The sequence below is a fragment of the Acetobacterium sp. genome, from assembly GCF_036508315.1.
Taxonomy (GTDB): Bacteria; Bacillota; Clostridia; order Eubacteriales; family Eubacteriaceae; genus Acetobacterium.
Genome location: NZ_DATCHP010000025.1, coordinates 56,509 through 162,151 on the forward strand (window position 1 = coordinate 56,509; position 105,643 = coordinate 162,151).

The following is a 105,643-nucleotide window of genomic DNA, read 5'->3' on the forward strand; positions in this document are numbered from 1 at the left end:
CACCCTTCTTATTGCTTCGGGCCCGGCAAAATCCAATCTCGTTTTCATCAATATGACATTGATGCGGGCAAATTTTACATTTTACTTTACTCATTTGTGTCTCACCACCTCAAAACGCTTCATGGAATAATGTTCATTGGAGGAAATTCCTGCTTTTTGCAGTGCGATATTCACCTGTTGTTCCGATGTATCGATGCCATCCAGATTTGGCAGGAGCAACCCACGCCTGGCTCCTGATGTGACGATAACACCATAACGTTTGACGTCAAGCTCTTCCATGGATTTGATTGGAGTCGCCTCCCCCAGTACATCAACGCTATAGACAAGCCGCGGCAGTTCATCTTCTCTTACCGGTGGAAAACGATTGTCCGCTGCACCTGCACTGACGGCATTATTAATAATTTCATCTGCAATACTTGGTGTCACCGGAGAAATTGTACCAACGCATCCCCGGAGCTGATCGTTTATTTTCAGGCAAACAAACACCCCTGCTTTTTGATTAATGAGTTCCTCTGGAATCTCTTTGGTAGGACGAAGCAGCTGATGGGTTTTTACATAATGCTCTAAGGACTTTCGAGCAAGCCGAACATAGTCATCTTCATCATTTTCAGTCTTCGGGTCTGCCACTTTGGACTGCTCAAGGATCGCATCAAAATGCCTGTTTTCATCCTCTCCGTTAATGGAAAAGGCAGCAACTGCATAACCTACCCCGAAAGGACCCTCATAGGAAAGCAGCTCGGGGGTTACCGATTTACCGTCCAGTGCCCCTGCCATAATGATAAATGACCGCAGACCGCATTCTGCAGCCGCTTCACAGAAATCTTCATCAAAAGTCAGAAAGCGCAAAAAATCGCCATCTGCAATTGCCTGGGTAAGTTCATGGTCGAAAATCGGGCCTTCCTTTGCCAAACCATAGGGCCCACTGGCTTTTAGTTTATGAGAAAGATCGCCACTGGCAACAATCACAATCCGCTTTTCGGTTTCCTTTGCTGCTTCTGCAATACATTTCCCGAAACGGTAATGCCTAAGGGGTGATAGCCCTGAAAGAGAAATACGCACGATCTTATAATCTTGATAGTATTTATTTACAAAGTAAAGCGGCACCAGTGTTGCATGGTCAAGTGCCTTTTTTCTTTCTCCCTGTGTTCCTGCGGGTATTCCGGCCTCTTCGGCAAGTGATGTAAGTCTCTGAGCAAAGACACTGTCATAATCCGCCTCAATTTGTACCTCAGGCACACCAAAATCTTTAAAATCTCCCACAGCATGTTCACCTGGTGAAATGTGCAGGTAATCTGAATACAGCACTGAATGAGGTGTTGTGATAATGATGACGTCCGGCTTTAATTCTCCAATTCTACGGGCAACTTCTTCATAAGCATCAATGGTTTTTTGAATCTGCTTCTCCTGGCCTTTGCCAACCTCAGGGATAATCAATGGCGGATGGGGAACAATAAAAGTGCCTATCAATGACATAATCTTTTCCTCTTTTCATCGTTTATTTTCATAACAATTCCAAATATCTTTGGCCTCTCAAATAAATAATTTCTATTCTAAATTGCAAGGCACTACTTTGTTTATACCATTCTTTTAGCTGTTCAATCTTAATATGGAAAAATTTTAGTTCTTACTGCAAAAAAAAGCCGGTGCATCAAAGCTATTTTTAAGTTGCTCTGATACACCGGCTTTTTTGTCGTTTAAATCACCTTCATGCAACGATTGTTTAGTGAATCTTTGCATTAGACCAAATAATTTTTTTCACGCAGGTTTTCTTCGATTATAGTCAGAATGTTATCTGATGGTGCTTCTATTGTATGAAAATGATATTCATCGGTAAGCTTCATCAAAGGGCTTATTTTACCTTTCGCCAAATTAACAACAAACTCGTCCACATCTCTTATTGACGAGAGAGAAAGCCCTACTTTTATTTCTCCATAAATTTTATGAATAATAAATACGTCGATCACCTGTCCGCCTGCTTCAACGATTGTGTACAATTCATCGGCAATTTGTTCGGCATTGTGAAAAACTTTAAATATTTTCTGTTTCCCGGGAGGGTTCATCAGAATATATCCTTTATTTGTGGATATTATATTGCAATGCGTGGCTTTGAGAAAAGCAATGTCCTGAACAATGATCTGACGACTGACTTGATAGGCATTCGCCAAAGTCGTGCCAGATATGGGTTCTCGGCCTTCTCTGAGCCTGCCCATAATATCCTCTAATCTTTTTTCTCTTTTCATTTCTTGCACCTGCTTAATAATTCATACTTTTTATAATATTCTGAGATTTTTCATGGATAAATCCAGAATTGGCGATGAGTGTGTCAAAGCGCCGCAGGACACGAAATCCACACCGGTTTTTGCAATTTCAATCAGGCGTTTTTCAGTAATATTTCCTGAGCATTCGCTTTGAGCCCTGCCATCAATAATCTGTACGGCTCGCGTCATTGACGCATCATCCATATTGTCAAGCATAATGATGTCAGCGCCAGCTTCTAAAGCCTCTGCCAGCATTTCCAGATTTTCAACCTCTACCTCGATTTTTCTCACAAAAGGGGCATATTCTCTGGCTAAAGCAACTGCCTGCTTAACACCTCCGGCCGCGCTGATATGGTTGTCTTTAATTAATATTCCGTCAGATAGATTGAATCTGTGATTGGTCCCTCCTCCGACCTTAACTGCGTATTTTTCGAATATTCGCATGTTTGGTGTTGTTTTTCGGGTATCCAGCAGTTTTGTTTTTGTTCCTGTCAGTAACTTTGCCAGCCCTTGGGTATAAGTGGCAATACCGCTCATTCGCTGAAGGTAATTCAGTGCCGTTCTTTCACCTGAAAGGAGCACTCGCACATCACCTGAAACCACAGCCAGAAGATCGTTTTTCTTAACCGCATCACCGTCTTTGAAGGTGGTTTTCATTTCGCTGGTTTGATCTAATAATTCAAACACGCGTTTGAATACCTCTAAACCGGCAATGATGCCGTTTTCTTTACATAACAACTGCACTTCTCCGGTTGATGCTTTACTGATAATGGCGTTGGTTGTAATATCTTCACCGGTGATATCCTCCCTTAAAGCCAGTAATATTAATGGATCCATATTAAGCTTCATTGTTGTAAGATCATTCAATGGCACTGCTCCTTTCTATTTCATCCAATATTATTTTTTTGTAATCCAATTGCAACTGTTCTATATCCCTGAAGTCATTGAGATCCACCGTTGATTGCTTTGTGCCCAGGAATTCATAATTTCTGGCAATATGGGTTGCCGAGCGCTTGGCAAACACAAGACTCTCCAAAAGGGAATTGCTTGCCAGCCGATTAGCTCCATGAACGCCGTTGCAGCTGATCTCACCAATGGCATATAAATGCTCCATTGAAGTTTTACTGTCCAGATTCACCTTAATACCACCCATAAAATAATGCTGGGCAGGCGTTACCGGGATGCATTCTTTTGTCACATCAAAACCTTCTTCCAGGCAACGCAGATAGATATTCGGAAATCGTTTTTTGATGACCTCACTGCCCATATCCTTCATGCTTAACCAGACAAACTTGCTTTTATCCTTTTCCATCTGCTCATTAATGGCCTTGGTCAGAACATCTCTGGGCAAAAGTTCATCCACGAATCGTTTCATACTTCGGTTGTAAAGAACCGCTCCCTCACCACGTACCGATTCAGAAATAAGAAAACGTCTGCCTTTTCTCTTAGAATACAAGGTTGTTGGATGTATTTGAATATAATTAATATTCTCTAATATGATTTTGTGTTTCATTGCAACGGCAATGGGGTCTCCAGTTAAATGCCGAAAGTTCGTTGAGTTATCAAATAAGCCTCCCAGACCGCCTGTTGCTAAAACCACATAATCCGCTTTCAGCAGTCTGATTTCATGATCTTCATCTGAAACCACGACGCCTGAAGAAGTACTGCTATCGCAAATCAGGTCCACCATTGTTGTATATTCAAGAATTTCGATGTTTTTTCTCTTTTTCACTTCGGCCAGTAACTTGCCGGTAATTTCCTTACCCGTCACATCCTGATGGTACAGTATTCTTGGTTTAGAGTGAGCACCTTCTCTGGTATAGGCAAACTGACCGTCTTTCTTTTCAAACTCAACTCCGAAAGAAACCAGATCTTCGATAATTTCCGGTGATGTGCGTATCATCATATCAACAGAGGCCTTATTATTTTCATAATGGCCGGCCTTCATGGTATCCTCAAAAAAACTATCATAATCATCTTTGTCTCTGAGCACACAGATGCCACCCTGAGCCAGGAAGGAATCACTGGCATCAACCCCCGTTTTTGTAATCATCAGTATTTTTTTATCGGTTGGTAAATTCAACGCATTGAACAGACCTGCCACTCCAGTCCCAACGACGATAATGTCTGCTTTTCCATTCATTTCATCATCCCCATTTATCTTGAAAGCTCAAGCATTTTTTCAAGTGATTTTACAGCTTTTAGTCGCGTTGGTTCATCTATTTCGATTTGATTGATACCCTTCTCAAGGGCAAACCAAACTTTTTCAAGATTTATCCTTTTCATATTCGGGCAGATCTGGTTCGAATTAACCGTGTAAAATTTCTTATTCGGATTCTTCTGCTGCAACTGATAGAAGATACCGATTTCCGTACAGATAATAAATTCCTCTGCCTCACTGGTGGTCGCGTACTCAATGATTCCGGAAGTACTTCCCACATAATCCGCTAAGTCGATGACGGCTAATGTACACTCCGGATGCACCAGGACTTTTGCGTTCGGATGAGCCGCCAACGCGTCCTCAACCTCATCTGTCATAATCTCATCATGAACATGACAAAACCCGTCGTTGAAGATGAAATTCTTCTCCGGTACCTGCCTGGCAATATATTTTCCCAGATTTTCATCGGGAACAAAATAGATGTTTTTTTCGGGCAATGCTTTGATGATTTTAATGGCATTTGACGAGGTTACACAGACGTCAACATGTGTTTTGATCTCAGCAGTTGAATTAATGTAGCAGACCACTGCCAAATCGTCGTATTTTTCTCTTACCGCTTCGATTTTTTCAGCGGAAGCCATATGAGCCATGGGACAATCTGCCCTTAAATCCGGCATAATAACGGTTTTTTCAGGGCTGAGAATTTTTGCACTTTCTCCCATAAAGGTAACGCCGCAAAATATAATAACCTTTTCGGGAACAGAAACCGCCATTTTACTGAGGTAATAGGAATCCCCAACATAATCGGCAATTGCCTGGACTTCGTCGTTCACATAATAGTGTGCTAATATTACCGCATCTTTTTGTTTTTTAAGCTTTTCAATTTTATTCGATAAATTTTCCATTTCGTTCTACCTCCATTATCTAGTAAAGAGAATTATAGGTAGAATTATAACACGTAGCTTTACACATGACAAGTCCACTGTAAAGTTATTGCTTAATCAACTTAATTTTTGCCCTGTCTTATTTATCCTTTTAGTCACTAAAAGCGAAACCAAGGGTCTCAGTGATATCTTCCCAGGTGGTATACCCCAGAAAGGTCTGCTTAATTTTTTCAATACTCTGATGTGACAAATGTTTGAGTGAGTTGTCCCACATGGCTGTGTCTCCATTCATGGTATTGGCTAAATCATCTCTGTTGCCGTCTTTACCAAGAAACTCCTCACTTAATATATAAAAACTAATCACTTCTCTTTCATTTTTATCAAGAACGTTGTTTCTGGCGTACTTGATTGCTCCTTCAATTTCTCGAACCAGCTGTACTCGATCCCCATCCAGGTTCGTGGTTTTCATCAAAGAATCCTCGGCGTTTTTTGCTTCACCTATAAAAATGTATTTGTCGGTCAGAATGAAAATATCAGGTTTGGAATCGCCTTCTAAGACCCACCACTTATGAGGAAAACTTTTGCTTGTATCATAATTAATGATGTTGTTTTTCGCTTCCAGCATCGTCCTTTTTTCCCCGGAAATAATTTCATTTCTTCTTTTTGTTGTCTTATTGCCCGAATCAAGTTCCCTGTTTCCAATGGCTTGCTTCAAATTATCAACGAGCCAAATGAGTCGTTCTGTGGTTGGTGGGAGACTTTTTTCTTTTAGATCAGATCCTTCATAATAAAAAGCCTCGATGGTTCCACAATCTTTATTTTGCCATCTTTTATTTTGATAACCATCTTTCATCATATTTAAAAGGTATGTCAATCGATTGTCATCTTCTCTGATGCCACTAACTAAAGGGTTTACCCTCAGTTTTGAACTGCTGTGATTACTCATATTCCCATTCTCCTTTTACACGATTTTATGGATCTGTCAAAATTTGAAACGTTTACAGTTGGGGGTGTCAACTTATTGATTGTGGTTTGCATTTTGCTATCCATGAATTATCATGTCCGGTTTCCGGGGGCAATAGCATGATGCCTTGTAACAAAACTGATTTAGTAACTGAATTAAATTAAACAACCCTTAAATTCAATTATATCAGAAACAGGAACAAACAAGAAGATTTTTTTGAATTTAGAGTTTGATGCCACTTCAATCTTTTACAGGTATTGATTCATCTTAATATTTCCCTGATTGATCTGCCATCCAATGAATAAGCCAGCTTCAAAGTGAAGTTTCCCGGAATCACTATCCCCGATTAGTTTTTCAAGCAAACATTTGTTAATATATACATCATGAAAGTAGCCAAGGTCTTCCTGGAGCTTTTCGAATTTCTTAATGGATTTTTTTGAATCACTGTCAAGAATTGACGTTAATTGCTCCATGGCATATCTTAGTTTTTTACTTTTAATACGTACTTTATGAATCTCTTCTTTATGGGCCAAATCCATTTTTTTGATGGCTTTATTAATGCGTTTTGACCATATCGCCAGTTGTTGTTCTGAATATTTCTTAATGTTTAAATCCAATAATGCTGTATCACTCCAGGGATCTTCCAATAACCAAACCCAAAGATCCAGTAATAGGGCAGAAAGTTGATTACTCGTTAAGAACACCGTGATTTTTTTTAACATCTCTGCTCTTTTTTTCGCTAATTCATTTTTAAGGTCTGGAAAATCACCTAACTGAATTAAACTGTTATTCACCATCATGTCTATTTCTTCCAGAATCACATCAACTTCTCTTATTGCTGAAAATTCCAGACCACTTTTACCTAATTGTTCCTGTTTTTCCCGGTAGGCATTCTGATTAAAGAGAGGACTGGCAAAGGCCAGCAGGGCACGAAGTTTTCTGATTTTCACTCTCAGCTGATGAACATTCTCAGGTTCTTCCATTTGTGCCAATAGGTTGTCCTGGGCGTTGATAATGCTATCGATATTATTGATAACGATTTTTACGATTGCCAGGGAAACCTTTTCGTTAGGATTAAGTTTAAGATCATTTTTTCTTACTTTTTCTTCTGCCCGGCCGACAAGGACCAATCCGCGATGGTACTGACTTTCTTTTTCCATAAAAACAGCATGCTTTTTAATTAGAGCTGATCCTAATTTGAGCATTTCTGAAGGGTATCCACTTATTAACTTTAACTTTATTTGAGAAATTGGTTCTTCTAAACCATTGGCTTTTATTTTTCCGATGTCTCCGGTTATTTCTATCCAGCACCCATTTTCAAATAGAAGATTCATCTTCTTTCTTTCAAAAAGAGTATTAAAGAGTGGCGTTAATTCTCTGGTACCAACTATTTTTTTTAAAGATTCACTCATGTCTGACTCTTTAAAATAGTTAATATCCGCTATGGGTTCTTCAATCTTAATGATCCATTCCTGTTGTTTCTGTAAATAATTCAAACTTTCTGAAGTATTGCAAAATGTTACCTTTGCACTCCAATGATCATTTTCTTTTCCTATTTGATAGCTATAACCAGCGGTTTGCAAATCTCTGTTTTCGGTATCAAAATAGGTCACATCCAAATTTTGGGTGCTGAGTGATGTCGCTTCAGATATTTCCAATAGCATTAATTCCTGCATCATTTGATTCAATTGATCAGAACTCTCCACTTTAAACATTAATACTTTTTCGATATTCTCTGACATGGCTATTCTCCTTCTTTTTTCAGGAATTTTAAATTTCACTATTCAAAATATTTAATTCTTAAGACCCTGTATAATAATATATTTACCCTATATTAGAAGTTGCAAACAAGCAAAAATAAGAACAGAAAAAGAACGGCTATCTGAAGCCGTTCTTTTTCTGTTCTTGAAATTTATCTGTTATCGATCTTTTCAGGGTATAAATCATGCATGTGAAGTCTTTGTTTTGCTGTCTCAAGCCAGTCTGTTCCATCTTTTCCATAATTACAATAGGGGTCAATGGAAATACCTCCTCTGGGGGTAAATTTCCCCCAAACTTCGATATATTTTGGATCCATCAGTTTAATTAAATCTTTCATAATGATATTCATACAATCTTCATGGAATGCTCCGTGATCTCTAAAACTGAATAAATAAAGTTTTAAAGATTTGCTTTCTACCATAAACACGCCTGGTACATATGAAAGTGTGATCGTTGCAAAATCCGGTTGTCCGGTTATTGGACACAAACTTGTAAACTCAGGGCAGTTGAATTTAACAAAGTAATCATTCTCCTGATGTTTATTCTCGAATCTTTCAAGCACTTCAGGATTATAATCATAGTGATAACTTACCTGCTGATTTCCCAGAAGTGAAACCCCTTCGATTTCTTTCTCTTTATTACTCATTGTTTCTCCCTATATTTTTGATAATGGATCTTCTAAATATTTAACGATTAAAACTCCAAGAATACTGGGTAATATCTGACCAATCCCAATATTCAGAACAAGGATGCCATAAGGCACATGGAGTAGAAAGGAAAGCCATATCGGCACCAAAAGCGTTGGAATGAATAGAATCGGAATTGCGACAAGTACGACATTGATTTTTCTTAAAAAATAACAGCCGGTCGCCGTTAAAATACCTACGATAAAACCGCCAATCGCATCCAGTGGCCCAAGACCACCCATCACTGTATTACTAAAAAGATTAGCAATTCCCATCGGAATGATTAAAAATGGATAAATGGATGCCAAAGAATAAATACTTGTCGCAATCCTTATTTGATACTGGCCAAAAGCGAAACTTTGAGTAAAAAACATGATGACCACATATAATGCAATAACGATGGCCGAAATAGTCAGTTTTCTGACATTTGATGATGCTTTCCTGTTTAAAATAACGGTATTTTTATTCTCCATAAAATTTGCTCCCTTTTTTAAAAACCAGAGCTTATCCAATCTCACCAAAAAACAAAATTTTCAACAACAAAAAAAGGGTTTAGGCACCCTTAAAAAAGCTAAATAATAGCTGGTCCTAGTTTTGTTTTTAGACAGGATGGTTACGAACTGTCTTTTATTAATTTATACCTGAATTTTAACATAGTCACTGCTAATTAAGCAAGAAAATTTTCTCGTATTTATCGTTTCGTTCCAATAAAAAATAACGCAATGGTGCCCGGACCTGAATGCGCACCAATAACCGGATCCACATAATTGATAATGACATCTTTAACATTCAGCTTATCTCTGACAAGCTTTTCTAAGGTGTGGGCATCTTCGATGCAATCGCCGTGGGAGATAAATACGAGTTGCGACCTTGGATTAATGCAGGTATCCTCCATTTGCTTTGCCAGGGCTTCAAGAGATTTTCGTCGACCTCTTACCTTCCCAACGGGAATGAGTCTGCCTTCATTGTCTACGTGCATAATTGGCTTTATTCCCAATGTTGTTCCAACAAATGCGGTTGTTGAAGATATTCTCCCGCCTCTTTTCAAATAAACTAAATCATCCACGGTAAACCAATGGCAAATGTTTAATCGATTATTTAAAATCCAGTCCTTCACTTCATCAATCGATTTTCCATGAATCATTTGTTCTGCGGCGTAATAAACTAATAGTCCCTGTCCCATTGATGCCGAAAGCGAATCAACGGCAATAATTTTACGTTGGGGATACTCTTCCTGAAGTTCTCTGGCTATTAAAGCACCGGCATTATATGAACCGCTGAGTGCGGATGAAAAGCCGATGTAAAGAATATCTTTCCCTTTTTTTAATGTTTCTTCAAATACTTTCCGGCATAATTGCAAATCGATGCTGGCAGTACTGATTGTTTCACCATTTCTCATCATTTCGTAGAACTTTTTATTATCTGTTGTTACGCCTTTGGTATAACTGTAGAATTCCTTTTCTCCCACTCTGAAAATAAGTGAGATAATATTAATATCATACTTATTAATCATTTCGTCAGTAAGATTTGCAGATGAATCCGTCACAATTTCATAACTCATAGCTTACACTCCAATAAATCTATTTTTAATGATGTCTTTATCTCAGCTTAATTTAAAATCTCGGGTCACCTGTAAAATCACGAAAAACTTTACCTCAATGCACTTATTTTACTTCAAACGAGTACTAATGTAAAGTTTTCTATGACTTAATTCTGTATTTCAATTGAGATTTTTGAGGTTGTATTTTAGTCGGATTTGGCATTCTATTTAAGGGTCAGTTTTTTATATGATAACAATGGTTAAGCGGTCCGCTGCCTTTCCCTAAATTCAGGCCATTCATTAAGGCCCCGGTGACATAACCTTTGGCATTTTTAATGCTTTCATTCATTGAGTATCCCAAAGCCAGATTACAGGCAATTGCAGATGAAAGGGTACAGCCTGTGCCGTGGGTGTTGGGATTATTAATTCTGTGAGCTCTGAACCAAACCGCTTTACCTTCGGAGAAGAACAAATCATCTGCGCTTTCGGTGAGATGCCCACCTTTTATTAAAACTCCATGGCCTGTGATTTTTGAAATATACCCGGCAGCTTCTAACATTTCACTTTGAGTTTTAATGAAAAATCCCCAGAGGCTTTCGGCTTCAGCAATATTAGGGGTAATAATATCTGCTATGGGCAGTAATTTTGTAAGCAAGGCCTCGATGGCATTATCGCAGAGAAGCTTACTTCCGCTGGTGGCAACCATCACAGGATCAACCACTATATTTTTTGCTTTATATTCCTGCAATTTATTTGAAATAATTTTAATTATTTCACTATTGGAAACCATTCCGATTTTTACCGCATCGGGTTTGATATCACTAAAAATGCAATCCAACTGTTGAGCAACGAATTCAGGGCTTACCTCCTGAACGCCATAAACACCGGTGGTGTTTTGTGCTGTCAAAGCTGTGATTACACTCATTCCATACATTTTATGAGCAGTAATGGTTTTAAGATCCGCCTGAATGCCTGCCCCACCGCTGCAATCCGAACCTGCAATGGTCAATATTTTTTTCATAATTCATCCATCTCCCATTCTTGAAGTGATTAAACTAGTAGTCTGTGGTGAACACCATTTTACACGCAAGCTGCTGTAATTTTACTGTTGCTTTGACAATATCCAACTGGGCAAAAATAGCGGAAACCACTGCGATTCCATCAATACCGCTGCCGCAAAGATCTAAAACATTTTCTTCATGGATCCCTCCTATGGCAACCACTGGAATAGACACCCCTGCGCATATTTCTTTGAGGATATTAAGTGACACCGTATCCGCATCAGGCTTTGTATCAGTGGAAAACACAGCGCCAACTCCTAGATAATCAGCTCCGCTTTCTTCGGCTAAAACTGCCTGTTCCAACGTCTGAACCGATACTCCAAGGATTTTATCCTGGCCAATAAGGTTACGGACATTTCTCACTTCCAGATCATGCTGACCAACATGAACACCATCAGCACCACAGGCAAGGGCAACCTCCACATTGTCATTTATGACAAATGGAATTCGGTACCTGTCGGTAACAGATTTCATTTCTTTAGCCTGTTTTAAAAAGTCTTCAAAATCAAGGTTCTTTTCCCTTAACTGGACGAAAGTAACGCCGGACTTTATGGCATCCTCTACCTGCACTTTTAGAGACTTGCTTCCCAGCCACATACAGTCAGTCACGGCATAGAGAAGCATATCCGTTTTAACGACTTTCAATTTTAGCACCTTTCATTAATAACTCAGGTGTCATTTTACTCATGAAATCAATAAGATAAGTTCGATAAGATAATGTTCCCCCATCATTCTTTATCAGCTTTTCATAGGCAAGTTCGCCACACAGCCCCATGGTGCACACTGCCGCCGCGGTTGCTTTAAGAATCTCTGTGGGATTTGCCGCGCAAAATGCTGCTATAATGGCGGTTAACATACATCCAGTCCCAGTAATTTTTGACATCATCGCATTTCCATTGCTAATCACATAAGCTTTGTGACTATCTGCCACAATATCAATGGCGCCGGTAATGGCAATCACTGATTTTGTTTTTTGACTTAGTTTTTTTGCAAAGGCAATGGTCTCTTCAAGGTTTTCTCCATTTACGACATCACTGGCATCGGCATCCACGCCTTTTGTCGTCCCAGTGCCTTGGGAAACCGTCTTTATCTCTGAAATATTACCTCGAATAACTGAAAAATCCAACTGCTTTAATAAATCAAAGGTCGTTGACGTTCGCAATGAAGAAGCACCGGCTCCAACAGGATCAAGAACCACAGGATGGGAAAGTTCATTTGCTTTTTTGCCTGCAGCCAGCATGGACTGAATCGTTCTTTCATTAAGGGTACCAATATTAATACATAAACTGTTACAGATTGATGTTATTTCTTCCACTTCAGCCAGGTCATCTGCCATAATCGGAGAGGCTCCGCAGGAAAGCAAACTGTTTGCACAATCATTCACTGTTACATAATTTGTAATGCAGTGAACAAGAGGTGGCTTTTCTTTAATGTTTTTGAGAATTTCTGTGAACATAATTTTTTCCTCCATTTACTAAAATACATAAAACACACAAAAATAGTGGGAAATACCAACTGGCACTTCCCACTAAGAATTATTGCAATTTTAATGTTTTGTCCCTACGCTGGTATTATCCAAATCAGGTAATAAGGGTCGAAGTTTGTTTACTTCCTCTCAGCCTGCTTACAAGCTCCCCATGAGTATTCATTTATTACTTATACTATCATATTAGAAATTTGCAGTCAAATAATTACAAATCTCGCAATTTTACAATAACTTTAATATTTTGCCACGAAGCTGACTTAATTCATCTGTTGCTATGAAATCTGTTGTGCTTAATTGTTTGAACGGCACCGCAATCTCTTCGACAATATGCCCTGGAGATCCATTTATGATGTAAATACGATCTGATAAGAAAATAGCTTCATCAATATCGTGGGTAATAAACAATACTGAACCTTTTATTTTTCTGAGTACTTCCAGTAAGTATTCCTGCATTTTTAATCGGGTAATCGCATCAAGACCTCCGAAAGGTTCATCCAGGAGCATGATTTCTTTTGAAAACATATAGGCCCTTAAAAGAGAAACACGCTGCTTCATCCCACCTGAAAGTTGAGTGGGGTACTTCTCGCCGTCTCCCTCAAGTTCGAAAATCGGAAGCATCTCAATGACTTTTTGGCGTGCTTCTTCTTTATTCATGCCACGTATCTCAAGTGGTAAGATCCCGTTGTCAACCACATTTCTCCAGGGAAGCAACAAATCTTTTTGATGCATGTAACTGACAATTCCTGTTTTTCCTGTGACTTCGTTGTTGTTAATGAATACCTTTCCTTCTTCTGGTTCCAACAAACCGGATATCACATTAAAAAGAGTACTTTTCCCACACCCGCTTGGCCCGAGAATTGACACGAATTCACCTTTGTCAAGATGTATGGTAATGGCTTCTATGATGTTTTTATGATTGTATTCTTTGGTAACTCCCTCAACGCTGAGAACTCTATTATTGTGGTAGGTATTCATTTGTAAATGCCTCATTTGCATCTAATTTATTTTCCAACAATCCGTGATCGAACATCCACTGGCTGTAGTTTTCCCAAATACTCTGATTCATGATCCCCCATTGGCTTGCATCCCCCTGGTATTCCCTTGCCAAATATTCCTGGGATGCCACCGCCAGATCCCGTTCAATTTCCGGGTTGTCAATGAGCAGCAAATCCGCTGCTGCTTCAGGGTTTTCCATGGCATACTCGTAGCCCTTTGTCACGGCGTTTAAAAACTTCCTTGCAATCTCTGGATTCTTTGCTAAATAATCCTCACTTGCAATAATAACCGGCGTATAGTAATCCAGGTTTTCATCCTGATCTTTCAGTGAAATAAAGTTTATAGGGACATTTCTCAGCTTTGCCGAAACCCCGTCCCAGCCATAATAAATCCAGGTAAAATCAACATGGCTTTCAACGGCTGTAAAAAAATCAAGGGCACCTATATCAACCATTTCCAATTGATTGAAATCACCGTTGTTGCTTTCCATAAGTCCTTTTAGTGTTGCAATTTCCATAGGGGAACCCCATCCCCCATATTTTTTCCCCTCAAAATCTTTAGGGGTTATAATATTACGATCAACCGGTGATGCAAACCCGGATGTATTATGTTGAATAATGGCTGCAATGGCTTTAATCGGCAATGGATTGGCTGCGGTTCTTGCATAAGTTACCTGTTCCTGATAACTGATACCAAACTCACCTTGTCCTGCTGCAATTAAATCGGCACTGCCTCCTTCTGACGGTTGAATTATTTCAACCGATAAACCTTCTTCTTCAAAATAGCCGAGTTCCTGAGCCACATATAAGCCGGTATGATTGGTGTTTGGCACCCAGTCCAGTACCACTGTGATATTCTCGGTTTTCTTTTGAGCACACCCTGTTAAACTGATAATAATGATTCCAATGAGCACCATAACACATCTTTTTTTCATTGTTTCTCCCCCTTCAATTTTTCCCAGGGCATAACAATCCTTTGAATGATTGCGATCCCATAAAAAAGTCCAATGGATAAAATAACCACCACAAAAATTGCCGCAAAAACAAGATCAAGTGCAAATGCGTGTCGTGCTCTGAGCATAAATACCCCTAAACCGGCTTTCCCTCCGAGCCACTCTCCAATAATTGCTCCCATAATACTATATGTTGCTGCAATCTTCAGCCCTGAAAAAAAATAGGGTAAGGCATATGGAAATTTTATTTTTCTGAAAATCTGGTTTTCAGTCCCTCCCATTGAGTAAACCAGATCAATCAGTTCCTGGTCCACACTTTCCAGACCTTCAATAAGATTTATTGTAATCGGAAAAAAACAGACTAACACAACTACAAAAATTTTTGGTGCAATGCCAAATCCAAACCACATGGCCAACAAAGGTGCAATGATGATAATGGGTATGGTCTGTGAGATCACCAGGGTCGGATAAACGGCTTTATTAACAAGTTGTGATTGATCCATGACAATGGCCATAATAAAAGAAAAGGCAATGGCAACGAGGAGCCCTATTATTCCTTCGAAAAACGTAACCCCGGTGTGCATCATAATATCTGACCAGTTTCTTATAAGGGCATTCATGATGTCTGTGGGTGAAGGCAATATATATCTTTTTACCCATCCCATTGAGACTATGAGTTGCCATAGTATGATTATTAAGGCAATAAAAACAATTGGAATCAGTCGGTCACCTGTATTTTGAGACTTTCTCATCGATTGTAACGCCTTCTTCCTTATAATCAATTTTCACGATGGAAACAACGCGTTCAGCCCCAAGAGCTGTGCAGATGGTCTGGGCTTTTTTGACAATCTCAAGCAACTCATCAATTTCTCCTTCGATGGATGTCTCAAATGGGCCAACAACAAATTTCAGTCCTGTTGCTGCAATCATTTCGATGACCTTATCAACGATACCATAAATTTCACAATCTGGTACCACCGGTAATACTTGAAGACTTAAATTAATATTCGCCATAAAATTACCTCCAAAAAAAAGCTTTATCCAAAAAAGGATAAAGTCGGATTATGTTATATTTCCCTCCGTTGGCATTATCCAAATCAGGTTCCGGGTCGAAACATCGATGTTTCCTCTCAGCCGGTTATTACCAACTCCCCTTGTATCCTGATTCTATACTGTTTTTTTTTAAATGTCAATAAAGAGAGTCACTTTTATATGTGAAAACTGAAAAAGCAGCCCACAAAGAAACGCCAATGCGGAAATGGAAACCATGAAATCGCCATTGGATAAGAGATGTTCTCAAGGAACTGCCTCGGACAAACGCTCAATGAATCAGTCAACTATAACTTACCGGGATCATCTGAAAATGCCTTGACTATCCCAGGAGCTTGCTCCTGGGATGGCTACTTTCAGATACTGACAATAATACTTGCAATAGCCGCTTCAATGGTATCGTCATGATCTCCAAAACCTGGAAAATAGAGTCCCGGTACCATTAATCCCCCTTTTACCGCTTTGACTGTAACGGTTCCTACCGGGAACAGCTTTTTTATTTCTTCTGTGTTTATTTCCTCAGGCCTTGTAACACCGATGATTGCCTCAATAAACATTTTTTCATTGATGTCCTCTTCCGTCAAACCACAGATTTCATTTAATCCGATCAGACAACTTTTTGTGATTGCATCTTTCACTGCCTTTCCGGCCGCAACGTTCATATCCTGGCCATGAAAATCCATGCCCATTCCGAATTCAATAACAAATCTTTTCGACATGCAAAAGCCTCCCTTATTGTTAACCTGGATTATTAACTACCTTCATCCAAAAGAAGTCTCCTACTTTTGGATCCTGTATTTCTCTACAACAAAAGCAATCCGGGTTTTTCAATATATTCCTTGAGCCTGGCCACAAATTGTGCCGCAATCGCCCCGTCAACAACACGGTGATCTGCAGTAAGGCTTAAATTCATCATCGGTTTGATGACCACTTGGCCATCAACCACCATCGGAGTATCCTGGATGGTGTTTATTCCCAGAATTGCGACTTCAGGCTGATTAATAATCGGAGTAAATGATTCCATACCAAACATTCCAATATTTGTTATTGTGAAGGTTCCCCCGGTGACGTCATCACTCTTGAGCTCGTTGTTTTTTGCTTTTTCGGCAAGGTCTTTTATCTCCTTTGAGATATCCAGAAGACTTTTTACATTGGCGTATTTAACAACCGGCACAATCAAACCTTCCGGAAGCGATACTGCAATTCCAATATTTGCATAATTCCTTAATACTATTTCATCCTCGATAAGAGAACTGTTCAGAAGCGGGAACTCCAAAAGGACTTTTGATAAAATCTTTACAATAATATCCGTATAAGAAATTTTTTTCACGCTTTTGAGTTCTTCTCTTAGGCGTTGCATGGCCGTGGCATCCACCCTCTGGTTATAGTTTACCGTTGATGCGATATGCTGGCTTTCAGACATACGTTTTGCAATGATCTGTCTCATTAAACTCATGTGCTCACGGTAGTCCTGGGGATCTGCAAATTTAAATAACTCTTCATCAAACTTAAATTTATTATTATCTTTTTTCATGCTACGGCTGTCCTTGGCTGTTTTAGACGAATCCACCTCCAAACCTTCAGCAACAACTGCTGGGGTAGGGGATATTTTTCGACTGGTTTCTTTTGATTTTTCCACAAAATCCATGATGTCTTTTTCAGTAATGGCTCTCTGTGGTCCTGTTCCTTCAACTGCTGTTATGTCTACGTTAAATTCCAAGGCAACTTTTTTTGCTCTTGGTGAAGCTTTTATTCTGCCATCATGCATCGTTTTTGGAGTATCGCCCTTAACTTTCTCTTCTTCCTTTGGCTGAGTTTGAGCCGGGGCTTCCCCTTCTGTATCCAATTGAGCTAGCAATGCTGAAATATCTTCATCTGCCGTTCCAATAATGGCAATGGGTTCTAAAACATCCACAGTCCCTTCACTGACTATTATCTTTCTTAATACTCCAGACGCTGTGGCTTCAAATTCTTTAACGATTTTATCCGTTTCCACATCAAATATTATTTCTCCTGAAGAAATGGTATCCCCTTCTGCCTTACGCCAGTCGGCAATGGTTCCTTCAGTCATGGTGAGTCCGAGTTTGGGCATTCTTATGAAATCCGCCATGGAATTTAATCCTCCTTTACTTTGCATACATTAAAAAATCCATTCATTTGGCCAACTTCAATGGCCTTTCTAATATCAATATGATAAGGACCGTTTCTGGTTATTTTAAAACCGAAGTTCTGATCTTCATGAAATTCAATTTCTCTCTCTCCATCAAGGGCAATTGTCCCTCTGCAAAAGGTCGTGAATTCAAAGGTCTCGTTAAGGCTTAAAAGAATCGGTTGATCTGTGGCAATTGGTAAAACAATTCCAGCAGCCATTGGGGCCAGAACACATGAACCGTTTTTATTAACTGATACATATGCCCCAAAATCGTCTTCCTCTCTTATGATCATCTTGCTTCCAATAACCGCAGAAAATCCAATTGATGCAGGGTGACTTCTTGCCACAAATATCTTTTCTATGGTTTCTATATCCCAAAGGGCTCGGGCACCCACAAATACATCCCTTGAAATAACCGCATCAATCAATGCGATGTCCATGAGTTTATCTTCTTTGTATACTTCAATGAGCTTATCTTTTATTGTACATAATGCTTTATTAAATTTACCTGAAGCTACAACCCCAGCCGCAATGCCGGCAATGGTTCCTTCTATCATTACCGGATATACATTATTAGTCCCTGTGGATATGGCAATAAGGGGAATGTCCTTAATTTCTTTAGCCACCGCCCGATTTGTTCCATCTCCCCCTAATGTAATAATGCATCCTACATTTTTTTCATTCATAAATCGAACAGAGTTGATGGTATCTTCTATGCCATCAACGGTGTCAATATCAATTACCACGATATTGCACTTTAACTCACCTGATGTTTCAAGCGTGTCGATGACACGATATCCCATGTGATAAGGATCCGGCATTATGTAAACTTTGTTTACGCCACACTCCTGAGCGCCAAGAATAATTCTTTCAACAATATTTATTTTCTCATTGTTATCAATGACTGTTGCATGGGAAACCAGCCTTCTGATATCTTTTCCTGAGGCTGGGTTTGCAATTATACCTATGGAAGCCATAAATTCACCACCTTTTCTGATGTAACAAAGTTTTGTAAATAATTATCATTTAGCCATGCTGTCCCTATTATTTGCGAAATCATAAATGGTAATTTGGAGCCGTTGAAAAACTCTGATTGAGTGTCCCATGCTGGTCATCAATCGACGGACCTTAAGTCGAATACCCAACCGTATCCGAGCCAGGAATGACTGGAATATCAGAAAGAACGGGCACTTCTATTATTTTTCAACAGCCCCTTAATTAATTAAAACAGGGATTTTACAGCCTGAATAATATCAACTTCGTTTGGCAATACATAATCCTCCAGTTCAGCACTAAAAGGGATCGGAGTGTTCAAAGCACCCACCCTTTTTATGGGAGCATCACATTCATAGAAGGCTTCTTCGGCTATGATTGCAGCCAATTCCCCGGTATAGCTTCCTCTCTTGGCTTCCTGGGATACGATGACAGCTTTATGCGTTTTTTTGATTGAATTGAATATCGTTTCTTTGTCCAAAGGATATAAGGATCTTAAGTCAATGACCTCCACATCAATTCCGTCTTTTCCAAGGATTTCCGCGGCTTTGAGCGCATAGTAAACCTCTTTTCCGTAGGTAATAATGGTGACATCATTCCCTTCCTTTTTAATGTTCGCTTTACCAAAAGGAATGGGTTTTACTTCATCTTCAACTTCACCCAGAACACCGTAAAGGGTCTTGTTTTCGATATACATAACAGGATTATCATCATCAATGGCAGTGAGCATGAGTCCGATGGCATCTTGTGGATTTGAGGGATAAACGACTTTAAGCCCGGGTACATGGGTCAGCCAACCTTCAAGAGATTGTGAATGCTGAGCTGCTGCCCGAACACCCCCACCTGAAGGCAAACGCACTACTATTGGAAGTGTAATTTTTCCGCCAAACATATACCGCATCTTTGCAGCTTGATTCACAAGCTGATCCATACCAACGGTTAAAAAGTCGATAAACATCAGCTCTGGAATGGGTCTTAACCCAGCTGCGGCGGCTCCCACTGCAGCACCGATGATGGCACCTTCTGAAATTGGGGTATCTCGTACTCTTTTTTCGCCAAATTCAGCAAACAGTCCTGCTGTAACTCCGAAGCACCCTCCGTAAAAACCAACATCTTCACCGAAGATCAATACGTCTGGATTTTCCAGCATTTTTATCCGCAAGGCTTCATTGATCCCTTGACCATATGTGAGCTCTCTCATCTTAATCTAGCCTCCTCTACGATATCGGTATACACATCTTCAACAGCGGATGACATGGAAGGTTTTTTGCTCTCAAGGGCAAAATTAACGGCATCTTCAACCATTTTATCAACATCATCCTTAAGCTTTTCAACTTCCTCTTTTGTCATCACATTGTTCTCAAAAACGTATTTTTCCATTCTTGGAAGAGGATCTTTTTTCTTCCATTGTTCCAACTCTCCTGCCGGTCTGTATGTTGTGGGATCACCTTCAAAGTGACCTCTCCACCGATATGTTTTACATTCGATCAGTGAAGGCCCCTGTCCTTTTCTGGCCCTGACAACCGCTTCTCCAACCGCTTCATAGACTGCAAACACATCATTTCCGTCTACGGTCACACCGGGTATATTATAAGAAACGGCTCTGACTGAAATATCGGTAACACTCTGATGTTTTGCCTGACTTAATGAAATGCCGTACCCATTATTTTCACACACAAAAACAACAGGCAGTTTCCAGATACTGGCAAGGTTTAAACCTTCATGAAAGGTACTCTGGTTGGTTGCTCCATCTCCAAAAAAGCATACGCATACCTGGTCTGTTCCCTTATATTGAGCCGCCAGTCCTGCCCCAACTGCAATATTTTGTCCGGCTCCTACAATACCATTGGCACCAAGGATCCCTTTTGTTGCATCTGCAATGTGCATGGAGCCCCCTTTTCCTTTACAATATCCGGTTTCTCTGCCAAAGAGTTCAGCCATCATAAAATTTAAATCGCCGCCCTTTGCTATGATGTGACCGTGGCCCCTATGGGTGCTTGTGATATAATCATCTTCTTTTAAATTGGAACATGCCCCTGTTGCCACTGCTTCTTCACCGATATAAAGGTGAACAAATCCTGGAATTTGACCTTCGGCGAAAAGGTTCATGGCCCGGGTTTCAAACTGCCGAATCTTTAACATCTTTGTATACATCTCAATGATACTTTCGTTTGATATTTTCAAAATATTTCCTCCTATTCTTTATATGCTAACACTGTTTAACAACCAATCTTTTATCGTTGGCTTCAAAAACAAAATCTCAAATTCCAAATCAGGTCTGATATCCGGCGAAATCCTCTCAGCATCTTTAAATTTTCCATCAAGTCCTTGATATCATCGGCTTTCCTCCACATTAGTAATCAAATTAACCAGATAAGACTTTTGTTAACGTTTACAATACATTAAAAGCAATTACTGGTGAATCGGTTTTCCATAGCTTTGTATTTTAATCTGCATTTCAGAACTTAATCGTATGACTAACTCTGCATTATAAGAACCCGAGAGTAGCAGATCCTGCCTTTTCCTGAATATCTGCTGAGCCGCGATAGCAAAAGACCGGGAAATTCCAGCAAACGAACCGACTTTTACTGCAGGATCCACGTTGGTCGTAAAGATTGAAACAGTATTGTCGCTATTTCGAACAATCTGAAAAGTCCGGAACTGCTGTGGAAAATCTCTTAGTGATGCCGTTTCAATCTGCCAAAAACCGAGCTCCGGGCGGTTATTGTCAGGTGACTTTAGTGGGGTCACTGAATTTTGATGACGATGTCCGGAAACCCATAGGATGAGATTCGGAAAAGTATGCAGTTTTCCAATCAACTCATTCTCAGATACCTCTGCGATTGCACTCCAGGCCATGAAAGGTCCCCGCTCAGAATCTGGATCTTCCACGCCTATGGGTACATGGGCGGCAATAATCATGAGCTTACCCTTTGTCTGGCCTTCATTGAGCTCTCTGACAAGCCACTCATAGCGTTCCCTGTCAAGAGAGCCATGGGCATAGCCATGAACATCCGGATCTTCGTCCTTTTGGGTATCATCAAGGACAATAACCTTGATTGGCATCTCTGCCTTGGGCTCAAAAGTGTAACAGGCAAATCCATTTTCTATATTAGATTGATTGAATCCATGTCCCCTCGGATTGGAAGTTGTGTTTAAAAATTCTCTCATCCACTCTTCTCTTGAAAGAGAACGGCGGTTCGAATTCGATTCAATCTTCCCAGAATTTGTACCCATCCAGAAGTGATCATGATTGCCAAGGACCTGATACCAAGGAATCGTCTTGTCCAGGCCTGCTGCCTTGTAGTCATCCTGACAATCACTTTGTGCTCCTGGGGAAGGCGGATCATCCAATACACCTGAATCGAGTTTTATTTGTGTCCCATCCAGAACATCGATGGACCACCTGAGTTCATTGTACTGAGTATTATTGCAATTATCCCCTAATGAAAACCCAAAATCAAAGGTGTTTTTCCTATGGAGAGCATTGATTGTCTGGGCCGCTGCATCAAGAACATGAGTTGTATAAAGCATAATTTTTGAATATGCTGAAATATAACCACCTTTATATTTGAAGTAAATCCCTTGAGCTGGCAATTCTTTATCGGTGATATGAATGTCGGTGATAGCAAAGAAATTCAAAAGTTTTGCACTGTGTTTTATCAAGGCACAGGCATACGACAACGGCATAAGATCCAGCCGTTTTTCATAACCAAGCCCCAACTCATATTCCCAACCCCCATAACCATTCTGTGCGTATTCTATAATCTTGTAAGACTCAAGTTCAGGAAAAGTTTTAGGTACTGGAATAAGAAAAAATGCATAGCATTGTTTATCATTGACTTTAAGATGCTTTGGAAAAATTGACGGTACTGAAACAGGCATAACCGTTCTCTCATGTGTTGTAAAAACATCGGGATCGATTGGATAGCTTGCTACTTTTGATTCACCAGTTAAGTTCTCTAATGGTTCATTCTTTTTCTCATTCATTCCCATCTCCTTTACACTTTCATTATACCCGGGTTCCATCCAAAATAACGACCCGGAAAAAAAACATCATTCTTTCCTGGGAAAAATGCAAAAGTTACTATTTCTGTTTTTCAATTCTCGCTAGTATTTTTGAACCAACCAAAGTATATTAAGATAACGAATTATCAACGCAATAACCATAACCACAACAAATGGCAGTAATATCAGCACTAAGTTTTGTACACTGAGTGCAAAGGTTTTTTCTTTTGACTGCAGCTTTCTAAAAACCGCGATATTTTTTTGAACGAAAAATAAAGTGACCAGTACCAGCAGCACATAAAGCGGCAGTATTTTAAAGACCGCAATCAGAATCACTGCTGCAAATGAAAGGTAATACAACCCTGCAAACAGATTCAGTGCATTTTTATTCCCAATATAGTGAGGCAATGTAAAACGGTTTACTTTAATGTCTTCATCCACATCACAGATATTATTGGCAAGCATAATATTTGCAATACCACAAATTGCCGGTATCGTAATAATAAAAAGTTTGGCTAAACCCTCCAGATTAAACCAAAGCTGTAACACCCAGTTATTCAAGGAGAAGTAAACAAGGCTGTCCCCTGGAGCATTAATATAAACAACCAAAAACGGAATAAAAAAGCCCATAAAAAAGCCTGAGAATATTTCGCCCAAAGGCATACGTGAAATAGGAGCAGGACCAAAGGTATAGAATATGCCGACTGCGAAGCAAAGAGCTCCGCAAAATAGAACAATCAAGCCGGTATTTAAAACAAGCAAAAGTCCTGCCAGCATTGCTAAGATCAATAATATAAAAAATATGCGTTTTGCTGTTTTTTTAGAAAATTGCAGCTGCTTGCCATTTGTTTTTATATCAATATAATTATTGAGTGCTGTCGTTGCCATATCAAAAAATAGCATCGAAGTAAAAAATAACAAGGTATTGATTACATTTAACTGACCGTAGACATATAGGACATAAAATAAGCCCAGTAAAAAAGGTAACAGACTTGCAATCTTTGTTTGAATCTCTACGTATTTTAAAAATCCCTTTATACTATTCATTGCATTCTATTTACCACTTTTCCATATTTTTTCGAGTATCTCGTCGATTAATAAACGTTTCTTGTGATCTGGAAGTAAGTCAATCATTTTTTTTGTTTTCAAATAATATTTTTCAGCCAGGTCTAAAGCCATGGTTACCCCACCAAGGTTTTTAACCTCGGTTATTATTTCGTTAAGTTCTGCTATTGATAATTTTTTATTTCGAATCTGAGCTTTAAGCTCGGGTTTCTTAAAAAAAGCATAGATAAGAGGCAGTGTTATGACATCTTCAGCCAGGTCATGTTTGACCGATTTTTTGGCAACTTCAAAATTGCCTTCATAGTCAGCGCAATCATCTAAAATCTGAAATATCATACCCATTCTAAAACCAATACGTCCCATGAAACGGGCATCTTTTTCGTTGTCTTCATTTAGAATCGCTCCGGAGTACATTGCCAGTGAAAAAAGCGCTGAAGTTTTTCCCGCAATTATTTCAAGGTATTTACGAACGCTTAAATCAGTATCCGCATTGTGCTTAAATTGACGTAATTCACCGATACAAATTTTTGTCATTGCTCCGGAAAATTCTTTTAACCGATTCGGATAATCGGCTGACATTTCTGACACCATGGAAAAGCACTGGCAAAAAAGAAAATCACCACAAATGACAGCCTGCTTTTTTCCAAATCTGCTTTGAACACTTAATTGACCTCGTCTTGTTCCGGCCTCATCAATAATGTCATCATGTACCAACGTCGCAAGGTGCAATATTTCCAATGCTGCTGCTGCAACAACAGCATTTTGAGGAACAAAACCATCCTCGTCAGTTGATGTCACAAGCAACAACATTGCTCTTAAATTCTTACCATTTTCTTGTGTTAAGTGTTGCATTATCTCTGAAAATATTTCGTCTGTCTGTAATAAATTCTGATTAATCACACCTTGCACTGCTTCAAGTGAAAGGTTGTATTCAACTTTTTCGGATAACTTATTATCAATCATTATATATGTACAGTTTCCTGACGATTTTAAGATTCTTGTAATGTTTTTTTAGCCAGGGCATTACATAATAATCGAGACCGAATACCGCTCCTCCTCCAAAAAGAACAGCTACTGATGCAAATACCATCCACCATGTACTCAGGTAAAGTCCGGTTGTCGAAACAAATAGACCCTGGAGAACAATGGAGTAAAGCGATGATAATGTTGTAAAGAGTCCTGCTATGAGCAGCAAACCCACAATTATTTCAGAATAGACGATCAATGTCTGAAAGAACACTTCTGAGCTGCCGCTGCTTAGTATGAATGCGTTATTAAACCAATCCATCAAACCGACCTGGAATTTAATGGCTATATCAGTGGTATGGATAACCATAACATTAAAGAGACCTAGTATATTCCAATTAAGAATCAAGTTGCCGGCGGCTGCCGGGGCACTGCTTGCTGCAGCTACAGTCCCACTTGAAACTGCCTCAGTTCCATGAGGGACAGTTACAATTTGGTTGAATAAATCATTTGCGCCTTTAAAGAACGCCGTAAGCTTCGGCGTTTGAAGCCATCCATCATTAATTTTTTTCACACCTTCCCACACCCAGAAAGCACCTAAAAAGACCCGGAGCGGTACTAATAAAAAGCTAGGGGTTCGGTTTGAAAAATGCCCGCCGACAAAGCTGCGACGATGTCTGATGGTAAAAAACTCATGATACAAATAACTAAAGACTTTATTCCATCCTAAAATTTGTATAAAATAAACGATATTTATAAAATGCTTTACAAATTGAGAGAGAAATGAGGGCAATGCAATTTTTTTATTTTGGGTACCAACATAAGAAATGCCGTAACGTCCTCCAATACTGACCATAACGCCATGGAACTTAGGATCGTACTTTTTCATTTCCCCTTTGCCGGTGACTGCACTGGATAAATTATTGGCTACGGTTGCAGCAGATTGTTCACAGTTTTCAACCATTTGCGGCACCGGGAGTTTCTGTCCTGCTGGAACAAAATACATATTATCCCCTGCAATAAAAACATCACTTCGTCCTTCAGCCTGTAAGAATTCATCGGTTTTAATCCGACCTCTTCCAACCTGTTCCAATTGAACTGACTTCTTCGCAATTTCCGAACTTTCAATGCCTGCAGTCCATATGACGGTTTCTGTTTCACGCTTTATTTTCTGTTCACCCTGTTTAAGGCTTATTAACCCTTCTGCAATAGCATCAATCCCAGTTTTTAACATGACTGTAACGCCCATTTTTTCTAATCGTCTCTTTGCTTTTGCGGAGAGCTTTTCAGGTAATATTGGCACAACTCTTTCCAGGATATCAACAACGACTATTTTCACCATTTCCCGATCAATTTCAAATTGATCACAAAGAATTGGAACCCACTCTGCAAGCTCCCCGACCATTTCAATACCGGTGAATCCAGCACCTATTACATAAAAGCTAAGCAGCTTCTCCTTTTTCTTTGGATCTGTTTCCTGAATCGCTTTTATGAACATTTCAAAAATATGTTCTTTAATCCTAATGGCATCTTCATAGGACCATAGCTTATACGCAAACTCCGCTGCCCCGGTCACTCCAAAAAAAGTCGGCTGCGATCCGGTTGCAAGAACGAGATAGTCATATTTGTAGCTGTTATTTTCCCCGGTTATTGTTTTCTTGTCATAATCTATGTTTGTAATCGTATCAATTTTAAAATCAACCTTTCGGCCTTCAAAAATACGCTTCAAGCTGATTCTGATACTATCCTCTTCCACACGGTTTGCTGCAACCTCGTGCAGCTCAGTGAGCATTGTGTGATATCCTTTTTTGTCAATTAAAGTTATTTTGATATCCGATTCTTTTTTAAATCGCTTTGCAAGTTTTTTTGCAGTTAATACGCCAGAATATCCGGCACCTAAAATGACAATATTCTTATCCATAATAAACCTCCTTAGTTTGGCTATTTCGGAATTTATTTGAAAATATTAAATATGGAATAACATTAACCCTTTAAAAGCACTATTAATATCGATGATTCCTGAGAAAACAATTTTGGGGATGTTAATGTTGTTTTCCTTATTTTTCAATAGATGAAAACCCCTAAATTGATTTAGTTTAAAAGCTTCAATTTAGGGGTTTTCAAAAATTTTGTTATGAAATTTTCAACTATTTCATTGCTACTGTAATTCCTGGACTCCGGTAACTGAACTTGTTGCATCCATTACAAATGTTGATTGTGCTTCTGGAGTAGTAAAATACACGTTTCCGTCAACTTTAGCATCCTTCAATTGGAAGTTAGCAACTGAAACATACATATCACCTACAAAAGTTCCATGTTCAAAACTAGCGTTCGGGCTAAGAATTGTTAATTTTGGAGCTGTGATTGAATATCTTGCAGTAACATTCCGGGCATCATCCTGGGCATAAGCTGCTATTTTTCTCTGAGTAACATCGTTACCATCAGCATCTTTTTTACCGTTTACAAACACACCATCAAGGGTAAGGTCATTGGTAAATGTTAAATCATTCAGTGTTGCAATAATCCATGTTCCTTGTGGGCTGATAGCGGTTTCAAAAGCAGCATTAGTATTAACTACTGAGGCTGTGGTAACCACGTCTGTTGATGTTCCTGTACTCGTTTTAGTTTCTGTTGTGGCTGGAGTTTGAGCGCAGCCTACCATTAACGTCGCAAGTACAATTAATGATACGAGAATTACTTTCTTCTTCATAAATTTTCTCCCCTTTTTTTTCTTATTAGCTATCTCTAGCATAGTCATTATATACCCAAAACAAAAACAGGTAAACCTTTTTTCTTATTTAACCTATAAAAGACCCCCTGCATAATGCAGAGGATCTTCCTAATTTAGCCGAAAACAAGGCTATTGATTGTGAATAGAAACTATTACTTATGAACAGAAAAAGACATGATCCGGATTCATATAAATAAAAATAGGTTCAGAAACGCTTTTTATTTCGCTTCGTTTTTCCTTACTCATTTCACATTGAACATGAAAGTCATCAAGTTTTTCCGGTTTTGATCCAATTTTCAAATATAATGATACCCGAAATGGTCCATCACTTTCATCTGCGATCCAGGCTTTAAAGCAATTTTCTTCTGTATCATCCTCTACTATCCTTATGTGATTAGCTCTAATCCCAATATAACCATTCTCAGGCTCTATATTCATGCTGGTTTTAAGATGAATACCCCAAGTTGGAATATCAGCTGTATTTTCTGTTTTCCTTATTGCTTTAACAATGTTTTTACATCCCGTAATTTTTGCTGCTTCCAGTGTCTGTGGTCTTTGAAACAATTCATCTTTCTCTCCAAATACATCAACTTTTCCTGCATTAAATACTGCTATATGGTCGCATAGGCGATAAACTTCTTCCCTGTTATGGGTCACAAAAAGGGTCATGCCCGGAAATTCTTTTAAGGAATCCGACATTTCTCTCATCATGTGATTTCTCAGGTGCACATCCAGTGCTGAAAAAGGTTCATCCAGTAATAGAATATCGGGGTCGTAGGCCACTGCTCTGGCAAGGGCAACACGTTGCTGTTGCCCACCTGAAATTTGGTTTGGATAACGCTTCTCAATATTATTAAGATGATACTTTTCCAATAATCTTGCAATTTTATTCTTTCGATCCTGTTTTGATAGTTTATCCAACCCAAAAGCAATATTCTGCTCAATGGTCATATTGGGAAAAAGCGCATAGTTTTGAAATAAAAAACCAACCTTTCGATCTCTCATCGATAGATTGATTTTTTCGGCTGAGTCAAAAAATGTTTTGCCATTAACGATAATCTTACCTTCATCCGGCTTCACTAATCCTGAAATACAACGCAAAAGCATGCTTTTTCCTGAACCAGAGGCACCTAAAATACCAATAATATCATGCTCGGAATGTAACTGAACATCAAGCTTGAATCCTCGAAACTTCTTTTTTATCTCTACATAAAAATCCATTTTTTCACTCTCCGGCACCATATCGTGCTTTGCTTTTGTAACTATTCCAGTAGTTCATTAATACAAGGACTGTGAGTGAAATTCCGAAAATAATCAGTACCCAGATAAGTGCAGTTTCCATATCTCCACCTTGAGTAGCAAAATAAATAGAAATGGGAATAGTTTCTGTCTTACCTGGAATACTCCCTGCAACCATGAGTGTTGCACCGAATTCTCCCAAGCATCGTGCAAAGGAAAGCGCAGTTGCCGCAGCTATTCCAGGCCAGGCCACAGGAACTGCCACCCGCCAGAAAACCTTCCACTCCGAAGCACCTAAGGTCCTGGCTGCACTTAAAATATTTGAATCAATTTGTTCAAACGCTCCCATTGATGTTTTATACATCAATGGAAACGCAACAACAATGGCAGCAATGACCGCCGCATACCAGGTAAAAATAATATTCACACCAAATATGTTCAAGAAATTGCCAACTGGGCCATTCTTACCAATCAATAGCAAAATACCAAATCCAGCTACTGTCGGTGGTAAAACAAGCGGTAGAGTCAAAATGCCATCAATCAAACCTTTCCATTTACCTTTGTAATTTGTCATAAGCCAGGCAGTGGTAAGTCCTATGAAGAATATGATCGTTGTTGCCGTTAGTGTAATCTTTATAGAAATCCATGCTGGGGATAAATCAAAATTGATAGCGATCACTCCATTCTATTTATAGGGTGGTAAAACCATATTTAACAAAAACTGCTTTTGCGGCATCACTGCTTAAAAAATCATTAAAATCTTTGGCAGCTTCCTGATTTTTGCTGGCTTTAATCACAGCTGCAGGATAAATAATGGGTTTATGTGAATCGGCTGGGGCCATAGCAACAACCTTTACTGCACTTGATGCTTTAGCATCTGTGGAATAAACAACGCCTGCATCCACATTTCCTGTTTCTACCCATGTTAACACTTCTTTGACATCTTTACCATAGACAATTTTATCCTTTATTTGATCCATCATATTATAGAATGTAAAAACGTCAACGGCATATTGCCCCGCGGGTACCGTAGTTGGTTCTCCCAACCCAAGTTTTGTAATTGAAGGATCAATCACTTGTTCAAATGAATTAATAGAGGTTGTTGAATCTTTTGGAACTATCAAAACCACTTCATTACCCAGTAAATTTTTTAGAGTCGTGTAGTCCAACAACTGAGCATCCTTTAGCGTCGTCATATCTTTGGTTGATGCCGAAACAAAGACATCCACTGCCGCACCTTGCTGTATTTGTTGAGCAAGTGCTCCTGATGCTCCAAAATTAACGATCAAGTTTGTATTTGGCTGTTCATTCTTGTATAGCGTTTGAATTTCCGTCATAGCATCTTTTAAGCTTGCAGCAGCAGATACTGTGATATCTCCGCTTATGTTAGAACTCGTGTCAGTGGGAGCGGTGCTTGTTTGGCAACCAGTCATTGCAAAAACAATTGTCAACATCGCAAATAGAATAATTTCTCTTTTAAACAGCTTCATTTCTTTTCTCCTCTTTCATTTTGTTTTGTTTTGTTTCATTATGTTTCAAAATGTTTATTGTTTTTAATTATACATAATGTTATAATCAAAGTCAAATTAAATAAATATATGTTTATTTAAAAAGCAATGTCAGATTATGTGACAAAAACGGGATTATTCCACCCTTAAATTGTCCTGGCTGCTATTATTTTATCCAGAATATTAAAGTAAATTAGTAAAGAAGGTAACTCAAATGAATCAAGATATTTTGTACACACCAGAGGAAATTGCCAATAAACTTAAGATCACAAAAAATACGGTTTATGAAATGATAAAGCGGGGAGATCTTGATGCTCATCGCCTAGGAAAGCATCTCCGTATTTCGGATGCCCAATTTGAAATTTATCTGTTAAAATCCAAAGGTTCTGAAAACAACTATCAGGCGACCATCACTTCTGAAAATGGTGAAACCATTGCAAAGGTTGGATCCGTTGATATTCATGTTAATACTGACCTGGATGGTGATGTTAATATTTACATTCGCCCGGAAGACATTATTTTAAGCGCAGAAATGTTTATCAGCAGCGCAAGAAATAACTATAAAGGGATTGTCACACAGATTATCGAAGATGAGTCCAGTGCAAAAGTTGTTCTGGATATTGGTATTCTCATAACAGCACTGATCACTAAGAAATCGTTGGAAGAAATGAACATTGAAAAAGGAACTTTGCTTTATGTTGTTTTTAAAGCAATGACTGTAAAAGTATATAAATAAGGGTCAGTTTTCAATTTTTTGAAAACTGACCTACAAATATCGTATAAATATTCTTTTCATCTGCTATGATGGGTATACTTCTATTAAAACTTCCATAATTCCACCACAAACCATACCTTCATCTTCGGCGACGGATCCGGTCATATCGATTTTCTGAATTGCATACCCTCCGGAATGAATGAGATCACGGGCAACTATTATCACTTCAGCTTCACTGCAACCTCCTCCGATACTTCCTAAAATTCGCCCATCAGGCCAAACAATCATTTTGGCACCTGGGCCTCTTGGCACTGAGCCTTTCTTTGATACGACTGTAATAATAGCACACTTTTCTTCATTATTATTAGCCAGATTTTCCAGCACTTCAAAATCAAAATCTGATTGGGATTGTTGCTTTTTTTTATTAACTTCCAAAGATGTTCGGTTGAGTCTTTTTTTACTGATTATTTGTGCAATAATTGATATTGCAATTTCTTCAGGAGTAATAGCGCCTATTGGTAAACCAATCGGTGCAATTACTTCATTTAGTTGTTCTTTGTCAAAGCCTTCTTCGATAAGCTGTTCCATTAAACTCTTTACCCGGCGTTTCGATCCAATCATCCCTAAATATTCTGGAGACAACTCTAATACTTGTCTCAAACAAACTGCATCATGCCGATGTCCTCTTGTGACAATGACAACATAATCCGAAGAATTTACTTCTAACTTTTTAAAACATTGTTCAAAACTTTCACAAAGAACAACGCTGGCTTCCGGAAACCTGCCAGGATTTGCAAAGGAAGGACGATCATCTACTACGGTGACCTCAAAACCTATTTCAGCTCCATATTTAGCCAGTGGTTTGGCTATATGTCCACCACCAAGAATAATAAGACGCCCTTCCGAATAAAAAGGCTCATAAAGCACCATTTCATTTTCCTGGCTTTTTATCAACTCCGGCAAACCCGTTTTTAGGACATTCAGTGCATTTTTCTTTATCTCTTCATTAATACTATCCAACTCCAGTTGGTCTTTATTTAAGAGACTTTTTTCTATACTTGCAGTGCCCGACCGGTCATTTGTTTTTAGTTCGGTAATCATCACCAATTGATTTCTTGATTTCATGTCCTGAACTAATTTTAAATAACTATTCTCCATATCATATATCCTTTCAAATCTCAATTGTGCAGATTTCGCCATATTTTTGTTTCATCAATACTGCGACCTCAAGATCCAACCCTTCCAGACTGTTACGGATCGCTGCGATTACCCCTGCGTGGGCTACGATGATAATGTCATTTTCTTCATCTTCTCCCAGGATCTTGTTCAGTCTTTTCATTACCCGATAACGCAGATCATAATAATTTTCTGAATTCTGATCAATCTTAAAAGCCAGCAGATTTTCTCCGCGTTCCTCATACTCTTTTGGGAACCGTGTCTTGATATCACTTATAAATAAACCATCCCAGGAACCAAGATTCATTTCTCTGAATTCCGGTATGGGTATGATTTCTTTTTCATTTTTATCCTTTTTCAGTTCTTTTATAATTATTTCGGCGGTTTGTCTCGCTCGTTTCAGATCGCTGGAGTAAATCTTAGTGGCTGCTGGCATTATCTCAAGCAATCTTCTCCCTGCATCTTTAGCTTCTAATGCCCCCTGGCTGCTTAACTCAACATCCGTCTGTCCAAGAAATATTTTTTCCCGGTGTTTCCGGGGCTGACCGTGTCGAATCAGAAACAGTCGCCTCTTCTTCTTTGGTTGATTCTCTGAATCCTTAGATTCCCAGATCTCTTCCATTGTTTTACCGGTGAGTCCACTGACAAAATCCTTAAGTTCATTTGCCTTTTGAAACCGTCCCTTAATTTTCTCCGATGCAATGGCATCACCTTCAAATTTTTTAAGTATGGGTAACGCTCTTTCACTTAGCGCGATAAAGGCGTCACCTTTGAACATTTTGTCAGCAAGACACAATATATCCTGTTCCGAAATCGGAGGAACGTTTCCTTCTTTTATATAAAACATATGATTTTCAATTAATGCAGCAGTTTTATACCAGCCGTTCTGTTCTGCAATCAGTGCGCCGGCAAGGGCATGTTTCGGTTGTTTACGAACAATATCATGTAAAAGTCCTGCGCTTTGAATCAGGTTTTCATCCAATTCAAACCCATGGGTATTAAGTTCTTTTGTAATTTTTGTGGCCAACCGCGTAACTGCTTTGCAATGATTCTGTACCCTCATGGGTGTCCCATAATTTTCTAACGTCTTCAGGCAAAGTGCTTCATCCGGTATCTGGTTTTTCTTGTAATAGGAGACCAGTTCCTGATAATCTTCCGGGGTATCCATATCCATAACAACCGCTTCAAATTCTGTTTCAACTTTAACCATTTGATCTTCATGGCTTCTTGTAATCGCCTTAAGCCCACCTTCACCATCACTGTTCAGAATTGTCTTTGCCATACTCATGGGAAAGATTGGGGGGTGGCCTTTTTTGCCATTAAAACATGGTACAAAAAAAGAATCCGGTTTTTCATTATACAGCTTCATTAAATCAAGTAATACTTTTGGTGGTATTAACGGATAATCCACTGGCAGTAAGAAAAAGGCATCGGTATCTGAATTTAGTGCTGCAACCCCAGTCTGAACCGAGGTAAACATGCCTTCCATATAACGGTTATTGTGAGCCTGTGTGACGTTTTCTTTTTGGATAATATATTGCAGTTGATCAGCATTATGTCCTGTCACCACAATAATGTTTTCGATTCCTGCTCGTTTTGCTGTTCGGATGATAAAAGAGAGTGTTGGCATGCCGTTAAATGGAAGCAACGCCTTAAACTTTCCCATTCGTGACGATAGGCCAGCGGCAAGAATAATGGCAGCAACTTTTTTTTCTTTCATGTTTCCCCCTTTTATAAATAAATCTTAGGTAATTTCGAGATTTATAAGCATAACCGTAGATTGGTTTGATGTTAGTTTACATAACCATAAGAAATCGCTTTGCGAATTTCTTATGGTTCGCGGGCAGTCGCCAACTACAAGCGAGCTTGTGATTGGCTCGTTGCCTTCGCGAAAACAATTTTGTAACGTATAGGCGAACAGTTCAACGAACTGTACGACGTATAGTGGAAAAATTGTTTCATGTAAAACTAGACAGCGAATCTCACGGTCCATTTGCAACTGCCTATAAATAAATTGCTAAAATCGGCTGGTAAATCAGCTATCTGGTCGGTGCAAAATATTATAGGCACAAAATGGGATCAATTTATTGCCTTTGACGGCAACCTGGGTCCGGCATTTTTTCAGACGTTCAAGATCCAGATTCCAGGCATCCTGAAAGGCCATTGCCGTTATACTAAAACCATGAGAATGAATTTTTTCCAATAAGTGGTCCCAGGATGAAAAGTCATAATCTTTGCTGACTGCATCTGATATCCGCTTAAGTTTATAGGTCCATTTTTTTGCAATATAATTCCGAGCTCTTTCAATGGAGTCTTCAGTATAACCGCAGCCGCATTTCTCCGGGTCGGAAGCCAAAGAAATCAGGCTGCCATCTTCCATAACCAGGAAATTACCGTGGAAGGAACACATGGGATGCCCTGTCTGCAGAGGAACAAACTGATCTATCTTGAGTTTATCATCAGACTGAACCACAAGTTTACCAATCAACTCAGGAATGGTGATCCGATCAGCATCCAATGGTTGATGGGGAAATCTCCCAAAATAACTCACCGGCTGAAAGTGAATACCTCGGACATAGGGAAGTCGTTCAATTCCAAATTTGAGAATATCTCCCAGGTTGCTGTCATTAACCCCTGGAACTACCGTAACAACTAAAACAATTCCAAGCTCGGCATCGGCGCAGTTCTGAATGGCTGTTTCTTTTACAGACAGTAGTGCCTTCCCTCTTATATTTTCATAAATTGCTTCTTTGGTCCCATCAAACTGAAGAAACACTGATGAAAGTCCTGCTTCATGAAGTTTCATGGCATATGCTTTATCTTCAGCCAGTCTTCTCCCATTGGTGTTGAGTTGGATATAAGGGAATCCCATTTCCTTTCCCATTCGGATGATCTCGGGCAAATCTTCCCTGAGGGTTGGCTCGCCACCGGAAAGCTGAATATTAAAGGATCTTCCTTTATTTCTTGCTAATAGGGATGTGTACATTTCTCTGATTTCCCCAAGGGTAAGATCTCCCGTCTTTTCTTTGGAAGAATGGGCAGATGCAAAACAATAGTTGCAATTCTGATCACAATTCTGAGTAATTTCGATAAGCACGCAACAAGCCTGTTGCTCATGGCTTTCACAGAGGCCACAATCATGGGGGCATCCTTCACTGCTTTTGGTATCGAAAGCAGTTGGAGCATTATTCACAACCTCAGTTTTCCAATTCTGCCATTCTAAAAGTTCGGCCGAGCCCAGGTCTCGTTTTTCGGCTAAAGGATTTTCGTCGCCTATTTCAGGTGATTCATCCCAAAGCAATGCTTCGAACTTCCCATGAAGGTCACATTCTTTATTTAAATAGATTTTCCTGCCCTTTCGCAATCGAACGGCAGGAATCGTTTTATGACAAACCGGGCAGATGCTTTTTGTTTTATCACTCATTTTTTTCTCTCTCTCAGTTTTTGCTGGCTGTCAATAAAAACTAACAGCTGTGACTTTTGTTGATGCCGTTAACCAAACTTTATAGATGCCGGTTTCTATCTCTGGAATCAAGAAGATTTCGTTTTCTGATTGCTTTGATATCCAGTTCTTTATTTTTTTGCTGGTTGATGTTAATTTTTAATCGACCTGCTAAAACCAGGTCTTTAAGGAATGATTGCTGTATTTTCAACCGGACATTTTCCTGTACTTTTTCAAACTCGGCTATTTTAGTGATTGAAATTATTAAACATTCTTCTCTATTCTGACTGATCACTTTATCTTCAACTTCGCTAAAAGTAATCTCCGCATCAAAGTCCAGAACACCATCAACGGAAAACAGAAGATCTTCAAGAATTGGCATTGTTAAATTCTGTCCGTTTTCAAGGATGACAGAAGCTGTCATTCGATGACTGACACTATCCATTGTTTTCAGAAGGGTTCCGCAAGCACAGGGAGACGTCAAAAACCGGCTTATATCCCCTGTTTTGTACCTTATCAAGGGCATGCCGGTTCTTGTTAACGTTGTGAAAACAACTTCACCGAATTCCCCATCCGGTACGTTTCTGCCTGTTTCTGGATTCACAATCTCAAAAAACAGATCTGCTTCTCTGAGATGATAGCCTTTCAATGCCTTGCAAAAAACACCGCCGCCCAGACCCATTTCAGTCATCCCATAATGCTCATAAACCTGACAGCCCCAGCTGTTTTTAATCGCTTCACTAATCGATGGTGAAACATAGTCGGTGCTCAGAAGCACGAATTTTAATGTTGCTGCTGCTTTTACAAATTCAGAACCATGGGCTTTTGCTAATGCGAAAATTTGCTGGGGAATTCCCACAATGCCGTTGATCTTCTGATTGAGAATAATATCCATAACGGCATCCTTATCATCCACAATCCCATAAATAAAGGCTTCGACACCCATTCGAGCAAGTCCAATCTTTAATAAGTCCCCGATACTACCAGGAACTTTCCCTGGTAGGAGTACCAAAACTTTGTCTCCGGGGGCTGTAAAGGTGGACATACCGTAATGGAAAAAATCAATGGTCAGCTCCTGGTCTTCTTTTGAGAAATAAATTCTTTTTGGCGTACCAGTGGTGCCAGAGGTGTCCAAAGTAACAATCCGATGAATTTCTCTTTGCTTGACGCAAATCATTTGGCTGCCCTGATTCCTTATATCCGTGGAGTTGATAAACGGCAGCTTGCTTATGTCAGATAAACTACTAATGTCTCCCGAATGAATATCTTTGAGCAATGACCTGTAGAAAGCACTGTTGTTTTTAGCATGGCCAATGGTTTTCTGCAACGCTTCAAGCTGATACTCGTCAAGATTTGTCCTTGACAACCTGCCGGGATTTTGACCAATATTGACCCCGATCCATTCTTCCAGAGGTGTTTTTTCTATGGCATTCATAAAAAATTAACCTCCTTATTCTTCTCTTGATCCAAATTCATAGCCATGCTCAGTTAATATTTCCTGAATCTTTTGGTAGCTATTCGCTAGATGCTCCCCGCATTTTACCATATAACTCTGGTCACTGTTCACATCTGTGAATTTTGTTACCCCGATAAGATCGATACAATCCGTATTTCCAAAACTTTCTTCAAACCACTCCATGTATTCAGTGATCATTGCGGAATAACCTTCCTTTGGATACTCTCGCAGTTCTCCTTTACCGGCATAAAGCCCAAGTATTCCAATGCCCCCAATGATGACGCCACATGTTTTTTGATCATTCCCGATCCCATTGCACAGTCCGTTCACTGCTCTTATCAAATCAGGATTTTCTTTTTCTTCATCTTCCAGGGCCATTTTCAGCATAATTTGGGTACAGCAATAGCCTCCCATTGATAATTGTAATATTCGATAAGCTGTTTCATCCATTGTTTTTGTCCTCCTTTTTTGCAATCATCATAAAATATCCCGGCTTGCAGGCTTTCAAAATATCCTGAAACTGGCAGCCATCGGTACATCCATTATTGTTTGTTGTCTTGCTCCAAAAAACATCCATTGAGCCATATGAAAAGATAATTTTCACCAATAATTCTTTTAAAAGATCACTGCAGTCATTAAAGAGCATGATTTCATATCCGCAACTTTCAAGGGACCTTTTTAATTGATCCAAATCATGTAAACCTCTCATACAACTGTTGAAAGAATAGTTTTCCAATGCTTTAATATTCTCTGGATTTCTTGCGTACACATCTGAGATAATAAAATATCCACTTTTTTTTAATACCCTAAAAACCTCGGATGCGGTTTCATTTAAATCCGCCATTAAAGATAAGGTGCATTCTGCGAAAACACAATTGAAAGTCTCTTTTTTAAAGGGTAAATAGGCTCCTGATCCCAGGATAAACTCTAAAGAATCACTTTTATTTCGTGCAATCGCCAGTAATTTTTCGGAAGGATCCATTCCTATGCCTTTGATCTGATGCTTTTCGTAAAGGTACTCAATGGTAGCTCCCATTCCACAGCCTAAATCAAGTACTTTGTCTTCACTGGATATGCCACAAAATTGCACTGCCTTTTCGGTTAAGGAAAAACCCCCTGGTCTCAGTGTTTGCCCTGTCACTTCTCTCATGTTGGGGTTTTCATAAGCATTGCATGCATTCACTATTTGTTCTCCAGTCCTTCTTCCACACCCAACATTTTACCCAGAGCCAATTCCTCGGTGATCAGGACGTAATGACACACCGGACATTTCATTAATTCAACTTCAAAATTCCCTGCTAAATAACGAACTTTTACCTTTTTCAGTTCTAACTTATTGTGACATTTCCCACATACCCAAGGTGTTTCTTTTCCATTTTCAATATTCATTATGATTCCTCCACTATTTCCATTCGGTGGCTATATACGTTGTTTACAGTAATATCTTTATCTTGCTCTGCATATCTTACCCAATAGGTAACATTTTCAATTCTTAATCTTGCCAGGTAATCTGATGTCTCAGGATTGAAAAAATATTCTTCATTTTTTCTGGCATTATCAACAACACTTTCAATATCCTCTATTAATATATATCGTTCTTCCATTAATTTCAGAACATCATCGGTCAGAATTAAATTGAAATCGTATTTTTTTGTTAAATTCATGGTCTGTTCTTCACTCCATATTTCCTTAAGAAGGTCAATCTTCAGCTTTGCCCGATTATGATGTCTTTCAGAAAAACTTGGCATTTTCTTATGCCCGGCTGCCTCTAACTCTTTTGCATAAATCAAATCAAGAATATGATAGGTCGTTTTTCCACCTTCAACAAACAGGTCTTTACACATAGCACAATAAACAAGCATATCTTCTGTGCTTTCATTAATCCGATCCTTTACAAAATCGTTTGACTGTTCCTTATTTGCATAATACACCAAACCACCGTAACCACAACATTTCGTCCGTTCTTTAGAATATCCAAATTCTTTTATCTGATAGCCCAATGATTCTGTAATATTTCTGATGCTTTCATGAATTTTCGAATTATGTCGGGTGGCACATGCATCATGAATATTCAATACCCGTCTTCCTGGTTTTATATTTGTTTCAGGCAAACCGTATTTATCAAAAATTTCCCATAAGGAAACTGTATTAATTTCAGGACAATATTTTTCAAAAATATTAACGCAGCTTGAACAAGCCAATATAAAGGTGGGTTTTTCCATTTCTTCCCAGACATCCCTGATTTTTTGGACATTTTCCTGCATCAGGTCCTGTCTCCCAGCCCAATCAGCAGGGGCTCCGCAACATCCGAGATACATACCGACATCGCCTGCACCAGGAACTTCCTTTATGGTACCCACTAAATATTTATAAATATCTCCGATTACTTCAGAATGTGATGCTGAAAGCTGACATCCCGGATAAAATAGGTAACCGGTCTTTCCGGTTCCTCGATAAAGCCCTCGTGCATACTTTGAAAAGGATAAAACGGGATAGTAAAATAAGTCCTTTGATTGTTCTTTACTCGGTTGCTTCCTGACCATTGAAAAACGGTCACTATTACTGAACTGCATGTCTTTCAAAGCAAAATCATGGGTAGATATAGGCATTTTTTCTTTTGCCACCATGCTTTCCCTGGTTTCGTGAATCACATCTTTCATACTGATGTCTAAAAAGCATTCCTCTTTACAGAGTCCACACTCTGTACAGGAATTGATCATCTTATTAGCATAATGAGTCCCAAGAATAATTCTTTCGTTCTGATTGATCTGCCTGATGTAGGCATCCGGAGAAATATTAAACCGCTGCATGTGACTGCAGGCTTTAATACATTCGTCACTCTGACATTTCAAGCATCTTTTTGCCTCATCAATTGCTTCTTCATTTGTATAAATATCGGATTGCTTCTTTACCGTTTCAGCACATTCAACACCCCTCGTTTCCTGTTCTAGAAGTGATTTAAACACGCCTTCTCTTTCCCTTGAGGCGGTAAGAGAAACTTTAGTAATATATCGTTCAATGGATATTGCCGCTCTTCTCCCTGAGCCTATAGATGTAATAATCGATTCATTATTTCCTAAAAGTCTGCCTCCGGCAAATACTGAAGATTCTTCAACCTGGAATGTATCAGGATTGATTTTAATTTCATTTTCCCAATCACCAGTGCCTAAATAAACAGCATCAAACTCTTTGGTTAATTTTTCTAACTCACTTTGATCGATGGTTGTGTCGAGGATTACTGCAATCTTTTGTTTTCCAAATATTTCAAGTTCCTCTTCTATTTCCTCTTTTTTAAAGGGGTTACCTTCAAAATCCCAAAGTCTTCCTCCCAATCGATTTGACTTTTCATATATGGTAACATTAAAACCCTTTCTATCAAGATCAATTGCGGCTGTGATACCGCTTAAGCCGCCACCAATAATAGCTACTTTCCCTTTGTTTTTAGGTAAAGGCAAGGTTCTTTTCGGGGGTGTGTATCCCTTATTAATCACAATCTTTTCAAGCTCAGATATCTGGATAGTACCTCCAAAATCTTTTCTCACGCAAACATCCTCGCAAGGGTGATCACAAATCCTGCCGATGAGTTTTGCAAAAGGGATCCTTTTTTCCATGAGCTTATAAGCCTTTTTGAAATCACCTTTTTCTATTTCTTTAATAAATAATAACACATCTAAATGAACTGGACAACATGCATTGCATACGGGTGGTTCACTGTGAATACACCGATTTCCGGTCTCTAATAATTTGTCTAAATCCACTTTCTTTGCCTCCTAATATAAAAACAGAAATTGGGAGCTTGTTCGATTGCCTCAAATAAGCTTATTCCCAACTCCTGTTTTTGACATTTAATTAACTATTAAATTATTGTTATAATGCTTTCAATCCTGCTATATCAATTTTAATAAAGCCCGCCTTTACCAAATCCGCAATTAGGGAATGTACAGAGATCACACACCATACACAAACCCCCATGCCCAAGTCTGATGATATCCTCTTTCTTCAATTTCTCTCCGGCAACGATTCTCGGTATCACCAGGTCGAAAATCGTCCTTTTTGCATACATTACACATCCCGGTAAGCCAACTATTGGAATATCTTTCTTGTAAGCTAGCATGAACATCGCTCCAGGCAGTGTAGGAGCGCCATAAGTCACAACATCAGCTCCTGTATTTCTAATGCCTAACGGTGTCACATCATCAGGATCTACTGACATACCACCGGTGCATGTAATAATTTCAGCACCTTCATCGATGAGTTGATTAATTGATTTTGTAATCATGTCTTCATCATCCGTTGAAAAAATTTGCCCGATGACTTCGCATCCTAATTCGTCAAACTTTTCCCGAATAACCGGACCAAATTTATCTTCAATTCTTTTATGATAGACTTCACTTCCTGTGGTAACAATTCCAACTTTTAATTTTCTAAGTGAAAGAATTTGTGTTATCGGAAAATTTTTCTTGCACAGTCGTTCCATCTCATCAATTTTTAAACTATCCGTAATTAACGGGATAATCCGTGTTCCCCCGATGACTTTACCAGCTTTAATCAGTTGATCTGTATGTAAAGTTACTACCATTAGATCATCAATACTATTTATTTTATACAGGACTTCAAATTTTACTTTTAAAAGTCCTGAGTATTCAGCAATGAGATTGACCTTTCCCTCAGCTGGTTCAGAAAATAAAATTCCCGGACCGGCGACTGCGTTTGCCATTCTGGTCGCAGCATCATTTTCATGGATGTCCCCTTCTTTGTATTCTATGATACCGATATGCTCTTTTCCCATTGTTAAAAGCCTTGGTATATCTTCTTTTATAATCATGTGCCCTTTTTTAAATGCAGCGCATTTTGATTTTCCCGGAATTATTTCCGTCATATCATGCGCTAACAGCATGCCTATGGATTCTTCAACAGGTATAAGTTTCATACAGTATTTCTCCTCGAATAATTTGTCTTACAAATTTGTCTTTTATTAAGTCTGGAAGCTATAAATAGGTTACAGCATTGTGATTTGATAAAATGAAACCGTTTACCCTTTCTTAGCATTGTTTGAAAATTACACCTAAATGAACCAATGCTTGATAACATCAGAGCAAAATAAAAAGAAGGCCAAGTTGGCCTTCTTTAATACGATTTGAATCCAAACAGAGAAAACCCCGTTTTTATAATCCAAGATGCATTAACTCCTTCCCAACATGGAGGCAATAACGTTTCCATTAAAACCCTATCGGCCTTCATCCATAGCAGTGCTTTAGGAAAAAAGGCTCGGAGCAATCTTTTATTAAGTTATGTATAATTTTCTTTATTATATACTAATCAATTAGGAATGTCTATATTTTTTATACTGGATTTTATTATTCATTTAAATTCTTTCAGCACCTATTAGAATTTAAGATTTTTTTAATATATCCATTCTTTTTTTTCGATTGCCTGAAGGGTATCACTTCCTAAATCGATTCGCATTGGATGTGTATAGATATTCATCCGCTCGCCACGAATAAACCCAACTAAAGTTATGCCCGATGCTTTTGCCCGTTCAATACTTAAGCTGGTTGGTGCTGACTTAGACAAAACAATTGGAATATTTGCTTTATCGGCTTTTGAAAGGATACTAGCGGAAATCCTCCCGCTTACAACCAGGATTTTGTTACTGCAATCAATATTTTTCAAAACGCAATAACCAATAATCTTATCCACTGCATTATGCCGTGCGACATCCTCAAGGATAATAAGTGGTTTCTCTTTATCAAAAATAGCCACACTGTGAACGCCACCTGTTTCTCTGAAAAGTGTTGATGCCGTTAGGTTAGTCTTCATGATTTGATAGATCGTTTGAATTTTAACAACCATTGATTCCGAAAGCGGTTTTCTTTCAATACCTTTAAAATGTTCAGTGAGCCGGATTTTTGCACTATTCATTTTTTCATTTATTACTAAAGCTAAAATATCATCCTTAGAATTCAACATATTACAGCTAATCAGATATCCTACTACCAGCTCTTCAAGGTTTCCAGGTGTACAAAAAAAGGATTGAAATTCTTTGCCATTGACATAGAGTATCAAAGGATACTCTGTCATAACAGTATCATCCGCAAAATCCGATTTTTCTCCAATGACTTTAATCACGACTTGTTTTAAAAAAGTATCCAAATTCAACCAACTCTCCTTTTTATTAGGATCATTATACTATTTTCTGTCCATCATGTTTTAATTTAAGCTGTTCTATAAAAAGAATTTCTTTTTCAATCATACGCATTGCTATTGACACAATCACTTTTTATTCCTTATAATAAGAGATGATCCATCTTGTTATTTGTGAAATTATCTTTACCGAAAGAGGCTACCTGATGAAACCAAATGAACTTTCCTACATTATCCTTGCTGGAGGCAAAAGCAGGCGCATGGGAGTTAACAAAGCTGATCTTGATTTCTACGGTCGCACATTTCTTGAAACCCAGATTACCAAAGCACGAGCTATGGGATTTACAGATATAATCGTTTCCGGCTATCCCTTTGAAATCCTATCGATCACACCGGTGATGGATGAATTTAAAGAACGAGGACCTCTGGGTGGATTGTATTCCAGCTTTATAGCTGCTAAAAACAAATTTTGTTTCGTTATCTGTGTGGATGTGCCCCAGATTGTTGAAAGCACCGTTCTCTCATTAATCGACTTTCATGAGAAAGAAGGAAAAGAAATCACCTTACTTAGTCAAAATGGTAAAATCGAACCTTTGATTGGCGTTTATCCCGCCAGCAGTTATAAAAAGATCTATCCCATAATCAAGAATGGTACCGCCGCAGTTTTTCGTCTTATTGATGAATATGATTATACTATTTTTCGTGTTGAAAATGATAAAAGCGTTATGGCAAACATCAATACCCCTGAAGATTATCAAAATATATTTGAAAAGAGTAAGAAATAATTCTTACTCTCTTATATAAGACTGTGAAAATGAATAGAAATAATGATACGTCACCGATTAATTCGATTGGGTCAGTCATTTTATTGCTTTAGAAACAGCCAAGCTGACAACTCATGATTTTTATTCCATGTTCATTACATAGTTTCCCGACTTCGGTGAGACTTATTTTTAACTCCGCTGCTATTTTAGAAGCATCAGAACATGCCAGGCATTTCTTATCGTTTTTCATGATACAGTATTCTTCAATAAGTTCGAAAAAATTATCTTTACCCACTTTATTCTCCTCTCATTTCTAATTATTTTTTTTATTTATCTCAGTTTGATTATTGCACAGTTTGATTCTAATAAGCTTAAACGCAACTCTTTAGTTTAATAATTCCTCAATCTTTTTCAAAGATAACCCGGCCTGGTTGTGGTTGTCAATTCCTGGAAACCCATTTGTATATGAACTGTGCAATTAAATGAATGTCATTCAAACCAAAGACAGGTACTTCTGGGATAGAAAGTGGAAGATCGCTCACGATGGCAATCAGGGTGTCTGGTTGGCAAATACTGGTTTGTGAATTTTCTGATCTTATAATTTCAATCTTTGGATAGGGGGAATGCTTAAATCCTTCTAAAAGAATGAGGTCAGCTTCAGGAAAAGACTCTGAAACCATAACTTCATCACACTCTGGCAATTCCTTAACCAGCATATACTTACTATCGGAAAGCACAGCGGTACCATAGGCACCTGCGGCTTTGTGCCGAAAAGAATCTGAATTTTCACTATCCGCGGTAAAACCATGCCCGTCATGCTTGATGGTTGCAATTTTCAGACCCTGTTTAACAAGTTCGGGGATGAGTTTCGTCATCAGTGTGGTTTTTCCTGAATTTTTCACACCGCTTATGGCCAGCATTTTAGGATTTTTCATTTTTTAATTCCTCACTTTTACTAACTGTTTTTTTAATAATCTTCAGACTCGTTTATCCACTTTTGAATTACATTGATTTTTTTTTGCTTTTTCAATCCTATTGATGTTGCTAAAATATGCTATGGTTTCTGACATAATCTTCTCCATTCCGGGGTTTTCATGACATATAAGTTTGATGTTTTTATAATACCAATATCTTAACCGTGTCACCTTTTTCATATCCACTTTTTCCCGGTTCAATCTCTAGCAGACAGTTGCAGTCTTTCATAGAGGCAATCATCCCGGTCGTATTTCCGCCTTCTGGCAGTCTTACCCTGCCATTATGATAAATTGCTCTGATAAACCTTTTGCATTTGCTCTTTTTGCAAAAGTCATTCTCAATTATTGCTGTGTCAGCCGTCATAAGCAATGAGTTATCTCTGGCCATTTTCCCGAGCATTGGCCTGGCTAAAAGTTCAAAGGCCGTGAGCGCTCCAAAAGGGCTTCCTGACAAACTCAGTATCGGTTTATTTTCATAGGTTGAAAACATTGCCGGCGTTCCCGGTTTTATCTTAACTTTCCAGAACTTCCGATCAGCACCAAGCTTTGGCAGCACCTCATGAAAAATATCTTTTTCTCCCAGTGAGACCCCGCCGGTTGTAATGACTAAATCAGCTGCTACCAGTGCCTGCTGAAGCTTTTCTGTGACAATGCTGACATCATCACCGGCTAGTTGCAAGTAGACTGGATTGATTGAAAGTTCTTTGAGCCTACCTCCAATTAAAAACAGATTACTGTTAAAAATTTTACCTTTCACTAATACTTCGCCGGGATGTATTAGTTCATCACCGGTAACAATCAACGCTACTTTTGGCATCTGATAGACCTTTACGGTTGGATAGCCCATACTAGATAAAAGTGCGAGGTGAACAAAGTTTAATTTTTCACCTTCAGAGACTAGTTTAGTTCCCTTTTTAAAATCATCACCTCTATAACTGTAGTTCTGATACGCCTTCAGCGGTTCATAAATTTCCACCAGATTCTCTCCGTAATTTGTGGATTCCTGCTTAATGACACAATTAGCCCCTGTGGGGATCATCGCCCCGGTCATAATACGAATGGCCTCATGAGGTTTCAAAATTATATCGCAACACTCTCCTGCAAAAATCTTGCCAACAACCTTTAACTCTACTGGTTTTTCACGGCTGGCTCCCATAGAATCCTCAGCAATCAGCGCGTATCCATCCATCGGTGATCGGTCAAATGGCGGGTTGTCAATCGGCGCAAGAACATCCTGGGCCGCTATTCTTGACAGTGCTTCTAAAATACTTTTTATTTCAGTGGTTTGAACAGGTTGACTATTTTCAAGTAATATTTCAATTGCCTGTGATAATTCTATTTCTTCTAACATAATGGCACGCCCTCTTTGATGTTTTTATTTTTGTCTTGTTTCTTTTTGCTCTTGCTCCTATAATGGTAATATCAGCTTAAGAAGGTTGAAATTAATATGAAAGGAGACAGCAAAATGGAATATAGCACATTATCAAAAGAAAAATGTTCTTTGAAAGAATTTAATATCCTTGGAAATCTCGAAATGAACAATTATTCAGATATGTTGTTTCTCACAAGTTATGGTTATATCATTGGAAAGCCTTTTAACAGCGAAGAAGAAGTAGAGAAAGACCCTGCAATATATAGCCATATTATCTTAAGTGATGTTGTTATTGTCAGAGATACGCAAGTAACCAATTTTAACGGTCCCATATTTTTATTATACATCGACCAAATTATTGCAACGACTCCAATTGATCGCAAGTCTTTTTTAAATCAGATGCAACATCCTATAGACTGACAAGCTTATCTGATAGTTCAGTTATTTCTTTGGCTGTTTTTGCCATCCGAAAACAAAGACAGTCAAATTTTTTCCCCTTTGATTAAAATAGCTAGAATACTCTTGAAAATAGTGTCGATGTCCTCTTCACCTTTTATCCGATGCAGAACCCCTAACTCCTTATAATAATTAATAATCGGTTCGGTCATTTTATGATAGACAGCAAGCCTTTCCAGGACTACATGTTCTTCATCATCGGCTCTGTGAACTAATTCACTTCCGCAGAATTGGCATAAATTCCCAACTTTTGATGGATGATATTTAATATTATAACTCTCCCCGCATTTTGGGCAGACTCTTCTTCCGGCAATTCTGTCAATTATAATATTCTCAGGAACATCAATTAAAAAAACGTAATCAATATGTTCTCCTTTTGCATTTAAGAATAAATCAAGTTCCCTGGTCTGATTTCCATCTCTTGGAAATCCATCCAATAAAAATCCATTTTTGCAGTCATCTTTTTTTAACCGGTCTTCAACCAGAGCGTCTGTAAGATCATCCGGGACTAACTTTCCATTTTTGATGTATTCGTTTACCTGCAAGCCTAATGCCGTACCTTCTTTTATATTTGAACGAAATAGATCTCCCGTTGAAATATGTGGTATTTTAAAATAATTACAAATTAATTCAGCCTGTGTACCTTTTCCAACGCCAGGTGCTCCTAATAATATGATTTTCAAAAGACCCTCCTCTAAATTAAGATAGTGCTATCAACCTAAAATTTTTCTTTCTCTGTTGTAAATTTTAACATAAATGATGTCGAATTTACACCCATTTTTTTTAAATTATATAAACTAATCTGTTTAATATAACGATTCAAAATTTATTTGACCACCGATCATTATTTAAACAATTATAGTGTACCGATGAGCAGTTGTACACTATATTTGTTTATTTGTATGTAAACTTGGGTATACTTTAAATTAAACAGAGAATTTTGCAATTCGTTTTTTTATCTTAATAGAGGAAAGAGGTTTATTTATGAAAATCGTCCAAAAAACAAGGGAAAATCTAAAAAAATGTTTATGTATGAAGTGTCCCAGCTACGTTTTTGCCTGTAAAATAAAGTCCATGCCAGGTAATGTGATTTTAAGGGTTGGAGATATGGAAAATAAAATCCATGCTGAAGCACTGTTTTGCGCCTATGAACCAAGTAATTGTATTGATGAACTAAGAGGCTGTCTCTGCGAAGATTGCGAAGTGCTATTGGATAATGACCTTGAAAACGGATTTTATTGTAAAGTGGATGGTGGCAAATAAATAATAGTTATTGTCTGCAATTATTTTTTGAACATAATTCTAACTTAATTACAAGTTATTGTCCAGAGTTGTACATAAAACTGTCATTGAATAATGACAATTCTATTTTTTCAACTTTTTCAGTCCATCCGTATATTTTCTTAAATAGTCTTCGAGCGTTATCTTTGTGCAAAGCTCCTCTATTAATTTATATGGTATGTTTTTCATATTATTCTAATCAATATCTTTAATCAATTTTAAGCAGTCTGGCATTAATGGACACAATGATTGTGCTTAATGACATAAAAACTGCGCCTAATGCCGGACTGATAACAATGCCCTGATAATACAAGACCCCTGCTGCCAGCGGCAGCGCAATGATATTATAGGCGGTTGCCCAAATTAAGTTTTGTCGCATTTTTCGATAGGTTGCCTTTGAAAGATTTAAAATAGTTACCACATCCAGTGGGTTATTTCTGACAAGAATAACATCTGCTGTTTCAATGGCAACATCTGTACCTGCGCCGATTGCAATTCCTAAATCAGCTCTGGCCAGTGATGGTGCGTCATTGACCCCATCACCAGTCATCGCGACGATCTTACCGCCTTTAATAAGCTCATCAATTTTCGAAGCTTTTTCCTGGGGCAATACTTCAGCAATCACCTGATCGATTTTTAAACGATTCCCTACATAGGATGCAACTCTCTGATTATCCCCGGTTAACAGTATGGTTTCAATATTCATGGATTTCAATGCATCAATGGCTTCCCTGGCAGTATCTCTGATGATGTCTGATAATGCAAGATAACCGAGAAGCGTATTTCTTTCTAACACGAAGACAACAGTTTTGCCTTCCCTGGCAAGTTTTTCATATTTTTTTTCATCAAAGGCTATTTTTTCTGACCGCAAATAACCGGGACTCACAATCATGATGTCTTTGCCATCCACATTGGCTTTTAATCCTTTTCCTGTGAGATTCTGATAATCTTTGACTTCCTTCATCTTTAGCTTTAATTTTTTTCCTTCCTTAACAATACCTTTTGCAATGGGATGCTCTGAGTTTGATTCCATAGAATATGCAATAGAAAGAAGTTCCTCCTGAGATATTCCGACAGCAATAATATCGGTTATTCCAAATTCGCCTTCTGTTAATGTTCCTGTTTTGTCAAACACCACTGCGTTTAATTTTCGAGCATTTTCAAATGCAGCCCGATCTCTGATTAATAGACCTCTTTTGGCTCCGATACTGGTTGAAACCGCTGTAACGAGAGGTATTGCCAGTCCTAATGCATGTGGACAGGATATAACGATGACAGTAACGGCTCTTTCAATTGCAAAGTTTAAATCCTGTGTCAGGATCATCCATGCCGAGAAAGTCAGTGTTCCAGCTACTACAGCGATGTAGAATAACCATTTGGCTGCTTGATCCGCTAACCGCTGCGTATTTGATTTTGAAGCCTGGGCTTCACGGACAAGCTTGATAACCTGGGATAAAAAGGTATCCTCTCCAACCCGGTAAACTTTAAACTTTAAAATTCCCTCACCATTAATAGATCCTCCGATTATTTCATCTCCATTTTCTTTCTCTACCGGAACTGACTCCCCAGTGACCATGGATTCATTCACTGCAGACCTGCCATCATAGACCAGACCATCAATGGGAATTTTTTCCCCTGGCTTTACAAGAACCGTATCCCCTGCTTTTAAATGCTTTACCGGCAGTTCTATGGTCTCACCATTATCCTGAATCACATGTGCCACTTCCGGCATAAGCTTAATCAGTTCATCCAGAGCTTTTGATGCTCCCATCACAGATTTCATTTCTATCCAGTGACCTAAAAGCATCACGACGATTAAAGTTGCTAACTCCCAGAAAAAGTCATTGCCTCTGATAACAAATACCGTAAGCGTACTGTAAACATAGGCAACCGTTATGGAAAGGGTTATTAATGTCATCATTGCCGGGGATTTTTTCTTAAGCTCATCCACTGCGCCTGTAATAAAGGGTTTTCCTCCATATATAAAGAGTATGGTGGAAAGACCAAACAGCAGATAGGAATCCCCGGTAAACCGCCAGTCAACACCCATAAACATCTGAATCATTGGTGATAAAAGTAATATGGGAACCATAATAATTAATGATACGAAAAATCTTCTTTTGAAATCCTTCACCATCATTTCATGATGATCATGATGTCCCGTATGTTCCATATTCATTTGACTTTGGTCATGTCCCTGATGGTTGTGCCCTTCCTGGGTCAATTCCTGATTGACATGATGTTCATTATGGTTGTGACTCATTAGTTCATGACTCTTATCCTGATTGACTTGATGTTCACTATGATCATGCTTCATTTTCTCGTGATCCTGATGATCTCCATGCTCGACATTCATCAAATCTCCATCAGATGAAGCATTCTTTGGGTTTTGGGTTTTAAGTTCTTTATTCATCATGTTCGCAACCTTTCTTTATCTGCTTATATTACATTCGCTCATGTTATATGTCAAAAATGGGAAGGTATTTTCATGTTTCTTACAATATCTATATTTCTTTCTGATTGATTATATATAAATTTTTACCCGATTAGTATTATTTGAAACACGCATGTAATAAACAAACTTCTGTTTTTAATTTATTTTTCTAAAGTATGATTGATACCAGTAATCCAAAAGCTACAGCTAAATGATATTTTACTCCGACCTTACCAATAAGACCCATAGTCCTGCCTTTTGTATAACTGTTTTTATCATAAGACAAAAAATCAAATATGGATTTGTAAGGGAAAAATATAAAAACAGTTACTAATACAACAATAGGATAGATATGGACTAAAAACAAGACAAATGTTAATACCAATAGCATTATTACATTAAAAATCCAAAGTCTCTCAGTATTTTTGACTCCTAATAAAATAGGTAGTGTTTTTCTTCCAACTTCTCTATCCTCTTCGATATCACTTAAATTATTAGACAGCAATATCGTGGCAATAAATAGTGCTGTAGGAATTGCAACTAAAACTGTATTTAAATTAACAACACCAGACTGTATATAAATCACTGTTGTTGTTATGCCAATCCCCATGGTTACTCCAGCTACGATTTCACCAATTGGAGTATATGAAATAGGGAAAGGTCCGGATGCATATGAAATCGAAACAATATCTCCAATAATTGCAATGAGAATAATATAGTAACTTGTTTGTCCAGCAATAAAAATACCAATCATTAAAGCGATAAGTTGAAATAAAAATATTATAAACAACACTTGTTTGGGAGTAATCTCTCCGCTTACTAAAGCTTTTTCATCACCACTTTTTTTGCTGTCCGCTCCACGTTTAAAATCAAAGTAATCATTGATCATATTAGTGGCACTTTGAATAAGTATCATAGCTACTATTAACAATATAAGATAAATAACATTAAACTTTCCAAAAGCATACTTTGAATAAATTGAGCCTAGAATTACAGGAACAGTTCCTGCAACAAGGGTTTTTATATCCATAAGCTTTATGATTGACTTGAAACTCATTCTTTACCTCTCCTCAGCAAAAGACTAATCTCTATTTGACTTAATAATAGCATTTGTAATTGTCATATATGAAATTAAGGCATTATTTTCATCAAACATCTCAACACTCCAAACATGAGATGTTTTCCCTCTATGTAATAGCTTGCCTTTTGCTAAAATGTAACCTTCTATTTTTTTAGGTTTCATATGGTTTGCAGTAATCGTTTGGCCCACTGCCACTTGATCTTTATTTATCTTTTGAAGTGAAGAATAGCCTGTTATAGTTTCTCCAAAGGCAATTGTTGCACCTCCATGTAAAAAGCCGAAGGTCTGATTATGAAATTGCGTTAAATTCATTTTAGCTTCAAGTTCGCTTTCATAAACATAAATGTATTCTATATTTAAGCCCTCTATTAAATTCATGCTACTCACCACCTATTTTAATATAGTCTATTGTATACTTTTCTAATGCTGCCTCATCAATCTCGACGCCTAACCCAAAGCCTTTAGGTACTTTAATTATACCATTTTGTGCAATAATTTCCGGTTTAATGATATCTTTTTTAAAGTAACGCTTTGATGATGAAAGGTCACCAGGGATATAATTATCATTTAAGCTGGCTAAATGAACATGCAATATTTTAGAAATGCCACTTTCAACCATGCTTCCAATCCAATACTTAATATTATTTTGCCTGCATAGGTCAATCATTTGCTTAGCATAGTAAATTCCGCCAACACGACCTACTTTTATATTCAACACCTTAAGTGCTTTTAACGAAATTGCAGTTTTCAAGTCATTAATTGTTTGAATGCTTTCATCCAGACATATTGGCGTACAAAGCTCTTTTTGAAGTTTTTGATATCCCAAAAAATTTTCTGTATTCAGCGGTTCTTCTATACATAGCAAATTAAATTCATCTAACTCTTTTATTTCATTAATTTGATCAAACTGATAACTTCTGTTGGCATCTGCCAGCAGTTGAATATTAGGATAATTTTCTCTGATAGCCTTTAACTTTATGAAGGCATCCTGGGGTTTAATCTTTATTTTAAAGCGAATATATCCTTCCTTTTGATAATCTTCAATTTGTTTTATAATAACTTTAATATCCAAATCACCAAGCACAACACCTGCATATATCTCCTCATTGGTTTCTTCATTAAATACACATTTCATAATGGGTAGCTTGTTTCTCCTGGAATATAAATCTACCAAAGCATTTTCGAGGCCCGCCAGAGCCATTGGGTATTCCATATCTAAATTTTTATGCAAATCAAAAGGATGCTCCATATCTTTATGAATGACATCTTTAATATATTTATTTATTAATACCTGCTTAGAAGCTCCTAATGTTTCATGGGTATAAAAAGGTTCATTAAAAGAAACAACTTCACCATAACCCTTATTTTTAAGTTCATCCTCAACTTTAATTACAATTGTTTCACGACACTTTATAGCAGCTTGTGATGTTTTGAAATCGAAATTCAAAGGCATTTTAATATGAAAAAGTTCAATTTGTTGAATTTGCATTTACGCACCCCTTATAAATCCCTTTTCAGTATTTTCCCTACTGAATTTTTAGGAAGTTCTTTCATATGAATAATTTTTTTTGGGATCTTATATTTTGCTAATTTATTTGAAAGATATTCAAATATTTCATATTCATTTAAGGTGGAAACCACATAAATTATAGGAACCTGTCCCCACTTTTCATCTTTAAGACCTACCACTGCACATTCATTTATCTTCGGGTGCGCATATAGAATATTTTCAATTTCTTTCGGATAAATATTTTCGCCGCCAGATATAATGATGTTTTTACGGCGAGCAATTATATTTAAAAAACCATCTTCATCTAAATATCCCACATCTTCTGTATTAAAATAACCGTCTATGTTTTCTTCACCTATATATCCATCCATTAACATAGGACTTTTAATTAAAATTTCACCTATTCCTTTTTCATCAGAGTTTTCAATACGGATATCTACATTTTCCAGTGGTATTCCTACAGAATCAATTTTTTCCGGATATTCTAATACAGAAAAAGTAGTAGACTGGCTTGTTGTCTCTGTCATTCCATAGGTTTTATATATTGGGATATTTCTCATGATGCTTTTTTCTACTAAAGCTTTGGGAATAAATTCACCGCCTACCAATACTACCCGTAATTTATGTTTATCTATTCTCTCAACAATCCTATTTAACATGGTTGGCACAATGGATATTATATTTACAATCCCCCTTTCTATTAAGCTTAAAATTTGTTCTTCATCAAATTTTTCCAATATAGTAACTTGAGTCCCGTTGTATAAGCTTCGCAATAAGATCGTTAATCCACTAATATGATACATGGGTAACACCAAAAGCCACTTATCCGTCAATGTTACCCCAATGCTTTTCTGTGATGCCTTTACATGTGCAGAGAACTGTTTCCATCTAAGAGGAACCGATTTGAATTCCCCAGTAGTAGCACTTGTATTCATGATAACAGCAATGCTTTCGGCATCAAACTCTTCTATTAATTTTATATCTTCCTTTTCACTTTTGTAGACTTCATTAAAGGATATAAATTTATTGTCATGGGAAAATACTACATTAATTTTTATTAAATTCAATTGACTTCTTATTTCTTGCTCTGTCAAATGAGTATTTAACATCAGCACTTCTTTACCCGAAAATTGGAGGGCTAAAAAAAAGAGCGCCATGTCAACTGAGTTATTAGAATAAACAGCAACTCTTCTCTCAGTTTTTACATAGGATGACAATTTTCCAGCTAATTCCGTTACACGTTCATAAACTTCACAAAAAGTTAAATCATTAATAAACTTTTTATTGGAGCTTTCACTTTTATGTTTTTTAAGCCAATTCATATCTCTCACCTTTGCCAGTTCATTTATGGGAATTTAGGAAATTTTTTAAAATCAGGGTCTCGTTTTTCTTTAAATGCATCTCGGCCTTCTTTTGCCTCCTCTGTAGTATAAAATAATAAAGTAGCATCCCCTGCTAATTGCTGCAATCCAGCTAGTCCATCTGTATCTGCATTAAATGATGCTTTTAAGAAACGCAGTGCAGTTGGCGAATGCTGCATTATTTCTTTTGCCCATTTTACTGTTTCTTGTTCTAACTCATCAAAGGGAACCACTGTATTCACAAGTCCCATATCCAAAGCTTCCTTAGCAGTATATTGACGGCATAAATACCAAATTTCCCGTGCTTTTTTATGACCGACAATTCTTGCTAAATACCCTGCTCCATATCCACCGTCAAAAGATCCCACTTTGGGTCCGGTTTGCCCAAATTTAGCGTTTTCAGAAGCGATTGATAAATCACATACTATATGCAACACATGTCCACCACCAATTGCATATCCATTGACCATTGCAATCACTGGTTTTGGAATGATTCTGATTAAATGTTGCAAGTCTAAAACATTTAATCGCGGAATATTGTCATCACCAACATATCCTCCATTCCCACGCACTTTCTGATCCCCTCCTGAGCAAAAGGCTTCCATGTCTACACCCTGTCCATGATTAGCCCCAGTTAAAATAACCACACCTATTTCACTGTCTTCACGAGCCATAGTAAACCCGTGAATTAATTCCATAACGGTTTTAGGCCGAAAGGCATTACGTATTTCAGGTCGGTTAATTGTGATTTTTGCAATTCCATCATAAGTTTCATATTTAATGTCTTCATAATTACGGTTTGAATCTTTCCAATCAAATTTATTCATATTTTCACTCCTCTAAATTAGTTATAAAAATTCATTTAAAACTTTCACAAATGAACTGGCATCTTCAATATGGGTATTATGCCCACATCCATTTATTACAACATGTTTAATATTTCTATTCAACTCTTCAAAATTCTTACCGACTGCTTCGTATTTTTTATCGTATTCTCCACCGATATATAATATAGGCATATATAATTTAATTATTTTGTTTTTCAAGCATGGAAATTTTCCCTGGCCGGTGCCTTTCAATGTATTTGAGAGTGCAAGGGTACTATTAGCTAATCTTCTTTTTTTTATTTCATTAATAACAGCTTCAGGCAATTTTCTTTGCGTTTTAAAAATACTTAAATCACTCCAATATTGAGTAAACCATTCAATGCCATTTTCCTCTATACTTTTTGCTAAGTTCAAATCATTTCTGCGACGTTTTAATCGATTTAAAAATCCATTTTCGCCATAAGAAGCACTTTCTAAAATCAGCTTATCAATTTCCTTTGGATAGGTCAAAGCATATGCTAAAGCAATTCGACCACCCATAGAATAACCTAACATTGAATATCTCTTTAAACCTAATTCATAAATGAGCTTATTTAAATGCTTAAGCATTATATTTAAGGAATAGTATTTAGGGTCGATGGGTTTATCACTTTTGCCATGTCCAATAAGATCTATTAATATTAATTGATACCCATGTAATTCAAGAAATTCCCAGGTGCTGAGATTTTCAGAAAAACCATGTAAACAAATAAGTGATTTCCCCCGACCCTTTACTTCAATATGATATTTAATATTTTCAATTTCGATAAACATGCTGTCACCCTACAATGTTGTGTATTTATCATGCAGTATTTTACTCAACTCTGAATCAATTTTTACCTCAATCAGCTTAACCCCTTCCAAAGTCAGCGCTTCATTGAAAGAGTCTTCAAAGGACTTATAGTCTTTTGCTTCATAATATATTGTATTATATAAAGTATTCACTCCCTCGAAGTTTATTCGCTGAGGGGTTAAAAATAATTTTTCAAAATGATTTTCCTTACTTTGGGGTAAATACCTGAAAATACCTCCCCCATCATTATTCAACAACAGAATAATCAAATTCAGTTTATGTGTTTTTCCAATTAACAATCCATTTAAATCGTGATAAAATGCTAAATCACCGGTTACCAGAGTCGTTGGATTATTTGATGTGGATATTCCCAGTGCTGTAGAAACAGTACCGTCAATTCCATTTGCGCCTCTATTGCATAATACCTTTATATTTTGATTGCGGGCTTCAAAAAAGTAATCCATATCACGAATTGACATACTGTTTGCTACAACTAATCTACTTTTTTCAGGCAGGATACTTTGCAGCTTTTGAATTAATTTTCCTTCAAATAAGCACTCTTCATTCATTGCACTCTTCAATCGTTCACGCATTTTTTTTTGATAGTTTAACCACTTGTCTAAATATCCTCTGCTGCTATTTTCTATACAAATAGATTCGGCAAATAATTTCGGTGAGGCCTGGATATATGTTTTCGTTGACAATGATGGGTTGCAATATTGAAAACTTTCCCCCACTTGTATATATAAAGCCTCCTGATGCAGGGTCAAAAACTGCCGCAACCGTTTCGAAACAGGCAATTGTCCAAAGTGAATAATAAATTCAGGCTCCAATTCTCTTTTAATATCATCATTTTTTAAAAAAGCATCATAGCTATCAATGATAATATCGTTTGAGTAATTCCGCAGGTTAGAGAGTGGATCAGCGAGTATTGGTACTTTTAACCGTTCTCCTAATTCTACTGCTTCTTTATGATAATTTGAATATGCATCTCCACCGCATATTATAATCCCATTCTTATTTTTAAAAATAGAGGCAGCAAAGGAAATCTGATTTTCTCCTTTGCTGTATTCAAATTTATTTTTTCCACGTCCTATGGTAAAATCGAGCTTACTCAAATCCGGAATTAAAGGGTCCCGAAGTGGTACATTAATGTGTATGACCCCATATTCTTTTGACATAGCGCTTGCAAATGCTTTTTGCATCACCACACGTACATATCGGCACATATTTTCATTTTCTTCAGGAAGTGCCAATTCTTCATAATATTTTGTGAAGTTATCAAATATTTTATTTTGATCAATTGTCTGTGGTGCGCCAACATTACGGAGTTCAGGCGGTCGATCGGCGGTTAAAACAATTAATGGTATTCCTGAATACTTTGCTTCCACAATTGCCGGCAAATAATTTGCCACAGCCGAACCTGAGGTGCAAACCAATACCACCGGTCGGGCCTGTTCTTTTGCTATGCCAAGTGCAAAAAAACCTGCAGAACGCTCATCAACATTTACAAAAATTTTAAAATCATGTTCACAAAATAATATGGATAAGGGTGTCGATCGTGAACCTGGACTAATTACAACTTCACGCACTCCTAATTGATGTAGTTCGTCAACCAACGCTGCAATATAATTTGTCATTCATTTTTCCTCTTCACTATAAACTTTCAATTATAGTCTTTAATTTATTTTTTGTTTCAATGTATTCAATTTCACAATTTGATTTATCCACAATGCCACAGCCTGCATAGGCATATGCAATATTTTTCTCTATTAGAGCAGATCTTATTCCTACTACAAATATACCATCCCCATTTTCATCTGTTATGCCAATAGGTGCCCCAAACAAACCTCTTTCATGTTTTTCATATCTTTTAATTAAGTCCAGAGCTTTATCCACCGGATTTCCACCTAAAGCAGGTGTCGGATGAAGCCGTTTTACCCAATGCAGTAAAGTACTTTTTTTGTCGTTTCCATGAATCCGTGTTTGAATATGGTGTAAATTTTTAAGTGTCAAAATTTTAGTTTCATCAACTATCAATTCCTCTGTAAATTTCTTCATAACATCGACTATTGAATCAATAACAATTTGATGTTCATTTCGATTTTTAGTATCCCTTAACAACGCTTCCTTCTGTAATTCATCATTTTCATTACTTCGTAAAATAGTGCCGGCAAGTGCATAGCTCAAAATTTTATTTTTTTCCTTTTGAACCAAAATCTCTGGGGTTGCACCTAAAAATGTTTTACCTTCTTTAAAATAACTAAATACAAAGCTATTTATGTTGTGTTTCAAAAGCTTCTGTAATACACTTTCTACATTTATTAAAGTGTCACATTGAATTTTAACTTCTCTTGAAATAACAACTTTATTTATCTCTTTTCCTGATATTGCATTATTAGCCCCAGAAAACATTTGCGTCCATGTTTCATAATCGTCTATTCCATAGTTGTAAGAATGGTCGCAAACTCCCACTTCACTGTTTTTTATTTCAACAAAATCTTTAAAGTAATAAAATATCTGTTTCCCATCTTTTTGAACAAGATAATATTCAAAAGCAATATTTTCATTTCCAAAATTCACCCATTTTTCATCTTTGATGGAATCAAAGAATGTCATTGATGAAAAAATATATAAATAATCCTTTACACTTTCATCCAAAGAAAAAGTTTTTAAACGTTTAGCACCAATAATAAACTCTTTTATTATTGGATTATAAAATAAAAACCGTTCTTCATTTTTAAAATGCTTCCAGAACGAAAGTGGATTATCCAATTTAATTTTTTTTTCATGATATTTCAAATTATATCTCCCTAAAACAAGCACTTGTACCATCGCATTGTCTTTAAACTATGATAAATAATATGTCCTGCTATAGCTATAATAAATAAAGTTGTTGATATCTTAACCCACATATACTTCGTCATCCCTTTCTTAACATAAATTAAATTAACACTCTCAAATATTTATAAAAGCTTATTTTATAAATATTTTTTTTATACTATATCAATTTAAAGGGTATGCAATATACCACACACCCTTTAAGCTTATTTAAATATTAAGCTAACCTGAATTGTATTCCGAAACCTCCACGAGGATAGTTCCAATCGATATTATCATGAGGGCATGCAATTCGACAAGCGCCACATTCCAGGCAGCCTTCAAATCCTACTGTGATCTTGTCATCTTTATGTTCATAAACCCTTGCAGGGCAGAGTTCGGTGCAGGGTTTATCTTTGCAATCAGCACATACAGCCTGATCTTTGATAATTAAATGGGATATTGTGTCAGCATTATAGGTGTTCAAAAACAATTTATCATCAATATTAACTTTGTTTTTTATATCACCCATTATTTCACTTCCTTTAACATTTTGAATATATCTAAAGCAGCAGTTAGTTTTGTTCTGCCCTTAGTCATGTGTTTTGTAATTAATTTTTGTTTTTCAGATTTGGATACACCATCTACTGTTAACATTTCGCTGACGGATTTATTCACTGCCGGCATATAATGATTAAAGTAGGCACCATTATTCTCCAGTGTGGAGGAAGCGTTTTTATATTTTTTCAGATCCTTTGTGATGTAACTATTATTAATTAGATCACAATAATGAGAAAGGGTACGCTCAGTGAATTCTCCAATACCTTTAGCTCGAATAATGGTTTCAGCAGCAAAACGTCCTGAGGTCATCCCCATATTCGAACCTTCTCTATGAATACCATTAACAAACTGAGCCGCATCACCGATAACTATCACTCCATTGTCCACTAATTTAGGAATGCTTTTATAACCACCTTCCGGAATTAAGTGGGCATAATATTCGCAGGGCTGACTTCCTTTAATTATGGGCTTAATGATAGGGTGATTCTTTATATACTCCAACAGTTCATAAGGTTTTATGTGTTTTTCATACATTTGTGAGAGTAATGCACCGCATCCAATAGATAAATGATCTTTATTTGTATAGATAAAGGCTGTACCTACCATTCCTAATGTCCCATCACCAAAGATTTCAATGGTTGCTCCCATGCCTTTTTCAAGGTTAAACCTTTCTTCAATTCTTTCAGAAGGTAACTTAAGTTCTTCCATTACACAAAGAGCCACCTCATCCTTGCGCCATTCTTTATGGAAACCCAGACTTTTACCCAGTAATGAATTTACGCCGTCAGCAAGAACAACTACATCTGCAAATATATCTCCATCAGGTCTGTCCGTGCGAACACCAACAACTTTATTATTTTCCAAAATGCATTCTTTTACTACTGTTTCGTTAATAATTAGTGTTCCAACTTCAACACATTTTTTTGCAAACCATTGATCAAATTTACCTCTGAAGACTGTAAAGTTATTATATGGAGCTTTAGACCATTCCATGCCTTTATAACCGGTCTTCGTAACCGATTCTTTACCCATTATCCATAAATTTTGTTCAACAATGGGACGCTCTATAGGGGCATCTTTCCAAAATTCAGGGATAATTTGTTCCATCATATGACGGTACAGTACTCCACCCATAACATTTTTTGAACCAGGATGCTGTCCCTTTTCAATTACAATAACCTTAAGGCCAGCTTTTGACATGATATAAGCTGCCGAGAGTCCAGCTACTCCAGCTCCAACAATAATAGCATCAAATTTTTCACTCAACGGTTACCACTCCCTTTATATCACAATTTATATTTTTAAGATTTAAATTTTTTATTTCAGATAAAGATTGCTTAAAAGCTTCAATTAATTTTGGCAATATTGTAAGTGCATCTCCCACAATGCTGTAGGTGGCAATTTTCATCATAGGACACTGTGGATCTGTATTTATTGCAATGATTGTTTCAGACCCCTGGAGTCCAACGATATGTTGTATTGCACCAGAAATTCCTATAGCAAAATATAGCTTTGGAGATACTGTCTGGCCTGTCTGACCGACTTGACGTTTCGGATCAATTAAATTTTTTTCAATAGCTCCACGGCTTCCACCAACGACACCTCCAAGTACGGTAGCAAGCTCTTTTAGTAACTTAACCCCGTGCTCATTTTGGATGCCACGGCCTCCGCTAACGACAATTTTAGCATCTTCAAGCTTAACATCTTCTGCTTGATCTTTAACTATTTTAAGAACTATAGTTCTTAAAGAATCTTCTTCAATGGCAAACTTTTCTCTTAAGACTATGCCAGTCCTATTTGATTCAGGAATGGGCATTTTCATGACCTTTGGGCGGACAGTAGCCATTTGAGGTCTATGGTCTTTACACACAATGGTAGCCATAATATTGCCACCAAAGGCAGGTCTGCTGGCAAGTAATATTTTTTTCTCTAAATCAATATCGAGAGCTGTGCAATCAGCAGTCAGTCCAGTCTTTAGAGTAGTTGCAACTGCACCAGCAAGATCTCTGCCAGTGGTAGTTGCTCCCATTAATAATATCTCTGGTTTATATTTTTCTACAAGATAGCAAAAAGCTTTCATATAGGTTTCAGCTCTGTAAAAATGAAATACTGGATCATCAATAACATAAACTTTATCAGCTCCATACTCCAGAAGTGTAGGAATAATAGCTTCTACTTTGTCTCCTAAAAGAACTGTTGACACTTGTACTTCTAAGCTGGAAGCAAGTTTTTTTGCTTCACCAATTAGCTCGAGAGTAACGTTGGCTAGTTTTCCTTCTTGCTGTTCTACAAAAACCCATACACCGGAATAGTCTTTATCTATATTTGCCACTGAAGTATTCCTCCTTTAAGTTTGTCAACCAGGGTTTTTACTACTTTGTCTTCACTGCCTTCAAGCAACTCTCCGCCAGCTCTTTGTGCTGGTGGGAAAATACGACGCACAGAAGTTGGAGATCCCTTTAATCCTAATTGGCTTAAATCAGACTCAAAATCATTAATTCCCCAGGCAATAGGCTTATAACGGGCTGCTTTGATCATATTTGTCAAGGGTGAAAAGCTTAACTCATTAATATCTTTTTCAACCGTTATCAAACATGGGAGTTTTGATTGTACAACTTCATAGCCATTATCAATTTTTCTATGAAGCACAACAACATTTCTTTCCAGGTCAAAGCTTTCAATATCTTCAACATAAGTTAACTGAGGCATGCCCAAACGACATGCAATGCCTGGACCAACCTGGGCGGTATCTCCATCTATTGCCTGTTTGCCACAAAATACTAAATCAATTGGGTCCTTATCCATTACTTTCTTTATACCCATAGCAAGGATATAGCTGGTAGATAATGTATCGGATCCTGCAAAGGCACGGTCTGATAGTAGGTATCCTTCATCGGCACCCATTTCAATGCATTTTTTAATAACTTCCTGTGCTTGAGGAGGTCCCATTGAGATAATAGAAACTTTTCCCCCCATTTGCTTCTTTATTTGAACTGCTTCTTCAACAGCATGAGCGTCAAAAGGATTAATAATGGTAGGAGCAGTCGATCTGTCCATAGTATTAGTTATAGGATCCATTTTAATTTCAGTAGTATCAGGTACTTGTTTTACACAAACTAAAATATGCATATAATTATAACTCCTTTTTAATTGCAGCTTGCCTAATATAGCAAAACTGACTATTTATTTTTATAAGGGTTTAGTTCCGAAATGTAGTGAAGCTACTCCACAAGTTAGGGATTTAAACCCTGAATTTTCAAAACCAATATTTTTAAATTCGCGTCGTAGTTGACGTTTTGTCATAAAGCCGTTTACCGAATCACGCAGATAATAATAAGCTGCTTTATCCTGGGTACCTAGGTAGCCAATGACTGGTAATACAAAATTGAAGTATAAATTATATATATTTCTCAAAATAGGTATTTCAGGCTTAGATAATTCTAAGCAAACTGCTTTACCCCCTGGTTTTAAAACTCTATACATTTCAGAAATAGCTTTTCTTTTATCAGGTATATTTCGTAAACCAAAGGCTATTGTTATACTATGGAAGGTATTATCTTCGAATGGAAGCTCCATAGCATCTCCTTGTATCAAGTCATATTTGTATTTATCCAATGATTTATTAAGTTTTTTATTTCCAACATTAATCATTTCTCTATTGAAATCCAGACCTATAACTGGTGTGTTTTCACCAACCGCTTTACATTCAAGTTCTATCATTTTACCTGTACCGCAGCACAAGTCTAATACTTTATCATTTTCTTTAATGTTACATAGTTTTACAGCTTTTTTTCTCCATAGCTTATCAATATTCAGTGATAGTATTGTATTTAATTGATCATAGTTATTAGCAATTGATGAAAACACACTTTGCACATCTGTGGTGATTTCTCTCATTATTATAAACCTCCTGACATCAAAGAAAATATTAGAAAACTGTTAATTGGTAAAATTGCTCCCAGGTTTACTGTAATTGCCGGACCTATGAAAGAGAAAGGTCTTACAGCTCTTAGATATCTCTTGCCTTTTTCTTTAAACATAAATATTCTCCTTTTTTATATTTACTACATCCGCATTGCCATTGGAAGAGAAAATAATAGTATATTTGCTACTGCAAGTAATATCATTAGAATTGTGTAAACCACTGTGGTTCCTAAAACTGTTGATTTAATTTGACTGCTCCTGGCAAGTCTATAAGCAGTATATATTGAACCTACCGTACCAATTGTAATTATTATATACTGAAGCATTTGAATAGTTGGACTAGAGACTAATGCTGTTGAAGCTCCATTAGATGATATCCCGAAAAGTTCCATGAAAGTGTAACCCACTGATTTACCTTCTGCCAGCAAATGAAACAGGTTATGAGCGATGTGGCCTGCTAAGTCTAACGGTATAATAGCGTATCCAAATCTAGCAAAATTTTCTTTAACGGAAGTTTTATTAAATTTTTTAGCAATAAGTCCTGTTAAGAGGAGTAATGCAACAGGAATGGCCATGGCTATGAGGAAAGTAACCGTAAAGGTTATATAATAGTTTGTAGTTCCCAGGATATTTTCAAGAGAATTTAATATTTCGTCCCATATTTCCAGCATAGTTATGTTTTGAACAAATACAATACCCATGATTACGATGGCTAAAAATGCAACTTCTATTTTCGGTTTTTTGATATTCCATAATTCTTTGGTAGGAATTCGAGTACTGATTGTTATAGAGTCGTTTGGACAATTTTTCACACAATTACCGCATAAGTTACATTCTGCACTATCATCCATTGTTCTGGGAAATTCAAACATCGGGCATCCGGGAACTTCACTTGTGCCTTTGTAACAAGAAGCTGTTGTACATTTTTTACATATTTCCGGGGTTCCGCGCAGTTCCACCATACCTGCTCTGGAATAATTGCCAGATAATCCACCAAGGAAACATAAATATCTGCACCATGTCCTTCTCTCAAAGAGTGCTCCGGAAAATATTACAGCAGTTGTAATCATAAAAAGTAAAACGCCTGAGCCACGAGGGTTCTCAACGATACCCCAGACATGGTCACTCCATGTGATCATAAGAAAGGTTATATCAATAATCCAGATACCATATTTTTTCAGAAATTTTGGTACAGGTTTGTTGTTACCAACAAACTTCTGAACCACATCATTTAGGTATCCAAAAGGGCATACAATACACCAAAACCTTCCGAAAAGCAGTAGAAGAATAGGGAGTAGCGGCCACCATAACACCCAGGTTCCTGCCGTTCCGAAGTTATCATGAGCTTCTCCGGGTCCAATGATTAGCTCTAAGACGATAAAGGCAAAAATTAAAGCTATTGGTATCTGAAATACTGCCGGATACGTTTTACTTTTAATAAAATTTTTAAACTTCTTATTTTTTAATAAGTCGTTTTCTTTTTTCACTGGTGAAGGAGGTAAATCCTGTTTTAAAGGTATTTTAATCTCTGCCATAAGTGCGTTTCCTTACTTTCCAAGCTTTAAGCTTTAGTAGATTTTTTCTTTTTTGTAATAGCAGCTATAACGATAACCAATATAATTACTGCCAAAAATCCACCGATTATAAGAAAATTAGGGCCTGCGCTTTGTACTTTAACATCAAGATCCGTTGTTTTTGCCTGTCCTAGTACATTATAGGTAGATGTAATGATCCACTGACCATTTTTGTTGAAGTCTACCATGCCTGTATAAACGCCTTTTTGGGAACCTTCTTTTAAATCTATCATCATGGGTTTATCTTCTTTCATACCTCCCATATCAGTAGATGTGTCCATGGCTGCAGTCAGTTTTAAATTAGGATTATCTAAAGGCTTTCCACTGCTGTCAAGCAGGGAAATTGTAAATTCATTGCTTCCTGGTTTAATTGTTTCATTTGCAAAGGTTATGGTAGTATTTACACCATCAGCCTGTTTATTTATTGGGGTACCAGTTGTCGCAGCAAATGCTAAAGTTGAAAAAGATAAAGCGAATACTAAGGTAAATACAAGGCTTTTAATTAATTTGAATTTCATGTTTATAAAGCTCCTTCATATTGAAAATATTTTTTGATCTTAAAACTATTTATTATGGAAATTTAGTATTAAACTTAAATTTATGCTAATTTATGCTTTGTGTATTGGGTTAGAGATTAACAATTTAATTATGCGCTATTTACTTTTGCCTCGGAAAAACAAAGAACCAAATTTACAATACTTATTAAACTGAATTTGTATGCAGAATCTTCAAATGCGTCAAGTGCTGCTATTGCTCTGTTTCCATATAATTGAGCATCTTCTACCGTTATATTTAATTGATTATTAATATCTTTATCCATACAATCATCCATTATCTGATATGCCATTCCTAGATTTAATCCATACTCTTCGATGCCCGCAAGTTGGTTTTTTGTTGCTCCAGCCAATGCTGCTGCAATTTTGCAACTAACAGACATAAATAATGCGGTTTTACCTTTAATAATATTCAAATATATTTCACGGCTAGGCGACTTATTTTCTGCTTGAATTACTTCAGCGGCGCACATATATTCAGTTAACTCAACGATGATTTTATCAAATTCTTTTGGCAGTGAATTTGTGACTGTATTGAAAGCTAAAGAATAAACAACATCACCTACTAATACTGCTATTTTCTTACCATAAATTCTATTGATGGTTTTTTGACCACGCCGGAATAAATCACCATCAATTACATCATCATGTATTAAACTTGCGCTGTGCATGAGCTCAATGCCAGTAGCCATTTGGATTAACTGATCATTAGTACTCTTTGGGAGCTTATTATTTACAATGCCCGCCGAGAGCAAAGCTAATGTAGGTCGAAGTCTTTTCCCGGGATTTTTAAAAAAATAACCTATAATTTCTTGCAGACAACTGGTTTCTAAATTTTCACATATTTTTTTCAGTTCCTTCTCGACAAGATTTAGATTTTTACTTATCGGACAATAAATGTCTTCAAACTGCAATCTTCTCACCACCTTTCTATATTGTAAAATTAAGCAATACCTTACTTTAAAGTACTTGCTGTTGAAAATATTTCTCAAGTACAGTGGTGATTATATTAAAATGTTATGAAGAAATTATGTAGAAAGCAGATTATTTAAAATAACTTAGCTTTTTAATAAAATAAACTCAATACCTTCCTATAAAAATCATTAGATTTTGGAAGTGGAACAGGGACTTTGCTAATGATGTTGGCAACCCTTTATCCCAATAACGAACTGCAAGGTGTAGACATTGATGAAAATGTTCTGAAAATCGCACAAAAAAAAATCATTAAAAATGATATGTGTGTGCATTTAAAAAAATTTAACAGAACTAATTTACCCTATGAAGACAATTATTTCAGCAAAATTTTATCCAGCTTAGTAATACATCATATTTCTTCTGAAAATAAGTTGATAATATTTGACGAGCTGATAAGAGTATTAAAACCAGGTGGAGAAATATTTATTTTGGATTATGGAAAGTAAAAGAGACTATATTCGAAAATAATTGTACATGTTTTTCGAAAATCAGAGCCAATAGATGATAATATTAATGGTCTGATGCCAGATATATTAAAGAAAGCAAAATTTCATAGCGTGACTATAAATAGTTATTATAAAACCTTGGTTGGAGATCTCACAATATATCACAGGAAAAAGTGATTAAAGAAACGAAGAACCTTTTTCTAAAATCTTTCACCATTCTTTTCGCAACCTTTCTTTCTTTATTTACTAATATTATATTCGCTCATGTTATATGTCAAAAATAGGACAGTGTTCTCATGTTTCTTACTATTTCTATAATTCTTAATAATTCATGTTGGGTGAGATTTTAGTGTTCACATCATATTGCTGACTAAGACTATCTATTATTTCCTTTGTTCGTTTCTCTTGCTGAATTGTAAGATAATTGGTAAATTCTTTTCAATTAAACTATTGGATTAAAAGCTGATTGGTGCCACAGTAAGTAACTTGACCAAGGCAATGGTCAGCGATAATTTCGTTCTTAAACTATGTTTCATAGCGGTCTCCTAATCCATAATTAATTGAATGTCTTTATTTAAAGAATCTTCATCAACGGCTCCCTGATACTTTGTTACAATTTTTCCATCAGCGTTGATAAAGTAAGTGGTCGGTATGGATGTTACTTCATATGCAGTGGCTGCTTCCTGGTTTGTATCAAAATATACAGGAAAATCAAATCCTTGATCACCTACATATTGAAGCCCGGTTTCTGTGGTTTCCTGTTCACCATCAACGAGATCAACCATTAAAAATACGACCTCATCTTTTTTATCCCCATATATTTTATTAAAGTGAGGCATTTCGCTTTTGCAAGGTGGACACCATGAAGCCCAAAAGTTTAGTACGATTGGTTTCCCGAAAAAATCAGAGAGTTTAGCGGGATTTCCTGCTTCGTCTATGACTGTGAAGTCCGGTGCCGCCCTTAATACATTTTTCTGTGATAAACCAATTGTATTTGTATTCAATTTATTTGTATTAGATAGATAGGTATATCCCCAAAATACTGTTCCTAAGAATACTGCAAAGGCGATGATTCCTATCAAAGTTTTGATCTTGATATTCATTGACTTCTCCTTATATTGTAAGTATTGAAAGAAAATATCCCATTAAACCAGTAGCCATCAGAATACCGATTATCACAAGAAACACCCCTGAAATAAAATTGATGATGCGATAATTCCGTTTTATAAAATTGAATGTTGAGGTTAAACGTTCAATTAATAGTGCACTTATGATAAATGGAAGACCCAGGCCAAAGGAGAATGAAAAAAGCATTAATATTCCTTTTAAAGCATCACCACCGGAAACTGCTAACATAAGCGCTGATCCTAAAAATGCACTTACACAGGGAGTCCAACCAATAGAAAACACGATTCCAAATATAAGGGATGATAAGAAGCCAACTTTAAAATGTTCCTGTTTAAAATGGTGGTTCATCTTTAGAAAAGGAAGATGCAATACCCCCATAAAATTTAAACCAAAAAGTATGACAATAATTCCGGTAATTAAATGTAAACTGTTTTTATATTGGATTAATACACTCCCGATACCACCTGCAAACGCACCCAATAAAACAAAAATAAGTGTAAAACCGAGTACAAAGCCGAGCGCATTTGTACTCGCATTCGACTTATTTTCCTTGTTGGTTTGTCCCGCAAAATATAAGATATAAACAGGTAGCATGGGCAGTAAGCAAGGAGAAATAAAGGTGATAATACCTTCAAGAAACGATATGAAATAGTCCATTTGAATATCCTTTTAATAACCTAAACGAAAGCAGTTATCACAATAGCCATATTTGGCCGCTTTGACTTTTGCCAAATTTCTCTTTATTTCAATAACAATCCCAAATTCTTCCAGTTTCATATTCATTTCCACCTTTGAAAAATATCAATCATAACTGATTGATATACCGATTACTATTTCACATCCATAATGGTCACGTGTTATATGAGCGAATATTATTGGATCTGACCTAATAGATCGTATCCTTCTTCTTCGATTACAGCCTTAAAGGTCCCAAATGTTAACTTACCAGAATCATATTCGATTTAAACCGTTTTTCTGGGAAGATCAACCGTTACACTTTCAACACCATCCAGTTCGCCAACTGCATTTTTCACAGCTTTTTCACAGTGAGCACACGACATTCCTTCTACATTTAGAATTATTTTTTTCGTTTTTTCTCCTCTAATAATTTAAAATTATTTATTTAAGGCTTAAAACTTTTAATCTGAGTGCGTTGGTGAGAACCGATACAGTATTCAGTGACATGGCAGCAGCCGCAAAAATCGGATTTAACAATGGACCGCCAAAAAGATAAAGGAGTCCGGCCGCGATGGGAATCCCGGCAACGTTATAACCAAATGCCCAGACAAGATTTAGTTTAATATTACGAATGGTGCTTTTACTGAGTTTTATTGCCGTTGGAACATCCATAAGATCACTTCTCATCAGTACAATGTCCGCTGATTCCATGGCGACATCTGAACCCTTTTCAGCTGAAGCCGCATTTTGGAGCAGCCAATTTTCTTCAATCCCAGAAATTGTGATAATATCCGTTACTTCTGGCTTGACTTCGGTAATAGTACCTGTTTTATCAAAAACGATAGTGTTGATTTTATGGGTGGTTTCTAAAGCTTCTCCCCCTTTAGTGTCTTGTTTGAATTTGCATTTTTTTTAGATTTTTTATTGATTTATTGGAGCTGAACCTGTATTGATGAAATATTCATTGATATTTTATTGGTTTATATCGTCGACAACGGTAATCGTGCTTCCCACCATTCCCATCCAGCAGGAATAGACAATTTTACCTGACGCAGTCGGTGTGAATTCAACTACATTTTCTCCGACATTGAATTTTTGTTCCACGCCATAGCTTTTAATGAGCATTTTATTATTGCACCTACTCAGGTCACCATCATTTGCAGTAATTGTCCATTTAACGGGTATGCCCGTTTGTACGACAATTGGAGCATAACCACGATTGAAAGTTGTCGCCACTGTTTGAACACCATCGCTCACTGTCGCCTTTGCCGCGCCATTTGAACTGGCAGCGAAACTGCTGGTGCTCTGCTGCGTTTTTGTATTTTGAGCATTACTGCTTGACTGGGTTTGTGACGGTTTCGAATTAACTGCACTCCCCCCGATGTCCCAAAAATTCTGCTGCAACTGGAAAATACCACGATCCCGATGACGATTATTGCTAAAACGCTTCCTACTAAATAAAATGATTTTTTCATTACTGGCCGTCATCATTTTACTGGTGATCTATTTGCTGAGTAATCAACTAAGTGCTCCCAAGCCAAACATGAGTGGCACCGTTCCCAAACTAAATACCAGCATTGCTCCCGCACGCTTCACATGATAATCCATCTTCTCAATGGTTTCAACAATGGTTGACAGCTTTACACGGTTCGCATCATATATAAAAATGACCTGTGAACGTGTATAACTTGCAGTGACACTGATTACACCATTAAGCTTCTTTAGTTTGTTCTCAATTCGATTTTCACAGTTAACACATGTCATCCCGCTAACTGAAAATGTCTTTGTTATTGGTTTTTCTTCCATTGGTCATTCTCCTTGTCACTTCTTGTCTAAGAGTATAATAGCAGCAACTTTTGTAGAACTTATGGAGATGAAAACCATTGAAAATAATCTTCAAAAAATAAATCAACGCATCAATTATTCTAATACGTTAACTTTATTTCTAATGATGATTGTTTCTATTGATACCCTATTACTAATTAATATTCTTGATTGTACTTTCAATTTTCATGAACACATCAACCAACATATTGTCAAATTGAGTACCGCTGTTTTTTTGTATCTCTGCAACTGCTGCATCATGGCTAAATCGCTTTCGATATGGCCGGTCCGTCGTCATCGCATCATAGGTATCTGCAATCGCAATGATCCGGGAACCCAGTGGAATTTCCTCACCTTTGATCCCACATGGATAACCATTGCCTGAAAATCTTTCGTGATGATGTCGAATAATCGGTAACGCTTCAGCAAGAAAACCAACATTACTGAGAATGTTTATCCCGATATCTGGATGCTTTTTAATTACCTCATATTCTTCATCCGTCAGTTTACCATTCTTATTCAAAATATGATCGGGTATTCCTATTTTTCCGATGTCATGGAAGAGCCCGGCATATTCAAGAATTTTCAGATTTTCTGCTGTCATATTAAGCTCTCTGCTTAAAAGCATCGAGATTTTTGATACTCTTTCAGAATGACCAGCGGTATCCGGATCTCTTGCATCAACAGCATTGGACAAAGCAAATACTGTGTTTAGATAGGCATCATCCAGCTTTTTTAGAGATAATTCTATTTCAGACTTTTGATTAATAAGTTCCTTATTTTGATTCAGAAGCGTTTGTGATGTTTTATAAAGTATGCCAACCAGCAATAAAAAAAGAATAATAAATCCACCAAAGACTGTTAATGCTATCACTTGTACGATCATATTCGCATGTTCACTGATATTTTTTTCAAGGATTTGTAAAACAGCGACGCCCTCAATTTTACCGTCATATAGTATGGGTTCATAAACGTTTATGACAAGCTTACCTGTATTCTCTTCTTCAACATTATTGAGCCGATAAGCATCCGAAACGACGAAGGGTACCTCACTCTTTAATATTTTTTCAAGATCTTTATTGTTCAGCTGTTCCCTTGTAAAATCAGAATTATCTGACATGATCTCTGTCTTCTCCTGATTGATGAGTATGATTGATTGAATGTCATATAAATCCATGGTTTCAATGATATTTGACTTAATTTGAGATGCCTTATCATTGGATATATTATCAGTAAAGTCTGATTTTTCCAGATTGTTTTTAATCACTGTATTGATTGTAACTTTAGCCACTTCTTCTAAATTTCCCAGTTTATCATTTTTAATATGTTGATATATAGCCAGGGAAAGTACAATCCCAATCAAGACAAATGCGAACATACTGTATAAGGCAAAAATCTTTATTAATGGATATCTTTTCATAAATACTACCTTTCAGAAATACTTTTTCAATCATATCATTGCTATCTGTTATGATCGAATTGTCATTATATCTATCTTATCGGCTAAATCAAGATGAAAATTATCTTTTTTATCTTATTATGAAATTCTGATCCTCTCAATCACTACCAAATAGGTATTCCATTGGTGACAGAATTCGAAAAAATTATACCAAAATAAAAAAGAAATTCTAAATCTCCATAAATTCTCCACAACCATCACGTATAATTCAATCACAGATAAAATACATTTAGGAGATGATTATTGTGAATTGCAGTAAAAACGATGATAAAAAGGATAACTTGAAAAAAAATAAAAAGAGTCATATGTCGCACATGACGATGATGGCCATATGTTGTGGCGCACCAATCTTAATATTAGTCATTATAACTTTGCTCGGATACCAAGGCGCTTTGTTTACAATTTTTCCTTTCATCTGCCCGATTATGATGGTACTAATGATGCCTATGATGTTAAAGGGTGGAGATAAAGGTAAACCGGAACCAACAGAGCTAACAGAAGAAAAATCTTCAAATCAAAACCTTCTGTCTTAACAATTTTTCTTTCTGTTCTTCAGCCGATAGACACATACGTCCCTTTTGCATGTGTCTATTTTTTGTTATTATCAAATTTTCTAAGATATATTATTCAAATTTTTAATACTATTTTTAAAAAATAATGGATTTCTACATAATTTCTCTACAAGTCTATTATACGATAGATAACAACAAATACTTACAGAGGAGAACTAAATGGGAACAATCGTGTTAATTTTAATATTTATCGGACTCATGTTTGTAATGTCTAAATTCGGTGTTGGATGTTGTGGTGCCCATTTTGGTCATAACCATCATAGTAGCACAAAAAATATTGAAGGTTCTGGAAAAGAACAAATTTCTAAGCATGATTTTGAAGAATTTTTTAAACTTTGAATGATATTCATTTAATACTATTCTGTCATTTAGCGGTAATTTGAATGTCTGTTTAAAAGACACAAAAAAAGGGTAGTGCCGATACTGCCCTTTTTTTCGATTATACTCTTCTTCATCGATTTCACCACGAGCATATCGCTCATGCAAAATTTTCAAAACATTATTCCCTTTTCACAAACAAAAAAACGACTTTTAAGCCGGTTTTCAATATTCGTACTGGAGCTAACGGGGGGAATCAAACCTCGTCCGGCTAATTATAAATCAGACATTTTTCCTATATCTAAATCCTTCTTGATGTTGTTGGGTCTTTATTAAAACAGTTTCTATTATTTTTCAACTGCATAATATTAAATATTAATCTTCCTTTTCTATCTCCATATTTATTATTACCATCCCATAATAGTGTAATTTAATTTATTATCTTCGGTAAAAAGAGATCTTTTTTATTAAATACCAGATAATTTCGATAAAAATCTAACTTATGGTTAATAATTTCTGTATAGAATAATGACGACCAAGTCCCAAACGCAACGCAGTTGTTATCAATACTAATCCCGCTTTTTCAGGCTGATCCCCTCAACCAGAATCGTTGCTCCAATTAGATTTTTTTTGAATGTGAAATGTAGCATTGACGCTGTTACCTTGGTTTTTTTGCTAATGTATAATGTAACAGCATTCTGTTGATAAATATCAAATAAATCCGGGTGATCCGGCTTTGCAAGGGTAACCTCAGAAATTTCGAAAGTTGGGCAACATCCACCACCAGTGGTACTGATATTGAGTGTTAAAACGCTTTTTCTTTTTTTATTCATGTAATCAAGAACTTTTTGGTCAATTTTGATTGTAAATGATTTATTCATATCTTCATCTCCTATTCACTTTGGGTATTTCACTGCTTCATTTAGCTAACTTTTACGAAAGATAGCAAATCTGTTATTATAACAAACCGTTTATCCGCGAATGCTACATAGTCTACCTTCTGGAGGAATGATGAATTCATTCCCCCAGAAACCCCCATAACCTCTTGATTTCATGCTATTTCGGCAGGGTTACAATAGAACAACTTACCTTCGTTTAAATGGCTTTCTACCTCAAACGACCCCTCATGCGCTGTTACAATAGACTTAACAATGGCAAAACCAATACCCGATCCCCCGGTTTTACGGTTACGTGATTTATCTGCACGATAAAAGCGCTCAAAAACAAAGGGAAGCTCTTCCTCTGGAATACCGATGCCACTATCTTTAATGCCTAACCTTATAATCGCCATCTGATATCTGTTTAGTAACACTGACGGTTTCTAATATAAGTCGGCTGAGTCGTTTGGCCAAAAAAGCGCCAATCACAACCGAAAAAGCAAGAGAAAAGATACCAATTCCGAGAAAGATCATGTTGAGTGCATTTAAAAACTGAAAATCATTCTCACTGAGAAAATAAGGCCCAAAATAGCTGATGTTTACCGTACCGATAGTTTTGTTATCTTTTGTGATATCAATGGTTTTAGAAGTAAACTTACCTACTCCGTTCGGATATTTCATCATCATTCTTTGAAAGATATCGTTCATCATCTGGGAACACAAAACTGTATCACGTGCTTCAGCATCCCATATGCTTCGATTTTCCATATCATCAACGACAAGCACTTTTTTACGTTATTGTTCAACTTTTAAGTGCCCCATATATCATCTGCTAAACTACTTTAAAATCCTCTTCTTCAATTGCGAGTTTAAACTTGTCAGGAGATACCTTGTCAGGATCATACTCAATTACAACCGTTTTTCCAGTCAAATCAACATTGACACTTGCTACGCCATCCAGCTCACCAACAGCATTTTTCACTGCCTTTTCACAGTGAGAACAAGACATACCTTCAACATTCAGTGTTATTTTTTCCATTTCTTTCACCTCTCAAAATTTATTTATAGGGTTTAAACGCTTTTAAACTAAGTGCATTGAGCAGGATACTATCGATATCTGCCTGTCAATTCCTGTCATTGGTTATGATAACAGTTAGTTTTGTAGAACTTATGGAGATATAGAACATCTTCTAGCTCCTCTATTTTCATTTTTAGAACATTGAAACGTTTTCATAATACTATTTTAGTACTTTTGCAATGAAACAACTTCTTAGATAATCTTAGATCTGATCTTAATGGCAACCTTGTTACGTAAAACCAGGACATCGAAGCTGTCAGGATATTTGCAGCTTTCTCAATTTACTCATAATATTTATTCAGATGTTACAACTGTTTATGTGATATATTTGGAGCTCATAACCGTAACTCAGTTATTTTTGCCCTTTGATTGGAAAATCCCTGGTTACATAGAAAGGGCAGTGCTTTTAAGCACTGCCTGAGGTTGGAGAAAAGATGTTAAAAAATATCAGTAAATCTATTTCATGTCAATTATTTTATCCGGTTGTTTGCCTCTTGGCATACAACCGGATAAACAATTGTCTAAGAAATTCGAGTTTGTTAACAGTCTGTGAGGCAGCCTTTTGAGACATTGCCTTGATTACATCTGTTGCCTAAAGCTTTCTCAGCTCAGCTTTTTTTCTATTATACTCTTCTTCATCAATTTCACCACGGGCATATCGCTCATTCAGAATTGCGAAAGCATTGTCAATTGAACGTGATCCGTCTTTAGCGTTTGTGCTCGTAAAGTGATGAATAATGAAATAAACAGCAATGATAACCAACACTAATAATAAAAACAGGCCGAACATCATAACACCGCCGAATCCGCCACCATATCCTATTCCATACATCATAATGAATTCCTCCTTTATTTTTATATCATATTCCAAAATAATCCATTATCTCTAAAGATAACTTTGTTTCAAGATCTGATGTTTTTTGTCATTCTGTCAAATTCTTCCTTTGTAATTTCCCCATTGGCAACCCTTCTGGCCAATATTTCAGAGGTCGTGTCCTGGACTGCTGTTTTCTTTTTTGATCTGAGAACTGCAAAAACGATTAATGCAATAATAGCGATTAACAACAGGAGAACAAAACCAGTCATAATACCGCCATATGCCAGATAACTAAATATACCTGATATACTCCATCTTGAATCGGTGCCTGAATTATTGCGGTTTATATTATCATCATTCCACCCACGAGCAGGGTTTGAATTATTATACATCATGCCTCCGCTCATGATATTCATCATGCCGTTCGGATAATCCGAGAGATAGTTGAGCCCAACATTAATATGAAAGGTTTTAAGCGATTCTGACCCATCCCCACCCAGTCTGTTATCCATTTGGTCGTGCATGGCTGTATTGCCAATCATTGCCTCCATCACAGAGTCACCCAATTCTTCAAGCTTTGCCTGGCTGACTTTGCTTACATCAATCTGATCTGAACTACTGATTCCCTGTTCTGCTCTGATTTCTGCTAATATGGTATCCACACTTTTTAGTTGCATTTCGTCTGCAAGGGAAACTCCGGCAAGAACAAAGCTGGTAAATATTGATAAGATTAGAATTAAAATAATTTTCTTCATCTTTCTCATCACTTCCTTTCTTCTGATATTACTTTTATACCCTAAGCGAATTATCTCAAACACCATTTCAGGAAAATAAGATCAATCCTTAATTTTTTTTAATTTTTACAACTGTTCCGATTTTTACAATATTACTTGATGCAAAGCGTGTAATATTAGATTTAGCAAGGACAAAGTCGTCTGGGTTACAGTGATCAAAAACATGATTGAAGATTTTTATGAACTGGCCAATACCATCCCTGAAAATACGTGCATCTTTTAAAAGAGTCAGAATATAAAAAACGAATCATTGTAATTTAATTTACAAACCGAAAGCGAAGGTGCTCTGCGCCGATTATCAGTGTTTTATGCTAATTGGTTCGCTGGCAGGAGTCTTTAGCAACTTATCTCGAGCAGCATCAGCCGTTAAGGTATTAAACCTTAACGGCTGATTTTTTTTTTCATATTAAAATCTTTTAAAATAGGTTATAATAAAGTGAATGTACAAAAATCATTATTTCAATTAATACTGTTTGAATGTTTTATAGGTTGTATGGTACAGTTTGTTACAAAAAAATGGAAATCAGCATCGAGAAATCGTGTTAATTTATTAAATAACACGATTATTTTGATGATTTCAAGAAATATTTTTCTGAGGAAGGTTAAGATGAGTATGAAAAAAAGCTATTTACCCCCTAAGCAGGGACTTTATGATCCGGATTTTGAACATGATGCCTGTGGTATCGGAGCGGTTGTGCATATTAAAGGGAAAAAATCCCATGATATTCTGCAACAGGCATTAACAATTCTCGTGAATTTGCAACACCGTGGCGGAAGAGGTTTCGAAACAAACACAGGCGATGGCGCTGGTATTCTGATCCAAATTCCCCATCGCTTTTTTGAAAAAGTTTCGCTAACAGAAGGCTTCACCTTGCCTCAATCAGGTGATTATGGATTAGGTATGCTATTTCTTCCTACTGATCCCGATGAAAGAAAAAAATGCGAACAAATATTGGAAAAAATTATTCAGGAAGAAGCTCAAAGCCTGATAGGTTGGCGAGACGTTCCCATCGATTTAGGTGATCTGGGAAAGGCAGCCATTGCCAGCATGCCTTTTATTAAGCAGGTTTTCATTAAAAAAAATCCGGAAATAAAAGATGCCATGGCCTTTGAACGCAAGCTCTACACCATTCGTAAACGAACGGAAAAGAGCATGAAAGAATTGGGCCTATCATTTTATGCTGCCAGTTTTTCTTCAAGAACCGTTGTTTATAAGGGGATGTTAACCGAAGACCAGGTCGGCGAATTTTATACGGACTTACAGGATAAAGACGTCGATACTGCCATTGCCATGGTCCATTCCCGTTTTAGCACCAATACCTTTCCAAGCTGGGAACGGGCTCATCCAAACCGGTATTCCATCCATAATGGTGAAATAAACACACTACAGGGCAATGTCAATTGGATGTATGCCAGACAATCCATGCTGCAAAGCGAACTTTTCGGGAATGAACTGGAAAAAACATTTCCGGTTGTCGATACCGATGGCAGTGATTCCGCTGTTTTTGACAATTGTCTTGAATTTTTAAGTTTAACCGGCAGATCCCTGGCTCACAGTGCCATGATGATGATACCGGAACCCTGGTCCAAGCACCAAACCATGAGTGCTGAAAAAAAGGCTTTCTACAACTATCATTCAAGAATGCTTGAACCCTGGGATGGTCCTGCTGCGATGGCTTTTACAGATGGCATTCGATTGGGGGCGGTCCTTGACCGAAATGGATTGCGTCCTTCCCGTTATTACGTAACAAAGGATGATATGGTTATTTTGTCATCAGAAGTTGGGGTTTTAGATATCCCCCCTGAAAATATTCTCATTAAAGAACGTATAAAACCAGGAAGAATGCTGATGATCGATACCGAAAAAGGTGAGATCATCAATGATGAAGACCTCAAGCATGAGGTTGCTTCCCAGGAACCCTATGAAGAATGGATCCAGAAACACAATTTGACTTTAGATATGTTTCCTGAACCAAAAATCACAGAAAACCCCGAAAAAGAAAGTTTAATTAAACGTCAAAAATCTTTTGGCTATACCTACGAAGATTTAAAATCATTGATTATACCCATGGCAAAGGATGGTGTCGATCCCATTGGTGCCATGGGCAACGATAGCCCCTTAGCTGTTTTGTCAGATAAGTCTCAGCTGCTTTTTAATTACTTTAAGCAAATGTTTGCCCAGGTCACCAATCCACCCATCGATGCCCTCCGGGAAGAACTGATCACCGGAACAGAGGTCTATCTTGGCGGAGAAGGTAATTTAATCGATCCAAAACCTGAAAGCTGTCATCAGATTAGCTTGCATACGCCCATTTTAAGCAATGATGACTTGGAAAAAATCCGGGAGCTGAATGACCCCCTTATTAAAACAGTCACTTTATCAACTTTGTTTGATAATAATTCCGGTGGTGATGGATTAAACCAGGCCATGGAAACTCTGTTTGCCTTGGCGGATGAGGCTATTGAAAATGGAACAACGATTATTGTGCTTTCAGATCGCGGTGTTAATGAGAATAAAATGCCGATTCCATCGGCATTGGCAATTTCAGGACTCCATCAACATTTAATTCGCAATCTCACCCGAACGAAAATCAGCCTTATTGTGGAATCCGGGGAACCCCGGGAAGTCCACCATTTTGCAGTATTAATCGGTTATGGTGCCACCGCCATCAATCCATACCTGGCTTTTGAAACCATCGAGAATCTCATTGAAAAAGGTTTGTTAACAGATGTTGATTCTAAAACAGCCATTAAGACATATATTAAAACCGTTACTAAAGGGGTTATCAAGGTACTCTCCAAAATGGGAATTTCAACGATTCTGAGTTATCACGGTGCCCAGATTTTTGAAGCCGTTGGTATTAATTCAGAAGTCATTGATCGTTTTTTCACAAGAACCCCATCAAGAATTGAGGGCATCGGACTTTCTGAAATTGCCAGAGAATCCCAAATGCGTCACGATGAAGCCTATAACAATCCCTTCTCCGACAATGAAACCCTTGATTCCGGCGGAAATTTCCAGTGGCGATCAGAAGGCGAATTCCATACCTATAATCCTGATACTGTATATAAACTGCAGACGGCTTGTCGAACCAATGATTATCAGCTTTATCAGGAGTACACACAATTGATTAATGAACAAAGCCAAAAAATGTGCACCTTAAGAGGCCTGATGGACTTTAAAGAACGTGAACCAATTTCCATCGATGACGTTGAATCCGTTGAAAATATTTGCACCCGGTTTAAAACCGGTGCCATGTCCTATGGATCCCTCGGCAGTGAAGCCCATGAGAGCATGGCCATTGCCATGAATCGAATCGGCGGAAAAAGCAATACCGGCGAAGGCGGCGAAGATCCGGAAAGAAATGTCCCATTACACAATGGGGATTCCCGTTGCAGCGCTATCAAACAAGTGGCTTCCGGACGTTTTGGCGTGACCAGTCATTATCTGTCCACCGCCCAGGAAATTCAGATAAAAATGGCTCAAGGAGCCAAACCCGGAGAAGGCGGACAACTCCCGGGTCGTAAAGTATACCCCTGGATTGCAAAAACCCGATTTTCCACCCCGGGAGTTGGACTGATTTCGCCTCCACCTCATCATGATATTTATTCCATTGAAGATTTGGCGGAACTGATCCATGACTTAAAAAATGCCAATCGTGAAGCCCGAATCAATGTTAAATTGGTTTCAGAAGTTGGTGTCGGCACCATTGCCGCCGGCGTTGCCAAAGGCAAGGCGGATGTTATCTTAATCAGTGGTTATGATGGCGGAACCGGTGCTTCGCCAAGAACCAGTATTCGTCATGCCGGACTTCCCTGGGAACTTGGCCTGGCCGAAACCCATCAAACCCTGGTACTTAACAATTTAAGAACCCGGGTGGTTCTTGAAACAGATGGTAAATTGTTAACCGGCAAAGATTTGGCGGTTGCGGCTCTATTAGGCGCCGAAGAATACGGATTTGCAACGGCCCCGCTTGTTATTCTAGGCTGTCTCATGATGCGGGTATGTAATTTGGATACCTGTCCTGTGGGGATTGCCACCCAAAATCCTGAACTCAGGAAATGCTTTACCGGGGATCCCGGGCATGTGGTGAATTTCATGAAATTCATTGCCCAGGACCTCAGAGAAATTATGGCGGAACTGGGATTTAGAACAGTGAATGAAATGATTGGCCGATCGGACAAGCTTGAAATGCACAAATCCATTACTCATTGGAAAGCAAAAGGTCTTGATCTTTCAAGTATTCTGTATCAACCCAGTGTACCAAAAGATGGGGGTTTATACTGTCAAATAAAGCAAAACCATCAATTAGAAAAATCTTTGGATCTATCCGAATTATTAACTCAATGTGAGCCAGCGTTAGAACGCGGTGAAAAAGTCACTGTTTCCGCAAAAATCAAAAATACCAATCGTGTTGTTGGAACAATTATCGGTAATGAAGTCAGCAAACGTTTCGGAGAAAACGGATTACCGGAAGATACCATTGAATTGAATTTTACGGGTTCTGCCGGACAAAGTCTCGGTGCCTTTATTCCAAAAGGAATCACCATTAAACTGGAAGGTGATTCCAATGATTATTTCGGAAAAGGATTATCCGGAGGAAAGCTCATTATTTATCCCCCCAGAGAATCAACGTTTATTCCGGAAAAAAACATTATCATTGGGAATGTCGCCCTTTACGGAGCCACCGAGGGAGAAGCCTATATCAGAGGCGCTGCCGGGGAACGGTTTTGTGTTCGAAACAGTGGGGCAACAGCCGTGGTTGAATCCGTTGGTGATCATGGATGCGAATACATGACTGGCGGTAAGGTTGTTATCCTCGGAAAAACCGGCCGTAACTTTGCTGCCGGCATGTCAGGCGGCGTCGCCTATGTCTTGGATCATGAGGATTGCTTTGGTGATACCTGTAATTCTGATATGGTTAACCTGGTTGAAATTACCGATGAGGCCGAGTTATCCGAACTTAAAAATTTAATTCAAAAGCATACGGACTATACCAAGAGTACCTTGGGACAATCAATTTTAGATGATTTTGATGTGCAGTCAAAGAAATTTGTAAAAGTTTTACCGAGGGATTATAAACGTATGTTAGATGCTATTAAACGTGTTGAAGCCCAAGGGCTCACCGGCGAAGAAGCATTAATGGCGGCCTTTCAAGCAAACAACAATGATTTATCACGCGTTAGCGGAAATTAGTGAGGAAGTAAAAGAATATGGGAAAATCAACAGGATTTTTAGAATATAAACGAGAAGTGCCGAAAGATCGTGCACCTCTCGAGCGCATAAAAGATTGGAAAGAATTCCATTTGGAGCTCCCTGAGGCTAAACAACAAATCCAGGGGGCACGTTGCATGGATTGCGGTATCCCCTATTGTCACTCAGGGATTATGATTGCCGGTGCAGCCTCTGGCTGCCCAATCCATAATTTAATTCCAGAATGGAATGATCTTATTTATAAGGGTTTATGGAAAGAAGCTTTAGCAAGACTGCTTAAAACAAATAATTTTCCGGAATTCACCGGAAGGGTTTGCCCTGCTCCCTGTGAAGGATCATGTACTGTCGGACTAAACCAACCTCAGGTCACCATTAAAACAAATGAATGTGCCATCATTGATCGCGGGTTTAAAGAAGGATGGATAAAACCGAATCCACCTAAAAATCGTACCGGTAAAAAAATCGCCATTGTCGGTTCCGGTCCAGCCGGTCTTGCCTGTGCGGATGAACTAAATAAAGCAGGGCATTCGGTTACTGTCTACGAACGGGAAAATCGCATTGGCGGGCTTCTCATGTATGGCATCCCGAATATGAAACTCGATAAAATTGAAGTGGTTCAACGCCGCATTGATTTTATGAACGCCGAAGGCATTGACTTTTTAACTGATATTGAGGTTGGAAAAGACCTTGCCATTGAAACCATTCAATCCGAATATGATGCCATTGTTTTATGTGGCGGTGCTACAAAACCAAGAGACTTGCCTGTTGAGGGAAGATCTCTGGACGGCGTTTATTTTGCCATTGATTTTTTAAGTGAAAATACAAAAAGTTTATTGGATTCTGATTTAAAAGATGGAAAATATATTTCAGCCAAAAATAAAGATGTTATTGTTATTGGCGGCGGTGACACTGGAACAGATTGTGTTGCAACCTCCATACGCCATGGTTGTAAAAATGTGATTCAGCTGGAAATTATGCCGAAGGCACCTCTTGACCGAGCTGAAAATAATCCCTGGCCTCAGTGGCCCAAAACTTATAAATTGGATTACGGACAAGAAGAAGCACAGGCTTTGTATGGGGACGATCCCAGACATTACTCGATCACAACAAAAAAAATTGTTGGAAATTCAGATGGCACAGTCAAAGAGATTCATACCGTTGAAATTGAATGGACTCAGGATAGTACTGGGAAAATGATCATGAGTGAAATTCCGGGAAGCGATAAAATATTAACCGCGGATCTGGTCTTACTGGCCATGGGATTTCTTGGACCAGATGATCAATTAATTGACCAATTGGGATTAGAACGGGACAATCGCTCAAATGTAAAAGCTGAAGTTGGATTCTACCAAACCAGCATTGAAAAAATATTTACAGCCGGTGACATGCGCAGAGGCCAAAGTCTCGTTGTGTGGGCTATTAATGAAGGCCGTGGCGCAGCAAGAGCTTGTCATGAGTATTTAATGGATTTACCTAAATAAAATTAACCATAACTGTAGATAGAATTTGCAAATAAAACATTTTAACCCTTCTGGAACAAGACTAATCCAGAAGGGGGTTTTTTAGTAAAAAGTTAGAAATGTAAGTGAGGAATTATTATGGGCAAGCTGCTTATTATTAAAACAGGGGCTTCTGATCAATCAATTATAAAAAAATGTGGGGATTGTGATGTTCGTATTGCCAGATGTGCCGGTATTCCCTATGAAGATATAAAAGTCTTAGACGTACAGGGAAAAATAAATCTCATTTCATTGGATGATGTATCTTCAATTATTATTACCGGTTCCCCATCCATGGTAACAAGCTTTGAACCCTGGAGTATTTCAACATCAAAATGGATAAAAAATATTGCCAGGAAGAAAAACATCCCTATTTTAGGCATTTGCTATGGGCATCAACTTTTAGCTTTGACCTTTGGCGGAGCTGTCGGTTATCATGATTTAGGTGAAGAAAAAGGTGAAGTTGAGATTCAATTAACAGAGGCAGGAAAAAAAGACCCGCTACTCAGCGTTTTACCTGATCACTTTAAAGCCTATGCTGCACATTTTCAGTCGGTAACCAGACTCCCTAAAGATGCCATCGTTCTTGCTAAAAACGATTTTGAACCTTTCCATGCAGTTGCCTATGGCCCAAAAATATGGGGAGTCCAGTTTCATCCCGAGTGCAACGATCAATTTCTTTGCGAATCCACTTGTGAATATTCATATGGAGTCATTTTAATTAGACGATTTCTTGAACTTGCGGAGCAAGCTTAAAAAAGTTTCAAGTTACTTTGCTAAAAACATTCATTTGAAAATTGATGTATATATAATTTAATCTGTTTATTTTATTGTGCAATTTCATCAACGATTGTTAAAAATCGCTTTTCGTAAAATTCCAATGCCTTTGCCTGTTCTATTTTTACTTGGTTACTGATGGTTTCATAATTGTCAAATAACAATTCCACAATGCGTTTATCCAATAATTTTTTGTCTGTTTGACTTTTTAAAATCTTATGAATGGCATCTTTATCCATGCCTTTTCGATAGGGTCTATCTTCCGATATTGCAGTAAATATATCTGCAACCGTTATTATTCTGGAACCAGTGCCAATTTCTTCAGCTTTACAGTGAAACGGATAACCGCTTCCATCTAATTTTTCATGATGATAAGCCGCCCACTCTGCAATGCGTTGCAATCCACCAATTGAATATATGGTATTGTATGTATAATAGGTATGGCATCTTATAACGCCATACTCTTCAACTGTTAATTTTTCAGGTTTCTCAAGAATACTGTTTGGGATGATTAATTTTCCGATATCATGAAAATTTCCTGCGATTCGCATTGACTTGACATCCAACTCTGCCATTCCAAATAATTCAGATAACACAACCGCACATTCTGATACCCCTGAAGTATGGGTAGCCGTAAATCTTGACTTGAAATCGATGAGATCTCGATATAGGTTAGAAATGAGTGATATATCTTCCAATCCTATTTGTACATCAGTAAATGGTCCATTATTTAATAATAATAAATATAATTGCGATGATGATTTCTTACGGTCTTAGAAATCTTTTTTAACCAGGGTATCTGTTCTAATAACAGCTCTCCCTTTATGGTATGACGATCATAATTTGATTCTGCAAAACTATGAATTGACAATTTTTCCTCAACTGTTACTGCTCCAATATCATGTAATAATGCTGCAGTAAAAATGTTTTCAATCATCTCCGGTTCTAAATTAGCTCTTTGTGCAACCGCAAGTGCAATGAATGCTGTGCGATGTTGGTGCTGAGCGGTTAAAGGATTTGCCAAATCGATTACTTCGGATAAAGATAATAGCAAATTATTCAAGTTTACCGATAATTGTCTTTTCAAAAAATCATCTCCCTTTTAAGCAATTGTTTCCACTGGTGCAATAAAGTTAATCCATGCATCTTTCACAGGTCATTGCATCGTAAGTGTCAGCAACAGTGATTATCCTCGATTCAAGCAGTATATTTTCGCCCTTAAGTCCATTAGGATATCCGCCGCCATCCCATCTTTCATGTTGCCCTGGGTGAAGCTGCTGGCAGCGAGGGGTGCTAACCCTTTTAGGGTGTTTTTGACCATCTCTCATAATCGGCATATCTGAGTCAAGTAAAGATGCACAATTACTCCTTTGCCCGTATTTTCAATTAGTTTCGCATTCTATCACAGATCATTTTTTGTATCAATCCGTTGAGACAATGGAAGCAGCTTTTTAATCCATGCGGTTATTTTCTCATGTTGAAGCAACAGCCACCCGATCTTTTCCTTCATTTTTCGCACGATATAGAGCGATGTCAGCGCTTTTTAAGAGCGCATCACAGGTCAATCCGTGCTCTGGAAAAGCGGCAACTCCTAAGGAGAGTGTACATTTACTCAGTTGCTTATCCCAGTAAGATATTTGAAGTTCCTTGACATTCTGGCGCAGTTCCTCTGCACGCTGACGGCTGTCCTCCAGTGTCGCCTCAGGGAGCACAAAGACAAATTCGTCCCCACCGTAACGGGAAACAATATCGCCTTCACGAGTGTGTTTTACAAGAAAGTCTCCCAGCGCATGGAGCAAGGCATCCCCTCCACCATGTCCAAACGTATCATTAAACTCCTTGAAATGATCAATATCAAACATAATCAGCCCAACCGGACCTTTCTTTCGCTCAGCCCGGCTCAGCTCTCTTACCAAGTTTTCTTCCATATAGCGCCGGTTATACAGGCCGGTGAGCGGATCGATGATAGACTGCTGGCGCAATATCTCCCTGAGTTTCAGGTTTGTCACGGCGAGTGCTATATAGTTAGATACTTCTTCCGCCAAATGCTGCTGGTGTTCAATAAAGAATGATACATCTTCATTTTTTATTGACATGCGATGAAGATGTAACAAACCCATTGCCTCACCCTGTGTTATCATGGGAACGCAGTAACAAATAGCGATATGGGGATTTGTTATATGATTGCAGAGCATTTCATTACCGAAGGGTTCTATGACCAGATGTGGCCTCCTGCTCCTGAGTGCCCGACAGTCACTTTTCTCAAAAAACCGCTCGCTAAACACTGATTCACCCCAACGGATGACCTCCTCAACCAAATTGTTGGAGGGGCAAACCAGACAGAGAGCACCCTGCATATCTGGAAATATTCTTTGGTTAAACTGCGCACTTAACGCGTATATCTCATCCAGACACTGAGCGCCCTGAAGCAGTTCACCCATCTCGTTGAGCAGGCTAATCTCGCTGTTCCATATCTCCAGTTTTTTTACCGAGCCGGCAAGTTTCTCATTCGCTTCGTGAAGCTCCTTATCCGCCTGCTTGCGTTTCGTAATATCCAATATGGATGCTACGCTTTTCATAGTGCCCGGAATCATGGCAATCGTAATATACACATCTAACAATCTCCCCTGTATGTCAACAGCTCGAAATTCATAATTTATTGGTGCCATATCCAAATTTGCTCGGCGTAAACGGTGATTCTTCATGATTATCTTCTGATCATCTTTATACACAAATTCGATAATTTTTTTCTTGCCTTCGATCTCCTCCTTACTGCATCCAAAAATCCTGCAGTACTCCGCATTGACCATAGAAATGGTCATATCTTCCTCAATAATGATTGTCGCCGATCCGGTGGTTTCAAAGACGGAACGGTATTTTTTCTCACTCTCTTTTAATTCAATACTAGTCTGATGTAACAAATCATACGCCCTGCTGAGACTGGTGTATCCCAATATCTCATTTTTTAACAATAAAGCTACGTAGTTAAAAAATGTTTGCAAATGCTCCTGCAGTTCAGAGACGCTTATTTGCATATTTTCCATCTTTAAAACGCCAATCATATCTTTGCCGACCTGGAGTGGAAATACCCATGTATAAGCTTTTGTGAATTCTGCGGTCATCATCCTGGTATCGCTGAAATCATGTTCATGTTCCATAGACTTGCCGGTTTCAAATACCTTTTTTACCAGAGGATCATCGATGCTGTCGAACTGAGCTTTTTTACCGAATGTATCAGCATAGTGATATTTATGATCAATCATGTAATAGATCATAATATTGATACCGCCAATATTACTCAGTAAAATCATCAACATATTTTCGATGGTGGCTTCAAGGCCCGGCGCAGTACTTAATTGATCGATCAGATGGGTGATCAATTGAAGATTTGATTTTTCCTTCGCCAAGAGCTTAAGACGTTTTTCCATGGAAGTGAATGCTTCTTTTGATATGGAAATCATTTCAGTCATCAGCGATCCTCCGTCTTCCGATAAAAGGTGTTTAGCAATACTGATTCGAGATGTTCTAACGATACAGAGTTCCATCGAAGCGGCAGATCGACCTCTTTGGCAACATCCATCGCCTGCAGTTCGAATTCCCCGGAGCAGGGGGTCTTGATTCCTAAAATATATTTTCGGTCTTCGTGGAAAATATCCTTGATCATTTGTTGGTTGTTTCCAAACGTTTTCCGTATGGTTTGTTCCCAATGCAGGGCCCAGTCTTCAAAGAGGAAAAACGCACCGTTGTTCAGTTCTTCCATATACCGCTCTGTCCCCAGCAGCATTTCCACGCAATTCTGACCGGGAGTCCTGAAGGTATGATGATCCTGCAATATTTTGTCCATAAGGGGATGACATTCGCCGTAAAAAACAACTGTATTTCGGTCTGAATACTGTTGCAGAACGGCTGTCAGGCCCTTTGACAGCGCCTTAAAATTAACATGAAGTGATGAATTGATAAAAACAGTATCTACCGCCCAATCGTTTTTGGAAATTATATAGTTGATCTCGTTTTTTAAGATACCGCAACCTACCAGCAGAAGCTTGTCAGTATTCTCCATTATAACTTACCGAACTCATATGCCGCCTCTAGCATCGCCCTGATATTCTGTTCCGGGATGGAATAGGGCATGAGCTGGGTTCCGAAAAAGAATTTTCCGCCCTGCCGACCTGCATCGATGATCCGTTTGACCTCATTCCTGATTTCTTCTTTTGACCAATCGATCAGTTTGATATCATTAAAGCTTCCTCCGCACAAAGCTCTGCCTGTAATTATTTTTTTACCTTCGGTGATATCGTCCATAGCGCTAAACAAACAGGCGCCAATACCGGTTCTTTCCAGCACCATTTCTATTACGGAATTCATCCGGGCTCCGCTGCAATTATATACTAATCCCTGGGTACCTCCAGGTTGCAAATCCTTTTCCATCCAGTTCAGGGAAAGTTCTTTTATCAATTTCATGGGAAGAAAATCGGTGGAACCAAATGGGTTGACATATACAAAAACGTCAGCACCCGCGTTTCGATAGGCGCTTGTTTCCTTGCGGAAAAATTCGGAGCACTTGGTTAGCAGCTCATCCCGTACTTCCACCGGACCCATCAGCAGCAGTTCCATCCACTTTTCTATTCCCATAAGAAGAGTCGGGAGTGTCATAGAGGCCGATAAAAAAGCAACTATGGGATATCTTCCGCCGGCCTCCTTCTTCAGTATGCGCAAACATTTCAGCTCTTCCTGAAACGCCGGGTGACTTGATATATCATCAGGAATCTGAAGCTTATGTATGTCATCATAGGTCTTCAAAATCATTTGTCCTACATTGGGAGGACCGTCCTGGGCAAAAACAATTTCTTTGCATCCGAGTAATTCAGCTTCTTTACCGAAGTAAAAAAGACTCAAGAGATTATCATAGCCGTATTTTTCGCGCATTTTCAGCTGTGCCTCTGCAACGTACTCACCGTTGGAATAATACTCCTGCAGCGTCATCCCCAGTTCTTTGGCGCCCTGGTCACTCATGAAGCAGAATACCGGAATGCGGTCACAGGGAGTACCACTCATCGCGGCAATCAGTCTATCCATTCCAGTTATCATTTTTGCACCTCCTTTATTAAATCCTTGATGATCTGGCTGCTCGTAATTGCGTTCTCGGTCCATGCATCTGCCTGTACTACTTTATATAACTCGTGATCATACCGATAAGGAGCGCCACCCACAATGATCTTGATTTGTTCCTCAAGACCTCTCTCCTTAAGGATTTGTCTGACCTTAAGGCAACCATTCTCTCCTCTGGCAGTATGCACCATCATGGACGATATCCCAATTAGCTGGGCTTTGTTGGCAACCGCTTCATCAACAAAACGTTCCGGCGGTACACTCAGTCCCAGGTCAATCACATCAATCATCATAGCTTTCAGGCAACCTATCACGATCCTTTTCCCCAGCCCATGAAAATCCCCTGATGAAGTACCTATTACAACGCAGCCAACAACTTTCGGAGCTTGTTTAAAAAGAGGTATCATTTCTTCGGTAACCGCTGCAGCTATTTGAGCTGTAAAAAACATCTGCGACAGACAAGTACTATCATCCTCACTAATAGATTGAATCGCCTTTTCTAATATGGGGATCACAATCTCGAATACGACATCTTCGGCGGCTACGCCATTATCGATAGCTTTATGAACTATTTCTAAGACCCGATTCTGATCGGTGTCATAAACCGCTTCTTGAAACTCCTCTAAGACTTTCTGTAACATGTCATTGCTCCTTTCCTCGTCTGAATCATCAGTTCTTGTGAAAAAGGTATTAGGTTAATATATTACGTTTTTTCAAGCTACTAAAGTAGACTTCAAGAATTAAGCTATAGAACTGTGGCAGTGGTCATTGCGTTAACTTAAAAATTAGTATTGGATATATTCATTATATATTTATGGTATATACTATGCAATATAAATTACAAGAAATACTTGGCTGCTGGAACCCACTCAATCTTCTTTCATTTCTGAGGAATAGATCTTATATCCATTTCCACCCTGACGCTTGGCTTCATACATCGCAGAATCAGCCTTATTAATCAGCATGTCTGCCTCAAATCCATGCTCAGGGAATAGACTGATGCCGATACTGGCTCCAATCAGTAATTGGTTTTCCTTATAGGTAAACGCGGTGCTCAATGTTTTCAAAACATCACCTGCAAATTTTTCAGCATTGACAATGTCTTTTAAATTTCTGAGTATGATTATGAATTCATCTCCTCCCATTCGACTGATGGTATCCGTTGACCTGATAATACTTTTTAATCTCACTGCCACCATTTTAAGAATAAGATCTCCGGCTTCATGGCCATAATGATCATTCACACTCTTAAAATGATCCAAATCTATAAAAAGAACTGCAAATTTTTCATTTTTATCATCCAGTAAGCTCTCAAGATCTTCCAACATTTTTTTTCGATTAAAAAGTTCTGTCAGCGCATCATAATAGATAAAATGACGTATCTGATCTTCCGCAAGCAGTCTTTCCACAATCTCATTTTTAAGTTTCAGATTTGTTTCTTCCAATTTCAATGTATATTTTTCTTGTATTTCAGCTATCATTTTTCTTTCAGAAACATCATGCAATAGAGCAAGTATCCCTAATATATCTTTATATTCATCCTGTATAACGGTAGCTGATAATTCACAGACAAGCGCCTCTTTATGTCCCCGGTGTAAATCAACTTCAATACTCGTCACATTTCCTGTCTGCATGATCGAATTAAAATTATAATTTCTGAAATTGATGATGGTATCCAATGAATTTTCCTTTAAGTCCTTATCATAAAAGCCCGTTATACTGAGCGCCGCTTTATTACAATTTTTCACAAGGAAATCTTCTCCTAATATGAAAATCGGTTCATTGACCGCTTCAAAAAGATATTCCGATACCAGTTCCCAAGAAATTGACATCATTTTATATTTATTAATGGCGTACCAAATGCCACCCATTCCAACAGTGAGTGTTATGATCCCAGACGGGAAAATCATAATGCCCATTGGCGGCAAAAACAAATCTGTGGTTAGTGCCAAAGCAACACTGATTAAGCTGGTGATTAAAATAATTTTTATCTGTTTTTTAATCCGATTCTTATGAGCCTTTCTCATTTTGAAATATATAATGACAATACTTATTGCCATTATAAGTACATTATATATACTAAAAACAGTACCAATCGGTGTCATCGTATATAAATTATCTACAAAGCCGTAAACTTCATGACTGACTACCTGTGAGGGTTCAAACATTAAATTACTGATGAAAAATATGGTTGAAATGATATATAATGCATATCGCATTTTTGAGGTGGCGTTTTTTTGATTTGCATCATTAAGTGAAAGTGCAAAGGATAACCATAGTGCATTAAAAAAACACCAACCTAATGCAGAAATGATTCTCCAGCTGTTTGCAATTTCTACATTGGGAGAAATTAACATGAATGCATAGCCGATCGCCCAAAAGCTCGTAGAAATGCATATAACAAAAAATATTGTGTTGCTTTTTGATCTATTTTCTCTCTTTAAATTAGATATGCCCATCAATAAGTAAAAGATAAAACATATGCATAATATTGTAAACAACATTGTTTGAATAGTATCCCATCCCAGCATCACTGATTCCCCTTATCATTATAATTTGGATTCCACAGTCCTACAATTTCGTTTCTTAACTTCACTAATGGTCACCTCTAACGGCTTTATGCAGAGATTTATGGCTTTTCCATAATCATTGCTTTCTTCCTCTATTAAATATCGACAGATTATCACTAATTATGATTACCAAATATCGATATTTCTAAATAAGCTACAGGGAAGAAATATTGGAAGAATTAGCTTTACCGCGAAATAATCTTAACGCGGTTAAAATTGCCCCAATGAGGCAAATAGCAGCTGCCGTTATATAAACAATTCCCATACCGTAAATAAATGCATCATTTCTGCCGACCACATAATCTGTTACATGAACTCCAATTTTATAACTCATTCTGTCATACAAAAGACCTGTAGCCAAAGCAATTCCACAAACCATCCCCAAATTTCTCACAAGAGCATTGACACTTCCCGCAATACCTAACTTATTTTTTGGTACAGTGGACATGACCAGAGAATTATTCGGTGATTGAAACAGGCCGTTTCCCAAAGACATAACCCCAATAAAAAGCACCATGCTCATGATCGAAGAAGTCTCATTTAGAGTTGACATTAATATCAGCCCAAGACTTGTAAGCATTAGCCCCAAAAAAGTCAAAAACTCACCACCTATTTTATCTGACAGATGTCCACTGAATGGTGACACCACAGACAAAATAAGTGGATAGACCATAAGTATTAAACCAGTGAATCCCGGTGAAAATTTCATGACATCCTGGAGATAAAAGGGCTGAATGATCATTGAACAGAAGATAGCTGCAAAGGAAATAAATCCGCAAAAGATGCTGAGTGAAAATAATTTATTTTTAAAAATTCCCAACTCTAATAAGGGATCTTTACGCTTCTTTTCCACCATAATAAATCCAATGAAGGAAAATATTGATATTAAAAAGCTTAACATGATAATTGGCTGGGTAAATCCAACCTCCTGACCTTTGCTCAGGGCACCAAATAGAGGAACGATCACAAAAACAAATAACAATGCTCCTAATCCATCCATTTTTTCATCTGGGGTTTCATGCCCATTGGGAAGTATCTTCAAACTAAAAAATAAAGTGATCATACCAATTGGTATATTAATTAAAAATATGTATTCCCAGCTGGCTGCCTCTACTATAAATCCTCCAAGGGGTGGGCCGACTAAGGCTCCAAGAGCCACAAAGGTTCCTATAATCCCTAATGCTTTTCCTCTTTCACCTACTGGGAATACATCTGCGATAATTCCCTGACTGTTGGCCATAACGCATGAGCCACCAACTGCCTGTATTACTCTGGATAAAACTAAAACTGTAAGCGAACTTGTCAATCCACAGAATAATGAACCAAGTGTAAATAAGGCTATTCCAAACTTAAACACCTTTCCTTTACCAATGATATCCCCTAATCTTCCAAAAAATAATATCGTTGCTGAAATGACAATCAAATAGCTTGTTATTACCAATTGAATGCCGGCTGTTGTTACATTAAGTGATTTAGCCATGACCGGTAAAGCAACATTTACAATATTACTATCTAAAACCGCCATAAAAACCACCATTGAAACGATAATTAAAATCGTCCATTTATTTTTATTATTGCTATTATTCATTGAATTCATTTTCCCTGCTCTTTTTCCCGACTTATTCATAGATTTTCATTATGAACTTCAAATGCCAAGTGTTCTCCTGCTTGATGGCTTATAAAGAAGAACTTTTAATATCGTAACACATTTGAATAAGATCGTATAGAAATACTTCATAAAAAACGTTGCAAAATATGAGAATTGCGATCGGATCCATTACCATTGATTCTTGTATGCAAATTTCTTTCTGCTGAGCATATGATATAGAATTCCGACTTAGCATTCTAGCTTTCAGCCATAAAAAAAAGGCTTATCAAAGCCATTTTTAAGTGTTTTTATGAAACTGTCAAAGGAAGATCAAATCTTCTGCTTAATTATTGTCTGGTACAATCTTATTAACCCAGGAGACAAATGAATCCATGAAAATTTGTAAAATTTTCTGTGTATTTTCATCAATAAGATCACCCTTTTCATCAAAGAGTATCGCCGCATTTCCAACATAAGCTTCCGGTTGCTGCATTGTTGGAACGTTCAGGAATACCATTGATTGCCTGAGGTGGTGGTTCGCCCCAAAACCACTTAATCTTCCCGGTGACGTACTCACGATGGCACCAGGTTTACCATCCCATATGCTTTCTCCATATGGTCTTGATCCCACATCCAAAGCGTTCTTGAGCAACCCTGGAACTGATCTGTTATACTCTGGTGTTACAAAAAGAAACCCATCAAATTTTTTCATGAGCTTTCTGAAAGTTGTCCATGCTGCAGGCGGTTTGCCTTCGTCATCAAGATCCTGGTTGTAAATTAAAAGATCACCTAACTTAACCTCTTCCATCTCAAAGGATGCGGTCTCCATTTTCATTAATGCCCTGGCAGTTTTCCTACTAAATGCCTCTTTTCGAAGGCTCCCGACGATTACTGCAATTTTCTTTTTTTTCACTAAGTCATCCTCCACTGTTTTGTTTTGTTTTATTAAAACTGATCTACTTTTATTACATACCCTTTAACCTACTCTTATAACACTTAATCATCTATTATTTTACTGCTAACGATTTCAGTTAACAGTAATTGTCCAAAATAAAATAAACTGCCATACAATCTGTTTAGATTGTATGGCAGTGCCAGATAAATAATGTCTTTGAAACTGGGCTTTGTCAGCAGTCTGTGCTACTCATTGCAAAATATGCTGAAGTTCAATTTCATTGCCTGGTTCAATAATTTTATCTATCTAGTATAGCCTACCCACTGAGACTTTCTGTCTTCGGGCATTCCAATTTTATCAAGTGCTTCTGCAGCTCTTCTTTGAACATCCTTATCGCTATCCTTTAAAGAACCACACAATTGATCTACTGAAGGTTTACCTATTCTGATCAGTGCTTCCGCTACTCTTTCACGAACATCATAATCGCAATCCTTCAAAGCTTCACACAGCGGGTCAACTGCACGGGCATCTCCTATTTTTCCCAATGCCCTTGCTGCTCCTGAACGAATATAATAGTCACCTTCGCTTAAAGCTGTACACAGTGTATCCACTGCATCTTTTCCCAAAGAAATAATCTCATTCCAATTTCCCTTAGCCATCATATACCAGATCTTAACTATTTCATCCGTCGGTATTTCTATTTTATCAAGTGCTTCTGCCGATTCTTTACGAACATAATAATCGGGATCCTTCAAAGCTGCACACAGCGGTTTTACTGCCGAGGCATCACCTATTTCACCAAGGGCGTTTGCAGCCCAATATCGAACATCATCGTCCCTATCTTTCAAAGCAACGCACAGCGGCTCAACTGCACGAGCATCACCTATCATACCCAGCGCATAGGCTGCCAAATAACGAACATTCCCATCACTATCTTTTAAAGCTGCAAACAGGGATTCCACTGATGCTTTGCCTATTTTGACCAGTGCTTCTGCCGCTCCTTCGCGAACATATTTATCACTGTCTTTTAAAGCTTCACATAACCATACTACGGCTCGGGCGTTACCTATTAATCCCAGTGCTTTTGCCGCACCTGCGCGGACTCCACCGTCACACTCCTTCAAAGCAGCGCTCAGTTGGTCTAATGCACGGGCATCACCTGTTAAACCCAGTGCATAGGTTGCCAGATAACGAACATTTTCATCCCTATTCTTTAATGCTGCAAACAACGGTTCTAACGAAGGTTCACCTATTTCACCCAATGCCTCTGCTGATTCTTTACGAATGTTATTATCCTTCTCATATGAAAGAGCCTTCACCAACCCTTTCACATTCTTCTTACCTTTTAGTTTTACTACATTTGGAGGTCCGAATAAACTCATAAATACAACTCCTTTTATCTAAATATTTGAATTGTGATCAACAATTATTCTTTACTCATGTCTGATCAAATATAAACTGTTATTATCCTACCACATTTGGAAGAGATCGTACAGAGACTCTTTATAAAACGATTCATCGATTAATAAAATATTGACGGAAAGGAAAAGATATGTTAATATATACTATACATATATGATTAGTATATATTAACATGAAGAAGCTCTTCAGTCCTATAAGATAAGAAGGACATTCGAAAAATTTTAAAGAAGGAGGAAGAAATTATGGCGGCAATTTTTATTAATCAGTGGAAAACCAATTCTTTTCGAACTTTCAGCTCATTTTCTTTTTCAGACAATAAAAAAGCACGCACTCGTAAAATATGCATACCAAATGGTTTTATAAAGGATAGCCTTAATTTCATTGATTTGATATGAGTATTGTAATTATTGGAGGCCATGATAGAATGGTTTGTACGTACAAAGAAATCTGTAAAAAATATCATTGCAAAGTAAAGATTTTCACACAAATGCCCGGAGATATGAAGAATATGATTGGAAGTCCAGACCTCCTCGTTCTTTTTACAAATACTGTTTCACATAAGATGGTTCACAGTGCATTGAAAAGCTGCGAAAAAACAGGGGCGAAAATTATACGCTCACATCGAAGCAGTTCCTGCGCCTTAGATAATATTTTATTAAACTATTGTTCTGGAGAGAATTGTATGGAATGTCTGAATAATAATAAAATCGATAGTTCTGTAAATAGTGGTCATCAAAAATCTTATCAAAATTCTCACCACTAGATAATTCTTCGACTTTAATTTTCAGTAAAAAAAAACGGTTTATCTTTGGGTCAAGTTTTTCTTGACCTGTTAAAGATAAACCGTTTTTTAATATTCATTAAAAATGGTAGTGTTTATTCAAAATGGCAACAATTTATTGATCTGATATTTAAGCTAGATAACATAATCTCTGTCCGGCAAAATCCTATACAGGAATTGTCTGGTTCTTTCTTCACTGGGCCAAGTGAAAATCTCTTTTGGCGGCCCCTGCTCGACAATAACCCCGCCGTCCATGAACACGATATGATTTGCCACCTCTTGAGCAAATGACATTTCATGGGTTACAACGACCATGGTGGCGCCTTCCTTTGCAAGCTGCTTCATTACGTCAAGGACTTCACCAATTAACTCCGGATCAAGAGCGGAAGTTGGCTCATCAAATAAAATCACATCAGGATTTACAGCAATGGCTCTCGCAATACCGACACGCTGTTGTTGTCCACCGGACAGCTTGGATGGATAAAAATCATAGCGATCCGAAAGCCCCACTTTTTTCAAGGATTGCTTTGCAATTTCAATGGCTTCATTTTTCGGAATTTTTCTTGCTATAATAAGGCCTTCTGTAACATTTTCCAGGACGGTTTTATTGTTGAATAAATTATAGTTTTGAAACACAAATGCCGTTCTTTTTCTGATTTTTGAAATATCCCCAGCGCTTGCACTTGGGATATTTACTTGAAGATTATCAAAAATAATCTCGCCCTGGTCTGCCCGTTCCAGGAAGTTAATACAGCGAAGCAGCGTGGTTTTTCCAGAGCCACTAGGCCCCAGAATGACCACAACATCGCCTTTATCTACTTTGATACTGACACCTTTTAGTACTTCATTGTCATGAAAAGCTTTATGTATATTTTTAATCTCCAGCATACCTGCATCTCCTGATTCATTAAGCATTTTTTAGTGATTTATAGGATCCAAAGTGTTTTTCAACCAGTGCGAACAGCAGTTGAGTGATTGAGCATATAATAATATAAATTAAAAAGATATCAATATAGGATTCAATGTAATTATATCCAAAAGCAGCCTGAATTTTTGCAATGGCTGTGATATCCTTAACGGTCATCATGAAAACCAGAGAGGTTCCCTTGATCAGGTTGATCGTAAGATTGCAGATATTAGGAAGCGCCACAACCAACGCCTGGGGAATCACAATCCTTCTGTATGCCTGGACTGTAGACATCCCAATCGCATGTGCCGCTTCCAACTGCCCAACATTAACCGTAAGCAGTGCAGAACGAAAAACTTCCGACAGCCCGGCACTGGTATTGATTGAAAAAACAATATAGGCATAAATAATTGGGTTAACATCAAATACATTGAAGTCCCATCCCAACCCCTTTACAATCATATTAATAAGACTTGGAACCAGGCTGTAAATTATCAGGATCTGCAAAATCATCGGTGTTCCTCTGATCAAAGATACATACCCCGAAACAATCTGTTTGATGATGCTAACTTTATAAATTTTAGAAATTGCCATAAAAAATGCAACCGGTGTCGCCACCAGCAAAGCGACAATGGTAATCTGCAGGGTTACTGAAATGCCACCCAAGGCTAGAAAAAACGTATCAATCATATAATTTACATCTAGTTCCAATGTTCCACTCCTTATGCCATTACCCTTGCCTTGCCTTTTGACAAATGCTTTTCCAATAAATTAAATGATTTTTCGATGACAATTATCATACTCCAATAAATAACTGCCAAAGCAATATAGGTTTCTAACGCATAGGAACCATAATTTCTTGAAACGATCAGAGCTCCCTCACCCATCATATCGATGAGTCCTATGGTGAAGGCCAGAGAGCCATCCTTCATCAGATTTATGAGCGCGTTACAAAAATTCGGTAACCCGACAACCACCGCTTGGGGAAGGATTATTCGGTAAAATGCCTGGAACTCGCTCAACCCTATACTGATTGCCGCTTCTCGCTGCCCCTTATCAATGGATTCATAAGCCGACCTCATAACTTCTGCCACGCTTGCTGCAAACAGAAGGGTAAAAGTGACAAGCACAAAAACGCCCTTGTAGATGGCGTTAATATTCACGCCCATTGTAACCTTCAGTAATTCCGGAAGGCCATAAAACACTATAAACAAAAGCACGATGGGTGGTGTACAGCGCAGCGTTGCAATATAAAGATCTGCCAACAGTTTCGGAATTCGGCAACCTTTTATTTTGGCTCTCGCCAGGATAAAACCCAGCATAGAGCCAAAGAACATGGAGCCAACAATCATAAATAAGGTTACCGGCAGATAAGCAAGCAAATCAGGAATAACATTCACAATAAACCAAGGATCAAAAGGTCTCATACTGTCTGCCTCCTTTTCTGCCCATTAACTATTTCTGAATGTATTGGAAAATATCCTCGCCAAAGTATTCCTGAGACAGCTCCTTGATTTTTCCGCTTTCTCTCAACTGGACAATGGCACCATCATAGGCATCAGCCAATGCCTGATCGTTCTTGCCGAACAGCGGATACGTTGGAATTGCTTCATAAGGTACATAGGAGAGTTGATCAGCTAATGCATGATATGCGCCATCTTCTGCTTTTACGCTCTTTTCAAAGGAAGGTTTAATATCAAAATAGGCATCGTATCTGCCTTCCAGTACCCATGTATAGGCATCTGAAATCGTAAAGGCCTCAGAAGCAACCAAATTTATGGTTTTATCCGGATGATCGGCATTATATTTCTCAACAATGGCCCACTGTGCATTTTGAGGTGCAATCGGAACCAGCTTACCGCTGAACTTAGCAAAGGAATCCATATCTTTAATCTGGTCGGCATTTTCAGTCCTGAAAGTCAGGCCGATGATACTTGCTGCAATATAGTTCTTTGGAAAAATATATTTCTTCGCCCGTTCTTCCGTAAACCACGCGCCTTTAACCCCTACATTATATTTCCCTGAATCAATACCGATTAACAGGTCGTCATCGGATGTGGGGACAAATTCAAACTCATACTGGGGAAGCAATTCATCCACTGCCTTCAGCACCTGAACCTCAAATCCGTCAGATTCGCCCTTTTCATTAACAAAATCGTAGGGCTTATATGTTTGTGTATGGGCAACGGTTACCTTGGTTACTTCGCTTCCAGCGGCGGCAGATGTATTTGGAGCAGACTTGGCTGCAGAGCAGCCGATTACCGTAGCTGCAATAGCCAAAACAGAGACAAACGCAATCAGTTTTTTAGTGTTATTCATAATGTTCTCCTTGTGATTTTTGTTTAATTTTTTGAAATCTTGCCTTAATCCAGGCCTTTGATCTTGGTTAAGCAGCTGTTTTATTACAGCCTTGCCGCAGTGTTTCGAGCCCAGTCCAGACGTTCCGGTTTAATATCGCCTGGCACAGTACAATCAGCTCCAAGGATAATTCCGGTTTTGCCTGCTTGATTTAGCAGTTGTTCTGTGAAATCCTCAATCTCTGCTTTACTTCCGCTGTAGAGCAGGCCGGTTGCCCTGTTGTCAAATCCGCCAATAACCGCCTTGCCTCCGAAAAGCTCTTTACCTTCTTTCAAGCTGATATTTTCAATGGTTACCGCCCAGTTGATTACCTTGGCATCATAGTCAACATACAGACTGATATCGTTTCGACTTCCTTCGTATCCACAGATATGGAGGATGTTATTTTCACTTACCTCGTTGGCGACCGCCAGCACATTCAGCTCACCTGGAGCAACCACTTCTTTGTAAATCTCTGGTGTAATACGCAGGTCCTGAACGTTTTGGACACTTAGATAAATGCCATCTGCTTTTCCTTCGGTTATGACTTTTCTCGAAAGTGTTGCCAAATCCTCCGCAATCACATTTAAGGCATGGGTGACTGCTTCTTTGTCCTCGACTATAAAGTCCGCCAGAATCTTATTGCCTTCATCTCCAAACAGTAGTTTAAAAAATGTAGCCGGTGCAAAAATGTTATAAAATGTGAGCACCTCAGAACCAAAAGCATCCGTTAATTCTTTTACCAGTTTGACCTGCTCAATGATCCATGGATGGTCCGGCCCAATGGGTTTGAGCTGTTTTAACTCCGCTGCGCTTTTGGCATGGATTAAAATCGGGTTGGGATACTCAAAGAATCCATCGCTCATGAGTTTTACGAAATCCGGATTAAAATCCTTGAAAAACTTTTTATGGCCAGCTATATTCTTCTGAATGATAGCTGGATCTTCCAGGCCCTTGGTAAATTCATGTTCCTGTGCAAAGTGAAACCAGAATCCAAAAGGAATTCTTTCTACCGGTTTATTATGAAACGCATCTAATACAAGTTGTTTTTTTGGCAATTTGCTGTCTCCTCATTTATATTTTGAAATTTGCATATTTTAAACAGTCGCCTCTGACCTCAGTAATGAAGTTTCTTAGCTTTTATTCCAACTTCCAATCGCTAGCCTATTAATCTGTTACACACACACTTACCGCAACAACTTTGAATATTTTGGCAATAACAATTTGTACTGTTCGATTTCATGAAAATCCCCTCCTTTTCAATACATATAATTCATATGGGATTGATATATTATTGATACTTTAACATCTAAAAATACATTTGTCAATTGCTTTTTCTTAAACCTTTCTGAAAATGTTCTCATTGATTTTCAGAGGCAATCGATTGACAATAATTATTGCTTTTGTTATAATTACATAAACATATATGTTTAGTATGAATTAATTTTGTTGATAAAACAACAATGGGCCAATTTTGGAATATCGACTGAAAAGTCCGGATTTGGCAGTAATCAGTGCTAAACGCTATTCTCTAAAAAAGATTCGTTGATACTAAGGGCTTTAAATAGTACAATGTAATAGCTGGAAAAGAGCTGTTGCGCATATAATGGATTTTTACTTTATTTGCAGCAACTCCAAATAAAAAACTAGGACAAACATCAAATCAAAATTTGATGTTTTCAAATAAGGAGAATGAATATGGATTTTGACACCCTTTGCATACATGGAAGTAAGGAAAAATATGATACCACCGGGGCAGTGAGTGTTCCGATTTTTCAATCGGCTACCTTTGCCCATCCCGGGGTTGGTGAAAGCACAGGCTTTGATTATTCCAGACAACAGAATCCCACCCGGGAACATCTGGAAAAAACCATCGCTAAACTGGAAGGTGGCCTTGATGCCATAGCCTTTTCAACCGGTATGGCAGCCATTGGCACCGTCATGGAACTTTTCAGACCCGGGGATCATTTCATTGCTTCTGATGATCTTTATGGCGGTTCATATCGGCTATTTCATGAAATTTCGATGAAAAACGGGCTTACCTTTGATTTTGTGAATACCTCGGATCTCTCTTTAATTGAGTCCTGTATTCAACCAAATACAAAAGCTGTCTTTATTGAAACTCCTACCAATCCCATGATGCAGGTGACCGATATAGAAGCAGTAGCTAGACTAACGAAAAAGAATAATTTAGTCCTTATTGTTGATAACACCTTCTTGACCCCCTACTTCCAACAGCCCATTAAACTAGGAGCCGATATTGTTATTCATAGCGGTACCAAGTATTTGGGAGGTCATAATGATACGCTGGCGGGGTTTGCCGTTGTCAATGACCAGGAAACCTCAGACCGCTTACGGTTTATTTATAAAACGACAGGTGCCTGTCTCTCGCCTTTTGACAGCTGGCTTTTGATTCGTGGCATTAAAACACTTGCAATTCGAATGGATAAGCAACAGGAAAATGCAGAAAAGATAGCAAATTGGATGAATACTCAAAAGAAAATAAAAGCTGTACATTATGTTGGGCTTTCTTCTCATCCCGATTATGCGATTTCCAAACGCCAGGGAAGCGGTTTCGGCGCAATGATTTCCTTTGAGGTTGATAGTGAGAAAACGGCTAAAGAGATTTTAGAACGTGTTACCTTGATACAGTATGCTGAAAGTTTAGGCGGCGTTGAAACCCTTATCACCTACCCCATGCTGCAAACCCATGGTGATATTCCAAAAGAAGACCTGGATGCCAAAGGAATCAATGAATGTTTGCTGCGTCTGTCCGTTGGAATAGAAAGTGCCCAGGATTTAATCAATGAATTATCCAGGGTGCTAGAGGGAGAATAAACTTTGAAACATAATTTTAACGAAATAATTCAGCGGGATAATACAAATTCCCTGAAATACGATTTTGCACATCAATGTGGCAAGCCTGAAGGGCTTTTGCCCTTATGGGTTGCGGACATGGACTTTAGAACCCCTTCCCCTGTGGTGGATGCCCTTGTGGAAAAAAGCAGACATGGCATTTTTGGTTACTCTGAATCCGCAGACGACTATTTTCTTATTTTGAAAGACTGGTTTAACACCTATTTTGACTGGAACATAAATCGCGATTGGCTAGTGAAAACCCCGGGGATTGTTTACGCCATCGCCACGGCCATTCGTGGGCTAACCAACAAAGGCGACGCTGTACTGATCCAGCAACCGGTTTATTACCCGTTTTCCAAAATGATCATCCTCAATGATCGACATCAAGTGGTGAATCAGCTCGTTTATGAAAACGGTAAGTATACCATTGACTTTAATGATTTTGAAACGAAAATCATTAAAAATAACGTGAAGCTCTTTATCTTGTGCAATCCGCATAATCCAGTGGGCCGGGTGTGGACAAAAGAAGAATTAATGTGTTTAGGAGAAATCTGCCTGAAACACAGGGTAACAGTTATTTCTGACGAAATCCATCAGGACTTTATCTACACAGGACACAAACATCAAGTATTTGCCGACTTAAAACCTGAATTTTCAAAGATCACCCTTACCTGCACGGCTCCAACCAAAACCTTTAACCTTGCCGGACTGCAAATATCCAATATTTTCATTAAAGATAGTGAAATCCGAAAGAAGTTTAGAGAAGAAATGACAAAAGGCGGTTATTCTCAGCTAAATGTCATGGGAATTGTTGCCTGTATGGCAGCCTATTCAAAGGGCAGAAAGTGGTTAGAGGAACTAAAAACTTATCTTGGAGATAATTTAGACTTTGTAAGAAGCTTTTTAATTGAAAGACTTCCCCAGATAAAGCTCATCGAGCCGGAAGGAACCTACTTGCTCTGGCTGGATTTTAATGCACTGGGACTCAGTGAAAAAGAGCTGGAAAAATTAATTATTGCAAAAGCTGGTTTGTGGCTTGACGAAGGAACCCTGTTCGGAGCTGGTGGTGAAGGTTTCCAACGGATTAACATTGCTTGTCCTCGACTGATTCTTGAACAAGCTCTGTCTCAATTAGAACAGGCTATTGACGAGCTATGAACAAATAACCCACCTGACGCTTCAAAGAATCAGGTGGGTTATTTAGTTAGTTGACAATAAGTTTAATTCCTTCTCAGATTATGAACTGGGAAAGCCAGCTATTGTACTAGAGGTTTTCCACAAACTGAATTTTTAATCCATTCGGATCAGTTACATAAAAATACTTTATATGCGGATTTGGTTGAAAAGGGCCGCTGTGAATAGCAGTTCCCTTTTGTTTAATAATCTCCATGGTTTCATCAACAGAGCTAACCTGAAAACCCAGGGAAATATCTTCTCCAATGCGGACTTCTTTAGTGACTGCTCCACCAATCAATTCCACCTGGGTTTCCCCATCTCCCAAAAATGCAATCTCCATCTCTGGACCGGCATTAAATCTTCTGTTTACTTCAAGCCCGACTATTTCGGTATAAAACTTTAAAGACTCTTCCATATGATTTACCATTACCGTTACCCAAGAAAATTTCATCACCATTCTCCTTAAATTTCTAGTTTATGATTATAATAACATACCACAGAAGTATTTGCTCAACAACATATTCGGATAGATAATTTTTCTATGCTAATATGAGAACTTTATTTGAAAGCTCAAAATATAAGCCCCTGTCAAGTAAGGTGGGTTGGTAATATTCACTGAAATGGGGTATATACAAAGAGCAGAAGTTTTTAGATTCAAGTTTCATTTAGATTTAGGTCTGAAGCTGATCAAATCACATAAACTGAAGGGAATTAATATGAACAAAAAAATAATCTTACCGCTCCTTATTGTATTGGTCTTTTTGGTTGGTGCCGGATTAGGATACAGTTTTGTCACCCTAAACCACATTAATGAAATGCTAGGTGTGCAAAAGCTGGATCCAACAAAATTAATAGCAAATAATAATTTAGATATTGATACCGCCAATATTGCGGTTTTCGGCATTGACGGCAGAAGTGATATCGAGGGTGATCGGGCGGACACCATTATGATTGTGTCCATGGATTTTAGAAATAATACTGTAAAAGTGACCTCGGTCATGCGGGATTTACTGGTGCAAATTCCTGCAACCGACAACACCTATAAAACTTTTGATAAAATCAACGCTTCCTATGCCACTGGTGGTCCTGAACTGACTGTTAAAACTTTAAACCAAAATTTGGATCTTAATATTACAGACTATGTGGTTGTTAATTTTGATGCCATGGTGGACACCGTTGACACCCTGGGCGGTGTTGAAGTAAATGTTAAAAACCAGGATGTTCTTGACTGGACCAATAAATACATTGATGATGTCAATGATAAGGTCGGAAGAAACGATCCCCATCTTGAGGCGATTGGCCCCCAAACCCTTACCGGTGTCCAGGCTTTGGCCTATGCAAGAAATCGCTTCAGTGATAATGACTATGAACGTACTGCCCGGCAACGTGAAGTTGTTGAACAAATTGCTCAGAAAGGCTTTAAAATCGATATGCTTAAAGGCGTAACTCTGTTAAGCAAGGTTTATCCTTATGTTAAAACAACCCTTTCCCTGAAAGAGATCACCACCTATGCCAAGGCTTTTTTAGGTTCGAATGATGCGGGATTTTTGGATTTTCGCGTTCCTACGGATCAATTTGTTCGTGATGCTATGATTAACAAAGTTTCCTATGTTGTACCAAATACCCTTGCCGATAATGTGATTGCACTACATGCGTTTATTTATGGTCCAAAACAAACTGCCAACACTGATGAAACAACATCAGGCACTGACAGTACTGGTACTGGTACTAGTACAAATGCTTATACTCCCTATGTACCTACGGAAGAACTTCTTACAATCAGTGATGCCATCAACTATTTTGCCGGGTCTCAGTGAGTCAA

106 protein-coding genes, 3 pseudogenes and 3 riboswitches (1 of these 112 cut by a window edge) are annotated in these 105,643 nt (G+C 37.9%); of the genes and pseudogenes, 15 read left to right on the forward strand and 94 right to left on the reverse strand.

The features are described 5' to 3' along the window. The 31 genes from amrS to modA all read right to left on the reverse strand — a co-directional run. Positions 1-94: the 5' portion of an AmmeMemoRadiSam system radical SAM enzyme gene (gene amrS, locus VIK44_RS02955; protein ID WP_331552350.1), read on the reverse strand. 737 nt of this gene lie to the left of the window's left edge; only the first 94 of its 831 coding nucleotides appear in the window; the start codon lies at positions 92-94; its stop codon lies beyond the left edge, outside the window. Continuing rightward, the gene (amrA, locus tag VIK44_RS02960) at positions 91-1,473 is read right to left on the reverse strand and encodes an AmmeMemoRadiSam system protein A (protein ID WP_331552351.1); all 1,383 of its coding nucleotides are present in this window, start codon (positions 1,471-1,473) and stop codon (positions 91-93) included. Before amrA ends, amrS begins: the two co-directional genes overlap by 4 nt. Positions 1,474-1,736: 263 nt before the next feature. Then, positions 1,737-2,240, reverse strand: coding sequence for a transcription repressor NadR (locus VIK44_RS02965; RefSeq protein ID WP_331552352.1), 504 nt, complete (start codon positions 2,238-2,240; stop codon positions 1,737-1,739). A gap of 30 nt (positions 2,241-2,270) precedes the next feature. Continuing rightward, complete coding sequence (gene nadC, locus VIK44_RS02970; protein ID WP_331552353.1) at positions 2,271-3,125, reverse strand: carboxylating nicotinate-nucleotide diphosphorylase; 855 nt, start codon at positions 3,123-3,125, stop codon at positions 2,271-2,273. After that, positions 3,118-4,401, reverse strand: coding sequence for an L-aspartate oxidase (locus VIK44_RS02975; protein WP_331552354.1), 1,284 nt, complete (start codon positions 4,399-4,401; stop codon positions 3,118-3,120). The genes nadC and VIK44_RS02975 overlap by 8 nt, the downstream gene beginning before the upstream one ends. 14 nt (positions 4,402-4,415) lie before the next feature. Next, positions 4,416-5,324, reverse strand: coding sequence for a quinolinate synthase NadA (gene nadA / locus VIK44_RS02980; RefSeq protein WP_331552355.1), 909 nt, complete (start codon positions 5,322-5,324; stop codon positions 4,416-4,418). A 130-nt stretch (positions 5,325-5,454) separates the two neighbouring features. Beyond that, complete coding sequence (locus VIK44_RS02985; RefSeq protein ID WP_331552356.1) at positions 5,455-6,249, reverse strand: hypothetical protein; 795 nt, start codon at positions 6,247-6,249, stop codon at positions 5,455-5,457. A 266-nt stretch (positions 6,250-6,515) separates the two neighbouring features. Further along, on the reverse strand, positions 6,516-8,009 hold the full coding sequence (locus tag VIK44_RS02990; protein WP_331552357.1) for a CHAD domain-containing protein: 1,494 nt from the start codon (positions 8,007-8,009) through the stop codon (positions 6,516-6,518). Between the two features lie 170 nt (positions 8,010-8,179). Next, positions 8,180-8,674: a preQ(1) synthase gene (queF, locus tag VIK44_RS02995; RefSeq protein WP_331552358.1), complete on the reverse strand. Its 495-nt coding sequence runs from the start codon at positions 8,672-8,674 to the stop codon at positions 8,180-8,182. A gap of 9 nt (positions 8,675-8,683) precedes the next feature. After that, entirely contained in the window at positions 8,684-9,187 is a 504-nt protein-coding gene (locus VIK44_RS03000; RefSeq protein WP_331552359.1) for a QueT transporter family protein, read from the reverse strand. A gap of 218 nt (positions 9,188-9,405) precedes the next feature. Then, the gene (locus tag VIK44_RS03005) at positions 9,406-10,275 is read right to left on the reverse strand and encodes a DegV family protein (protein ID WP_331552360.1); all 870 of its coding nucleotides are present in this window, start codon (positions 10,273-10,275) and stop codon (positions 9,406-9,408) included. 214 nt (positions 10,276-10,489) lie between these two features. Continuing rightward, a complete protein-coding gene (thiD, locus tag VIK44_RS03010; RefSeq protein WP_331552361.1) occupies positions 10,490-11,275 on the reverse strand; it encodes a bifunctional hydroxymethylpyrimidine kinase/phosphomethylpyrimidine kinase in 786 nt (261 codons plus the stop codon). 34 nt (positions 11,276-11,309) lie between these two features. Then, positions 11,310-11,969: a thiamine phosphate synthase gene (gene thiE, locus VIK44_RS03015; protein WP_333783791.1), complete on the reverse strand. Its 660-nt coding sequence runs from the start codon at positions 11,967-11,969 to the stop codon at positions 11,310-11,312. Beyond that, complete coding sequence (gene thiM / locus VIK44_RS03020) at positions 11,947-12,771, reverse strand: hydroxyethylthiazole kinase (RefSeq protein ID WP_331552363.1); 825 nt, start codon at positions 12,769-12,771, stop codon at positions 11,947-11,949. Before thiM ends, thiE begins: the two co-directional genes overlap by 23 nt. A gap of 84 nt (positions 12,772-12,855) precedes the next feature. After that, a riboswitch (TPP riboswitch) is annotated at positions 12,856-12,963 on the reverse strand. 60 nt (positions 12,964-13,023) lie between these two features. After that, positions 13,024-13,776 (reverse strand): ABC transporter ATP-binding protein, encoded by a 753-nt coding sequence (locus VIK44_RS03025; RefSeq protein WP_331552364.1) that lies wholly within the window; start codon positions 13,774-13,776, stop codon positions 13,024-13,026. Continuing rightward, positions 13,757-14,731: an ABC transporter substrate-binding protein gene (locus VIK44_RS03030; RefSeq protein WP_331552365.1), complete on the reverse strand. Its 975-nt coding sequence runs from the start codon at positions 14,729-14,731 to the stop codon at positions 13,757-13,759. Before VIK44_RS03030 ends, VIK44_RS03025 begins: the two co-directional genes overlap by 20 nt. Further along, a complete protein-coding gene (locus VIK44_RS03035) occupies positions 14,728-15,501 on the reverse strand; it encodes an ABC transporter permease (protein ID WP_331552366.1) in 774 nt (257 codons plus the stop codon). The genes VIK44_RS03030 and VIK44_RS03035 overlap by 4 nt, the downstream gene beginning before the upstream one ends. Continuing rightward, positions 15,476-15,763 carry a thiamine-binding protein gene (locus VIK44_RS03040; protein ID WP_331552367.1) on the reverse strand — a complete coding sequence of 96 codons (288 nt, stop codon included), beginning with the start codon at positions 15,761-15,763 and terminating at the stop codon, positions 15,476-15,478. Before VIK44_RS03040 ends, VIK44_RS03035 begins: the two co-directional genes overlap by 26 nt. Positions 15,764-15,806: 43 nt before the next feature. Then, positions 15,807-15,914, reverse strand: a riboswitch (TPP riboswitch). A 241-nt stretch (positions 15,915-16,155) separates the two neighbouring features. Then, entirely contained in the window at positions 16,156-16,518 is a 363-nt protein-coding gene (locus tag VIK44_RS03045; RefSeq protein ID WP_331552368.1) for a Lin0512 family protein, read from the reverse strand. An 83-nt stretch (positions 16,519-16,601) separates the two neighbouring features. Next, on the reverse strand, positions 16,602-17,909 hold the full coding sequence (locus VIK44_RS03050) for a dihydrolipoamide acetyltransferase family protein (RefSeq protein ID WP_331552369.1): 1,308 nt from the start codon (positions 17,907-17,909) through the stop codon (positions 16,602-16,604). Between the two features lie 5 nt (positions 17,910-17,914). After that, the gene (locus tag VIK44_RS03055; RefSeq protein WP_331552370.1) at positions 17,915-18,928 is read right to left on the reverse strand and encodes an ATP-NAD kinase family protein; all 1,014 of its coding nucleotides are present in this window, start codon (positions 18,926-18,928) and stop codon (positions 17,915-17,917) included. Between the two features lie 245 nt (positions 18,929-19,173). After that, positions 19,174-20,145 carry an alpha-ketoacid dehydrogenase subunit beta gene (locus tag VIK44_RS03060; RefSeq protein ID WP_331552371.1) on the reverse strand — a complete coding sequence of 324 codons (972 nt, stop codon included), beginning with the start codon at positions 20,143-20,145 and terminating at the stop codon, positions 19,174-19,176. Next, the gene (locus VIK44_RS03065; RefSeq protein WP_414637054.1) at positions 20,142-21,098 is read right to left on the reverse strand and encodes a thiamine pyrophosphate-dependent dehydrogenase E1 component subunit alpha; all 957 of its coding nucleotides are present in this window, start codon (positions 21,096-21,098) and stop codon (positions 20,142-20,144) included. Before VIK44_RS03065 ends, VIK44_RS03060 begins: the two co-directional genes overlap by 4 nt. A 258-nt stretch (positions 21,099-21,356) precedes the next feature. Continuing rightward, positions 21,357-22,934, reverse strand: coding sequence for a metallophosphoesterase (locus VIK44_RS03070; protein WP_331552372.1), 1,578 nt, complete (start codon positions 22,932-22,934; stop codon positions 21,357-21,359). Between the two features lie 120 nt (positions 22,935-23,054). After that, complete coding sequence (locus VIK44_RS03075) at positions 23,055-23,999, reverse strand: 1,4-dihydroxy-2-naphthoate polyprenyltransferase (protein ID WP_331552373.1); 945 nt, start codon at positions 23,997-23,999, stop codon at positions 23,055-23,057. A 6-nt stretch (positions 24,000-24,005) separates the two neighbouring features. Further along, entirely contained in the window at positions 24,006-24,980 is a 975-nt protein-coding gene (locus VIK44_RS03080; protein WP_331552374.1) for a polyprenyl synthetase family protein, read from the reverse strand. Next, positions 24,973-26,904 carry an FAD-dependent oxidoreductase gene (locus VIK44_RS03085; protein WP_331552375.1) on the reverse strand — a complete coding sequence of 644 codons (1,932 nt, stop codon included), beginning with the start codon at positions 26,902-26,904 and terminating at the stop codon, positions 24,973-24,975. The genes VIK44_RS03080 and VIK44_RS03085 overlap by 8 nt, the downstream gene beginning before the upstream one ends. Positions 26,905-27,141: 237 nt before the next feature. Then, positions 27,142-27,693: a hypothetical protein gene (locus VIK44_RS03090; protein ID WP_331552376.1), complete on the reverse strand. Its 552-nt coding sequence runs from the start codon at positions 27,691-27,693 to the stop codon at positions 27,142-27,144. 177 nt (positions 27,694-27,870) lie between these two features. After that, positions 27,871-28,935, reverse strand: coding sequence for a sulfate/molybdate ABC transporter ATP-binding protein (locus VIK44_RS03095; RefSeq protein WP_331552377.1), 1,065 nt, complete (start codon positions 28,933-28,935; stop codon positions 27,871-27,873). Positions 28,936-28,939: 4 nt separating this feature from the next. Further along, positions 28,940-29,623, reverse strand: coding sequence for a molybdate ABC transporter permease subunit (modB, locus tag VIK44_RS03100; RefSeq protein WP_331552452.1), 684 nt, complete (start codon positions 29,621-29,623; stop codon positions 28,940-28,942). A 19-nt stretch (positions 29,624-29,642) separates the two neighbouring features. Further along, a complete protein-coding gene (gene modA / locus VIK44_RS03105; protein WP_331552378.1) occupies positions 29,643-30,443 on the reverse strand; it encodes a molybdate ABC transporter substrate-binding protein in 801 nt (266 codons plus the stop codon). Positions 30,444-30,675: 232 nt separating this feature from the next. Between modA and VIK44_RS03110 the strand changes: the two genes are divergently transcribed. Then, the gene (locus VIK44_RS03110) at positions 30,676-31,197 is read left to right on the forward strand and encodes an excisionase family DNA-binding protein (protein ID WP_331552379.1); all 522 of its coding nucleotides are present in this window, start codon (positions 30,676-30,678) and stop codon (positions 31,195-31,197) included. 63 nt (positions 31,198-31,260) lie between these two features. On the opposite strand, the gene VIK44_RS03115 is transcribed toward VIK44_RS03110, so the two are convergent. From VIK44_RS03115 to fdhD, 10 genes are all read right to left on the reverse strand, one after another. Then, positions 31,261-32,334, reverse strand: coding sequence for an XdhC/CoxI family protein (locus VIK44_RS03115; protein ID WP_331552380.1), 1,074 nt, complete (start codon positions 32,332-32,334; stop codon positions 31,261-31,263). Positions 32,335-32,347: 13 nt separating this feature from the next. Continuing rightward, on the reverse strand, positions 32,348-34,072 hold the full coding sequence (locus tag VIK44_RS03120) for a DVU_1551 family NTP transferase (RefSeq protein ID WP_331552381.1): 1,725 nt from the start codon (positions 34,070-34,072) through the stop codon (positions 32,348-32,350). Positions 34,073-34,387: 315 nt separating this feature from the next. Next, entirely contained in the window at positions 34,388-35,776 is a 1,389-nt protein-coding gene (gene trsS, locus VIK44_RS03125) for a radical SAM (seleno)protein TrsS (protein ID WP_331552382.1), read from the reverse strand. Positions 35,777-35,855: 79 nt separating this feature from the next. Then, positions 35,856-37,229 carry a DVU_1553 family AMP-dependent CoA ligase gene (locus VIK44_RS03130; protein WP_331552383.1) on the reverse strand — a complete coding sequence of 458 codons (1,374 nt, stop codon included), beginning with the start codon at positions 37,227-37,229 and terminating at the stop codon, positions 35,856-35,858. A 15-nt stretch (positions 37,230-37,244) separates the two neighbouring features. Continuing rightward, positions 37,245-37,700 (reverse strand): DVU_1555 family C-GCAxxG-C-C protein, encoded by a 456-nt coding sequence (locus VIK44_RS03135; RefSeq protein ID WP_331552384.1) that lies wholly within the window; start codon positions 37,698-37,700, stop codon positions 37,245-37,247. Then, a complete protein-coding gene (trsM, locus tag VIK44_RS03140; RefSeq protein ID WP_331552385.1) occupies positions 37,693-38,433 on the reverse strand; it encodes a DVU_1556 family methyltransferase in 741 nt (246 codons plus the stop codon). The genes VIK44_RS03135 and trsM overlap by 8 nt, the downstream gene beginning before the upstream one ends. Further along, positions 38,433-38,639 (reverse strand): DVU_1557 family redox protein, encoded by a 207-nt coding sequence (locus tag VIK44_RS03145; protein ID WP_331552386.1) that lies wholly within the window; start codon positions 38,637-38,639, stop codon positions 38,433-38,435. Before VIK44_RS03145 ends, trsM begins: the two co-directional genes overlap by 1 nt. Continuing rightward, positions 38,639-41,008, reverse strand: coding sequence for a pyridine nucleotide-disulfide oxidoreductase/dicluster-binding protein (locus VIK44_RS03150; protein WP_331552387.1), 2,370 nt, complete (start codon positions 41,006-41,008; stop codon positions 38,639-38,641). The genes VIK44_RS03145 and VIK44_RS03150 overlap by 1 nt, the downstream gene beginning before the upstream one ends. 140 nt (positions 41,009-41,148) lie before the next feature. Beyond that, entirely contained in the window at positions 41,149-42,180 is a 1,032-nt protein-coding gene (locus tag VIK44_RS03155) for a molybdopterin-binding protein (RefSeq protein WP_331552388.1), read from the reverse strand. A 240-nt stretch (positions 42,181-42,420) separates the two neighbouring features. Continuing rightward, positions 42,421-42,536, reverse strand: a riboswitch (molybdenum cofactor riboswitch). 117 nt (positions 42,537-42,653) lie between these two features. Continuing rightward, entirely contained in the window at positions 42,654-43,409 is a 756-nt protein-coding gene (gene fdhD / locus VIK44_RS03160; RefSeq protein WP_331552389.1) for a formate dehydrogenase accessory sulfurtransferase FdhD, read from the reverse strand. Positions 43,410-43,600: 191 nt separating this feature from the next. Here fdhD and mobA point away from each other — a divergent pair, with 191 nt between their 5' ends. Continuing rightward, positions 43,601-44,179, forward strand: a complete 579-nt coding sequence (mobA, locus tag VIK44_RS03165; RefSeq protein WP_331552390.1) for a molybdenum cofactor guanylyltransferase — start codon at positions 43,601-43,603, stop codon at positions 44,177-44,179. Positions 44,180-44,267: 88 nt separating this feature from the next. On the opposite strand, the gene VIK44_RS03170 is transcribed toward mobA, so the two are convergent. From VIK44_RS03170 to glp, 3 genes are all read right to left on the reverse strand, one after another. Further along, positions 44,268-44,453 (reverse strand): hypothetical protein, encoded by a 186-nt coding sequence (locus tag VIK44_RS03170; protein WP_331552391.1) that lies wholly within the window; start codon positions 44,451-44,453, stop codon positions 44,268-44,270. 145 nt (positions 44,454-44,598) lie between these two features. Further along, a complete protein-coding gene (mobB, locus tag VIK44_RS03175; protein WP_331552392.1) occupies positions 44,599-45,093 on the reverse strand; it encodes a molybdopterin-guanine dinucleotide biosynthesis protein B in 495 nt (164 codons plus the stop codon). A 181-nt stretch (positions 45,094-45,274) separates the two neighbouring features. Further along, positions 45,275-46,483: a gephyrin-like molybdotransferase Glp gene (glp, locus tag VIK44_RS03180; protein WP_331552393.1), complete on the reverse strand. Its 1,209-nt coding sequence runs from the start codon at positions 46,481-46,483 to the stop codon at positions 45,275-45,277. A 114-nt stretch (positions 46,484-46,597) separates the two neighbouring features. Between glp and VIK44_RS03185 the strand changes: the two genes are divergently transcribed. Beyond that, complete coding sequence (locus VIK44_RS03185) at positions 46,598-46,924, forward strand: hypothetical protein (protein WP_331552394.1); 327 nt, start codon at positions 46,598-46,600, stop codon at positions 46,922-46,924. A gap of 62 nt (positions 46,925-46,986) precedes the next feature. Here VIK44_RS03185 and VIK44_RS03190 read toward each other — a convergent pair whose 3' ends face one another. Continuing rightward, positions 46,987-47,643 (reverse strand): adenylate kinase, encoded by a 657-nt coding sequence (locus VIK44_RS03190; protein WP_331552395.1) that lies wholly within the window; start codon positions 47,641-47,643, stop codon positions 46,987-46,989. 301 nt (positions 47,644-47,944) lie between these two features. On the opposite strand from VIK44_RS03190, the gene VIK44_RS03195 reads away from it, so the two are divergent. Continuing rightward, positions 47,945-48,223, forward strand: coding sequence for a DUF2769 domain-containing protein (locus VIK44_RS03195; RefSeq protein WP_331552396.1), 279 nt, complete (start codon positions 47,945-47,947; stop codon positions 48,221-48,223). A gap of 226 nt (positions 48,224-48,449) precedes the next feature. Here VIK44_RS03195 and VIK44_RS03200 read toward each other — a convergent pair whose 3' ends face one another. The 18 genes from VIK44_RS03200 to VIK44_RS03285 form a co-directional block, all read right to left on the reverse strand. Next, positions 48,450-50,657, reverse strand: a complete 2,208-nt coding sequence (locus tag VIK44_RS03200) for a copper-translocating P-type ATPase (protein ID WP_331552397.1) — start codon at positions 50,655-50,657, stop codon at positions 48,450-48,452. A 187-nt stretch (positions 50,658-50,844) separates the two neighbouring features. Beyond that, on the reverse strand, positions 50,845-51,732 hold the full coding sequence (locus VIK44_RS03205; protein ID WP_331552398.1) for a prenyltransferase: 888 nt from the start codon (positions 51,730-51,732) through the stop codon (positions 50,845-50,847). A gap of 24 nt (positions 51,733-51,756) precedes the next feature. Then, positions 51,757-52,134, reverse strand: a complete 378-nt coding sequence (locus VIK44_RS03210; RefSeq protein WP_331552399.1) for a PaaI family thioesterase — start codon at positions 52,132-52,134, stop codon at positions 51,757-51,759. A gap of 1 nt (position 52,135) precedes the next feature. Beyond that, positions 52,136-53,245: an o-succinylbenzoate synthase gene (gene menC, locus VIK44_RS03215; protein ID WP_331552400.1), complete on the reverse strand. Its 1,110-nt coding sequence runs from the start codon at positions 53,243-53,245 to the stop codon at positions 52,136-52,138. Positions 53,246-53,256: 11 nt separating this feature from the next. Further along, positions 53,257-54,588, reverse strand: coding sequence for an o-succinylbenzoate--CoA ligase (gene menE / locus VIK44_RS03220; RefSeq protein ID WP_331552401.1), 1,332 nt, complete (start codon positions 54,586-54,588; stop codon positions 53,257-53,259). A gap of 23 nt (positions 54,589-54,611) precedes the next feature. Beyond that, positions 54,612-55,454, reverse strand: coding sequence for a 1,4-dihydroxy-2-naphthoyl-CoA synthase (gene menB, locus VIK44_RS03225; RefSeq protein ID WP_331552402.1), 843 nt, complete (start codon positions 55,452-55,454; stop codon positions 54,612-54,614). Positions 55,455-55,475: 21 nt separating this feature from the next. Continuing rightward, entirely contained in the window at positions 55,476-56,267 is a 792-nt protein-coding gene (menH, locus tag VIK44_RS03230; protein WP_331552403.1) for a 2-succinyl-6-hydroxy-2,4-cyclohexadiene-1-carboxylate synthase, read from the reverse strand. A gap of 9 nt (positions 56,268-56,276) precedes the next feature. Beyond that, positions 56,277-57,926: a 2-succinyl-5-enolpyruvyl-6-hydroxy-3-cyclohexene-1-carboxylic-acid synthase gene (menD, locus tag VIK44_RS03235; RefSeq protein ID WP_331552404.1), complete on the reverse strand. Its 1,650-nt coding sequence runs from the start codon at positions 57,924-57,926 to the stop codon at positions 56,277-56,279. Positions 57,927-57,942: 16 nt separating this feature from the next. After that, positions 57,943-59,088 carry an isochorismate synthase gene (locus VIK44_RS03240; protein WP_331552405.1) on the reverse strand — a complete coding sequence of 382 codons (1,146 nt, stop codon included), beginning with the start codon at positions 59,086-59,088 and terminating at the stop codon, positions 57,943-57,945. A 256-nt stretch (positions 59,089-59,344) separates the two neighbouring features. After that, a complete protein-coding gene (locus VIK44_RS03245) occupies positions 59,345-59,638 on the reverse strand; it encodes a ferredoxin family protein (protein ID WP_331552406.1) in 294 nt (97 codons plus the stop codon). Beyond that, entirely contained in the window at positions 59,638-60,933 is a 1,296-nt protein-coding gene (locus VIK44_RS03250; protein ID WP_331552407.1) for an FAD-dependent oxidoreductase, read from the reverse strand. Before VIK44_RS03250 ends, VIK44_RS03245 begins: the two co-directional genes overlap by 1 nt. Next, the gene (locus tag VIK44_RS03255; RefSeq protein WP_331552408.1) at positions 60,926-61,999 is read right to left on the reverse strand and encodes an electron transfer flavoprotein subunit alpha/FixB family protein; all 1,074 of its coding nucleotides are present in this window, start codon (positions 61,997-61,999) and stop codon (positions 60,926-60,928) included. The genes VIK44_RS03250 and VIK44_RS03255 overlap by 8 nt, the downstream gene beginning before the upstream one ends. Next, positions 61,987-62,796, reverse strand: coding sequence for an electron transfer flavoprotein subunit beta/FixA family protein (locus tag VIK44_RS03260; protein ID WP_331552409.1), 810 nt, complete (start codon positions 62,794-62,796; stop codon positions 61,987-61,989). Before VIK44_RS03260 ends, VIK44_RS03255 begins: the two co-directional genes overlap by 13 nt. A 60-nt stretch (positions 62,797-62,856) precedes the next feature. Continuing rightward, positions 62,857-63,564: a bifunctional demethylmenaquinone methyltransferase/2-methoxy-6-polyprenyl-1,4-benzoquinol methylase UbiE gene (ubiE, locus tag VIK44_RS03265; protein WP_331552410.1), complete on the reverse strand. Its 708-nt coding sequence runs from the start codon at positions 63,562-63,564 to the stop codon at positions 62,857-62,859. 2 nt (positions 63,565-63,566) lie between these two features. Beyond that, positions 63,567-63,707, reverse strand: a complete 141-nt coding sequence (locus VIK44_RS03270; protein WP_331552411.1) for a hypothetical protein — start codon at positions 63,705-63,707, stop codon at positions 63,567-63,569. A 24-nt stretch (positions 63,708-63,731) separates the two neighbouring features. Further along, complete coding sequence (locus tag VIK44_RS03275; RefSeq protein ID WP_331552412.1) at positions 63,732-65,126, reverse strand: 4Fe-4S binding protein; 1,395 nt, start codon at positions 65,124-65,126, stop codon at positions 63,732-63,734. Positions 65,127-65,152: 26 nt separating this feature from the next. After that, positions 65,153-65,683 (reverse strand): FixH family protein, encoded by a 531-nt coding sequence (locus VIK44_RS03280; protein ID WP_331552413.1) that lies wholly within the window; start codon positions 65,681-65,683, stop codon positions 65,153-65,155. 128 nt (positions 65,684-65,811) lie between these two features. Then, positions 65,812-66,633, reverse strand: coding sequence for a polyprenyl synthetase family protein (locus VIK44_RS03285; protein WP_331552414.1), 822 nt, complete (start codon positions 66,631-66,633; stop codon positions 65,812-65,814). A gap of 198 nt (positions 66,634-66,831) precedes the next feature. Here VIK44_RS03285 and VIK44_RS03290 point away from each other — a divergent pair. After that, positions 66,832-67,140: pseudogene (locus tag VIK44_RS03290) on the forward strand (class I SAM-dependent methyltransferase); the annotation flags it as partial. Positions 67,141-67,685: 545 nt separating this feature from the next. Here VIK44_RS03290 and VIK44_RS03295 read toward each other — a convergent pair. From VIK44_RS03295 to VIK44_RS03325, 7 genes and pseudogenes are all read right to left on the reverse strand, one after another. Then, positions 67,686-68,243, reverse strand: coding sequence for a TlpA disulfide reductase family protein (locus VIK44_RS03295; RefSeq protein ID WP_331552415.1), 558 nt, complete (start codon positions 68,241-68,243; stop codon positions 67,686-67,688). 10 nt (positions 68,244-68,253) lie between these two features. Further along, positions 68,254-68,925, reverse strand: a complete 672-nt coding sequence (locus VIK44_RS03300; RefSeq protein ID WP_331552416.1) for a cytochrome c biogenesis CcdA family protein — start codon at positions 68,923-68,925, stop codon at positions 68,254-68,256. 305 nt (positions 68,926-69,230) lie between these two features. Next, entirely contained in the window at positions 69,231-69,377 is a 147-nt protein-coding gene (locus tag VIK44_RS03305; RefSeq protein WP_331552453.1) for a cation transporter, read from the reverse strand. A gap of 10 nt (positions 69,378-69,387) precedes the next feature. Then, positions 69,388-69,672 (reverse strand): annotated as a pseudogene (locus VIK44_RS03310) (heavy metal translocating P-type ATPase); the annotation flags it as partial. Between the two features lie 246 nt (positions 69,673-69,918). Next, the gene (locus tag VIK44_RS03315; RefSeq protein ID WP_331552417.1) at positions 69,919-70,437 is read right to left on the reverse strand and encodes a hypothetical protein; all 519 of its coding nucleotides are present in this window, start codon (positions 70,435-70,437) and stop codon (positions 69,919-69,921) included. A gap of 27 nt (positions 70,438-70,464) precedes the next feature. Then, complete coding sequence (locus VIK44_RS03320; RefSeq protein ID WP_331552418.1) at positions 70,465-70,752, reverse strand: heavy-metal-associated domain-containing protein; 288 nt, start codon at positions 70,750-70,752, stop codon at positions 70,465-70,467. A gap of 172 nt (positions 70,753-70,924) precedes the next feature. Next, positions 70,925-72,190, reverse strand: coding sequence for an HD-GYP domain-containing protein (locus VIK44_RS03325; protein ID WP_331552419.1), 1,266 nt, complete (start codon positions 72,188-72,190; stop codon positions 70,925-70,927). Between the two features lie 284 nt (positions 72,191-72,474). Here VIK44_RS03325 and VIK44_RS03330 point away from each other — a divergent pair, with 284 nt between their 5' ends. Beyond that, the gene (locus VIK44_RS03330; protein WP_331552420.1) at positions 72,475-72,762 is read left to right on the forward strand and encodes a hypothetical protein; all 288 of its coding nucleotides are present in this window, start codon (positions 72,475-72,477) and stop codon (positions 72,760-72,762) included. A 198-nt stretch (positions 72,763-72,960) separates the two neighbouring features. Continuing rightward, positions 72,961-73,140: a hypothetical protein gene (locus VIK44_RS03335; protein WP_331552421.1), complete on the forward strand. Its 180-nt coding sequence runs from the start codon at positions 72,961-72,963 to the stop codon at positions 73,138-73,140. A gap of 96 nt (positions 73,141-73,236) precedes the next feature. On the opposite strand, the pseudogene VIK44_RS14205 reads toward VIK44_RS03335, so the two are convergent. The 7 genes and pseudogenes from VIK44_RS14205 to VIK44_RS03365 all read right to left on the reverse strand — a co-directional run. Next, positions 73,237-73,296, reverse strand: a pseudogene (locus VIK44_RS14205) (SHOCT domain-containing protein); the annotation flags it as partial. A 392-nt stretch (positions 73,297-73,688) separates the two neighbouring features. Beyond that, a complete protein-coding gene (locus VIK44_RS03340) occupies positions 73,689-74,000 on the reverse strand; it encodes a CC/Se motif family (seleno)protein (RefSeq protein ID WP_331552422.1) in 312 nt (103 codons plus the stop codon). A gap of 170 nt (positions 74,001-74,170) precedes the next feature. Then, positions 74,171-74,410: a sensor histidine kinase gene (locus VIK44_RS03345; RefSeq protein ID WP_331552423.1), complete on the reverse strand. Its 240-nt coding sequence runs from the start codon at positions 74,408-74,410 to the stop codon at positions 74,171-74,173. Then, a complete protein-coding gene (locus VIK44_RS03350) occupies positions 74,385-74,765 on the reverse strand; it encodes a hypothetical protein (RefSeq protein ID WP_331552424.1) in 381 nt (126 codons plus the stop codon). Before VIK44_RS03350 ends, VIK44_RS03345 begins: the two co-directional genes overlap by 26 nt. Positions 74,766-74,829: 64 nt before the next feature. After that, on the reverse strand, positions 74,830-75,036 hold the full coding sequence (locus VIK44_RS03355) for a copper ion binding protein (RefSeq protein ID WP_331552425.1): 207 nt from the start codon (positions 75,034-75,036) through the stop codon (positions 74,830-74,832). A gap of 631 nt (positions 75,037-75,667) precedes the next feature. Continuing rightward, a complete protein-coding gene (locus tag VIK44_RS03360) occupies positions 75,668-75,910 on the reverse strand; it encodes an SHOCT domain-containing protein (protein ID WP_331552426.1) in 243 nt (80 codons plus the stop codon). A 68-nt stretch (positions 75,911-75,978) separates the two neighbouring features. After that, positions 75,979-76,647, reverse strand: coding sequence for an SHOCT domain-containing protein (locus VIK44_RS03365; protein ID WP_331552427.1), 669 nt, complete (start codon positions 76,645-76,647; stop codon positions 75,979-75,981). A gap of 652 nt (positions 76,648-77,299) precedes the next feature. On the opposite strand from VIK44_RS03365, the gene gltB reads away from it, so the two are divergent. The 3 genes from gltB (at position 77,300) to VIK44_RS03380 (ending at position 84,156) form a co-directional block, all read left to right on the forward strand. Further along, the gene (gene gltB / locus VIK44_RS03370; protein WP_331552454.1) at positions 77,300-81,883 is read left to right on the forward strand and encodes a glutamate synthase large subunit; all 4,584 of its coding nucleotides are present in this window, start codon (positions 77,300-77,302) and stop codon (positions 81,881-81,883) included. A 17-nt stretch (positions 81,884-81,900) separates the two neighbouring features. Then, positions 81,901-83,382 (forward strand): glutamate synthase subunit beta, encoded by a 1,482-nt coding sequence (locus VIK44_RS03375; RefSeq protein WP_331552428.1) that lies wholly within the window; start codon positions 81,901-81,903, stop codon positions 83,380-83,382. Positions 83,383-83,499: 117 nt separating this feature from the next. Next, complete coding sequence (locus tag VIK44_RS03380; protein WP_331552429.1) at positions 83,500-84,156, forward strand: glutamine amidotransferase; 657 nt, start codon at positions 83,500-83,502, stop codon at positions 84,154-84,156. A 71-nt stretch (positions 84,157-84,227) separates the two neighbouring features. On the opposite strand, the gene VIK44_RS03385 is transcribed toward VIK44_RS03380, so the two are convergent. The 11 genes from VIK44_RS03385 to VIK44_RS03435 form a co-directional block, all read right to left on the reverse strand. Continuing rightward, entirely contained in the window at positions 84,228-84,875 is a 648-nt protein-coding gene (locus VIK44_RS03385; RefSeq protein WP_331552430.1) for an HD-GYP domain-containing protein, read from the reverse strand. A 32-nt stretch (positions 84,876-84,907) separates the two neighbouring features. Then, positions 84,908-85,264 (reverse strand): HD-GYP domain-containing protein, encoded by a 357-nt coding sequence (locus VIK44_RS03390; RefSeq protein WP_331552431.1) that lies wholly within the window; start codon positions 85,262-85,264, stop codon positions 84,908-84,910. A gap of 46 nt (positions 85,265-85,310) precedes the next feature. Further along, positions 85,311-85,514 (reverse strand): HD-GYP domain-containing protein, encoded by a 204-nt coding sequence (locus VIK44_RS03395; protein ID WP_414637051.1) that lies wholly within the window; start codon positions 85,512-85,514, stop codon positions 85,311-85,313. Positions 85,515-85,649: 135 nt separating this feature from the next. Further along, complete coding sequence (locus tag VIK44_RS03400) at positions 85,650-87,647, reverse strand: diguanylate cyclase (RefSeq protein ID WP_331552432.1); 1,998 nt, start codon at positions 87,645-87,647, stop codon at positions 85,650-85,652. Next, positions 87,647-88,237 carry a DUF1638 domain-containing protein gene (locus VIK44_RS03405; protein ID WP_331552433.1) on the reverse strand — a complete coding sequence of 197 codons (591 nt, stop codon included), beginning with the start codon at positions 88,235-88,237 and terminating at the stop codon, positions 87,647-87,649. The genes VIK44_RS03400 and VIK44_RS03405 overlap by 1 nt, the downstream gene beginning before the upstream one ends. Further along, a complete protein-coding gene (locus tag VIK44_RS03410) occupies positions 88,237-89,265 on the reverse strand; it encodes a uroporphyrinogen decarboxylase family protein (RefSeq protein WP_331552434.1) in 1,029 nt (342 codons plus the stop codon). Before VIK44_RS03410 ends, VIK44_RS03405 begins: the two co-directional genes overlap by 1 nt. Next, positions 89,262-89,927, reverse strand: coding sequence for a cobalamin B12-binding domain-containing protein (locus VIK44_RS03415; protein ID WP_331552435.1), 666 nt, complete (start codon positions 89,925-89,927; stop codon positions 89,262-89,264). Before VIK44_RS03415 ends, VIK44_RS03410 begins: the two co-directional genes overlap by 4 nt. A 228-nt stretch (positions 89,928-90,155) precedes the next feature. After that, positions 90,156-91,817 carry a diguanylate cyclase domain-containing protein gene (locus tag VIK44_RS03420; protein WP_331552455.1) on the reverse strand — a complete coding sequence of 554 codons (1,662 nt, stop codon included), beginning with the start codon at positions 91,815-91,817 and terminating at the stop codon, positions 90,156-90,158. Between the two features lie 193 nt (positions 91,818-92,010). Then, on the reverse strand, positions 92,011-93,444 hold the full coding sequence (locus VIK44_RS03425) for an MFS transporter (protein ID WP_331552436.1): 1,434 nt from the start codon (positions 93,442-93,444) through the stop codon (positions 92,011-92,013). 343 nt (positions 93,445-93,787) lie between these two features. Then, positions 93,788-94,357, reverse strand: a complete 570-nt coding sequence (locus VIK44_RS03430; protein ID WP_331552437.1) for an NAD(P)H-dependent oxidoreductase — start codon at positions 94,355-94,357, stop codon at positions 93,788-93,790. 284 nt (positions 94,358-94,641) lie between these two features. Continuing rightward, entirely contained in the window at positions 94,642-95,721 is a 1,080-nt protein-coding gene (locus VIK44_RS03435) for a HEAT repeat domain-containing protein (protein ID WP_331552438.1), read from the reverse strand. A gap of 282 nt (positions 95,722-96,003) precedes the next feature. On the opposite strand from VIK44_RS03435, the gene VIK44_RS03440 reads away from it, so the two are divergent. Next, positions 96,004-96,156, forward strand: coding sequence for a hypothetical protein (locus VIK44_RS03440; RefSeq protein ID WP_331552439.1), 153 nt, complete (start codon positions 96,004-96,006; stop codon positions 96,154-96,156). Beyond that, positions 96,153-96,524: a DUF2325 domain-containing protein gene (locus VIK44_RS03445; RefSeq protein ID WP_333783792.1), complete on the forward strand. Its 372-nt coding sequence runs from the start codon at positions 96,153-96,155 to the stop codon at positions 96,522-96,524. The genes VIK44_RS03440 and VIK44_RS03445 overlap by 4 nt, the downstream gene beginning before the upstream one ends. Before the next feature lie 153 nt (positions 96,525-96,677). On the opposite strand, the gene VIK44_RS03450 is transcribed toward VIK44_RS03445, so the two are convergent. From VIK44_RS03450 to VIK44_RS03470, 5 genes are all read right to left on the reverse strand, one after another. After that, complete coding sequence (locus tag VIK44_RS03450) at positions 96,678-97,430, reverse strand: amino acid ABC transporter ATP-binding protein (RefSeq protein WP_331552440.1); 753 nt, start codon at positions 97,428-97,430, stop codon at positions 96,678-96,680. 19 nt (positions 97,431-97,449) lie between these two features. After that, positions 97,450-98,160 carry an amino acid ABC transporter permease gene (locus VIK44_RS03455; protein ID WP_331552441.1) on the reverse strand — a complete coding sequence of 237 codons (711 nt, stop codon included), beginning with the start codon at positions 98,158-98,160 and terminating at the stop codon, positions 97,450-97,452. A gap of 11 nt (positions 98,161-98,171) precedes the next feature. Further along, positions 98,172-98,876, reverse strand: coding sequence for an amino acid ABC transporter permease (locus VIK44_RS03460; protein WP_331552442.1), 705 nt, complete (start codon positions 98,874-98,876; stop codon positions 98,172-98,174). Between the two features lie 28 nt (positions 98,877-98,904). Next, positions 98,905-99,768 carry a transporter substrate-binding domain-containing protein gene (locus VIK44_RS03465; RefSeq protein ID WP_331552443.1) on the reverse strand — a complete coding sequence of 288 codons (864 nt, stop codon included), beginning with the start codon at positions 99,766-99,768 and terminating at the stop codon, positions 98,905-98,907. Positions 99,769-99,851: 83 nt separating this feature from the next. Next, positions 99,852-100,844, reverse strand: coding sequence for a uroporphyrinogen decarboxylase family protein (locus VIK44_RS03470; RefSeq protein ID WP_331552444.1), 993 nt, complete (start codon positions 100,842-100,844; stop codon positions 99,852-99,854). 640 nt (positions 100,845-101,484) lie between these two features. Here VIK44_RS03470 and VIK44_RS03475 point away from each other — a divergent pair. Beyond that, on the forward strand, positions 101,485-102,624 hold the full coding sequence (locus VIK44_RS03475) for a PLP-dependent aspartate aminotransferase family protein (RefSeq protein ID WP_331552445.1): 1,140 nt from the start codon (positions 101,485-101,487) through the stop codon (positions 102,622-102,624). A gap of 3 nt (positions 102,625-102,627) precedes the next feature. Beyond that, positions 102,628-103,803: a MalY/PatB family protein gene (locus tag VIK44_RS03480; RefSeq protein WP_331552446.1), complete on the forward strand. Its 1,176-nt coding sequence runs from the start codon at positions 102,628-102,630 to the stop codon at positions 103,801-103,803. A 106-nt stretch (positions 103,804-103,909) separates the two neighbouring features. On the opposite strand, the gene VIK44_RS03485 is transcribed toward VIK44_RS03480, so the two are convergent. Next, entirely contained in the window at positions 103,910-104,272 is a 363-nt protein-coding gene (locus VIK44_RS03485) for a VOC family protein (RefSeq protein ID WP_331552447.1), read from the reverse strand. Between the two features lie 265 nt (positions 104,273-104,537). On the opposite strand from VIK44_RS03485, the gene VIK44_RS03490 reads away from it, so the two are divergent. After that, entirely contained in the window at positions 104,538-105,638 is a 1,101-nt protein-coding gene (locus tag VIK44_RS03490) for an LCP family protein (RefSeq protein ID WP_331552448.1), read from the forward strand. Positions 105,639-105,643 lie beyond the last annotated feature (5 nt).

What these genes read in the sequence shown, in the direction of transcription:
- amrA (WP_331552351.1), bottom strand. Translation starts at nt 1,473, where the DNA reads ATGTCATTGATAGGCACTTTTATTGTTCCCCATCCGCCATTGATTATC.
- VIK44_RS02965 (WP_331552352.1), bottom strand. Translation starts at nt 2,240, where the DNA reads ATGAAAAGAGAAAAAAGATTAGAGGATATTATGGGCAGGCTCAGAGAA.
- VIK44_RS02975 (WP_331552354.1), bottom strand. Translation starts at nt 4,401, where the DNA reads ATGAATGGAAAAGCAGACATTATCGTCGTTGGGACTGGAGTGGCAGGT.
- nadA (WP_331552355.1), bottom strand. Translation starts at nt 5,324, where the DNA reads ATGGAAAATTTATCGAATAAAATTGAAAAGCTTAAAAAACAAAAAGAT.
- VIK44_RS02985 (WP_331552356.1), bottom strand. Translation starts at nt 6,249, where the DNA reads ATGAGTAATCACAGCAGTTCAAAACTGAGGGTAAACCCTTTAGTTAGT.
- VIK44_RS02990 (WP_331552357.1), bottom strand. Translation starts at nt 8,009, where the DNA reads ATGTCAGAGAATATCGAAAAAGTATTAATGTTTAAAGTGGAGAGTTCT.
- queF (WP_331552358.1), bottom strand. Translation starts at nt 8,674, where the DNA reads ATGAGTAATAAAGAGAAAGAAATCGAAGGGGTTTCACTTCTGGGAAAT.
- VIK44_RS03000 (WP_331552359.1), bottom strand. Translation starts at nt 9,187, where the DNA reads ATGGAGAATAAAAATACCGTTATTTTAAACAGGAAAGCATCATCAAAT.
- VIK44_RS03005 (WP_331552360.1), bottom strand. Translation starts at nt 10,275, where the DNA reads ATGAGTTATGAAATTGTGACGGATTCATCTGCAAATCTTACTGACGAA.
- thiD (WP_331552361.1), bottom strand. Translation starts at nt 11,275, where the DNA reads ATGAAAAAAATATTGACCATTGCAGGTTCGGATTGCAGCGGTGGGGCA.
- thiM (WP_331552363.1), bottom strand. Translation starts at nt 12,771, where the DNA reads ATGTTCACAGAAATTCTCAAAAACATTAAAGAAAAGCCACCTCTTGTT.
- VIK44_RS03025 (WP_331552364.1), bottom strand. Translation starts at nt 13,776, where the DNA reads ATGAATACCTACCACAATAATAGAGTTCTCAGCGTTGAGGGAGTTACC.
- VIK44_RS03030 (WP_331552365.1), bottom strand. Translation starts at nt 14,731, where the DNA reads ATGAAAAAAAGATGTGTTATGGTGCTCATTGGAATCATTATTATCAGT.
- VIK44_RS03035 (WP_331552366.1), bottom strand. Translation starts at nt 15,501, where the DNA reads ATGAGAAAGTCTCAAAATACAGGTGACCGACTGATTCCAATTGTTTTT.
- VIK44_RS03040 (WP_331552367.1), bottom strand. Translation starts at nt 15,763, where the DNA reads ATGGCGAATATTAATTTAAGTCTTCAAGTATTACCGGTGGTACCAGAT.
- VIK44_RS03045 (WP_331552368.1), bottom strand. Translation starts at nt 16,518, where the DNA reads ATGTCGAAAAGATTTGTTATTGAATTCGGAATGGGCATGGATTTTCAT.
- VIK44_RS03050 (WP_331552369.1), bottom strand. Translation starts at nt 17,909, where the DNA reads ATGGCGGATTTCATAAGAATGCCCAAACTCGGACTCACCATGACTGAA.
- VIK44_RS03055 (WP_331552370.1), bottom strand. Translation starts at nt 18,928, where the DNA reads ATGGCTTCCATAGGTATAATTGCAAACCCAGCCTCAGGAAAAGATATC.
- VIK44_RS03060 (WP_331552371.1), bottom strand. Translation starts at nt 20,145, where the DNA reads ATGAGAGAGCTCACATATGGTCAAGGGATCAATGAAGCCTTGCGGATA.
- VIK44_RS03065 (WP_414637054.1), bottom strand. Translation starts at nt 21,098, where the DNA reads ATGTATACAAAGATGTTAAAGATTCGGCAGTTTGAAACCCGGGCCATG.
- VIK44_RS03070 (WP_331552372.1), bottom strand. Translation starts at nt 22,934, where the DNA reads ATGAATGAGAAAAAGAATGAACCATTAGAGAACTTAACTGGTGAATCA.
- VIK44_RS03075 (WP_331552373.1), bottom strand. Translation starts at nt 23,999, where the DNA reads ATGAATAGTATAAAGGGATTTTTAAAATACGTAGAGATTCAAACAAAG.
- VIK44_RS03080 (WP_331552374.1), bottom strand. Translation starts at nt 24,980, where the DNA reads ATGATTGATAATAAGTTATCCGAAAAAGTTGAATACAACCTTTCACTT.
- VIK44_RS03085 (WP_331552375.1), bottom strand. Translation starts at nt 26,904, where the DNA reads ATGGATAAGAATATTGTCATTTTAGGTGCCGGATATTCTGGCGTATTA.
- VIK44_RS03090 (WP_331552376.1), bottom strand. Translation starts at nt 27,693, where the DNA reads ATGAAGAAGAAAGTAATTCTCGTATCATTAATTGTACTTGCGACGTTA.
- VIK44_RS03095 (WP_331552377.1), bottom strand. Translation starts at nt 28,935, where the DNA reads ATGGATTTTTATGTAGAGATAAAAAAGAAGTTTCGAGGATTCAAGCTT.
- modA (WP_331552378.1), bottom strand. Translation starts at nt 30,443, where the DNA reads ATGAAGCTGTTTAAAAGAGAAATTATTCTATTTGCGATGTTGACAATT.
- VIK44_RS03110 (WP_331552379.1), top strand. Translation starts at nt 30,676, where the DNA reads ATGAATCAAGATATTTTGTACACACCAGAGGAAATTGCCAATAAACTT.
- VIK44_RS03115 (WP_331552380.1), bottom strand. Translation starts at nt 32,334, where the DNA reads ATGGAGAATAGTTATTTAAAATTAGTTCAGGACATGAAATCAAGAAAT.
- VIK44_RS03120 (WP_331552381.1), bottom strand. Translation starts at nt 34,072, where the DNA reads ATGAAAGAAAAAAAAGTTGCTGCCATTATTCTTGCCGCTGGCCTATCG.
- trsS (WP_331552382.1), bottom strand. Translation starts at nt 35,776, where the DNA reads ATGAGTGATAAAACAAAAAGCATCTGCCCGGTTTGTCATAAAACGATT.
- VIK44_RS03130 (WP_331552383.1), bottom strand. Translation starts at nt 37,229, where the DNA reads ATGAATGCCATAGAAAAAACACCTCTGGAAGAATGGATCGGGGTCAAT.
- VIK44_RS03135 (WP_331552384.1), bottom strand. Translation starts at nt 37,700, where the DNA reads ATGGATGAAACAGCTTATCGAATATTACAATTATCAATGGGAGGCTAT.
- VIK44_RS03145 (WP_331552386.1), bottom strand. Translation starts at nt 38,639, where the DNA reads ATGAATATTGAAAATGGAAAAGAAACACCTTGGGTATGTGGGAAATGT.
- VIK44_RS03155 (WP_331552388.1), bottom strand. Translation starts at nt 42,180, where the DNA reads ATGAAACTTATACCTGTTGAAGAATCCATAGGCATGCTGTTAGCGCAT.
- mobA (WP_331552390.1), top strand. Translation starts at nt 43,601, where the DNA reads ATGAAACCAAATGAACTTTCCTACATTATCCTTGCTGGAGGCAAAAGC.
- mobB (WP_331552392.1), bottom strand. Translation starts at nt 45,093, where the DNA reads ATGAAAAATCCTAAAATGCTGGCCATAAGCGGTGTGAAAAATTCAGGA.
- glp (WP_331552393.1), bottom strand. Translation starts at nt 46,483, where the DNA reads ATGTTAGAAGAAATAGAATTATCACAGGCAATTGAAATATTACTTGAA.
- VIK44_RS03185 (WP_331552394.1), top strand. Translation starts at nt 46,598, where the DNA reads ATGGAATATAGCACATTATCAAAAGAAAAATGTTCTTTGAAAGAATTT.
- VIK44_RS03195 (WP_331552396.1), top strand. Translation starts at nt 47,945, where the DNA reads ATGAAAATCGTCCAAAAAACAAGGGAAAATCTAAAAAAATGTTTATGT.
- VIK44_RS03200 (WP_331552397.1), bottom strand. Translation starts at nt 50,657, where the DNA reads ATGATGAATAAAGAACTTAAAACCCAAAACCCAAAGAATGCTTCATCT.
- VIK44_RS03205 (WP_331552398.1), bottom strand. Translation starts at nt 51,732, where the DNA reads ATGAGTTTCAAGTCAATCATAAAGCTTATGGATATAAAAACCCTTGTT.
- VIK44_RS03210 (WP_331552399.1), bottom strand. Translation starts at nt 52,134, where the DNA reads ATGAATTTAATAGAGGGCTTAAATATAGAATACATTTATGTTTATGAA.
- menC (WP_331552400.1), bottom strand. Translation starts at nt 53,245, where the DNA reads ATGCAAATTCAACAAATTGAACTTTTTCATATTAAAATGCCTTTGAAT.
- menE (WP_331552401.1), bottom strand. Translation starts at nt 54,588, where the DNA reads ATGAATTGGCTTAAAAAACATAAAAGTGAAAGCTCCAATAAAAAGTTT.
- menB (WP_331552402.1), bottom strand. Translation starts at nt 55,454, where the DNA reads ATGAATAAATTTGATTGGAAAGATTCAAACCGTAATTATGAAGACATT.
- menH (WP_331552403.1), bottom strand. Translation starts at nt 56,267, where the DNA reads ATGTTTATCGAAATTGAAAATATTAAATATCATATTGAAGTAAAGGGT.
- menD (WP_331552404.1), bottom strand. Translation starts at nt 57,926, where the DNA reads ATGACAAATTATATTGCAGCGTTGGTTGACGAACTACATCAATTAGGA.
- VIK44_RS03245 (WP_331552406.1), bottom strand. Translation starts at nt 59,638, where the DNA reads ATGGGTGATATAAAAAACAAAGTTAATATTGATGATAAATTGTTTTTG.
- VIK44_RS03260 (WP_331552409.1), bottom strand. Translation starts at nt 62,796, where the DNA reads ATGCATATTTTAGTTTGTGTAAAACAAGTACCTGATACTACTGAAATT.
- ubiE (WP_331552410.1), bottom strand. Translation starts at nt 63,564, where the DNA reads ATGAGAGAAATCACCACAGATGTGCAAAGTGTGTTTTCATCAATTGCT.
- VIK44_RS03270 (WP_331552411.1), bottom strand. Translation starts at nt 63,707, where the DNA reads ATGTTTAAAGAAAAAGGCAAGAGATATCTAAGAGCTGTAAGACCTTTC.
- VIK44_RS03275 (WP_331552412.1), bottom strand. Translation starts at nt 65,126, where the DNA reads ATGGCAGAGATTAAAATACCTTTAAAACAGGATTTACCTCCTTCACCA.
- VIK44_RS03280 (WP_331552413.1), bottom strand. Translation starts at nt 65,683, where the DNA reads ATGAAATTCAAATTAATTAAAAGCCTTGTATTTACCTTAGTATTCGCT.
- VIK44_RS03295 (WP_331552415.1), bottom strand. Translation starts at nt 68,243, where the DNA reads ATGAATATCAAGATCAAAACTTTGATAGGAATCATCGCCTTTGCAGTA.
- VIK44_RS03300 (WP_331552416.1), bottom strand. Translation starts at nt 68,925, where the DNA reads ATGGACTATTTCATATCGTTTCTTGAAGGTATTATCACCTTTATTTCT.
- VIK44_RS03315 (WP_331552417.1), bottom strand. Translation starts at nt 70,437, where the DNA reads ATGATGACGGCCAGTAATGAAAAAATCATTTTATTTAGTAGGAAGCGT.
- VIK44_RS03320 (WP_331552418.1), bottom strand. Translation starts at nt 70,752, where the DNA reads ATGGAAGAAAAACCAATAACAAAGACATTTTCAGTTAGCGGGATGACA.
- VIK44_RS03325 (WP_331552419.1), bottom strand. Translation starts at nt 72,190, where the DNA reads ATGAAAAGATATCCATTAATAAAGATTTTTGCCTTATACAGTATGTTC.
- VIK44_RS03335 (WP_331552421.1), top strand. Translation starts at nt 72,961, where the DNA reads ATGGGAACAATCGTGTTAATTTTAATATTTATCGGACTCATGTTTGTA.
- VIK44_RS03340 (WP_331552422.1), bottom strand. Translation starts at nt 74,000, where the DNA reads ATGAATAAATCATTTACAATCAAAATTGACCAAAAAGTTCTTGATTAC.
- VIK44_RS03345 (WP_331552423.1), bottom strand. Translation starts at nt 74,410, where the DNA reads ATGGCGATTATAAGGTTAGGCATTAAAGATAGTGGCATCGGTATTCCA.
- VIK44_RS03350 (WP_331552424.1), bottom strand. Translation starts at nt 74,765, where the DNA reads ATGGAAAATCGAAGCATATGGGATGCTGAAGCACGTGATACAGTTTTG.
- VIK44_RS03355 (WP_331552425.1), bottom strand. Translation starts at nt 75,036, where the DNA reads ATGGAAAAAATAACACTGAATGTTGAAGGTATGTCTTGTTCTCACTGT.
- VIK44_RS03360 (WP_331552426.1), bottom strand. Translation starts at nt 75,910, where the DNA reads ATGATGTATGGAATAGGATATGGTGGCGGATTCGGCGGTGTTATGATG.
- VIK44_RS03365 (WP_331552427.1), bottom strand. Translation starts at nt 76,647, where the DNA reads ATGAAGAAAATTATTTTAATTCTAATCTTATCAATATTTACCAGCTTT.
- gltB (WP_331552454.1), top strand. Translation starts at nt 77,300, where the DNA reads ATGAAAAAAAGCTATTTACCCCCTAAGCAGGGACTTTATGATCCGGAT.
- VIK44_RS03375 (WP_331552428.1), top strand. Translation starts at nt 81,901, where the DNA reads ATGGGAAAATCAACAGGATTTTTAGAATATAAACGAGAAGTGCCGAAA.
- VIK44_RS03380 (WP_331552429.1), top strand. Translation starts at nt 83,500, where the DNA reads ATGGGCAAGCTGCTTATTATTAAAACAGGGGCTTCTGATCAATCAATT.
- VIK44_RS03395 (WP_414637051.1), bottom strand. Translation starts at nt 85,514, where the DNA reads ATGCCGATTATGAGAGATGGTCAAAAACACCCTAAAAGGGTTAGCACC.
- VIK44_RS03400 (WP_331552432.1), bottom strand. Translation starts at nt 87,647, where the DNA reads ATGACTGAAATGATTTCCATATCAAAAGAAGCATTCACTTCCATGGAA.
- VIK44_RS03405 (WP_331552433.1), bottom strand. Translation starts at nt 88,237, where the DNA reads ATGGAGAATACTGACAAGCTTCTGCTGGTAGGTTGCGGTATCTTAAAA.
- VIK44_RS03410 (WP_331552434.1), bottom strand. Translation starts at nt 89,265, where the DNA reads ATGATAACTGGAATGGATAGACTGATTGCCGCGATGAGTGGTACTCCC.
- VIK44_RS03415 (WP_331552435.1), bottom strand. Translation starts at nt 89,927, where the DNA reads ATGTTACAGAAAGTCTTAGAGGAGTTTCAAGAAGCGGTTTATGACACC.
- VIK44_RS03420 (WP_331552455.1), bottom strand. Translation starts at nt 91,817, where the DNA reads ATGCTGGGATGGGATACTATTCAAACAATGTTGTTTACAATATTATGC.
- VIK44_RS03425 (WP_331552436.1), bottom strand. Translation starts at nt 93,444, where the DNA reads ATGAATAATAGCAATAATAAAAATAAATGGACGATTTTAATTATCGTT.
- VIK44_RS03435 (WP_331552438.1), bottom strand. Translation starts at nt 95,721, where the DNA reads ATGAGTTTATTCGGACCTCCAAATGTAGTAAAACTAAAAGGTAAGAAG.
- VIK44_RS03440 (WP_331552439.1), top strand. Translation starts at nt 96,004, where the DNA reads ATGGCGGCAATTTTTATTAATCAGTGGAAAACCAATTCTTTTCGAACT.
- VIK44_RS03445 (WP_333783792.1), top strand. Translation starts at nt 96,153, where the DNA reads ATGAGTATTGTAATTATTGGAGGCCATGATAGAATGGTTTGTACGTAC.
- VIK44_RS03450 (WP_331552440.1), bottom strand. Translation starts at nt 97,430, where the DNA reads ATGCTGGAGATTAAAAATATACATAAAGCTTTTCATGACAATGAAGTA.
- VIK44_RS03460 (WP_331552442.1), bottom strand. Translation starts at nt 98,876, where the DNA reads ATGAGACCTTTTGATCCTTGGTTTATTGTGAATGTTATTCCTGATTTG.
- VIK44_RS03465 (WP_331552443.1), bottom strand. Translation starts at nt 99,768, where the DNA reads ATGAATAACACTAAAAAACTGATTGCGTTTGTCTCTGTTTTGGCTATT.
- VIK44_RS03475 (WP_331552445.1), top strand. Translation starts at nt 101,485, where the DNA reads ATGGATTTTGACACCCTTTGCATACATGGAAGTAAGGAAAAATATGAT.
- VIK44_RS03485 (WP_331552447.1), bottom strand. Translation starts at nt 104,272, where the DNA reads ATGAAATTTTCTTGGGTAACGGTAATGGTAAATCATATGGAAGAGTCT.
- VIK44_RS03490 (WP_331552448.1), top strand. Translation starts at nt 104,538, where the DNA reads ATGAACAAAAAAATAATCTTACCGCTCCTTATTGTATTGGTCTTTTTG.